The 113,467-nt window shown below is 69.7% G+C and carries 102 protein-coding genes and 8 pseudogenes (1 of these 110 cut by a window edge); 48 read left to right on the top strand and 62 right to left on the bottom strand.

Translation table 11 applies throughout. The annotated features are described in order from the left end of the window. A protein-coding gene (locus AB0L95_RS26775; protein WP_365165413.1) for a SpoIIE family protein phosphatase crosses the window boundary here: on the top strand, positions 1–477 show its end. It extends 765 nt beyond the left edge of the window; 477 of the gene's 1,242 nt are visible here — the last part of the coding sequence; its start codon lies off the left edge, out of view; its stop codon occupies positions 475–477. Positions 478–783: 306 nt separating this feature from the next. Here AB0L95_RS26775 and AB0L95_RS26770 read toward each other — a convergent pair whose 3' ends face one another. From AB0L95_RS26770 to AB0L95_RS26760, 3 genes are all read right to left on the bottom strand, one after another. Next, positions 784–1,884, bottom strand: coding sequence for an alpha/beta hydrolase (locus tag AB0L95_RS26770; protein ID WP_365165410.1), 1,101 nt, complete (start codon positions 1,882–1,884; stop codon positions 784–786). 201 nt (positions 1,885–2,085) lie between these two features. Continuing rightward, positions 2,086–2,604, bottom strand: a complete 519-nt coding sequence (locus AB0L95_RS26765; RefSeq protein WP_365165408.1) for a GNAT family N-acetyltransferase — start codon at positions 2,602–2,604, stop codon at positions 2,086–2,088. Continuing rightward, positions 2,601–3,959 carry a hypothetical protein gene (locus tag AB0L95_RS26760; protein WP_365165406.1) on the bottom strand — a complete coding sequence of 453 codons (1,359 nt, stop codon included), beginning with the start codon at positions 3,957–3,959 and terminating at the stop codon, positions 2,601–2,603. Before AB0L95_RS26760 ends, AB0L95_RS26765 begins: the two co-directional genes overlap by 4 nt. A gap of 184 nt (positions 3,960–4,143) precedes the next feature. Here AB0L95_RS26760 and AB0L95_RS26755 point away from each other — a divergent pair, with 184 nt between their 5' ends. Beyond that, the gene (locus AB0L95_RS26755; protein WP_365165404.1) at positions 4,144–4,923 is read left to right on the top strand and encodes an SDR family oxidoreductase; all 780 of its coding nucleotides are present in this window, start codon (positions 4,144–4,146) and stop codon (positions 4,921–4,923) included. A gap of 114 nt (positions 4,924–5,037) precedes the next feature. Here the strand turns inward: AB0L95_RS26755 and map are convergent, their stop codons facing one another. Next, positions 5,038–5,805: a type I methionyl aminopeptidase gene (gene map / locus AB0L95_RS26750; protein ID WP_365165402.1), complete on the bottom strand. Its 768-nt coding sequence runs from the start codon at positions 5,803–5,805 to the stop codon at positions 5,038–5,040. A gap of 64 nt (positions 5,806–5,869) precedes the next feature. Between map and AB0L95_RS26745 the strand changes: the two genes are divergently transcribed. Further along, a complete protein-coding gene (locus AB0L95_RS26745) occupies positions 5,870–6,145 on the top strand; it encodes a helix-turn-helix transcriptional regulator (RefSeq protein ID WP_355914048.1) in 276 nt (91 codons plus the stop codon). 396 nt (positions 6,146–6,541) lie between these two features. On the opposite strand, the gene AB0L95_RS26740 is transcribed toward AB0L95_RS26745, so the two are convergent. The 5 genes from AB0L95_RS26740 to AB0L95_RS26720 all read right to left on the bottom strand — a co-directional run bounded on the left by AB0L95_RS26740 (position 6,542) and on the right by AB0L95_RS26720 (position 10,987). After that, complete coding sequence (locus tag AB0L95_RS26740; RefSeq protein ID WP_365165400.1) at positions 6,542–7,264, bottom strand: hypothetical protein; 723 nt, start codon at positions 7,262–7,264, stop codon at positions 6,542–6,544. Positions 7,265–7,364: 100 nt separating this feature from the next. After that, a complete protein-coding gene (locus AB0L95_RS26735) occupies positions 7,365–8,153 on the bottom strand; it encodes an enoyl-CoA hydratase/isomerase family protein (protein WP_365165398.1) in 789 nt (262 codons plus the stop codon). 45 nt (positions 8,154–8,198) lie between these two features. Next, positions 8,199–9,092 carry an alpha/beta fold hydrolase gene (locus tag AB0L95_RS26730; RefSeq protein ID WP_365165396.1) on the bottom strand — a complete coding sequence of 298 codons (894 nt, stop codon included), beginning with the start codon at positions 9,090–9,092 and terminating at the stop codon, positions 8,199–8,201. Between the two features lie 27 nt (positions 9,093–9,119). After that, positions 9,120–10,328, bottom strand: a complete 1,209-nt coding sequence (locus AB0L95_RS26725) for an alpha/beta fold hydrolase (RefSeq protein WP_365165394.1) — start codon at positions 10,326–10,328, stop codon at positions 9,120–9,122. Then, positions 10,325–10,987 carry a flavin reductase family protein gene (locus AB0L95_RS26720; RefSeq protein ID WP_365165391.1) on the bottom strand — a complete coding sequence of 221 codons (663 nt, stop codon included), beginning with the start codon at positions 10,985–10,987 and terminating at the stop codon, positions 10,325–10,327. The genes AB0L95_RS26725 and AB0L95_RS26720 overlap by 4 nt, the downstream gene beginning before the upstream one ends. Positions 10,988–11,977: 990 nt before the next feature. Here AB0L95_RS26720 and AB0L95_RS26715 point away from each other — a divergent pair. Both AB0L95_RS26715 and AB0L95_RS26710 read left to right on the top strand, forming a co-directional pair. Beyond that, entirely contained in the window at positions 11,978–12,931 is a 954-nt protein-coding gene (locus AB0L95_RS26715; RefSeq protein ID WP_365165389.1) for a hypothetical protein, read from the top strand. Between the two features lie 50 nt (positions 12,932–12,981). Then, a complete protein-coding gene (locus AB0L95_RS26710) occupies positions 12,982–13,434 on the top strand; it encodes a helix-turn-helix domain-containing protein (RefSeq protein WP_365165387.1) in 453 nt (150 codons plus the stop codon). 55 nt (positions 13,435–13,489) lie between these two features. Here AB0L95_RS26710 and AB0L95_RS26705 read toward each other — a convergent pair whose 3' ends face one another. Together AB0L95_RS26705 and AB0L95_RS26700 are read right to left on the bottom strand one after the other, a co-directional pair. Further along, complete coding sequence (locus AB0L95_RS26705; protein ID WP_365165385.1) at positions 13,490–13,714, bottom strand: hypothetical protein; 225 nt, start codon at positions 13,712–13,714, stop codon at positions 13,490–13,492. A 247-nt stretch (positions 13,715–13,961) separates the two neighbouring features. Beyond that, positions 13,962–14,069, bottom strand: a pseudogene (locus tag AB0L95_RS26700) (hypothetical protein); the annotation flags it as partial. Between the two features lie 229 nt (positions 14,070–14,298). Between AB0L95_RS26700 and AB0L95_RS26695 the strand changes: the two are divergent. Further along, positions 14,299–14,655 carry an Lrp/AsnC family transcriptional regulator gene (locus AB0L95_RS26695; protein WP_365165383.1) on the top strand — a complete coding sequence of 119 codons (357 nt, stop codon included), beginning with the start codon at positions 14,299–14,301 and terminating at the stop codon, positions 14,653–14,655. 370 nt (positions 14,656–15,025) lie between these two features. On the opposite strand, the gene AB0L95_RS26690 is transcribed toward AB0L95_RS26695, so the two are convergent. The 4 genes from AB0L95_RS26690 to AB0L95_RS26675 all read right to left on the bottom strand — a co-directional run bounded on the left by AB0L95_RS26690 (position 15,026) and on the right by AB0L95_RS26675 (position 19,584). Then, complete coding sequence (locus AB0L95_RS26690; RefSeq protein ID WP_365165380.1) at positions 15,026–15,529, bottom strand: HD domain-containing protein; 504 nt, start codon at positions 15,527–15,529, stop codon at positions 15,026–15,028. A gap of 727 nt (positions 15,530–16,256) precedes the next feature. Beyond that, positions 16,257–17,843, bottom strand: a complete 1,587-nt coding sequence (locus AB0L95_RS26685; RefSeq protein WP_365165378.1) for a Na+/H+ antiporter — start codon at positions 17,841–17,843, stop codon at positions 16,257–16,259. Positions 17,844–18,047: 204 nt separating this feature from the next. Beyond that, entirely contained in the window at positions 18,048–18,827 is a 780-nt protein-coding gene (locus tag AB0L95_RS26680) for a DUF899 domain-containing protein (RefSeq protein ID WP_365165376.1), read from the bottom strand. A gap of 136 nt (positions 18,828–18,963) precedes the next feature. Further along, positions 18,964–19,584, bottom strand: a complete 621-nt coding sequence (locus tag AB0L95_RS26675) for an XRE family transcriptional regulator (protein ID WP_365165374.1) — start codon at positions 19,582–19,584, stop codon at positions 18,964–18,966. 175 nt (positions 19,585–19,759) lie between these two features. On the opposite strand from AB0L95_RS26675, the gene AB0L95_RS26670 reads away from it, so the two are divergent. Next, positions 19,760–21,142, top strand: a complete 1,383-nt coding sequence (locus AB0L95_RS26670) for an MFS transporter (protein WP_365165372.1) — start codon at positions 19,760–19,762, stop codon at positions 21,140–21,142. A 49-nt stretch (positions 21,143–21,191) separates the two neighbouring features. On the opposite strand, the gene AB0L95_RS26665 is transcribed toward AB0L95_RS26670, so the two are convergent. The 3 genes from AB0L95_RS26665 to AB0L95_RS26655 all read right to left on the bottom strand — a co-directional run bounded on the left by AB0L95_RS26665 (position 21,192) and on the right by AB0L95_RS26655 (position 23,242). Further along, on the bottom strand, positions 21,192–21,605 hold the full coding sequence (locus AB0L95_RS26665) for a cytidine deaminase (protein ID WP_365165369.1): 414 nt from the start codon (positions 21,603–21,605) through the stop codon (positions 21,192–21,194). A 171-nt stretch (positions 21,606–21,776) separates the two neighbouring features. Continuing rightward, positions 21,777–22,211 carry a nuclear transport factor 2 family protein gene (locus AB0L95_RS26660; RefSeq protein WP_365165367.1) on the bottom strand — a complete coding sequence of 145 codons (435 nt, stop codon included), beginning with the start codon at positions 22,209–22,211 and terminating at the stop codon, positions 21,777–21,779. Between the two features lie 182 nt (positions 22,212–22,393). Beyond that, positions 22,394–23,242: an MBL fold metallo-hydrolase gene (locus tag AB0L95_RS26655; RefSeq protein WP_365165365.1), complete on the bottom strand. Its 849-nt coding sequence runs from the start codon at positions 23,240–23,242 to the stop codon at positions 22,394–22,396. Between the two features lie 333 nt (positions 23,243–23,575). Between AB0L95_RS26655 and AB0L95_RS26650 the strand changes: the two genes are divergently transcribed. Then, the gene (locus AB0L95_RS26650) at positions 23,576–24,433 is read left to right on the top strand and encodes an MBL fold metallo-hydrolase (protein ID WP_365165363.1); all 858 of its coding nucleotides are present in this window, start codon (positions 23,576–23,578) and stop codon (positions 24,431–24,433) included. Between the two features lie 218 nt (positions 24,434–24,651). On the opposite strand, the gene AB0L95_RS26645 is transcribed toward AB0L95_RS26650, so the two are convergent. From AB0L95_RS26645 to AB0L95_RS26630, 4 genes are all read right to left on the bottom strand, one after another. Continuing rightward, positions 24,652–25,575, bottom strand: coding sequence for an RNA polymerase sigma-70 factor (locus AB0L95_RS26645; RefSeq protein ID WP_365165359.1), 924 nt, complete (start codon positions 25,573–25,575; stop codon positions 24,652–24,654). Between the two features lie 10 nt (positions 25,576–25,585). Beyond that, positions 25,586–25,969, bottom strand: a complete 384-nt coding sequence (locus AB0L95_RS26640; RefSeq protein WP_365165357.1) for a DoxX family protein — start codon at positions 25,967–25,969, stop codon at positions 25,586–25,588. Positions 25,970–26,009: 40 nt separating this feature from the next. Beyond that, the gene (locus AB0L95_RS26635; RefSeq protein WP_365165354.1) at positions 26,010–26,483 is read right to left on the bottom strand and encodes a carboxymuconolactone decarboxylase family protein; all 474 of its coding nucleotides are present in this window, start codon (positions 26,481–26,483) and stop codon (positions 26,010–26,012) included. Positions 26,484–26,696: 213 nt separating this feature from the next. After that, complete coding sequence (locus AB0L95_RS26630) at positions 26,697–27,926, bottom strand: glycoside hydrolase family 88 protein (protein WP_365165352.1); 1,230 nt, start codon at positions 27,924–27,926, stop codon at positions 26,697–26,699. 253 nt (positions 27,927–28,179) lie between these two features. Between AB0L95_RS26630 and AB0L95_RS26625 the strand changes: the two genes are divergently transcribed. After that, entirely contained in the window at positions 28,180–29,889 is a 1,710-nt protein-coding gene (locus AB0L95_RS26625) for a GAF domain-containing sensor histidine kinase (RefSeq protein WP_365165349.1), read from the top strand. Between the two features lie 150 nt (positions 29,890–30,039). Further along, positions 30,040–30,462, top strand: a complete 423-nt coding sequence (locus AB0L95_RS26620; protein ID WP_365165347.1) for a pyridoxamine 5'-phosphate oxidase family protein — start codon at positions 30,040–30,042, stop codon at positions 30,460–30,462. A 106-nt stretch (positions 30,463–30,568) separates the two neighbouring features. On the opposite strand, the pseudogene AB0L95_RS26615 reads toward AB0L95_RS26620, so the two are convergent. Together AB0L95_RS26615 and AB0L95_RS26610 are read right to left on the bottom strand one after the other, a co-directional pair. Further along, positions 30,569–30,890: pseudogene (locus AB0L95_RS26615) on the bottom strand (hypothetical protein); the annotation flags it as partial. Positions 30,891–31,420: 530 nt separating this feature from the next. Beyond that, positions 31,421–31,924: a hypothetical protein gene (locus AB0L95_RS26610; RefSeq protein ID WP_365165345.1), complete on the bottom strand. Its 504-nt coding sequence runs from the start codon at positions 31,922–31,924 to the stop codon at positions 31,421–31,423. 1,256 nt (positions 31,925–33,180) lie between these two features. On the opposite strand from AB0L95_RS26610, the gene AB0L95_RS26605 reads away from it, so the two are divergent. Continuing rightward, a complete protein-coding gene (locus AB0L95_RS26605) occupies positions 33,181–34,602 on the top strand; it encodes an FAD-dependent oxidoreductase (RefSeq protein WP_365165342.1) in 1,422 nt (473 codons plus the stop codon). 154 nt (positions 34,603–34,756) lie between these two features. Further along, positions 34,757–35,212 carry a hypothetical protein gene (locus AB0L95_RS26600; protein WP_365165340.1) on the top strand — a complete coding sequence of 152 codons (456 nt, stop codon included), beginning with the start codon at positions 34,757–34,759 and terminating at the stop codon, positions 35,210–35,212. Positions 35,213–35,375: 163 nt separating this feature from the next. Here the strand turns inward: AB0L95_RS26600 and AB0L95_RS26595 are convergent, their stop codons facing one another. Next, entirely contained in the window at positions 35,376–36,200 is an 825-nt protein-coding gene (locus AB0L95_RS26595) for an MBL fold metallo-hydrolase (RefSeq protein WP_365165338.1), read from the bottom strand. Between the two features lie 47 nt (positions 36,201–36,247). Between AB0L95_RS26595 and AB0L95_RS26590 the strand changes: the two genes are divergently transcribed. After that, positions 36,248–36,691, top strand: coding sequence for a MerR family transcriptional regulator (locus tag AB0L95_RS26590; protein ID WP_365165336.1), 444 nt, complete (start codon positions 36,248–36,250; stop codon positions 36,689–36,691). A gap of 101 nt (positions 36,692–36,792) precedes the next feature. Here AB0L95_RS26590 and AB0L95_RS26585 read toward each other — a convergent pair whose 3' ends face one another. Beyond that, positions 36,793–37,776 carry an aminoglycoside phosphotransferase family protein gene (locus tag AB0L95_RS26585; RefSeq protein WP_365165334.1) on the bottom strand — a complete coding sequence of 328 codons (984 nt, stop codon included), beginning with the start codon at positions 37,774–37,776 and terminating at the stop codon, positions 36,793–36,795. Positions 37,777–37,943: 167 nt separating this feature from the next. Here AB0L95_RS26585 and AB0L95_RS26580 point away from each other — a divergent pair, with 167 nt between their 5' ends. Next, entirely contained in the window at positions 37,944–38,495 is a 552-nt protein-coding gene (locus AB0L95_RS26580; protein ID WP_365165477.1) for a YciI family protein, read from the top strand. A gap of 400 nt (positions 38,496–38,895) precedes the next feature. Here AB0L95_RS26580 and msrA read toward each other — a convergent pair whose 3' ends face one another. Continuing rightward, complete coding sequence (gene msrA / locus AB0L95_RS26575) at positions 38,896–39,408, bottom strand: peptide-methionine (S)-S-oxide reductase MsrA (RefSeq protein ID WP_365165332.1); 513 nt, start codon at positions 39,406–39,408, stop codon at positions 38,896–38,898. A 443-nt stretch (positions 39,409–39,851) separates the two neighbouring features. On the opposite strand from msrA, the gene AB0L95_RS26570 reads away from it, so the two are divergent. After that, entirely contained in the window at positions 39,852–40,364 is a 513-nt protein-coding gene (locus AB0L95_RS26570; protein ID WP_365165330.1) for a GNAT family N-acetyltransferase, read from the top strand. Positions 40,365–40,587: 223 nt separating this feature from the next. Here AB0L95_RS26570 and AB0L95_RS26565 read toward each other — a convergent pair. From AB0L95_RS26565 to AB0L95_RS26550, 4 genes and pseudogenes are all read right to left on the bottom strand, one after another. After that, a pseudogene (locus AB0L95_RS26565) lies at positions 40,588–40,908 on the bottom strand (metalloregulator ArsR/SmtB family transcription factor); the annotation flags it as partial. Between the two features lie 197 nt (positions 40,909–41,105). Then, entirely contained in the window at positions 41,106–41,480 is a 375-nt protein-coding gene (locus AB0L95_RS26560) for a hypothetical protein (RefSeq protein ID WP_365165328.1), read from the bottom strand. A 163-nt stretch (positions 41,481–41,643) separates the two neighbouring features. Continuing rightward, on the bottom strand, positions 41,644–42,507 hold the full coding sequence (locus AB0L95_RS26555; RefSeq protein WP_365165326.1) for an LLM class flavin-dependent oxidoreductase: 864 nt from the start codon (positions 42,505–42,507) through the stop codon (positions 41,644–41,646). Between the two features lie 142 nt (positions 42,508–42,649). Then, positions 42,650–43,601, bottom strand: a pseudogene (locus tag AB0L95_RS26550) (chlorophyllase). Between the two features lie 405 nt (positions 43,602–44,006). Here AB0L95_RS26550 and AB0L95_RS26545 point away from each other — a divergent pair. Beyond that, positions 44,007–44,597 (top strand): TetR/AcrR family transcriptional regulator, encoded by a 591-nt coding sequence (locus AB0L95_RS26545; RefSeq protein ID WP_365165323.1) that lies wholly within the window; start codon positions 44,007–44,009, stop codon positions 44,595–44,597. A 104-nt stretch (positions 44,598–44,701) separates the two neighbouring features. On the opposite strand, the gene AB0L95_RS26540 is transcribed toward AB0L95_RS26545, so the two are convergent. Then, positions 44,702–44,878 carry a hypothetical protein gene (locus tag AB0L95_RS26540; RefSeq protein ID WP_365165321.1) on the bottom strand — a complete coding sequence of 59 codons (177 nt, stop codon included), beginning with the start codon at positions 44,876–44,878 and terminating at the stop codon, positions 44,702–44,704. A gap of 38 nt (positions 44,879–44,916) precedes the next feature. Then, a complete protein-coding gene (locus tag AB0L95_RS26535; RefSeq protein ID WP_365165319.1) occupies positions 44,917–45,720 on the bottom strand; it encodes an MBL fold metallo-hydrolase in 804 nt (267 codons plus the stop codon). Positions 45,721–45,881: 161 nt separating this feature from the next. On the opposite strand from AB0L95_RS26535, the gene AB0L95_RS26530 reads away from it, so the two are divergent. Together AB0L95_RS26530 and AB0L95_RS26525 are read left to right on the top strand one after the other, a co-directional pair. Continuing rightward, positions 45,882–46,286: an ABATE domain-containing protein gene (locus tag AB0L95_RS26530; RefSeq protein WP_365165316.1), complete on the top strand. Its 405-nt coding sequence runs from the start codon at positions 45,882–45,884 to the stop codon at positions 46,284–46,286. A 48-nt stretch (positions 46,287–46,334) separates the two neighbouring features. Then, positions 46,335–46,880, top strand: coding sequence for a DUF302 domain-containing protein (locus AB0L95_RS26525; RefSeq protein ID WP_365165313.1), 546 nt, complete (start codon positions 46,335–46,337; stop codon positions 46,878–46,880). Between the two features lie 54 nt (positions 46,881–46,934). On the opposite strand, the gene AB0L95_RS26520 is transcribed toward AB0L95_RS26525, so the two are convergent. The 5 genes from AB0L95_RS26520 to AB0L95_RS26500 all read right to left on the bottom strand — a co-directional run bounded on the left by AB0L95_RS26520 (position 46,935) and on the right by AB0L95_RS26500 (position 51,892). Further along, entirely contained in the window at positions 46,935–48,143 is a 1,209-nt protein-coding gene (locus tag AB0L95_RS26520; protein WP_365165311.1) for a cytochrome P450, read from the bottom strand. A gap of 31 nt (positions 48,144–48,174) precedes the next feature. Further along, positions 48,175–49,548, bottom strand: coding sequence for an FAD-dependent oxidoreductase (locus AB0L95_RS26515; protein WP_365165308.1), 1,374 nt, complete (start codon positions 49,546–49,548; stop codon positions 48,175–48,177). Continuing rightward, positions 49,538–49,747, bottom strand: coding sequence for a ferredoxin (locus AB0L95_RS26510; protein ID WP_365165306.1), 210 nt, complete (start codon positions 49,745–49,747; stop codon positions 49,538–49,540). The genes AB0L95_RS26515 and AB0L95_RS26510 overlap by 11 nt, the downstream gene beginning before the upstream one ends. Positions 49,748–49,994: 247 nt before the next feature. Beyond that, positions 49,995–50,891 (bottom strand): N-acetylmuramic acid 6-phosphate etherase, encoded by an 897-nt coding sequence (gene murQ / locus AB0L95_RS26505; RefSeq protein ID WP_365165303.1) that lies wholly within the window; start codon positions 50,889–50,891, stop codon positions 49,995–49,997. A 53-nt stretch (positions 50,892–50,944) separates the two neighbouring features. Continuing rightward, complete coding sequence (locus tag AB0L95_RS26500; protein WP_365165300.1) at positions 50,945–51,892, bottom strand: MurR/RpiR family transcriptional regulator; 948 nt, start codon at positions 51,890–51,892, stop codon at positions 50,945–50,947. A 215-nt stretch (positions 51,893–52,107) separates the two neighbouring features. Here AB0L95_RS26500 and AB0L95_RS26495 point away from each other — a divergent pair, with 215 nt between their 5' ends. From AB0L95_RS26495 to AB0L95_RS26480, 4 genes are all read left to right on the top strand, one after another. Beyond that, positions 52,108–53,109, top strand: coding sequence for a BadF/BadG/BcrA/BcrD ATPase family protein (locus AB0L95_RS26495; protein WP_365165297.1), 1,002 nt, complete (start codon positions 52,108–52,110; stop codon positions 53,107–53,109). Positions 53,110–53,117: 8 nt separating this feature from the next. Continuing rightward, positions 53,118–54,704 (top strand): sodium:solute symporter, encoded by a 1,587-nt coding sequence (locus AB0L95_RS26490; RefSeq protein WP_365165295.1) that lies wholly within the window; start codon positions 53,118–53,120, stop codon positions 54,702–54,704. 84 nt (positions 54,705–54,788) lie between these two features. Further along, the gene (locus AB0L95_RS26485) at positions 54,789–55,964 is read left to right on the top strand and encodes an anhydro-N-acetylmuramic acid kinase (RefSeq protein WP_365165293.1); all 1,176 of its coding nucleotides are present in this window, start codon (positions 54,789–54,791) and stop codon (positions 55,962–55,964) included. Between the two features lie 25 nt (positions 55,965–55,989). Beyond that, on the top strand, positions 55,990–58,857 hold the full coding sequence (locus AB0L95_RS26480; RefSeq protein ID WP_365165291.1) for an FAD-binding and (Fe-S)-binding domain-containing protein: 2,868 nt from the start codon (positions 55,990–55,992) through the stop codon (positions 58,855–58,857). 75 nt (positions 58,858–58,932) lie between these two features. Here the strand turns inward: AB0L95_RS26480 and AB0L95_RS26475 are convergent, their stop codons facing one another. Beyond that, a complete protein-coding gene (locus tag AB0L95_RS26475) occupies positions 58,933–59,823 on the bottom strand; it encodes an RNA polymerase sigma-70 factor (RefSeq protein WP_365165475.1) in 891 nt (296 codons plus the stop codon). A gap of 212 nt (positions 59,824–60,035) precedes the next feature. On the opposite strand from AB0L95_RS26475, the gene AB0L95_RS26470 reads away from it, so the two are divergent. The 6 genes and pseudogenes from AB0L95_RS26470 to AB0L95_RS26445 all read left to right on the top strand — a co-directional run bounded on the left by AB0L95_RS26470 (position 60,036) and on the right by AB0L95_RS26445 (position 67,217). Next, entirely contained in the window at positions 60,036–60,521 is a 486-nt protein-coding gene (locus AB0L95_RS26470) for a carboxymuconolactone decarboxylase family protein (RefSeq protein WP_365165289.1), read from the top strand. A gap of 215 nt (positions 60,522–60,736) precedes the next feature. Then, on the top strand, positions 60,737–63,067 hold the full coding sequence (locus AB0L95_RS26465) for a GH92 family glycosyl hydrolase (RefSeq protein ID WP_365165286.1): 2,331 nt from the start codon (positions 60,737–60,739) through the stop codon (positions 63,065–63,067). Between the two features lie 147 nt (positions 63,068–63,214). Continuing rightward, positions 63,215–64,072 carry a MoxR family ATPase gene (locus AB0L95_RS26460; protein WP_365165473.1) on the top strand — a complete coding sequence of 286 codons (858 nt, stop codon included), beginning with the start codon at positions 63,215–63,217 and terminating at the stop codon, positions 64,070–64,072. Beyond that, positions 64,069–65,439, top strand: a complete 1,371-nt coding sequence (locus tag AB0L95_RS26455) for a VWA domain-containing protein (protein WP_365165283.1) — start codon at positions 64,069–64,071, stop codon at positions 65,437–65,439. The genes AB0L95_RS26460 and AB0L95_RS26455 overlap by 4 nt, the downstream gene beginning before the upstream one ends. A gap of 273 nt (positions 65,440–65,712) precedes the next feature. Next, a pseudogene (locus AB0L95_RS26450) lies at positions 65,713–66,243 on the top strand (MerR family transcriptional regulator); the annotation flags it as partial. Beyond that, positions 66,243–67,217, top strand: coding sequence for a hypothetical protein (locus tag AB0L95_RS26445; protein ID WP_365165281.1), 975 nt, complete (start codon positions 66,243–66,245; stop codon positions 67,215–67,217). The pseudogene AB0L95_RS26450 and the gene AB0L95_RS26445, both read left to right, overlap by 1 nt. Positions 67,218–67,400: 183 nt before the next feature. On the opposite strand, the gene AB0L95_RS26440 is transcribed toward AB0L95_RS26445, so the two are convergent. Beyond that, positions 67,401–67,736 (bottom strand): DUF6584 family protein, encoded by a 336-nt coding sequence (locus tag AB0L95_RS26440; protein WP_365165278.1) that lies wholly within the window; start codon positions 67,734–67,736, stop codon positions 67,401–67,403. A 300-nt stretch (positions 67,737–68,036) separates the two neighbouring features. On the opposite strand from AB0L95_RS26440, the gene AB0L95_RS26435 reads away from it, so the two are divergent. The 5 genes from AB0L95_RS26435 to AB0L95_RS26415 all read left to right on the top strand — a co-directional run bounded on the left by AB0L95_RS26435 (position 68,037) and on the right by AB0L95_RS26415 (position 72,209). After that, positions 68,037–68,342, top strand: a complete 306-nt coding sequence (locus tag AB0L95_RS26435) for a DUF6400 family protein (RefSeq protein WP_365165276.1) — start codon at positions 68,037–68,039, stop codon at positions 68,340–68,342. Continuing rightward, a complete protein-coding gene (locus tag AB0L95_RS26430; protein WP_365165273.1) occupies positions 68,329–68,577 on the top strand; it encodes a hypothetical protein in 249 nt (82 codons plus the stop codon). The genes AB0L95_RS26435 and AB0L95_RS26430 overlap by 14 nt, the downstream gene beginning before the upstream one ends. Before the next feature lie 250 nt (positions 68,578–68,827). Continuing rightward, positions 68,828–69,778 (top strand): NUDIX domain-containing protein, encoded by a 951-nt coding sequence (locus tag AB0L95_RS26425; RefSeq protein WP_365165271.1) that lies wholly within the window; start codon positions 68,828–68,830, stop codon positions 69,776–69,778. 56 nt (positions 69,779–69,834) lie between these two features. Next, positions 69,835–70,623, top strand: a complete 789-nt coding sequence (locus AB0L95_RS26420) for a PIG-L family deacetylase (protein WP_365165268.1) — start codon at positions 69,835–69,837, stop codon at positions 70,621–70,623. Between the two features lie 119 nt (positions 70,624–70,742). Then, positions 70,743–72,209, top strand: a complete 1,467-nt coding sequence (locus AB0L95_RS26415; RefSeq protein WP_365165471.1) for a protein kinase — start codon at positions 70,743–70,745, stop codon at positions 72,207–72,209. Between the two features lie 72 nt (positions 72,210–72,281). Here AB0L95_RS26415 and AB0L95_RS26410 read toward each other — a convergent pair whose 3' ends face one another. After that, entirely contained in the window at positions 72,282–72,671 is a 390-nt protein-coding gene (locus AB0L95_RS26410; protein WP_365165265.1) for a VOC family protein, read from the bottom strand. A 126-nt stretch (positions 72,672–72,797) separates the two neighbouring features. On the opposite strand from AB0L95_RS26410, the gene AB0L95_RS26405 reads away from it, so the two are divergent. Beyond that, positions 72,798–73,610 (top strand): TetR/AcrR family transcriptional regulator, encoded by an 813-nt coding sequence (locus tag AB0L95_RS26405; RefSeq protein ID WP_365165262.1) that lies wholly within the window; start codon positions 72,798–72,800, stop codon positions 73,608–73,610. A gap of 256 nt (positions 73,611–73,866) precedes the next feature. Next, entirely contained in the window at positions 73,867–74,250 is a 384-nt protein-coding gene (locus AB0L95_RS26400; protein ID WP_365165260.1) for a hypothetical protein, read from the top strand. Between the two features lie 61 nt (positions 74,251–74,311). Here AB0L95_RS26400 and AB0L95_RS26395 read toward each other — a convergent pair whose 3' ends face one another. The 3 genes from AB0L95_RS26395 to AB0L95_RS26385 form a co-directional block, all read right to left on the bottom strand. Beyond that, complete coding sequence (locus AB0L95_RS26395; RefSeq protein WP_365165258.1) at positions 74,312–74,701, bottom strand: hypothetical protein; 390 nt, start codon at positions 74,699–74,701, stop codon at positions 74,312–74,314. An 87-nt stretch (positions 74,702–74,788) separates the two neighbouring features. After that, entirely contained in the window at positions 74,789–75,502 is a 714-nt protein-coding gene (locus AB0L95_RS26390) for an SDR family oxidoreductase (RefSeq protein ID WP_365165256.1), read from the bottom strand. Positions 75,503–75,770: 268 nt separating this feature from the next. Further along, a complete protein-coding gene (locus AB0L95_RS26385) occupies positions 75,771–76,694 on the bottom strand; it encodes a LysR family transcriptional regulator (protein WP_365165254.1) in 924 nt (307 codons plus the stop codon). Between the two features lie 185 nt (positions 76,695–76,879). Between AB0L95_RS26385 and AB0L95_RS26380 the strand changes: the two genes are divergently transcribed. Then, a complete protein-coding gene (locus tag AB0L95_RS26380) occupies positions 76,880–77,182 on the top strand; it encodes a muconolactone Delta-isomerase family protein (RefSeq protein WP_365165252.1) in 303 nt (100 codons plus the stop codon). A gap of 196 nt (positions 77,183–77,378) precedes the next feature. Then, positions 77,379–78,560 carry a YbfB/YjiJ family MFS transporter gene (locus tag AB0L95_RS26375; protein ID WP_365165469.1) on the top strand — a complete coding sequence of 394 codons (1,182 nt, stop codon included), beginning with the start codon at positions 77,379–77,381 and terminating at the stop codon, positions 78,558–78,560. Between the two features lie 119 nt (positions 78,561–78,679). Here AB0L95_RS26375 and AB0L95_RS26370 read toward each other — a convergent pair whose 3' ends face one another. Together AB0L95_RS26370 and AB0L95_RS26365 are read right to left on the bottom strand one after the other, a co-directional pair. Then, positions 78,680–79,300 (bottom strand): TetR/AcrR family transcriptional regulator, encoded by a 621-nt coding sequence (locus AB0L95_RS26370; RefSeq protein WP_365165250.1) that lies wholly within the window; start codon positions 79,298–79,300, stop codon positions 78,680–78,682. Between the two features lie 85 nt (positions 79,301–79,385). Beyond that, positions 79,386–80,477 carry a hypothetical protein gene (locus AB0L95_RS26365; protein ID WP_365165247.1) on the bottom strand — a complete coding sequence of 364 codons (1,092 nt, stop codon included), beginning with the start codon at positions 80,475–80,477 and terminating at the stop codon, positions 79,386–79,388. 244 nt (positions 80,478–80,721) lie between these two features. On the opposite strand from AB0L95_RS26365, the gene wrbA reads away from it, so the two are divergent. Next, positions 80,722–81,339, top strand: a complete 618-nt coding sequence (gene wrbA / locus AB0L95_RS26360) for an NAD(P)H:quinone oxidoreductase (RefSeq protein ID WP_365165245.1) — start codon at positions 80,722–80,724, stop codon at positions 81,337–81,339. Positions 81,340–81,489: 150 nt separating this feature from the next. Here wrbA and AB0L95_RS26355 read toward each other — a convergent pair whose 3' ends face one another. From AB0L95_RS26355 to AB0L95_RS26340, 4 genes and pseudogenes are all read right to left on the bottom strand, one after another. After that, entirely contained in the window at positions 81,490–81,621 is a 132-nt protein-coding gene (locus AB0L95_RS26355) for a hypothetical protein (RefSeq protein ID WP_365165467.1), read from the bottom strand. A gap of 130 nt (positions 81,622–81,751) precedes the next feature. Further along, positions 81,752–83,119, bottom strand: a pseudogene (locus tag AB0L95_RS26350) (MFS transporter); the annotation flags it as partial. A 100-nt stretch (positions 83,120–83,219) separates the two neighbouring features. Beyond that, positions 83,220–83,871 (bottom strand): annotated as a pseudogene (locus tag AB0L95_RS26345) (hydrolase). Positions 83,872–83,955: 84 nt separating this feature from the next. Then, positions 83,956–85,575, bottom strand: a pseudogene (locus tag AB0L95_RS26340) (amidohydrolase); the annotation flags it as partial. 181 nt (positions 85,576–85,756) lie between these two features. Between AB0L95_RS26340 and AB0L95_RS26335 the strand changes: the two are divergent. Then, positions 85,757–86,674 (top strand): glyoxalase, encoded by a 918-nt coding sequence (locus AB0L95_RS26335; protein WP_365165242.1) that lies wholly within the window; start codon positions 85,757–85,759, stop codon positions 86,672–86,674. A 102-nt stretch (positions 86,675–86,776) separates the two neighbouring features. Here the strand turns inward: AB0L95_RS26335 and AB0L95_RS26330 are convergent, their stop codons facing one another. Continuing rightward, a complete protein-coding gene (locus AB0L95_RS26330) occupies positions 86,777–87,415 on the bottom strand; it encodes an alpha/beta fold hydrolase (RefSeq protein WP_365165466.1) in 639 nt (212 codons plus the stop codon). Positions 87,416–87,651: 236 nt separating this feature from the next. Here AB0L95_RS26330 and AB0L95_RS26325 point away from each other — a divergent pair, with 236 nt between their 5' ends. Next, on the top strand, positions 87,652–88,410 hold the full coding sequence (locus tag AB0L95_RS26325; protein WP_365165240.1) for a DUF4142 domain-containing protein: 759 nt from the start codon (positions 87,652–87,654) through the stop codon (positions 88,408–88,410). 110 nt (positions 88,411–88,520) lie between these two features. Here AB0L95_RS26325 and AB0L95_RS26320 read toward each other — a convergent pair whose 3' ends face one another. Further along, positions 88,521–88,613: a helix-turn-helix transcriptional regulator gene (locus tag AB0L95_RS26320; RefSeq protein WP_365165464.1), complete on the bottom strand. Its 93-nt coding sequence runs from the start codon at positions 88,611–88,613 to the stop codon at positions 88,521–88,523. A gap of 392 nt (positions 88,614–89,005) precedes the next feature. Here AB0L95_RS26320 and AB0L95_RS26315 point away from each other — a divergent pair, with 392 nt between their 5' ends. Beyond that, positions 89,006–89,920 (top strand): GNAT family N-acetyltransferase, encoded by a 915-nt coding sequence (locus tag AB0L95_RS26315; protein ID WP_365165237.1) that lies wholly within the window; start codon positions 89,006–89,008, stop codon positions 89,918–89,920. A gap of 489 nt (positions 89,921–90,409) precedes the next feature. Here AB0L95_RS26315 and AB0L95_RS26310 read toward each other — a convergent pair whose 3' ends face one another. Next, the gene (locus AB0L95_RS26310; RefSeq protein WP_365165462.1) at positions 90,410–91,459 is read right to left on the bottom strand and encodes an ABC transporter permease; all 1,050 of its coding nucleotides are present in this window, start codon (positions 91,457–91,459) and stop codon (positions 90,410–90,412) included. A gap of 330 nt (positions 91,460–91,789) precedes the next feature. Between AB0L95_RS26310 and AB0L95_RS26305 the strand changes: the two genes are divergently transcribed. The 4 genes from AB0L95_RS26305 to AB0L95_RS26290 all read left to right on the top strand — a co-directional run bounded on the left by AB0L95_RS26305 (position 91,790) and on the right by AB0L95_RS26290 (position 96,532). Further along, positions 91,790–92,215, top strand: a complete 426-nt coding sequence (locus tag AB0L95_RS26305) for a heme-binding protein (protein ID WP_365165235.1) — start codon at positions 91,790–91,792, stop codon at positions 92,213–92,215. Then, positions 92,205–93,392, top strand: a complete 1,188-nt coding sequence (locus AB0L95_RS26300) for an MFS transporter (protein WP_365165232.1) — start codon at positions 92,205–92,207, stop codon at positions 93,390–93,392. The genes AB0L95_RS26305 and AB0L95_RS26300 overlap by 11 nt, the downstream gene beginning before the upstream one ends. Positions 93,393–93,452: 60 nt before the next feature. Further along, positions 93,453–94,091, top strand: coding sequence for a TetR/AcrR family transcriptional regulator (locus AB0L95_RS26295; protein WP_365165229.1), 639 nt, complete (start codon positions 93,453–93,455; stop codon positions 94,089–94,091). Positions 94,092–94,753: 662 nt separating this feature from the next. Further along, complete coding sequence (locus tag AB0L95_RS26290) at positions 94,754–96,532, top strand: protein kinase (RefSeq protein ID WP_365165227.1); 1,779 nt, start codon at positions 94,754–94,756, stop codon at positions 96,530–96,532. A 114-nt stretch (positions 96,533–96,646) separates the two neighbouring features. Here AB0L95_RS26290 and AB0L95_RS26285 read toward each other — a convergent pair whose 3' ends face one another. Together AB0L95_RS26285 and AB0L95_RS26280 are read right to left on the bottom strand one after the other, a co-directional pair. Next, on the bottom strand, positions 96,647–98,506 hold the full coding sequence (locus AB0L95_RS26285) for a M1 family aminopeptidase (RefSeq protein ID WP_365165225.1): 1,860 nt from the start codon (positions 98,504–98,506) through the stop codon (positions 96,647–96,649). A 293-nt stretch (positions 98,507–98,799) separates the two neighbouring features. Beyond that, positions 98,800–99,429 (bottom strand): isochorismatase family cysteine hydrolase, encoded by a 630-nt coding sequence (locus AB0L95_RS26280; protein WP_365165222.1) that lies wholly within the window; start codon positions 99,427–99,429, stop codon positions 98,800–98,802. Between the two features lie 165 nt (positions 99,430–99,594). Between AB0L95_RS26280 and AB0L95_RS26275 the strand changes: the two genes are divergently transcribed. After that, positions 99,595–100,185 carry a TetR/AcrR family transcriptional regulator gene (locus tag AB0L95_RS26275; RefSeq protein ID WP_365165219.1) on the top strand — a complete coding sequence of 197 codons (591 nt, stop codon included), beginning with the start codon at positions 99,595–99,597 and terminating at the stop codon, positions 100,183–100,185. Between the two features lie 49 nt (positions 100,186–100,234). On the opposite strand, the gene AB0L95_RS26270 is transcribed toward AB0L95_RS26275, so the two are convergent. The 4 genes from AB0L95_RS26270 to AB0L95_RS26255 all read right to left on the bottom strand — a co-directional run bounded on the left by AB0L95_RS26270 (position 100,235) and on the right by AB0L95_RS26255 (position 104,717). Next, positions 100,235–101,257 carry an alcohol dehydrogenase gene (locus AB0L95_RS26270; protein WP_365165217.1) on the bottom strand — a complete coding sequence of 341 codons (1,023 nt, stop codon included), beginning with the start codon at positions 101,255–101,257 and terminating at the stop codon, positions 100,235–100,237. A gap of 192 nt (positions 101,258–101,449) precedes the next feature. Then, a complete protein-coding gene (locus tag AB0L95_RS26265; RefSeq protein ID WP_365165214.1) occupies positions 101,450–102,226 on the bottom strand; it encodes a polysaccharide lyase family 7 protein in 777 nt (258 codons plus the stop codon). A gap of 36 nt (positions 102,227–102,262) precedes the next feature. Beyond that, positions 102,263–103,570, bottom strand: a complete 1,308-nt coding sequence (locus tag AB0L95_RS26260) for a ThuA domain-containing protein (protein ID WP_365165211.1) — start codon at positions 103,568–103,570, stop codon at positions 102,263–102,265. Positions 103,571–103,817: 247 nt separating this feature from the next. Next, complete coding sequence (locus AB0L95_RS26255; RefSeq protein WP_365165209.1) at positions 103,818–104,717, bottom strand: LysR substrate-binding domain-containing protein; 900 nt, start codon at positions 104,715–104,717, stop codon at positions 103,818–103,820. Between the two features lie 146 nt (positions 104,718–104,863). On the opposite strand from AB0L95_RS26255, the gene AB0L95_RS26250 reads away from it, so the two are divergent. Then, positions 104,864–105,874, top strand: a complete 1,011-nt coding sequence (locus AB0L95_RS26250) for an aldo/keto reductase (RefSeq protein ID WP_365165206.1) — start codon at positions 104,864–104,866, stop codon at positions 105,872–105,874. A gap of 83 nt (positions 105,875–105,957) precedes the next feature. Next, on the top strand, positions 105,958–106,374 hold the full coding sequence (locus AB0L95_RS26245; protein WP_365165204.1) for an SRPBCC family protein: 417 nt from the start codon (positions 105,958–105,960) through the stop codon (positions 106,372–106,374). Between the two features lie 49 nt (positions 106,375–106,423). Here AB0L95_RS26245 and AB0L95_RS26240 read toward each other — a convergent pair whose 3' ends face one another. Genes AB0L95_RS26240 through AB0L95_RS26230 form a run of 3 tightly spaced genes read right to left on the bottom strand, consistent with a single transcriptional unit; the run spans position 106,424 to position 113,303 of the window. Beyond that, positions 106,424–108,250: an AMP-binding protein gene (locus AB0L95_RS26240; protein ID WP_365165201.1), complete on the bottom strand. Its 1,827-nt coding sequence runs from the start codon at positions 108,248–108,250 to the stop codon at positions 106,424–106,426. Further along, entirely contained in the window at positions 108,247–109,881 is a 1,635-nt protein-coding gene (locus AB0L95_RS26235; protein WP_365165199.1) for an aromatic amino acid ammonia-lyase, read from the bottom strand. Before AB0L95_RS26235 ends, AB0L95_RS26240 begins: the two co-directional genes overlap by 4 nt. An 11-nt stretch (positions 109,882–109,892) precedes the next feature. Further along, positions 109,893–113,303, bottom strand: coding sequence for a thioester reductase domain-containing protein (locus AB0L95_RS26230; protein ID WP_365165197.1), 3,411 nt, complete (start codon positions 113,301–113,303; stop codon positions 109,893–109,895). Positions 113,304–113,467 lie beyond the last annotated feature (164 nt).

The raw sequence follows: 113,467 nt of genomic DNA, 5'->3' as shown, positions 1-113,467 counted from the left end.
TCGGCCGCCATCCGCGCCCTGCGAGACCCCGCGAAGGCGATGGAGGTCCTGGGTCTGTACGCACGCTCGGTGGAAGGAGCACTGGCCACCACCGCGGTGAAAGCCCTCATCGACACCCAGCGCCACCACATCACCTACAGCAGCGCCGGCCACCCCCCACCGGTCCTCACCCACCCCGACGGTACCTTCGTCCTGCTCGACCAGGCCACCGACCCGCCGTTGGGCGCCCGCCCTCAGCATGTCCCGCGCCCCAAGGCCGCCGTGCCCTACTCACCCGGTGACACCCTCGTCCTCTACACGGACGGGCTCATCGAGCGCCGCGGAGAGGACATCGACGCCGGCCTGCACCGGCTCACCGACATCCTCACCGCCCACCCCCGATCCGGCCCGGAACACCTGGCCGACACCCTCCTGTCCCGCCTCGGCGTCAGCGGGGGCGGGGCCGACGACCTCGCCTTGATCGTCGTCCGCCTGTAGTTCCGCGCAGGTGACCGGGGCTGACGGGGCGTGGACCGGTCGGGTGTCGAGTGTCGAGGCGGTCCGTCGTCGAGTGTCGAGGCGGTCCGTCGGCCGGCCGGTGCCGATTCGGTGGCGATGCTCGGCGACCAGGCCGCACGACTCCTCGGGATCAGTTCGCTACGGGGCTCCCCCGCGGTCTTCCTGAAGGGCCTGGCCTACGCGGTGATCGGCATTCTCGGCGGTCCATGACAGCCGAGGACCGACTGGGGCCAGGCGCGGTGACCGGGAGTGCGGGGCGACGCGGCAGCGCGTGCGGTCCGGAGGTCATGCCCCTCTTTGAGTCGTGGTCTCGACGTGGGCCAGGAAGTCCAGGAGGGCAGTGTTGACGTCGTGCGGCCTTTCCTGCTGCGTCCAATGGCCACAGCCCGGGAGCGTCACGACCCGGTGCAGTCTCGGCAGAGTGCGGGACAGGGACGAGTGCAGCCTCTCATCGGCTCTTCGCAAGGAAGTGACCATGTCGCGGTCGCCGACCACATACAAAGCCGGGACCTCGATAGCGGCACCACGGAAGGCTGCCAGCAACTCGTTGTTCCGGTCGATGTTGCGATACCAGTTCAGGCCTCCGGTGAACGCGCGCTGTCCGTGGAGCGCGTAATCCTCGGCATAGGCGTCGATCTCCTCCGCTGTCAGCCATGCCGGGAGCACTTCCGGCTCCGGGACACTGTCCAGCAGGCTCACGCCGTCAGGGACGATCCATGGGTGAGGCCTCTCGTTGGACGGATTGTCGCCCGAGAAGCCGAACAGGATCCGCCGGAACGAATCCTGAATGTCCACGACCAGTTCGGCATCGGCGATGCCTGGTTCCTGAAAGTAGTTCTGGTAGTAACCGTCGCCGAACAAGCCGCGTGAGCGGCGCACACTGGGCATACCGGCAGGCAGCACGGGGGGAACGCTCAAGCCCGCCACGCCACGGATGATGTCGGAACGCAGCAACGCCGTGATCCAGGCGACAGGTGCGCCCCAGTCGTGACCCACGACGACGGCTGTGTCCTCACCGAGTTCGTGGATCAGTGCGACCACGTCCCCGACCAGGTGGAGCAGGGTGTAGGCCGAGACATCTGAGGGCTGCTCGCTGCGCGCGTATCCGCGCTGGTCGACTGCGACCACGCGATACCCGGCTGCGGCGAGGGGCGCGAACTGGTGGCGCCACGAGTACCAGCTTTCCGGCCAGCCATGGAGCAGGATGACCAGCGGCCCCCGGCCCTGCTCCGCGATGTGCAGGCGCAGTCCGTTGACGTGGACGTCGCGGTGGGTAAGTCGGCCGGCCGGTCCGGCTCCCTCCACTGCGGGAGCCCCCCGGTCGCTTACGATCCTGTCGCCCGGCCCCGCCTGAGGAGCGGCAAAGTCGGAGTCTGCGTCCACCATTCACCTCATTGATGTCCGGACGGCCGGATACCTCGCGATCCGACCGGGGCGTGCCGTTGTGGAACCAATAGTCCGGTGCGACCTCGAAATCCGTGCGATCAAAGGTCCGCGAGTCGTCGCCGGCAGCCAGGGCGCCGGGCAGCCCGCGTGTTGGTCAGCAGGGCACCGGCGTCCCGTGGCACATCACCGTCGGCAGTGGCGCTATTGCCTGATGCTCCGGCTCCATCGGATCTCGCCTTCGTGCCGTTCATTGGTGGGCGTGAGCCCGGCGGCGGTGGCGACGGCGGCCGATGCCTGATGCTCGGGCCGGATGTGGGCGATCACGGTCTGCACCCGCTGCCGGCCGAGCCACTCGACCAGCCCTCGGGCAGCCTCGGCGGCGATACCTCTTCCCTGCCACGCAGTGCCCACCACCCAGGCGATCTCGGCGACGGGGCCTTGGCTTGAGGGACTGATCGTCGCCTGCACGGTGCCCGTCAGGCAGGCCTTGTCACGGAGCCGGATCACCCAGTTCAGCCAGGAGACCGCCGGATCGGGAGAGCCTGCTGTCATGCGCTGGTAGCGCGAACGCAGGGCTTCCGGGGTGTCCGGAGTGCCACCGATGAAGGTGTGCAGAGCCGGATCGGACAGTACCGAGGCCATCTCCTCGGCATGCTCGACGAGAAGCGGCAGCAGGTCCAGCCGCGCAGTGCTGACGGCCCGGGCCGCGAAAGCGTTCATGCCGTCACCGCCTCGGGGCGTTGGACGAGTTGCCGGTACGCCCGCGCGGCGAGCCACCGGCGGACATCGCGCCTGCTCAGCAGGAGCACGCTGAGAACCAGTCCGGCTCCCAGCAGCAAAGGGACCACAGCGGAGGTGTATGCGTGATCGCCTCGATCGGGAAGGAGCGCCCACAGCAGTAGCACTATCAGGCCCAGGGCTCCGCCCATGAACCGCAGAAAATTGACGGCGACGGGACTTCCCCGCCAAGTTCCGTACAGCAGGAGGGCGTTCGGAAGGAGCACAAAGACCAGCACGGTGGCGCTGTCGCCGCGGTGGAGTAGAGCCGCGAACAGCGTCGCCCATACCGCGGCGTAGAGGATGATGCCGACGTGCACGGCTGGGGGGCGGGGAACGGGCCCGTCGGGCAACCCGGGCACCTCCACGCCGGCACGCAGATAGACGGGCCGGATCGCCAGTGGGAACGCGCTCTCCACGAGTCGGGCCCTGGCGATGAGCTTGTGGACGTCGATCTCGGGGTCCTCGTCGCCGAGTGCAACCGCATGTGGTGTCCAGTCGGCGTCGAACCACACAGCACCAAGGGTGTACAGCGAGGACAGTCGGCCGTGCCCGGCGGGCCACGCGGGCAGCCCCTTGGGGAAGAGATCCTCGTTGGCGGCCCTGAAGGACTCGTACTGTTGCGCGTCACGCGCGGTGATGAGAACCAGCCTTTCGGGCCGGACCCGCGCCAGGACCTGTTCGACCTCCCAGCGAAGGCTGAGTCCCGGACCGCAGGCCAGCAGCACGAGGACCGACCGTTCCAGTCCGGCCAGCACCTGCTCCTGCCACTGCAGGTCCGAGGAGTAGTGGCGGGCCGCACCGGCCTGCGGGAGGCTGTCTTCCGGACGGCCCAGGGCGACCAGCGGTCCGAATGGGGCCACGGCCCGGGCCAGCTGCTGTTCCTCCGTGCGCGACGTGGCCGCCCAGGGACCCCGCGTCGGCCCTCGCGGGACTCGGGCGAACCCCTCGTCGTCGGTGAAGGACCGCAGAAACAGCACGATCGGCCCCGTATCGCGTGCGGGTTCGCCCAGAGAGGGCAGGACGGGGGCACGGTGCCGGTGGCCCTGCCGGATCGCCCACCAACCGCTGCCCAGGAAGACCGTCATGACAACGAACTCCACGACGACCACGAACCAGCCGTGCCGGGCACGGCCGTTGCGCAGAGCCACATATGCGTCGGCGCCGCTCACCGCCCCCACGACCCTCGCGATCCAGCCGTACAGGCTCAGCAACGCACCCAGGGCCCGGTTCTGCCGGACGCGTGCGGCCTGTCGCGGACGGTCGCCGACGGCCGCCCGTTCCTGTCCCGTGGTCACGCGATTCCCCTTCATCCGCGCTGGTGACTTCCCGTCAGCAAATGCAGCCTAGCCGGGCGGTATCGCCCGCATGGATGACTTCGGCGAATGGTCGACCGAAGACAGTCCCCCGCTCGGTTGACAGCCCCACGAAGACGTTCCGCCCGCATGCTGCCGCCATGGACGCGCCGTCTAGGGTGCGGAGATGACCTCGCAGAGCTACCTCTCCGAACTGTTCTCGCTGGACGGCCGGGTCGCCGTGGTGACGGGCGGCAGTTCCGGTATCGGCCGAGCCGTCGCCGGGGCTCTCGCACGAGCGGGGGCGAGCGTGGTGATCGTGGCACGCAAGGCGGCGGAACTGGCCGCCACGGTCGACGAACTCACCACAGACGGCTGCCGGGCGGCCTGGGTGAGCGCCGACCTGGGCACCCGCGCCGGGGTGCACGCGGCGGCGGAGCAGGCCGCCGACGTCTTCGGTGAGCCCGACATTCTCGTCAACAGCGCGGGGATCAACCTACGACCCCCGATGGGCGAGTTGAGCGAGGACGTGTGGGACGCCACGATGGCGGTGAACCTGGAGGCGCCCTACTTGTTGGGCCGCCGGTTCGGGCCTGGCATGGCCGAGCGGGGCTTCGGCCGGATCATCCACATCACCTCCCAGCAGGCGCACCGGGCGTTCGTCCAGAGCGGCGCCTACGGGGTCTCCAAGGGAGCGCTGGAGTCGCTGGCCCGCTCGCAGGCTGAAGCATGGTCGCCGCACGGCGTCACGTGCAACACGCTGGTGCCCGGCTTCGTCATGACCCCGCTCAATGCGCGGTTGTCGTCCGACCCGGAGAAGGTGGCCGCGCTGGCCGCTCGCACGATGGTGGGGCGCAACGGCCTGGCCGAGGACTTCGCCGGAGCGGCGGTGTTCCTGGCCGGCCGTGCCTCCGGCTACGTCACGGGGCAGGCGATCTTCGTCGACGGGGGGTTCTCGGTCCACTGAGACCCCTCCAGTGAGATCAGCCAACCGAAATCAGTCCGCTGAGAGCAGTCCACCGGGATCAGTCCGCTGAGAGCCGATCGCCTCGTAGGTTCCCAAAGGCTGGTAGGCAGGGGATCAGGGCAGCGTGAGGATCCGGGGGCCCTGATCGGTGATGGCGACCGTGTGCTCGATGTGAGCGGCCCGGCTGCCGTCGGTGGTGCGCAGGGTCCAGCCGTCGGCATCGGTGCGATAGGTGTCTTGTCCGCCGGCCATGAACATGGGTTCGATGGCGAGGACCAGGCCGTGGCGAAGGGGAAATCCGCGGCCGGGGCGGCCCCGGTTGGGGACGGGGGGCTCCTCGTGCATACGGCGGCCGATACCGTGGCCGCCGAAGTCGGCGGGCATTCCGCAACGGGCCTTGCGGGCGACGCTGTCGATGGCGTGGGCGATGTCGCCGATGCGGTTGCCCACCTGGGCGGCGGCGATGCCGGCGTCGAGAGCCTGCTGGGTGGCGTCGATCAGGTCGAGATCGGCGGGGAGCGGCGTTCCGACGGTGAAGGTGATGGCCGCGTCGCCGGTCCAGCCGTCGAGCTCGGCACCGCAGTCGATGCTCACGAGATCGGCGTCGCGCAGGCGATAGCCGGTGGGGATGCCGTGCACCACAGCGTCGTTGACCGAGGCGCAGATCACGGCGGGAAAGGGGACCGGGGCGAAGGACGGGCGGTATCCGAGGAACGGTGAGCGGGCCCCGGCCTTGGCCAGGACGGTGCGGGCTGCCTCGTCGAGTTCCTCCAGGGACACCCCTACGCCTGCTGCTTCCCGGGCGGCGGCCAGAGCCTGGGCCACCACACGTCCGGCTTCCCGCATCGCGTCCAGGGCGGCATCGGTCTTGATCTCCACCATGTGCTGTGACTCCTCTACCCCAAGGGACAGACCCAATACTTATACCGGTATTAGTATCACGGTCATGGTTAGGACTCCACTGACTCCCTGGGAACGAGAACGCGGCGAGCGGTTCGGCGCGCTGCTACGGCAGGCACGCGGCGACCGGAGCATGACGGAGGTAGCCGCTGCGGCAGGAGTCTCGGCGGAGACGCTCCGCAAGATCGAGACAGGCAGGGCGCCGACTCCGGCCTTCTTCACCGTCGCGGCCCTGGCCGCCGCGCTGCATGTGTCGTTGGACGAACTGGCGGCCGCGTGCGCACACGATCCGGACTGGCAGGAGCCACCACTCACGGCATGAGAACCAAGGCCGGCACCCGGCGTCGCCCGGTGCGAGCAGGCTGGCGAGCTCGAAAGCCGCGCACGCAGCCCGCTGGACGATAAAGGCCACGCCTGGCGGGTGGTAGGCCTTGCCGCCTGGCTACAGAGGAATCGACACCGCGACCGACTCGCACCGCGGCTGCTCCGGGTGCCTTCGACCCGGCAGCCGCGCAGACGATGAGCACGAACGTCCAGTAGCCGCGGAGGGGTTGGCCACGATCACGGAATCCCATTTCAGCCATGAAAAGCGGACGATCAGCGAGGCGCTCGACGGTGGCTGGTCTCCTCAGGTATTCCGGTTCGGTACGACGTGAATCGACACATCGGCGGCCCTCTTCAGGAAGAGCCGATCGTGTCCGTAGGGATGTCGGCCGGTTCAGTCACTGAAGCGGACATTGCTGAGGTCGATCGAGACCATGACCTCGTGCAGACGGGGGCGGCCGTCGATGCTGCGGCGGTAGGCCCGGCGTCGGGTGGGCACCCTGATGCCGTCGGCGTCCACGTAGTCGCCGACGTACTGTGCGGCGGCGAATCCGCCGGCCACGTCCACGTGGTAGTCGTGCCGGCGCAGCAGCCCGTCGGAGCCGAAGTAGAAGTCCTGCTCGTCACTGTGGCTGGCGATCTCGGGTGGGAAGGTGGCGCGCAGTCCTCGCCAGACCTCGTCACCTTCCCGCCACGGTTCGATGTCGGTGACCGTGAAGCCGGGCATGGTGAGCAGGAACGGTGTGGTGAGGTAGGTCCACAGCGCATAGCCGTTGAAGTAGGCGCGGTCCAGAGCGTCCCAGGGAGTCTCCAGAGCGTGGCCGTTGAACGACGTCCGCGGGTCCATGCGTTCGGCCACCACTCGCCCGTCGAGCTTCTCGATGCTCACGCGTCCGGGCGTGAAATCGGTCTTCTGGTCGGGGGCGCCGAAGGGCCTCACCGAGGCCCGCTCCTCGTGCAGTCGGACGGTCATCTCGCGTGGTGCGGGATCCTGCGGCAGGCCCTTGACGGCGAACAGATCGCCGCCGCTGACGATAGTGGCGTGCCCGTCACTCAGTGACTGCCAACGTGCCATCCCGCCGTGGGCCTGGATGGCCTGCGTGAGCAGCTTGTTCATTCCTGTCTCCTTGAAGCGCCTGCGCGGCGAGTGCCACGCCGTGGTGAGATATGAGGCGTGGACGCGGGCCCAGACAAAGACGCCGGGGGCCTCAGATGTGTCAGTGGCCCTGGAAGTCGAGGGCCGGTCGTGGCACTCCTGCCTTGTAGGCCTTGACCGCCGAGGCCAGGCCGGCCTTGACGTCGTCGGTCTCGAAGAGCGGCATGGCGATGTCGAACATCGCCTCGTCCGCCGCGGAGACTCCGCCGACGGCCCAGGCGCGCAGCAGGGCCTTGTGGGCGGCGTAGGCACGGGTGGGACCCTTGGCCACCTTGCGGGCGAAGGCCGTGGCCTCGGCCAGCAGGGCATCGTCGGCCATGACACGATTCACGACGCCGGCGTCGACCATGACCGAGGCGGGTACCTGCTCGGAGGTGAGTGCCCACTCCGCGGCACGCGCCCGCCCGGCGCGTTCGGCCACTCGGTAGATGCCGCCGAGCAACGTGACGATGCCGAGGCTCTGTTCGGGGTGGCCGAAACGGGCCGTCTCCGCGGCGAAGATGACGTCGGCGCGCAGGGCGAGTTCCAGACCCCCGCCGAAGCACAGGCCGTGAACCGCCGCGATGACCGGCACGGGCAGCCGCTCGAGCTGGTTGAAGACCTGCATGTAGCGCTCGAAGAGCGTCCGCAGCTCCCGCACGTCGGCGTCCGGCCAGTCGACGATGTCACCGCCGAAGCTGAAGTCGGGGCCTTCGGCGCGCACCAGGACGGCCCGGGCACCGCTGTGACCGATGGCCTCCAGGGCCTCGGCGAGATCAGTGGCCATCTGCGGATCGATGCGGTTCTGCGGCGGGTTGTCCAGGACCAGCGTGGCGAGTCCGTCGTCGATGGAGCAGGTCAGGTGAGGCATGCTTCTTCTCCGGTCCTTCCTTCGGTTCTTGCTTCGGCACTTCCGTCAGGCGAGGTGCTCACGGAACCAGGCGAGGGCGGCCGTACTCGCCTGGTCGAACTGGGTGGTGTAGGGGTCGAAGTGGCCACCCGGGATGAGCTGCAGCCGCTTGGGTTCCAGGGCGCGCTCGTAGGCGGCCAGGGCCAGGTCGGTCACGGTGACCGTGTCGTCCCGGGCGACGATCACGAGCAGCGGGGTGGGGGAGACTCGGGTGATCCAGGTCCCGGGCTCGTACATGCGGGCCGCGCGGGTGGAGCGGACGGTGACGCGGTTGTCCCAGACGCCGTCGGGCTTGGGCTGCAGGTAGAAGTCGACGGCGTCCTGGGACCGGTAGGAGGCGGGTACGGCCGGGTCACTGCTGACGATGGCCTGGGTGCGCGGGGCCTCGCCCCGGAATCGTGCGCGCTCGTCCTCGTTGAAGGCCTCTTCGAGTGCGGCCACGGCGTCGGGGGCGATGCGGCGCAGCCCCTGTTCGTAGCCGCTGATGGTGGGGACCTGGGAGACCACGGCCCGCAGTCGGCGGTCGGTGGCGCCCAGCACGAGGGCGTGGCCGCCGGCGTAGCTGGTGCCCCACAGGCCGATCCGACCGGGGTCGACCTCGGGGCGGCTCTCCAGGTAGGAGATGGCACGCCGCCAGTCGGTGATCTGCTGCCAGGGGTCGACGTCCTGGCGAGGCTCGCCGTCGCTGGCGCCGAAGGTGCGGTGGTCGTGCAACAGAACGACGAACCCGTCCTCGGCGAAAGCGCGTGCGAAGCGCTCGAGGCCGAGCTCCCGGACGCCCGCGTAGCCATGGGCCATCGTGACCGCCGGGTGCGGGCCCGGGCCGTCCGGCAGGAACAGCCAGCCACGCAGCGTGACTCCGCCGTCGGCCTCGAACTCGACATCCTTGCGCTCAACCATGAATATCCTCCTTGCTCAAATTCGGGCTCAGCCCTGGTGGAAGAGATCGGCCGGGACCACACCGCGCAGCCGTCGCCCCAGCTCCGCGGAGAACCGGTGAACAGCACCCAGCGGGCGGTGATGGATGGCGATCCGGGCGATCTGCCCGTTGTCGTCCTTGGTCAGAATGGTCACGCCCTCAATGGGCACACCACCGAACGCCGTGGCCCGCCACTCGAGGTAGACCCGATGTCCGGCGACGGCCTCCTGGGTGAAGGCGAGTGACTCGTAGATACCGCTCGCCGTGCCCATCACGCTCGTGACCTGGTCCCGGCCTTCGACCGGGCGAGTGAGCACGCTTGCCTCCAGCACCACATCCGCGGCGAAGGTCTCCCTGAACGCCTCGGCGGACTTCTCCGCGAAGGCGTTGGTCCAGCCCTGCGGGTGTACGGCCGAGGCCGCGGCTCCGTCGCCCGAGGGGAGCACCCCGGTCAGAAGGCGGTCGAGATGACCGGCGACCTCGACCGGCCGCTCGAGATGCACCCAGTGCCCTCCCCTGCCGACCGACACCGACTCGACCGAGCCGAACCGCGGCGCGACCAGCTCGCTGACCAGCTCCTCGGTGGCAAACCCGTCGCCCTCGCCACGGATGATCAGTACCGGGCCGGTGAAGCGACTGGGCCGTTCGCCTGCCGGGTGACCGGTGTTCCAGCAGTCAGCCATGTCGCGGACAACCTCGGAACGCATGCGCACTCCGCTCACGATCAACCGGTCGAGTTCCGCCTCCGGCAGCGCGACCGACAGCTGCTGCCGGACCGCGCGCTGCGCCTCGGGGTCTCCGCCCAACGAGCGGAACGGGTCGATCGCCTCAGCGGGCAGCCGGGTGCCCGCCAGCGGGATCGGAGTCACCAGCACCAGGCCTACGGCCCGCTCCGGCCGCTCCGCGGCGACCAGCTCGGCCACCGCCGACCCCATGCTCTGGCCCACGATCACAAAGGGCTTGCCCAGGGCGTCGACCACGGCGCCCACCTCGTCGGCGAATCGCTCGTAGCCGAACGGTCCGCCCGCCGCCGTACGGTCTCCGCAACCGGCCAGGTCGAGCGTGACGCACTCGACGCCGGACGTCGTGAGTTCGGGGATCAGCCCGTCCCAGACGTACTGGTCATCAAGGAACCCGTGCACGAACACCACGGCGACATCACCGTCGCCCTGCCGGCGGAACCGCACATCGGTGTTCCCAACCCGCTCTGTCCTCATCGCTGTGCTCGCTTTCCGGGAGATGACACCGCGCCGGAGGGGGACCACTCATCGGTGTCGATCGGGGACCAGTCCGCCGGGTGTGCGTCCAGGCGCTGCATCCGTCGGCCGTCCCGAGCCGTGAGCAACTCCTTGTCCAAAGGCGTGGTGAAGACGTTCTCGACCAGCGTGTACTCGGCCGCCAGGCGGCCGACGGCCGGCAGGGCGGCGGTGTCGATGCGCCCGCGCTCCAGATACAGGTCGTCCCGGACGTGGAAGCGCACCACCCTGCCCCACACCACATGATCGACCCCGTCGTCCCCGACCGGCATGATGCGGTCCACGACACACTCGAACGAGATCGGCGCTCCCTTGACCCGGGGCACACGCACCACCTCCGACGGCGCCTTCTCCAGCCCGAGCGCCTCGAACTCGTCCACCTCGGGGGCGAACGCGAACGCCGAACTGTGCATGGCATCCGCCTGCGGCAGTGTCGCCAGGTTGGTGACGAACTCGCCGGTGTCACGGATGTTGAAGAAGGTGTCCTTGAGCGTGACCCCGTCCTCCTGCGGCTGCAGAGTGAGGGAGACCATGGGCGGCTTGCGCCCGACCACGGTGAAGAAGGAGATGGGCGCGAGGTTGGCCACACCGTCCTGGGACACCGTACTGACCCACGCCACAGCGCGCGGAATGATGCTTCCGATCAGCAGTTTGTACGCGTGAGTCGCGTCGAGTTCTGCAGCGTCAATAATCACCGGAGACCCTCTATCCGTTGAGCTTCGGCACATGGACCAGCGCTGTCGCGGTACGTCCACGGCCGGAGGAGTGACTCGCGGGGCGGTGCCGAACCGGAGGCCTATGGCCAGCGCCTCACATCGCACCCTTGTTCAACATAAACATAATCCTGTTGGTTATGTCGAACAAGGGTGAGGCGGAAGGGACTCCCGTCACAGTCGACACCCAAAGCCACATGGGCGTACCGCGAACACCTCTAGCGGAAAGTGCGGCAGTACGGCCCTCGACACCCCTCAAGGTCCAGCGCGAAGGCAAGCCCGATCGGAGCCGCGGCACTGCCTTACGGCGGGACCAGGACAGGCGGGCCGACCCATTCGGATCACCTACGACCGTCAGCGCGTATTCCACATCACGACGCAAGCGTATGACTTTCGCCTCTTAGTGGAGTGCGAGTCCCCACAGTCCACCACCCGGCACAGTCGGCGATCAAGGTCCAGCTCGGCCAACAGGACGCGACAGCGGCTAGTCGGCATATGCTGGGCGTTGACGGTTATGTCGGGGTGCGGCCAACATCAGCCAAGCTGGTTTAATATTGCAACCAAAAATTGAGGGTGTGGACCACCTCGCCTCACTCCTTCGGCCGGAACGCCACCAGCGTCGGAGCGACGGGGCGACATGCATCGCGCCCCGTACGGCGGCCGTCCGCCGGTGAGGCTTCTCCGATCCGCCCCCAGGCCGCCGCCCCGAAACCCGTATCCCCGAACCCGAACCTCAACCGAAAGGTCCCGATGGAGTCGCTCGACACGCAACGGTTCATGGTGGACACACCCACTGACACGGGACAGGCCCCCCTCCCCGGCGCGCCTGGGCGGTCCACGGGGGCTCACGCGCGCAGGCGGCGCTCGCCGGCTTTTCGCGCGGAGACCATCGGCCTGATGTCCATCTCACTGGGGACAGCCGGTGTGGGCGGGATGTGGCAGTCCGCCTCGGCGACCGTCTCCGCATCCTTCTCGGTGAGTGATGCGCTGTTCGCTCTCAGCGCCTTGATCTGGGTCATCCTGCTGGTGCGCTACCTCTGCCACGGCGGAGTACGGTGGCGCAACATCCGTGACGACCTGCACCATCCCGGCCAAGGGTTCGCCCTCGCCTACGTCCCCATAGTCGGCATGCTCTCGGCCGGGCATGTCTCCCACTACAACCTGGACCTTGGACGCGGGGTCTACATCTTCTTCGGCGCGACAGCGGCGATCATCGCCGCAGGCCTCCTGGCCCACTGGGTCACGGGGGGCCTCAACTCGGCACCGTTGCACCCCGGCTATCTGCTGCCCGTGGTGTCGGCGCCGTTCATCTCCAGCGTCACGGCCTCGACCTTGCGCTACCCGGAACTCGCGGCGGCCACCTTCGCCGTCGGGATCCTGTACTGGCTCGCATTCGGCACCGTTGTCCTCGGGCACCTTGTCGCGAACGGCGGCAGCATGCCCACCCCCGCCCGCCCCACGCTCACCGTTCTGATCATTCCGCCGGCCACCGGAGGTCTTGCCTGGACGGCCGCCCACCACGGCGTGCTGGACCCGGTTGCCTATGGCTTCGTAGGTCTGCTGCTCTTCACGCTCCTCATCATCGCCTTCCTGGTCCCGGAGGTGCGCCAGCAGTCGTTCCACTACGGGTACTGGACCTTTTCCTTCCCCGTCGCCACCAGCACCAACTTCCTCATCCGCTGGCTGGCAGGCACCGGCACCTCCGGCTGGCGGGCCGCCACGTGGGTCCTGCTGACGGCCGTGAGCGCAGTCTTTCTGCTCCTCTACGCGAGCACGCTCCGACATGTGCTGCGCCGCCCGGACAGGACTGTCGCCCAGAAGCCCGCGCATGCGGAGGCCGCAGTAGTTTAGAGGTGCAACCACCCGTAGACGATCACCACTGTCCGACCGAGGGGGCCACCGTGGTGCAGAGGACCAGATTCACCGACGCCACATGTCCGGTGGCACGCTCACTGGACCAGATCGGCGACTGGTGGTCGTTGCTCATCATCCGGGACGCGCTGGACGGCGCACGCCGCTTCTCCGAGTTCCAAAAGCGTCTCGGCCTGGCCAGGAACATCCTCAGCGCGCGGCTGAGCAAACTCGTCTCCCATGGCATCCTCCGCCTGGAGCCCGCGTCCGACGGCAGCGCCTACCAGGAGTACGTGCTCACCGAGAAGGGCGAGTCGCTGCGCATTGTGCTCCAGGCCCTGCGGCAATGGGGCCAGGACTTCCTCTTCGCTCCGGACGAGGAGCCCCCGCCGCTCGTCGAGAAGCGGACCGGCACGCCGGTGGCCCGCCTTGAGCTCACCCTCCCGGACGGGCGCGTGCTGCTCCCCCACGAGGTGGAAGTCCTCAGGGACTTGGACAACTGACATACCCCACACGGGAATTCAGTGAGCTTTGCGCGGAAACTCCCCGTCGGCCCGGTCATGCTGTGCCACGGGTGGGCCGGACAGCCCGTCGTGTGGCCTCGGCCAGGGCTGTGGTGGCGTTCGCAGCGGCCTGGGTGGTACGCCAGGCGATCACATGGTCGGGGCGGACCAGCAGGGCGCCGTGGTCGCCGATGCCACAGACATCGGCCGGCCGTGCCGTTCCGGAACCGGCCTGCCGGGGCAGCAGGGCCACGCCGAGGAAGGCGCCTCGCGGATCCACCTCGCGCGCGGCCCGTACCGACTGTGGTCCGTCGCTTCGGCTCGTCCCCGAGGCGCAGCAGCGCCTGCTCGACGGTGAGTCTGCCCACCGCATCACTGAAGTCCCCCGCGGCCGGCAGCGGCCAGCGCCGCACCTGCGGTCCGGCAAGGGAGGTGACCACCGCGGCGTGATCGGCCGGCGGGAGACTGTGCTGGACGGCGTATATGCCCTGGTCGGCCCCTACGCAGCGGTACACCTCCATGGTGCGGGGATAGAACAGCTTGGCCCGCAGCCGGGTCGACACCGCCGGATGCTTCTCGACAAGGACGGGAGTGATACCGCGGGCGGCGAGGAAAAGCGCGGCCGAGGCCCCCACGATGCTGCCGCCCACGATCAGGACGGTGGCCCGCTCAGCTGGTATCCGGGAATCCGTGTTCACGCCTCATCGTGTCCGTCGCCCGGGCTCAGGTCCGTTCACCAGCCCTAGGCTCGGCGGATCCGACACGATCCGAGGTCTCCTGGATCAGCCGCACCGCAGGCGGCACCGAACTGGTCTGCCGGACCTCCGCCCCCGCCCCCGTCGACGAACTCCTGCTCACTCCACGGTGCAACGCCGGATCACCGAACTACGCGACAGCGGCGTGCTCTACTGCGACATCGACACCGACCGCGCACGTCTCGGGCTGGCGATCCGCACCCAACTGTGGCTGACGGTGCCGCCCACGGAACCCGCCGCCACCGGCCTGGCGCCGGCCCGACATGACGAGGTTGCCTTCGCCGCCGCCATCACGGGCACCCGCAATCTCTATGCCTCCGTATCCACCCCCAGCGTCCGAGGGTTCTACGAGTACCTGACCACCACCGTTTCCGGGCTTCCGGCCGTCCAGAGCGTCGAGAGCTCCCTCGTGCTGCCCACCGTCAAAGGCCCCGCAGGCATGCGCAGCCCAGGGACCGACCACTGAGCCACGGCGGTTGGAGGGAGCGGGGGCGCGCAACCGACCCTGCGGCGTGTTCAGGCTGCAGCCACCTGTGGGGGAACCCGGGTGCGCACCAGTCCGGTCCGCAGCAGAGCTCCAGGACACCTGAGCGGGCCGGGTTCCAACCACCCGATCAGGTGTGACTTCCGCGCTGGGCGACGATGGATTCCGCCGCTTCGCAACACTGATTGGCCCCCGCGTGGCCCGCCGTCCCAGGCCTGGCGGGCCAGCGCCCCGAAAGGCGCCTTCGCGAGGTAAACCGGAACGTACGCTTCCGCCGGGCAAACCGGAAGCCCCACGACTGTGTGCTCCAGCTCACACCGCCCGGACCGGGTCACAGACCCGGCTGATGGGCCTACCGCTCGCGCAGCTCGGCAAGCAGCGAGGGATTGACGATCGAGAGGACGACCTCGATGTGCTTGCTGTCGGCGGCGTCCCAGAGCGTGTCGCGCGCTTCGCGGTACTTCGCAGACAGCCGATCGCGCTGCTCGGCCGGAAGCCGGGCGGCCCGGTCGGGGTGGCTGTTGTGCGCGTTGTCGGCGATCTTCACAAGGGTTGCGTCTCGGTTGCCCGTGATGCGCTTGATCTTCTCGCCGTAGGGCACGCCGGGCTGGTTGGTCACGGTCTCCACGATCGAGACGACATGAGCCGGGACACCAACTGCCCTCAACTGCTCTGCCGTCCAGTCGGTGTCCTCGATGACGTCGTGCAGCAGCCCGGCCATCACCAACTCCGGTCCGAACGGCGCGAGTCCGGCAGCGACCGCGCGGACATGCCCGATATAGGGGACGCCGATCCTGTCGACCTGGCCGGCGTGCGCCTGCGCCGCGAAGTTGTCGACTTCCTCGACAGTGCGCATGCCTACTCCTCTCATTCGAGGGCCACTTCGGGCATCGGACAGGCCTGTTGACGCTCCTGGAGGGCCAGATGACGGAGCATCGGAGAACACTACGGCGCTCGGGGTCGCCCGTCAGCGGAGGCTGACGCTGCATCAACTGCGGTCTGCGGTTGGCGGAACGCCACTGCCCCGCTCCTGGCGGACTCGGCCCGCGCCGCCCGCAACGCTCGCCCGCGCGATCACGCTGCAGGATCTGACCCTGCACGGCTGGGACCTGGCCCGTGGCGCGGGTCGCGAGGCGGTCCTGACCGAGGACACCACCCAGGCCGTGCCGGCGGTCGTCGAGCGAATCGCCGACCAGGCCCGTGCCACCGGCGGCTACGGCCCGGCCCTCGGCACCCATGTGCACGAGGGTCCCTTCGAGCGCGCGCTCGCCGCCGGCGGCCGCGACCCCCTGGTGGACGGCCTGACCTCGACACCGCTCCCGGCGCCCGGTGCGCGTGGATCCCCTCGATCACGCACACCGGGCGACTACGACGTCGTACGCCTTCACCAGGCCCTCGCCCTGCCCGGCGCCACGGTCTTCGAGCCCGCGCCCGGCCGCGCCATGAAGGACTGTCGCCGTACCCGAGGCACCCGCCGAGCACTACCCGCGCCTCGCCGAAGCCGCCCTGGACGCATTCGACTGAACCGCGCAGCAAGCCCTCGGACCCGGTCCGTAACCCCGTCCGACCACCTGGACCGGAGGTCAGCCGCGGGCGCGGAGGCTGGCTTCTTCGAGGTCGAGTTCGCGCTGGATGCGGCGCCGGGTGGCGTTGCTGATCTTGTTCGCCTCGTAGAGGCGCTGGAGTTCGGCCGCCTCAATGGCGATGAGGGTGCGGCGTACCTCGCGGTAGGCGTCGGCAGGACGGGCGTCCGGATCGCTGTAGTGGGCATCGTCGGCCTGCTCCACGCGCGCTTCAAGATGGCGACGGGCCTGCTTCAAGGCGGCCTCGGCCGCGGCGCCAAGGTCGGCGAGCTGGTCCGGATCACCGAGCTGTTTGAGCTCGTCGAGGGCGGCGCGGGCGATGCGCCGACGGGTCCGGGCCTCCTCGCGTGCGGTGTGCTCCGGTTCCAGAGCGATGCCCGAGCGGCGCACGACAGGCGCGAGGGTGAACCCCTGGAAGATCAGGGTGAGCACGATGGTCCCGGTGGTGAGGGTGAGGATCAGCGCCCGGTGCGGCAGCGGCGCCCCGGTGTCGGTGGTCAGCGGGATGGAGAGCGCTGCAGCCAGCGGCATCACTCCTCGGGTGCCCGCCCAGGACAAGACAGCCGGAACGCGCCAGGAAAGCCGGCTGTCGCTCTCCCCGCGCCGGTAGTGGATCAAGGCGGACAGCGGGAAGACCCACAGCAGCCGGATCGCCACCACGGTGAAGGCGATCACCGGCACCCACAGCGGCCAGCCGTGCTCATCGCGCGCGAGCTGACGAACGGCGGAGGGAAGCTCAAGGCCGATGAGGGCGAAGACGACGCTCTCCAGCAGGAAGGCGACGGTGTCGTAGACGGCGTGGACCTGGATGCGGATAGGGGCGTTGCTGAGCTTGTGCCCGGTGCTGCCGAGGACGACCCCGGACACGATGACGGCGGTCACACCGGAGGTGTGCGATTGCTCCGCGATGACGTACGAGGCGTACGGGGTGATCAATGCGATGACGGTCTCCAGTATCGGGTCCTCGGTCCGTCTACGAATGAGGGCCACGACGGCGGCGACCGCCGCCCCGATGAGGGCTCCTCCCCCAGCGAGGATCAGGAACTGCTCGACGGTCCCGGCCACGGTGATGGCACTACCGGAAACCGCGGTGACCACGGCGACCTTGTACAGGACCAGGGACGTGGCGTCGTTGAACAGGCTCTCCGCCTGCACCATGGCCTGCACGCGCGATGGGAGACACAGGCGTCGGCCGAGCGCGGTGACGGCCACCGGGTCGGTGCTGGCCAGAACGGAGCCGAGGATGAATGCGGTCGCGGCGGTCAGCGGGGTGATGGCTCGGGCGACGTAGCCGACCGCGACGGCCGAGGCGAGAACCAGGCCGAAGACCAGGGCGGTCACAGGCCGCCACACCGTGCGTACGTCGCGCACGGAGATCTCGCCGGCCGCGGCGTAGAGCAGTGGAGGCAGCACCAGCACGTTGATCACGTGAGGCGGCAGGCGAACCTCGGGAACCCAGGGCATCAGCCCGACGGCCAGACCTGCGATCACGAGGAGCGAGGGGGCGGGCAGGCTCCAGCGCCGGGCACCGGTCGCCACAGCGGTGGCCAGGACCACGAGCAGCAGAATGACGATCAGGCCGGTCATGGAGCGTCCCCGGTTGGTTACGGCTTGTTACCCCCATCTGACCAGGTACTTTCCCAAAGTAGCCGACCTCCGGCGGTGATGCAGCGTGCAGGGCGCCGGTGTTCCGACTCCTGCGCAGAGGAAGTGTCGGGGTGAGTTGCCGACGAGCCGGGCCGAGAGGGGCCGACGAGCGGGTTGGGAGAACGTTGTCATGACACAGACGCGTCAGTGGTGGCCGTGTCGCCCCAGGGTCTCCACCGGGGTCGCGCCGCGGCGGATCCACTGTGGCACGGGGCGGCTGGTGGGGCCCCAGGTGGCGTTCCCGTCCGCGTCCGAGCGCCAGGACCAGCACGGGCTGCGCCCCTCGGGCCAGCCCTCGGGGTTGTCCTCCCACGCCTCGCCGCGGCCGTAGGGCGTCATGTCGAGCAGGCCCAGGGATCCATTGACCCGCTCGTTGCCACGGCCCGTCGTGGAGTAAGTGAGGAACACATGGTCGCCGTCGCGCAGGAAGCAGGTGAGGTAACCCATGGGGCCGACGACCGGCGCGTCCACGTCGCGCACCGAGTACCAGGGCTGGGTGTAGCCCATGAACTCGACGTAGGCGGCCACCTCGTCCCAGGGACCTGTGGTCAGGATGGCGAACGAGACGCCGCGGGCGTTGAGGTAGACGGCGTCCTTCAGGTGCCAGGCCGTTGTGGTGCAGCCCTCGCACTGCCCCTGGTGCGGCGCGCCGTCGTGCCACATGTGTTTATAGACCACGAGCTCGTCGCGGCCCTGGAACAGGTCCAGGAACGGGACCGGTCCCTCGGGTCCGACGACCTCGACCGCCCCGTCGAGCTCCGCCATCGGCAGCCGGCGGCGGGCCGCGGCGATGGCGTCGCCCTCGCGGGTGTGGGCCTTCTCGCGGACCAGCAGCTCGTCACGGGCAGCCTGCCAGGTGGCCAGGTCGACGACGGGCGGTCGGCCGGGCAGCGCGGTGGTCGGGTCGTCCGGCGTGGTCGTCATGGTGTCCTCCGTGGTGTCTCGTGCCGGGCAGCGTCCTACGACGGTCATCAGAAGAGACTCCCGACCCGGCCGGAACTCATCGCAGCGAGGACACCCTCGGCCGAGCCTGCACGGACCACGGCGGAGGCGTTGCGGGTCAAGATGTAGCCGGCGGTGGGGGTGTGGTGGTCGCCGGTGTGGGATCGGTGTCCGAGGGTCTCGCGCGGACGACGGCTTTGTCGCCTCGTGGTCCGAACAGGTGCAGGATCTCTACGGCGCTCGTGTGCGCGGGGCCGAACCAGTGCGGTTCTCGGGTGTCGAACTCGGCCACTTCGCCGGGGTGGAGCGTGCGTTCGTGTTCTCCGAGGATGAGGCGGAGCTCGCCGGCGAGGACGTAGAGCCATTCGTAGCCGTCGTGGGTCACCAGCTTCGGCTCGCGGGGAGCCAGTACGTGCTTGAACACCTGCACCCGGCCCGGGTACTGGGTCAGGGGCACGAGGATGCTGCCGTCGCCTTTGCGCAGGGGTCTCAGATGCACCCGGGGGTCACCGGTGGCCGGTGCGGCGACGAGTTGGTCGAGTGCGACACGGTGCGCCCTCGCGAGTGGGATGAGGAGGTCCAGAGTCGGGCGTCGTGTGCCCGATTCAAGCCGGGACAGGGTGCTGACCGAGATCCCGGTCGTGGTTGACAGTGTCTCCAGGGTGAGTCCTCGGTCCCGGCGCAGCATACGCAGCCGTGGCCCGATGCCATCGAGGATCTGCTCCAGTTCGGTGTCCACGTGGTTCAGTGTGCGGTTCTTTGCGGTTCTCGCAAAAAGCGTGGTCCGTGGTTGTCGGCCTGGCTGAGCCTTGCCACCAGGTATTTCTGGATATGAGAGGCGATCCGTGACTGCGACTACGACGAGTACGACTCATTCTGTTGCGCCCGCTCTGACTGCGCGCAGGCGCTGGACGGTGCTGGCCGTCTGCTGTCTGAGCATGTTCCTGGTGGGCCTCGACACCACCATCGTCAACGTGGGCCTGCCGGCCATCGGGCGCGGCCTGGGCGTGGGGACTCGCAGTCTTGAGTGGACGGTGGACGCCTACACCATCGTCCTGGCCGGTTTGCTGATGTCCTCCGGTGCGCTGGCGGACCGCTTCGGACGCCGCAGGGTGTTCCAGTCCGGATTGATGGTGTTCGGTGCGGCTTCGCTGGCCTGTGCGATGGCTCCTTCGGTCGGCGCGCTTGTCGCGGCCCGCGCCGTTCAGGGCATCGGTGCCTCGATGCTCAGTCCCGTGGCTCTCGCGATCGTGGTGAACGCGATGCCCGACCCGCGGGAGCGAGCGCAGGCGAGCGGCGTCTGGGCGTCGGTCTTCGGGCTCAGCATGGCCGTCGGACCGGTCACGGGCGGCGCCCTCGTCGCGGAGCTGGGCTGGCGGGCCCTGTTCTGGATCAACGCTCCCGTCATCGTGGCCGCCCTGGTCCTCAGCGCCGTGTTCGTGCCCGAGTCCCGAGGGCCGCGGGCACGGCCGCTCGACCTTCCGGGTCAGGTCCTGCTGACCGTGGCCATCGGGGCCTGGGTCGGCGTCCTCATCGAAGGGCCCCACATCGGCTGGACGTCGTCTGAGGCGCTGGCCGCCTATGGCTTCGCCGCCCTGGCGACGGTCGGATTCGCAGGGGTCGAGGGCCGCCGACACCAGCCTCTGATGGATCTGGGGCTCTTCCGCAGCCCCGTGTTCAGCAGTGCGGTCCTGGGCGCCGTGGCTGCCTTCGTCGCGCTGAACGTGACGCTGCTGCTCAACACCCTCTACCTGCAGCACACCCGGGGATTCACGCCACTGGCCGCCGGAGCGGCGACGCTGCCCATGGCCGTCGGCGCCACCGTCTGCGCCCCCTGGTCCGGCCGTCTCGTCGGTCGCGTCGGACCCCGGCTGCCACTGACCCTCGCCGGCGGTTTCACCATGGCAGGCGGCCTTTGCCTGGTCGGCCTCGACCGGCACACGAGCGTGCCCCTGCTCCTGCTCGCCTATCTGCTCACAGGCATCGGGTTCGGCTTCGCCAACGCGCCGATCACCAACACCGCGGTCAGCGGTCTGCCTCCGGCCCGGGCCGGCGTGGCCGCAGCGATCACCTCCACCGCACGACAGGTCGGCTCCGCGCTCGGCATCGCCGTTGCCGGCGGCCTGGTGGCGAACGCCACCCCAGCAGGGCTGGCCCACGCGTCCCGCCCGGGCTGGCTCTTGGTCGCCGCCTGCGGACTCCTCCTGGCCCTCATGGCCCACGCATCGCGGACGACCCAGCGTCGGGGAATCACCTTGAATCCTTTGACGCCGGGGGCGCGTTGGCGGAGGTCTTGATGCTCTGCGGGGTCCAGCACACGGTTCCAGTAGTACCGAGGGGCGCGGTTCACTCGGCGTCGAGTTGGTGGTCGGCCCATACGTAGCTCTCGGGCAGCAAGTCGGTGATCTGCACGGTGCGGATGCGGTCGCCTTTGCCGACGATGACCTTGAGGGAGGGGAAGTAGTCGAGAAGGACCTGCCGGCACCGGCCGCACGGAGGAACAACCCCTCGGTCGCGGTCGCCCACGGCGACGATCGTGTCCAGCTCGTAGGCGCCCTGGGCGGCTGCCGCGCCGATGACGACCAGCTCAGCGCAGGGGCCTCCCGTGAAGTGGTACGCGTTCACCGCGGTGACGATCCGGCCGTCCCGGGCACGGGCCGCGGCTGCCATGGTGTGGTTGTCGCCCCAGCAGCGAGTGCGAGCCATGTGTGCTGCGGCCTCGATGAGTTCGTGGTCGACGGGATGGGTCTGCGTGGTCATCTTCTCTGCCTTCGTCAGGTCTCAGGCAACGTTGGCCCGCCGAACATGGGCGTGCAAGCGAATATCGGCGGTGTGTTGTCCCGTCTGATGATGTAGCCGCGGCCAGGTGACACCACGCCGCCTGGACCAGCATCCGAACGGTCCGTCAGTTACCAGGACGGCCGGCACGGGCTACGTGCGCAGGTGGCGGCTCACATCGCCCACCAAGTGGATGCGCACCAGACGTTCCGCGAACCGCCATACCCCCTCGCGGCGTTCGAATCGGTCGCTGTAGCGGCCCGCGGCGACGGCCTGCAACGGGAAGTCAGGCAGGGCTTGAAAGACGGTGACGTAGGAACGCGCGGTGGCCGTGCCCGCGTTCTCGTCGACCGTGACGGCGATGTTCGTCGTGGCGTGGTGGGTGCGCGGTATGCCGTCCTCGTAGAGGATCACGGTGTCCCGGAGCATCCGCTCGACGGCCTCGCGGCCCTCGGCCGGTGCCCCGCTTCCCACGAGCACCGCGTCGGCGAACAATGCGCCGACGCCGGCGAAGTCTCCGGTGTCCACCAGCTCCGCGTATCTGGCGATCAGGCTGGTCACGGCGAGCGTATCCGTGGCTGCGTTCATGGCACGTGAGGATATGAGACTGAGTCAGGCACCGCATTGACGCCCATCGCCTTGCCCTCGGCCTGGTGGTCGGCCTGCCCGACTTCCTGCGGTCGGCAGGGGACCGTGGTCCAGCATCAGGGCATGGACGTCCCCAAGCCGCTCTGCCATTGGCGCTGCTACGAGACGCGCAATTGCGAGAGTCAGCCCTTCGCGGATCTGGCCGAGCCCCACAGTGCGCCCTGGTTGACCCGGTCAGGATGCAGTTCCAACATGCCGCGGTAGAGGTCGAGAGTCGTCGTGGTGCGTTCTGCGACGGCCTCGAAGTCATGGATGTAGCGCCGGGTCTCGTCGATCGCCTTCGGGTCGTCGGGACGGTCGGGGTTCTTGTGTCCCGCCACCACCGCTTCAGGGTCCAGTGCGGCGATGGTGTCCAGCGCGTTCAGCCAGGCTCGCCGACCCTCGGCGGGCGATTCGGCGAGGTAGAGGTGCACATCGTTGTAGACGGCGTCGCCGGCGACGACCAAGCCGATCGACGGCACGTGCAGGCAGGTGGTGTCATCGGTGTCCGTGTGTCCCAGTCCCACGACGACGAGGTCGTGCCCCTCCAGCTGAAGCCGATCACCGGCCAACGGCTCCGCGGCCACGAGTGTGTCCGGGATCTGGCCGGGGAAGCGCTTGTTCCAGAACGACGCGACGAACTCCGGCGCCATCTGGTTCTTCATCTGCTCCACCACAGCCGGGGTCGCGACTGCGCGCGCTCCCGGGAAGCGATCGAGGAGGGTGCCCAGACCGAACCAGTGGTCGCCGTGCCCATGGGTCACGTAGATGGTGGTGAGGTTCTTGCCGCTGGCCGCAACCCAGTCGGCCAGGCGGCCGGCCTGCTCGACGGTCATGAGCGCGTCGACCAGAACCGCATCGCGCTCGCCCGTGACCAGCGTGGCCGTGATCGGCGACCACATGCGCCTGGGGAGATCGGGCGCCAGGTCCGCGATCTCGGTGGGGATCGACGGCGCCACATGGACACTCCAGCTCAGCTGCGCTCCAGGCATGAGTGCTCCTTGGACTGTGAGGCAGCCTCGCGATCTGTGACCGATCAGCCACGCTCATACGCATGACCGCTGCCTGGCTTGTCTTGCTTCTTCAGCCGAAAGTACGCCCAACATGCGACACAGTCAAATCCTTAAGACCTATGTCGTATATTAGGGCCGCAATCTCCACTCTTAGCAGCATGAAGACGCTGACTGGCATGTTGACTGTAGGCTTGCGACATAGGCAAATCGGTAATGGCTACTTCATCAGGTTCATGCGGAGGCGAAACTCCACCGCGACTACGTGGACAGACGACCTGCGTGGGCCACGCTCCCCTTCAAGGAGGCGCCACCATGACCGCAGCCGCGCCCAACTCCCTGTCGTACGAGACCTTTGTCTCGGACGGAACACCCCGGGCAGGCGACGAGCGCCTGCCGAACGGCGAACGGCTCGTCTCCTCGCCGCTGACGTCGACACTGATCTTCGGAGCGGAAGAGGCCGTACTGGTCGATCCGCCTTTCACCCGTGAACAGACCGATAAGGTCGGCGACTGGGTGGCTGGGTCCGGCAAGCGCCTGACCCACATCTACTCCACCCACGGACACGGCGATCACTGGTTCGGTACCGCAGAGCTCGTCAAGCGATTCCCCGGCGTCACGGTCTACGCCACCCGTGCCACCATCGAGGTCATGCACCGGCAGGCCACCGAGGGACGCCAGAAGATGTGGGACCCGAGCTTCCCCGGCCTGATCCCTGACAGCCCGGTTCTGTCCCGGCCCATTCCCGCCGACGGCTTCCTGCTGGAAGGCAACGTCGTCCAGGCCGTCGAGGTCGGACACTCGGACACCGACGAGACGTCCGTCCTGCACGTACCATCCCTCGGCCTCGTCGTGGCGGGCGATGTCGCCTACAACGGGGTGCACCAGTACATCCTCGAAGGCGGTGACGGCGGCCTTCAAGAGTGGCTCGCGGCCATCGATCGCGTCGTCGCGCTCGAGCCGCGCATCGTCGTGGCAGGCCACAAGAACAAAGACCTCCCCGACGATCCCGCCATCCTCGACCGGACCCGGCAGTACCTGCTGGACGTCATCCGGCTGCTCGGCGGAAACCCGACTGCACGCGAGTTCTTCGACCGGATGACAGGGCTCTACCCGGATCTGCTCAACCCGGGTCCCGTGTGGTACGGAGCAATCGGGCTGCTGGGAAGGTGACCTGGCGCATCGTCATCGCGGTAGCGGCAGGCGCGGGCACGAGCGTTGCCGACACCTCACAGGGATGCGCGCCGCGGCCCTGATGGCGCCGTGGCCTGGGTCAGCACGGAGTCCCGCGAGGGCGTCGCCAACCTCGCGCCCGTCTCCCTGGCATCTTCGCCGGAGCACCTCGGGTTCACGCCTCCCGCATCACCGTCAACGCACGCGGCGCCGGCCAGTCAGTTCATCGGTCGACGGGCCTGCTTCACCTCGCGGTCCACGGCCCACGCGTCGGCGACGGGCCCGAGGTGGCCGAGTTTGTCGGGATTGATCACCGCGCGGATGGTCTGGATCTGCCCGTCGAGCACCTCGAGGGCCAGGATGTGGAGCACTTTGCCGTCCCGGTCGCGGAAGATCGCGCCAGGCTGACCGTTGACGTCGTGCGGCTCGAACCTCACGTCGATCCGGGCCATCAAGGGGAAGACGGAGGCCAGCAGGCGGGCCACGTTCTCGGCACCGACGACGGCCTTGGCCAGCTGCGGGGCCTTGCCACCGCCGTCCCCGGCCATCGACACATCGGCGGCGAGCAGATCCCGCAGGCCGACGACGTCGCCTTCGCGGAGGGCGTCGAGGAACCGCGTCGCCAGCTCGCGCCGCTCCTGCCGGTCCGCCTCGAACCGTGGCCGCCCGGCCTGCATATGCCGCCGTGCCCGCACCAGCAGCTGCCGGCACGCCGCCTCGGACCGCCCCACCGCGGAGGCGACTTCGTCGAACCCGAAGCCGAACACCTCCCGCAGCACGAAGACCGATCGCTCCAGCGGGCTGAGCCGCTCCAGGAGCAACAGCGCCGCCATGGACACCGAGTCGGCCAGTTCCGCCGAGCGCGCCGGGTCCTCGTAGGGGTCGGCGAGCAGCGGCTCGGGAAACCACGGCCCGACGTACTCCTCCCGCCTCACCCGCGCGGAGCGCAGGACGTCGATCGCGATCCGCGTCACCGTGGCGGACAGAAACGCCTTGGCCGACATGGCCCGGGTAGCCGAGCCGTCGAAGCGCAGCCACGTCTCCTGCACCGCGTCCTCGGCCTCGCCCACGCTGCCCAGAATCCGGTAGGCGATCGAGAACAGCAGCGGCCGCAGCTCCTCGAACTCGTCGACCTTGCTCACGCCGAACCCCTTAGCCGGTGAAGGACTGCGGGCCGAAGCGGCCCCATGCCACGAATGCTGCAAGCAGGAGATAGATCAGGTTCAGCATCACATACATGGATTCGCCGCGTCGGCCGTGCGTGATCATCGCGCCGACCATCAGCAGGACCCAGCACACGGCGGTCACCGGTACGAGAGCCGGTGCGATGTCGACCACGGCGGGCAGGATCAAGCCCGCCGCAGCCAGAAGCTCAAGGACGCCGAGGGACTTGACGAAGCCGACGCCGACGTCGTCGGTCCATCCCCCACCCTGGACCGCAGCCAGTTTCTCCTTGGGCACGAATGTCTTGCTGATGCCGCCGGTGAGGGCTACCACGGCCAGCAGTCCGGCACCGATCCACAGTGCAAGGTTCATGAGGTCACACTCCTGTCGCCCGGTATCTCCCCTCTACCGCTCAGTGGAACGGCCCGACCTCGTAGTTGCCGGCCGGCTGCTGGGTGATGATGTTCAGCCGGTTCACCGAGTTCATGAAGGAGACCAGGATCACCAGGGCGGTGAGCTGCTCCTCGTCGTAGTGCTTGGCGGCGTTCGCCCACGCCTCGTCGCTGACCCCGCCGGCGGCGTCCGCAACCCGGGTCCCCTGCTCCGCCAGCTCCAGCGCGGCACGCTCGGCGTCGGTGAAGACCGTGGCCTCCCGCCACGCCGCGACCAGGTTGAGCCGCACCGAGGACTCACCGGCCGCGGCGGCCTCCTTGGTATGCATGTCGACGCAGACGGCGCAGCCGTTGATCTGGCTCACGCGCAGCGCCACCAGTTCCTGCGTCTTGGCCGGCAGTGGCGAGTCCTTGAGCGCCTTGCCCGCCGACATGAAGTGCTTGAGGGGGTTGCCGGCGGTCGGCATGGCGAAGTAGTTCAGTCGCGCGTCCATGGTGTGCTCCTCTGCGGTCGTGTGTCGCTACACCCACGAGACGAGGTGGCCCGCCCTCCTGTGACATGGACGAAAGTGCCCCCCTCCCCGCCGTCGACGCCCGTCAACCGACGGGCACTCGCCGCCAACTGGTCGATCAGAGACACCAACTGGTCCATCAGGCAATTGAGCGACTGAAGCGCCTCGCTCAACGCCGGAGGCGCACGGTGGTGGTCAGGGCTGCATCGACAGGTCGATGGCCCGGTCGACGTCCTGCGGTTGCAACACGCGCAGGATGCCTTCCAGCAGGTAGTAGTCGGCGTAGGGCAGGGAGACCTCGATCCCGTCCTCGGCCGGCCGGTTGCGGGTGCAGCGGGCGACTATCGCCTCGGCGCGGGCCGACTTTCTCGTCAGGCAGGTCTCCGACAGGGCGGTGAGGATCCGCACCGCCACCTGCCGGTACTCAGGCCTGCCGGTGGCGGTGGCCAGGTCGAGCAGCCCGCACGCCATGACGGCGCCCGCCGATGCGTCCTTGACGTCGTGGGGTTGTTGCGGTGCACGGTAGTCCCAGACGGGCACGTGGTCCTCGCTCAGCGTGCCCAGCGCGTAGTCGGCGAGCTTGCGCGCTGTCGACAGGAACTGTTCGTCGCCGGTGCGGCGGTACATGGTGGTGAATCCGTAGATCCCCCAGGCCTGCCCCCGCGACCAGCAGGAGGTCGGGCTGTAGCCCTGGACCGTGTTCGGGCCGATCGGTGCGCCGGTGTCGGGGTCGAAGTCGTAGACGTGGGGGGTCGATCCGTCCTGGCGGGGAAAGGTCTTCTGCACTGTCCTGGCATGTTCCACGGCGATGCCGAGGTATTTCTCGTCGCCTGTCTGCCGACTCGCGAAGGCCAGCAGATCGAGGTTCATCATCGTGTCGATGATGACCCGGCCCGCGTTGTTCGGGTCGCCGAGCGCTCCCCATGCCCGGATGAAACGGCCTCGCGGGTTGTATCTCTGGATCAGCGACTCCGCCGCCTGCACGGCGCCCGCGCGCCAACTGTCCTCGTCGGTCAGCCGCCAGGCGGTGACCCACGACGGAGAGAAGAGGAAACCGAGGTCGTGGGTGGTGGTGTCGTGCTGGCGGGGAGCAAGTTTGCGGGCCGAGTCGAGTGCCAGCGTTCGAAACACATCATCCTCGCTGTAGAGATACGCCATCCACAGCGTCCCCGGCCAGAACCCTCCCACCCAGTCGCCGTCCTGGGAGTAGACCCACTTCTCGAATTTCGTCGCGACGGGAAAGGCGGTGACGCGTGGTGCGACAGCGCGCAACTTCTCCACCGCATAGTCGGCTGCCGCACGCAGCGTGTGTACCGTCGACGCCGGCTCCGGGCGACCGGACGCCTCCGCGGCCCAAGCCGGTGACGTGGCGGTCGCCGTGGCACCGGCTGCCACGGCGAGGACAGTACGCCGGGAAATGCTCATGGAGGTCCTCCAACTAGGCAATTCCGCAGGGAACGTTGAGCGAGTTTGGCATGGCGGACACCTTTGCGTACACCCACGTGTGCAAGGTTCGTGTATGTGAACCAGACCCCGGCGGTCGCCTGCCGGCCCGCACCAGGGTGCCGCCGGACGGCTTCGGCTCGTCGGGCATCCTTGGGAGTGGGGCGGCGACACGGTGACGGGAGCTGTGGTGGACGAGCGCGCGCAGGATTCGCGTGAGGTGGAGACATCCAGGATGTCCGCGTCCGGGACGTCTCCACACCTGCGACTGGACGCGTTGCTGGACGACCTGCAGCAGCAGGTGGCACACGTACGAGCGGCTCAGGGCCGGGTCCACACGTTGCTCGACGCAGTCCTGGCCGTGGGCTCCGACCTCGACCTCGAAGTCGTGCTGCACCGCATCGTGGAGTCGGCGGTCACCCTGGTCGACGCCCGGTACGGGGCGCTCGGTGTGCTGGGCGAGGAAGGCACGATCAAGCAGTTCCTCACGGTCGGCATCGACGAGGAGGCCATCGCCCGCATCGGACACTACCCGCGCGGCGAGGGCATCCTGGGCCTGCTCATCCGTCACCCGGAGCCGCTGCGTCTGGCGGACCTGGCCCAGCATCCGGCGTCCGTCGGCTTCCCGGCCGGGCACCCCCCGATGACCAGCTTTCTCGGTGCCCCGATCCGGGTGCGCGACCAGGTCTTCGGCAACCTGTACCTGACCAACAAGAACAGCGGCGCGGAGTTCGAGACCGACGACGAGGCCGTGCTGCGCACCCTGGCCGCCGCAGCCGGTGTGGCGATCGACAACGCCCGGCTGTACGAAGACGCGCATCGTCGGCAGCGGTGGCTGGCAGCCAGCAACGAGCTGACCCGCAGCCTTCTGTCCGGTGCGGAGCCCGCCGCCGTGCTGGAGTCCTTCACCGCCACCGTGCGGGAGATGGCCGGCGCGGACCTGGTCACCCTGGCCGTGCCCGTCGGCGACCGCGGAGAGCTGGTCATCGAGACCGCTTCGGGAGCGGTGGCCGACAGAGTCCGCGGGCTGGTGCTGCCCGCCGCTGCACTGGCCGCGAAGGTCTACACGTCCGGGGAGACGATCACCAGCGACGCCGTGAGCGCCGACCCGCGCGCCAAGGGCGGCAGCGCCTCAGTGGTGGAGCTCGGGCCGGCGTTCTTCGTACCGCTCGGTACCCGGGAGCACGTCCGCGGAGTGCTGCAGGTCGCGAACGTACCGGGCGGCCCTCACTTCGCCGACGCCGTGGTGGACATGGTCACCGGGTTCGGCAACCAGGCCACGCTGGCCCTGGACGTCGCCGAGCATCGGCGGGACATGGAGTACCTGATCGTGCTCAACGACCGTGACCGGATCGCCCGAGACCTGCACGACCTGGTCATCCAGCGGCTGTTCGCCGGCGCGCTGTCACTCCAGTCCACGCTGGGTCGACTCGCCGACCGGCCGGAGGTGAGCGAACGGATCGAGCGGGTGGTGGACGACCTGGACGACACCATCAAGATCGTCCGCTCCACCGTCTACGCCCTGCGCGAGCACGACCAGGCGCGTCGCGGCAGCGGGCTGCGCGCCCAACTGGTGGCGGCCACCGAACGAGCCACCGAGTCGTTGGGCTTCGCCCCGGCATTGCGCATGAGCGGGCTGCTGGACACGGCCGTGTCCGCCGGACAGGCCGAGCAACTGCTGGCCGTGCTCGGCGAGACCCTGTCCAACGCCGCCCGGCACGCGGACGCCACGACCGTCGACATCGGTGTCGAGGTCACCCACACGGCCCTGGAGCTGCGTGTCGCCGACAACGGCCGCGGAATCGACCCGGCGGTCACCCGCCGCAGCGGCCTGGCCAACCTTCGGCGGCGTGCGGAGGAGATGGGCGGCACGTTCACCCTGTCCTCGAACCGACCGAGCGGCACCGTCGTCGAGTGGGGCGTTCCGCTCGACTCATCCGCCTGACGGCTTCGCCCTGACAGAGCCCGGGCCCGGCAGTCGGAAGGTGTGTCGGCGGCCTGCGAGGCGGACGAAGGACCGGACTGGGCATGGGGGCACGCGACAAGGGCCATCCGGCCCTAACCGTGCTGCGGTGGCGCAAGGGAGCATGGACCGATGTTCCACAACGACGGCTTTCGCGCGCTCGATCGGCAGGAGTGCCTGCGGCTGTTGGCCAAGGTGCCCGTCGGCCGTGTCGTGTACACCCGCCGGGCGCTGCCCGCGGTGCTCCCGGTCAACTTCTCCCTCGACACCGACTCCTCCGTGCTCCTGCGCACCCCGGTGCACTCGGACCTCGTCCGCGCGATCGACGGGACCGTGGTGGCCTTCGAGGCCGACGACTTCGACGCCGTGACGCGCTCCGGCTGGAGCGTGGTCGTCACCGGCCGGGCGGCCACGGTCACCGACCCTGCCGAACAGGAACGGGTGTCCCGGACCGGACCGCGCTCCTGGGTGGTCACGGGCGACGGGATCTTCGTACGCATCGAGTCCGAGATGGTCACCGGGCGGGAAATCACGGTCCCCGACAGCACGGACTGACCCGGGTCGCGAGGGGTGAGCACAGCTCGGCGGTTGTGGAGCTGTCGCTCGGAGTACGGGTGGGGAGAGCGGGCCGGGCCGACTCAGGTCGCCGATCCGGTACGGATCACGGGACGTTCGGCGTCGGCCTCGGCCTCGTCCGCCGCCTGTGCCACCTACTCCCCGCGGGCGCGCGGAGTGGGCCGCCGTCTGGACCGTGGCCGAAGCGGATCAGCAACGGCGGGGCATCGCCGACCGGAGAGGCCAGTGACTGCTCGTAGGTGCGGCCATTCCGTCGCCTGGTGCAGGCGAGAGGTACGTACGCCGTGCACCGTTGCCGTCAGCAGCGCGCGCTGCAGCGCCTGACCCGCACGCAGCCAGTCCTCGCGCCGGTCGTGGGAGGTCCACAACAGAGCTGCCTGCGCGTGGCGTTCGAAGCGCAGAGCGGGCGGATGCAGTGCGCGGCCGCCGGCGTGCGCCCGTTGCCGGGTTCGGCGAGCGAGGCCCAGGTGACGCCCTTGCGCCAGGCCGGTCCGGCCGCCCGGGAGTCAGGGCAGACGTGGCGGGCGACCGGCCGGTGAGATCCGGCCCATGCGCGGCGCCCGCCACGGGGGACGGCGATGGAGACAACCGCACGGGCGCTCTGTGCGGTCGTGCACGGGACACCTCCGGATCAGTCGGCAGTCAGCCTCCGGCATCGGGCTGCCTCGGCGCGACGGCCGATGAGCCCGTCGTCAGGGGATGAAGGTCCCTCTTCCGGCGAGCGTCAGAGGGCCGGATGGCCCGCCGGGACGTTGATCCGTCCCGGATGCGCTGAGGTTGCAGTCACTGGAGGAGTTGAGCGACGGCCGCCGCCATGGTCGACGACGATGGCAGCGGCCGCCCGCGCGAAGACCTCGTGGACGCCCGGCACGAGATGCTTGCGCCGATCGTCTTTCGGTACCGGCCGCTCGACCTGACGTGCCCGTGGCCGGGCACGTCAGGCAGCGCGGCGCGGGGACGCACCCACGACGTTCGCCGTAGCCACCAGCGCCGCGCCGAGGCCGGTCAGCGCGCCTCCCAGGCCCGTGACCAGTGTGGTGAGATGCCAGGCCTGGTAGGCGGACAGCAGCGAGCCGCGCAGCGTCTCACCCATGAAGGCGGTCTGGCGTAGCTGGGCGAGCTTCTCGTCGTCGTTCCCGGCGACGCGCAGTTCTTCGGTGATCTCGGAGTAGGTGCGGCCGCCGGTTGCCTGGACGACATGATCCTTGATCAGCTCGGCGTAGGCGTGGGCCTGGGGGCCGGTCTCCACACTCTGCCCGGCGAAAGGGGTGAGGTGGTCCGGCAGCCCATGAGGGGGGAACGCGATCTTCTGTGCGGCCAGTTCCCTACGGATCTCCTTCCGGCCCTTGCGGCCCTGCAGAAGCATGACGGGGCCGGCGGCCATAAGGGCCGCGCCGACGGTACCGACCAGCGCGCCGGTCCAGCGGTGCGTTCTGTCCATGGTGTGCTCCTTGTTGCTTCGTTGTGATTGCGGATACGACGGGTGTCGCGGGCGCTGGGTGCGTAGGCGTCCGAGGGCCACGCGGGCACCCGCGGCAGACGCGGTCAGCGTCGGCTGAGGCGCAGTCGCCGGACCTCGGGGCCCCGCTGCGCGTACTCGACATCGAAGAGGCCGGGGTTTGCGCTGTTTGCCCGGTGCGAGCAGCGGCAGCAGGCCGTGCGGAGCGATGAGCCCCTTGGCGCAGCCGGCCGGCACAGCGTCGAGCGCGTCGAGGACCATGGCAAGGTGACGGCGTGGGGGACGGACGGAAGATCCAGTTCAAGCGCGGCCTGCTCCGTCGCACCGCCGTAGCCACGGCTCTCTCCTCCGCATCGCCGCCCGATATGTCCCTGAGTGTCTCAGGCCTACGGGTTCCGGGAGCGGCGTCAGTGGGCGTGTCCCGCGCGAGCCGCCGGTTGTGCGAACTGCCGGTGCTCACCGGAACCCGACTCCCGACCGCGGACACTGGGCGCCGCTGTACCGGCAGCCGAGGTGTCCGAGCGTGGCGGCCGGTCACCCGGGACCGGGCGCCGCAGGCACGGAGCGCCTGAATACCCCACCTTCCGGAGAAGAGACGCACCGGCAACGCCGCCTGTCACCCCGACGGCGCCCTGCAGCACTCCGAACAGCCCATCGCAGGCATGGCTGGAAATGATCGGGCGGGGGTGAATGTCTCGAATGATGTGCAGCCGGGAAGCGGCAACGACCGTCAATACAGCCGCAAACGATCGTTGATGCCGGCAAGGAGCGCCGATAAGCTGCCATGCGCACGCCAATGTGACTAGCGGCGCACCCTCGCCGCACGGGGCTGATACCGACGAGATCGGACCCCGCACGCCGCTGGACCGCGCAGTCCGCGACGCTGAAGGTCCTGCTGGAACTCGACGACGAAGGGCACTGATGAGCACGGGACCGAGGGCGATGCGAAGGCTCAGTGCCCGGCTCGCCGGAATCCTCCAGCCGCCGACCGAGGATGAGGATGTAACCCCCTCTTTGGGCCAAGCCCTCAGCCAAGGGCGGGACCGGCCGGTGCGCTTACGCAAAGCAGCGTTCGCGCCGGCGACGGCCGACGGGTTAGGGGCGGACCGCACCGGTCACGACCTCGCGCGGCGCACACAGCACCTGGTCCCGCTGTCCCTGCTCTCTCCTCACCCTCTCTTCGACCGAACTGCCGGACCCTGTACGTCACTTGGTACCCCTGAAGAAAGCAGCGCGTCATGAGTAGCGCCTCGCACCGCAGCCCCACCCGCGCAGTCGTCGTCGGGGGCAGCATCGCCGGCATGCTCGCCGCGGCTGCCGTGAAGGACCACGTCGACTCCGTCGAGATCGTGGAAGCCCATGAGCTGCCGGGAGGACCCGAACCACGCACCGGTGTCCCCCAGGCCGTCCACATCCACCTCCTGCAGACCGGCGGAGCCAGGGCGATCGAGGCCCTTCTCCCGGGCAGCGTCGACCTGCTGCTGGCCGCAGGTGCCCACCGCATCCCGGTCACCACGAACATGGTGATCTACTCTCCCGAGGGCTGGTACCGCCGCTGGCAGCGCGCCACCCACCATGTGATCACCGCAAGCCGGGACCTGACCGAATTCGTCGTCCGCCAACAGGTCCTCAAGGACCCCCGGGTGGGCGTGCGCACCCGCACCAGGGCCGTCGGACTGCTCGGCGACCGCCGCACCGTCACGGGCGTGCGGGTCCGCACCACCGACGGTACGGAAGCCGAACTCCGCGCCGACCTGGTCATCGACGCCGCCGGCCGGGCCACCCGCATGCCGCGATGGCTTGCCAGGCTGGGCATCACCGGCCTTGCGGAGGACCACATCGACTCCGGCCTGGTCTACGCCAGCCGGATCTACCGCGCCCCCGTCCCCACTCGCGGCTGGCCCGTGGTCAGTGTGCAGGCCGACCCGCGTCTGCCCGGGCCGGGCAACTCAGGCGGCATCCTGCCGATCGAGGGCGACCGCTGGCACGTCAGCCTGACCGGCGCCCCCGGACGGCACCCCACCCATGACGCGGACGCCTTCTTACCCTTCGCCCGCACCCTGCGCCACCCCCTCCTGGCCGACCTCTTGGCACACGCCGAACCACTCTCGGACGTCAGGGTCACCCACAGCACCGCCAACCGGCGCCACTACTACGAACGGCTTGCCCACTGGCCGGAGGGCCTTGTGGCGCTCGGAGACTCGGCTGCGGCCTTCAACCCTGTGTACGGGCAGGGCATGTCGGCGGCGGCACAAGGCGCCCTCGCCCTCCGCGACTTGCTCACCAAGGGCCTGACCCCGAAGCTCGCCCGCGAGGCCCAGCGCGCCATCGCCCGCTCCGTGGACAGCGCGTGGGCCCTGGCCACAGGGCAGGACATCCATTTCTCCACCACCAAGGGAAGGAGCCCGAACCTCGCCGACCGGCTCCTTCACCGTTACGTCAGCCGTCTGTCCCGCACCGCCACAGGGTCCTTCCACGCCGCCACGGCCCTGACCGACGTACTCGCACTTCAGGCCCCGCCCACCACACTCGTCAGCCCCGGCGTCCTGCTGACAGCCCTCCTCGGCCCCCTCCGCCGACCACTTGACCGCCCCCAGTTCACCCCAGCCGAGCTCGACCTGCTGAACAGCCTGGACAAGCCCGTGGGAACTCCCGGGTAGAGGTACTGCCGGGCAGTGCCGTCTCCCACTCCCCCGGACTCCACCACGGGACGCCCCGTCGCCCTGCCGCAATGACCCACCGCGGCCGAAGCCGACCTGGTCAAGACACTGGACCGCGGTGGGGCACCACCACCCATGGGGCATGATCGGGGCTATGAAACATCCGCATCTGGCGAGCACCGAGGCTGCTGTCATGGCGATTCGTGAGATCGCGCAGCAGTACGACCTGGAGATGACCGTCACCGATGACATCGGCGCAGACCAGACATCCCGCCGCACCTCGGCCGGGGCATTCGCGGTCCTGGACCCGGACGGCTCGCTACCGCACGAGGCGTTCGTCGAGTTGGGGGGCTCCCCCGCCGTGACCGTCCAGGTCTTCCCGGAGGACGACGCGAGAATCACTGTCGACGGCGTGAGCTTCGAGGACGTGCCACGTGACTCTGTCCCGGCGTTCCTGCGGTCTGTCTACGGCGGTCTGGCCTACGCAAAGGGCAGATTCTTCCCGCCTGGCCAGTGGCTGATTGTCCCCTTGCCCGGTGACGAGACCTACAAAGAGCTCATCTGGCGCACCGCACTCACCCCCTGGCTGGCCCGCCGCGTCCGCGGGTAAGGCTCGTCCCGTACAAGGGCGCGAGCTGGGGATGTTCCTGACGGTACCGTCGTCGGGTGGAGCCGGAGAGGCTGATCGCATACCGGTTGCACGGGGTGGGTGCGTGCAGGGGTGGACGCGGTGCGCAGGGGTCGGCAGTGGAGCCTGCCGTTTCAGGGGCCGGTCAGGACGCCCGCACCGGCTTGACGTCACGCTGGTAGCGCGCCAGTTCCCACGGATCGTGGGCAGAGAAGACCTCGACCTCGTCGCCGTGGTGGCGGGCCAGTTCACGCAGCCGTGCCTGCGTTCCGAGCCGCAGGTCCCGATGTACTTGGGAACGCGTCTGCACAACGTCCAGCAGCGGATGGGGTTCCATCAAGTCCCCGATCTCGCGGTGGTAGTAGTAGGCGTCCCCGCAGTGGAGAAGCCACTTGTCCCGGTCCTGGACGGCGACCCCGGTGTGGCCGGCCGTGTGGCCGCCGAGAGGGACGAGTTTGATCTGCGACGGCAGCCCCTTGGGCTGTAGCGCGGTGAAACCGAACCACTGCTCGCCGGGCTCGGGATCGTAGGTGACCCACCGGGGTTCGTGTGCCCAGTGAGCCGGGCGATAGCGGGAACTGCGCCCCTCGGCGAGCGCGGCGTCGAGTTCGGCGGCGAGCACGTGAACCTGGGCGCCGGGGAAGTCGGGCAGGCCACCGCTGTGGTCCACGTCCAGATGGGTCACGATGATGTGGCGCACGTCGGCGGGTTCGTACCCCAGCCGGGCGATCTGCCGGACGGCCGCCTCCTCCTCGGCGAGCGCGGGTTGCGTCATCTCGACCCACTCCGCGCCGAGGGTGCCGTTCGGGTCGCGGAGGTCACCGAGGCCGAGTCCGGTCTCGACCAGGACCAGGTCGTCGGCGTCCGTCTCCACCAGCAGACAGTGGTTCACCGCGGATGCGGGATGCGGGCCGTCGTAGGTCGCCTCGATCGTCCGGAGCGATCCACAGTTCAAGTGATGAGTCTTCATGGCGACTAGGCTGCGACTTGAACCGCGATGCAAGTCAAGGAGCGTCGATGGATGAAGCGTTGCTGGACATCTCCGAGGTCGCACGACGGACCCGACTGGCGCCCTCAGCGCTGCGGTTCTACGAGAAGAAGGGCCTGATCGCCGCCGCGGGCCGCAATGGCCTGCGCCGTACTTACCACCCGGACGTGCTGGAACGTCTGGCACTGATCACCTGCGCGCGCAGCGCTGGATTCTCGATCGCCGAGATCGACCGGTTCCTCGTGGCGCGGCCGTCCGACGCGGACCTGCGGATCCGTATGGCCGCCAAGGCCCGCGACCTCGACGAACAGATCGGCCAGCTCACGCGGCTCCGCGACAGCCTCCGCCACGCCGCCGACTGCACCCACGAGCCGATCGTCGACTGTCCCGACTTCAAGCGGGCCGTCGGCAATGTGCCGACGCCGACGAGTACCCCGGACAGGCCCTCCTCATTGCCGTCCGGGAGGCAGTAACGGACCGCGCTGGACGAGGAGTTGGGGGTGGTGGCCGGAGCAGGCCGGTTTCTGGTGGGGGTCTGCCCCGACTTCGTGGCGCCCTTCGGCCGGCTGGTCCCTCAGCCGTACTGACTCAAGACCGCCTGGAGGTACTCCTCCAAACGCTCGGCGAGAACCGCTGGTGTCAAATCCGTCCTCCCCAGTTCCCGCCAGGGCACGGCGACCTTCTCCGCGTCCGGTGCGAAGGCCAGCGCATCGAGCGCCCGCCAGTACAGGTGATCGGCCGGGGCGTCGCTGAGCGTTCCACCGGCTGCGATGTACTGATCCGCCAGCCGCATGCCGACACGCACTCCGTGCAGCAGAGCAAGCGCGGTGGAGCAGTGGGCCACGTCCAGGTCCGCGGGTCCCCAGGACGTCTCCACCCAGTCCACGACACCCGTGATCGCCAGACCGTCTCCTTCTCCCGCAAAGAGCACGTTCCCGGGATGGAAGTCACGGTGCAGGAAGCAAGGCGGATACGCCGGAGGCCGGCGGCGGATCACCTCCACGGCACGCTGCCACACATCCGGGTGTTCCGAGTGCTCGGGAAGCCGCACCCGCTCCGAACTGGTCCACGCCTCATACGTACGCGGTCGGGCTCCGTCCGGAACGCGCAACCCGTGAATCTCCACCAACTGCCGGGCAAGGAGCTCGGTCTTTCGCTCGACGTCCTCCTCGTCCAGCCTGACGCTTCCCGGCAGCAACGACATCAGCAGAGACGGATGGTCACAGTGCTGGGCTGCCGCATCGACACCATGAAGACGAGCGGCCGGCACGTTCGTGTTCGCGAGCAGTTGGAGGATGTCCGCTTCCCGCGTGAGCAGTCCGAGCGCATGCTTCACGTAGAAGGGCTTGACGAAGGATCGCAGTACGAGGGAGTACGACTCACCGTCTCCCTCAACATCGAGGCGGCGCATCTGTGACGACCAGCCCCCGCGGAGCGTTGCCACGGCACGAATCCGGTCTTCGGGACGGAGACTCCGTTCCACCCAGAGGCGGGTGTTGGACCAACCCAAGGAATCGATACCAGCCTCAACAACCGCCGCGCTCTCGCCCTCAGCCATGCCGGCAGCCTATCCCGCGCGCAAGTCTCGGCCTGCGAAGCCGCTGGTACCGTCCGGCGATGCAGGCGTCGGCATCCGGCGAGCCAGGAGACCGTCCTCTCCACGACCCCTGTCTGGACCGTGGAAACCCGCTCGACCTGACACCTCCTGAAAGAGACCCTATGGCCATGGAGTTCCTCTGCTATCACCGTGACCGGGCCGACTCCGTAGCGCTGCGCGACGAGTTGTTGGAAGAGCATTGGTCATATATGGACCGGTACGCGAAGGAGATGATCGCCCGCGGCCCGACCCTCGCCGATGACGGAGACACCCCCACCGGCAGCGTGCACATCGTCGATCTGCCCGATCCGGTCGCCGCCCGCGCGTTCGCCTTCGACGAGCCCAACTACCAGGCCGGCGTGTACCGAGACGTGCTGGTGCGTCGGTGGCACAACACGCTCGGGCGCACCATGTGGGACTTCCCCGGCGGCCGGACCGGCGGCAACCGGTATCTGGTGCTCGGGCTCGGCTCGGGGAACGCCGCCGACCTCGCGGCGCCTCCCGACAGGGACGAACTCATCGCGTACGGACCGCTGTTGTCCGACGACGGCGCCGCCTGGCTCGGTACGGCGGTATTGGTCCGCGCGCCGGACGCGGAGACGGCACGCGCCGCCCTGACCCTGGGCCGGTACGCCGACATCGAGGTGCACAACTGGCAGTTCGGCGGACGGCCGTCATGAGGCTTCCGTGCCGGGCGGCTTGAGGCAATGCGCCGTACGGAAGAGAGGCCCCGCGCTGGCCGGCGCTTGTGCTTCTGCCGCTGTTGGGGGCCGTTGCGTTCTGGGCGGTTCAAGGTCGGTGGGGATGGATCTGGAACGAGGTCTCCGGGCTGCCCGGGCTGACGGCGTACACACCGGACCCCACCCCCTGCACACCCGCGACGCTCCCCCTCGTACCGCAGGCGAAGACCGGCCATCGTGGTCACCGACCCTCCGCCGGGTCCGCGGGCGGGACGGCCCGGGTGCATGTGGCACGCACCCAGGCGGTCCCACGGTCAGGCCACCGCGTCGCAGGCCGCTCCGCGCGGCCAGCCCTCAGCGCGCGTGGTCAGCCGCCAGCGCTCCGGGCGCCGGCGCTCGGTCAGCCCTCGGCGCGGGCGGGCAGCCGCCATCCCGGGCGCGGGAAGTGGCAGGTGTAACCGTCGGGGTAACGCTCCAGGTAGTCCTGGTGCTCGGGCTCCGCCTCCCAGAAGGGGCCGACCGGCTCCACCTCGGTGACGACCTTGCCCGGCCACAGTCCGGAGGCGTCCACATCCGCGATGGTGTCCTCGGCGACCCGCTTCTGCTCGTCGTCCACGTAGTAGATCGCCGACCGGTAGCTGAGACCGATGTCGTTGCCCTGACGGTTCTTCGTGCTCGGGTCGTGGATCTGGAAGAAGAACTCCAAGATCGCGCGGTAGTCGGTCTTCGCGGGGTCGAAGAGGATCTCGATGGCCTCCGCGTGGGTACCGTGGTTACGGTACGTAGCGTTCGGCACGTCACCCCCGGTGTATCCGACCCGGGTCGCCTCTACGCCCGGGAGCCGGCGGATCAGGTCCTGCATCCCCCAGAAGCATCCGCCCGCCAGCACGGCCCTCTGCGTCTGCGCTGCCATTTCGGCCCCTCCAAATATCTGTCGCCTAGCTCACTCGGGCTGCTCGGCACACATACAGCCTGCACCCCATAATCTCTGGCTTCATCAGCAAGGGAGGGTGCCCAGGAATTCCGTGCCCGCCCACCCCACCCCACGTGGGGGGCTCGACCGTGCCGGCACCCGTGATGTGCGAGGTCAGGGGCAGATCGAGGATGCTTTCCAGCAGGTACTGGCAGGCATCGCACCGTAGTCGAAGAGTCACTCTCCGAGGGGGATCCTGCGGCTCCCAGGTGTGCATGCGCTCCACCAGCTTGCCCGGGCCGCGAGGGTGGAAGACAACCAGCTCGCCGGAGACGACCCCGCTGCCGTAGGCGTCCAGGAACGCTCCGAGGCTGGTCAGCGGTGGTGTGCGCCGCCAACTTTGCCCTACGGAGGGCTGTGGGTCGAGCGGATAGGGTGGTCGCATGATCAAGGTTAGGAGTGCTGGGCCTGGCGACGGGGACGCTCTCGGTGAGATCCACGCTGCGGCGTGGGAGGCGGCCTACGCGCCCTTCTTCCACCCGGAGTTTGCAGCTCAAGGGGTACGGAGCAGGCGTACGCGATGGCAAGCGAGGGTCACGCAAGGGGAACTGACCATTGTGTTGGCCGAGCACGACGATCGTCCGCTGGCGCTGTGCGCCTTCGAGCCGTCCTCCACCCGCCCAGGGCTGGCCGAGATCCACAGCTTCTACAACCATCCCGACGGTTGGGGCAGCGGCGTCGCCGCCGTATTGATGACCGAGACACTGAGTCGCCTACGGGCCGCCGGATTCACACGCGTCCACCTGTGGACGCTGCGCGACACTCCGCAGTCGCGGCGCTTCTACACCAAGTGCGGCTTCATCGAGAACGGCGCCGCACGGACATACGACTTCGGCGATGGGAACCCTCTGGAGCAGGTCGAGTACGAGATCAGCACGTCGGCAAGGAGCCTGTGACACGAAGGCGGGAACCCTCGCCGGAGTCGGCACGCGCGTAGGCCTCGCTCCGGGTACGGCGGTTGTGGCGGTCGGCCTGGCCGCCGACGTCACTGTGTTCCACGGCGGCGACATCTCTGCCGTGGTCGGCGCTGTCGTCGTCATCAACCGTCCTCGGCACTGCGGTGACGCCCGAAGACTCTGCCTTCGGATGCTGACCGGGGGCGGCAATGACGTCGTCGGTCTGCCGGAGTTCGGCGAGCAGTTCGTTCTGGCCCGCCAGGAGTTCGGTGAGGATACGGCGGGCCGCGCGCAGCAGTTCGGCGACATCGCCGCCGGCGAGCGCGTAGCGGACCGTGGATCCTTCCCGGATGGACACGACGATGCCGGACCGCCGAAGCACGGCGAGTTGCTGGGAGAGGCTCGACGGCTCGATCTCGATGTCTGCGAGCAGATCACGCACAGGCACCGGACCATGCTGGAGCAGCTCCAGGACTCGGATGCGCACGGGGTGCCCGAGCATGCGGAAGAACTCCGCCTTGGCCTGATAGAGGGGGACCTGCATGGGTGCTCGCTCCCTGCCGCTTCGGGGACGGTCCAGACGTGGTGGCGCCCCGGAGGGCACCACCACGGAATGTGCTGCGCACACCTGATCCTTCTCGCACTCGGCCGTGTGCATGCACGAATTGGAATCATGCTGATGTAGTGACTTGAAGAAGTCTTCACATCATGGGCGCACGTCGGCCCAGGTCACGGGAGGGCCTAGATCTCAAGCTGCTCCTCTACGCGCTTGAGCTGATGGCGGGCCATCGCGAGATTCGAACGGGCCTTGTCCAGAACCAGATAGAGGAACAGACCGTTGCCGTTGCGACCGGTGACCAAGCGGATCAGGTGGTATTGGTCGCCGAGAGTGATCAGCACATCCTGGATCTCACTCTTCAAGCCCAGCTGTTCCATGGTGCGCACCTTGGCGCGGATGACATCGGTGTTCCCGGCCGCGGCAATGGTCAGATCCAGATCCTTGCCTCCGCCCAGGGTCCCGAGGGCCATACCGCTGGTGTAGTCGACGACCGCCGCGCCCAGCGCCCCCTCGGACCCGGTCATCATCTCCTTCAGCGACACGTCCACACTCGCCATGGTTCCTCCCCTTGATCGTCCGTTGAGGGCGGGACAGCGGTGCCCCGCCCAGAGATCGCACCGTAGGCGCGTGGCTCGGATGCTCGGGGGGAGGTCTTCGGGAGTGACGTCCGTTGACCGAAGGGTGCCGTGTTTGGACAGTTCTACGACTACAACTGGCCCTTCACTTTTCTGAACTGGAGCGTATGTGCTGCGCGCCGATGAGCTCGTCGGTGACCCACCGTGCGACGTCGGCGGGGTAGGGCGCCGCGAGTCCGAGGACGATGTGCCGGAAGCCGGCGTCGATCGCGTCGCCGATCGCGTCCTGGGTGTCACGGGGGCGGTCGTAGGAGACGGGCAGATGGATCGAGCGGGTGATCGAGGCGGGGTCGCGGCCGATCTCGGTGCAGTAGCGGTCCAGCAGTGCGCTGCGGCGGACGACGTCGTCGATGTCGCCACCCGGGATGTTCCACAGGTCGGCGTGCTCGGCGGCCACGCGCAGGGTCGCGGACGAGCGTCCGCCGATGAGGATCGGTGGGTGCGGATGCTGGAGGGGTTTGGGGTTGCCGAACGCTCCGGTCAGATGGTGGTAGGTGCCATGGAAGTCGAACGGTTCGGGCTCGGTCCATATCCGTCGGATCACCGTGCAGGCCTCTGCGAGGCTCCCCACGGCGTGCGCGGTGTCATGGAAGGGCAGGCCGTGCGCCTCGTACTCACGCCGGGCCAGGGGATGGCCGGGGCGTGAGCCGACGCCGATACCGAAGTCGAGCCGACCACCGGAGACGATGTCGACGGTCGTGGCGATCTTGGCCAGCATCGCGGGCGGCCGGAACCGGTTACTGGTCACCAGCACGCCGAGCCGCAGTCGCCGGGTCTGGGCGGCCAGTGCCGAGAGCAGCGTCCAGCCTGCGTAGGCCGGTCCGCCGGGGTCCCCGCCGATCGGCATCAGGTGATCGAACAACCACGCATGCTCGATCTCCGGGATCGTGTCCGCCTCGCGCCAGACCCGGAGGAGGTCGTGGTAGTCGACCTGCGAGGGTGCGGTCATGATCCCGAAGCGAGGCCGAGACGTGTTCAGAGGTGTGTTCAGAGGTGTGTTCGGTGATGTGTGCAGCATGGAGCCGTTGGTTCCTTCCGGCATCGGTGGCACGCCGGATGGGGCGCGCTACCGACAGAAATCGACAGCACTTCTATGAGCTTCGCTTGGATTCAATTCGGCCCAATGGATGGGCGCTCTGCGTCAATTCCGTGCTCGCTGCCGACCAACCGGAGTCCTGAAGGTTAAGCGCGCTGCGAAGATAGGCCGAGGTGAGCCGCTGGATCAGGGCGACGCGTTCGGGACTCTCGTCCGTCGTTTCCGTGACGCAGTAGCCGGGGATTCCGCCGAGCGAATGTTCCGCTCCGAACAGAGTGAGCAGGCTCTTGTCGCCCGGGCTCAAGAAGTACGGGTCAGTGAACCAGTCCGGCCCTCGAACGGACAGATGGGACTGGTCTCGGTCCCCCGCGATCACGAGGGCCGGCGTGGTCATGTCGGCGAAGCTCGGGTTCATGAAGGGGAGGTGCTCGACCGCGAACGGAGTCAGGTCGTCACCGCCCCGGCCGGGCGCGGCAAGCAGTACACCTGCTTTGATCCGCGGATCGGACATGTCCTCTCCCGTTCCGCCGTCGGGATCGAGGACGCGCGCGCCCAGCAGCAGGCTCGTCGTCTGGGCGCCCCAGGAGTGTCGGCCGCGGCGATACGGCTGCGATCGAGGCGCCCGCTGAGACAGGGAACGGAAGCTTCGACGTGATCGAGCTGTCGAGGACGCGCTTCATGTCCTCGACTCGGGAACGCCAGACCAGCGGCGTACGGGGATCGTCCGGGGGAAGGTTCAGCGTCCTGGAGTCGAGATGGGTCGGTTGAGTCACCACGAAGCCGTGAGGGGCCCAGAAGTCGACCAGCGGGGCGTAGCCGTCCATTGACCAGCCGAAGCCGTGCGAGAAAGCGATGATCGGCAGTTCGTTCCCCATCGTGGGCGCCGACACCTGTACTTGCAGATCCTCACCACGGCCCGGGGCTGACAGCACCACCGGTTTCATCGAGACGACCGGAGTGGGCGCATTCGTGGCCAGGTCCGTGATCACCATGGCTGATTCGCTCATAGGAGGGTCTTCCTTTCGGCTGCTTCATGGTGGGTACGTTCGGCCTTGACGCGGCACAGGCTGCTGCCGGGCATCGGGCGGTGCGACGTAGGCCGATGCCATTAAACGGAGCGTCGTTCCGGAACGATACGGAACAACGCTCCGTCTAGCAAGCGGCATACCTGGCGGGATCCATGCAGGGGGTGGGCGGACCTTGGCGCTGGATGCTCTGGCACTGGGCGCTCGCGTGGTCGGCAGGAGCGGCGGTGTCGGGCGACCTGCACACCGCTGAGGGCCCGGAGCCCGCACTGGCGTGGTTTGGCTGCCTGCCCCTGTTCTGGCATCATGGGCAAACGGAACGTTACTCCGATAACGAGACGGACATTGCTCCGATCAGCAGGCTCGGTAGCGGAGGGAGTGAGCGCCGTGAATGACAGTGGCGAGGACGCAGGGCGCGCGACCCGGTCCAAGCGGGCGGACGCCCGCCGCAACAAGGAGACGTTGCTCGACGCGGCTGCCGCGGTCTTCGTCACGTCGGGCGTGGAAGCGCCGGTACGGGACATCGCGGCCAAGGCCGGCGTCGGGATGGGAACGATCTACCGCCACTTCCCGACGCGAGCGGATCTCATCATCGCTGTCTACCGGCATCAGATCGAAGCCTGCGCCGAGGCGGGTCCAGCTCTGCTGGCGACCTGTGCGACTCCGCACGCCGCTCTAGGGCGTTGGATCAATCTCTTCGTCGATTTCCTGGTGACCAAGCACGGACTTGCTGCCGTGCTGCAGTCCGACGACGCCGGCTTCGACGCACTGCACGCCTACTTCCTCGAGCGCCTGCTGCCTGTGTGCACCCAGCTGCTCGAAGCCGCAACCGTCGCCGACGAGATCCGCCCCGACGTGGATGCCTACGAGCTCATGCGCGGCGTCGGGAACCTCTGCATCGGCGCCGACCACGACCCCCGCTACGACGCGCGTCGACTGGTCGAGCTCCTCATCGCAGGACTACAACGACCGCACTGACCAGGGTCCGCCTTCCAACGGCTCGCGCCCGGAGCAGAGGTTCTCCGCGGCAACAAGCGTGGCGCCATCGCTGATGGGAGCGATGGCGCCTTGCCCGGGCAGGATCAGGCGACGGTGACCGGGGAAGCTGCGCGCAGCGGCGCCAGGGTGGGGCCGTCCGGCGAGCGCCGATCACGGGCGTGACACAGGCCGTAGTTCACCCGCGACATGCCGTCGTGCATGCGGCCGAGCTGCTGCATGTAGGCACGGCCGGACGCGGTGTCGCCTTCGAGCCGGATCACGCCCGTGTGCGAATGGGTCCCCGAGCCGCTGCCGGACCTTATTGCTGGAACTCGGCGGTGTCCCCGGGAGCGAGTACGGTCAGCCCGTCGGACACTCCCGATCGGGCGAAGGCGGCGCGCAACTCCTGGTCGCCTTCGGTGAAATGGCGCCAGCTGTTGAAGTGCAAGGGCACGGCGTGGCGGGCTTCGAGGATCTGGGCGGCCTGGGCGGCTCGATCGCTGTCGAGGGTCAGCAGAGCGCCGTCGAGGGCACCGGTGCGGGCGGCACCGGCGAAGATCAGCGCTATGTCCACCGGGCCGAAGCGCTCGGCTGTTCGCCGTACCGCGTCCAGAGACGCGTTGTCCCCGCTGACGTACACGGTCGGCAGGTCAGGCGCCGTGAGGACGAATCCGGTGACCTCTCCGCAGATCGGTTCGCAGCCGACCGGCCCATGGCGGGCGGGCACACCGGTGACGGTCAGCGGCGGGGCACCGCCGGGACGTTCGAGGTCGATGTGGTCCCACGGCCCGAGTGGATGGGCGTTTCCGGCCAGCCGTCCGGCGCCGCTCGGCGTGGTCAGGACCAAAGGGACGGTCGGCAGGAAGGCGCGCCCTGCTTCGTCGAGGTTGTCGGCGTGCTGGTCGTGGGACAGCAGAACGGTGTCGACACGACCTACCTGGTCCGGGCCGATCGCGGGGCCGATGGTCTTGGTGAGCACGGAACCGGAGGGGGCCGTGTAGGAGCCCGGTTCGTCGAAGGTGGGGTCGGTGAGTAGTCTCAGGCCACCGATCTCGATGACTGCTGTGGGCCCTCCGACTGCGCGGATACGCACGCCGAACGGGGGCTGTTCCGGGGTCTGCACGACTGGCTCCTTCGCCGGGAGTGATCAACGAGTGCGCAGAAGCTAGCCGCTCCTAATGGACATTGTCAACAGTTAACATTAGTCGCATGGAGAGGAAGCCGACACAGTCCCCTGCCGCCACCGCCCGGCCCCGGCCTCCCGCTCCCGGTGAGGCGGGCTCGGTGGCGCTCGCCCTGGCGAACACCCGCACCCTGCGGCGTGGTCTGCCGGACGACGCACTGCCGGACCCGAGCGCGGTCGCACAATGGCTGCACCAGCAGGATCTGATCCCGCGGGAGGCAGACTTCGACCCGTCACGCGACGACGAAGTCCGGCAGTTGCGTTCGGCCATACACACCCAGCTGGCCCCGGCCGTCGACCACGCCACACCGTCGCCGGAGGCCGTCGAAGTCCTCAACGCCGCGTTGCGCGCCGCACCCAACGTTCCCTCGCTGCGCTGGCCCCCCGGGCAACCGGAGCACGAAGGCCGCCATCAGTCGCCTGATCCCGGTGCCGACGTTTCCCGCAATCTTGGTGTATGCATAGGACGACCGAATGCGTTTTCCGCAGCGAGGGCTGTTCCGTAGGAATCGGGAGAGAAGCGAAGCCCGGCCCCAGGAGTAGGGAGCAATCGCATGGCACGTCAGCACAGCCACACCGTGACGCGGATCGAAATCCCCACCGGAATCGCCTACGACGACTTTGTGACCGCATTCGAGAAAGCGGCACCCGTATTCGATCCGAGCGCCTTGGAGCGCATTGCGGAATCCGGGGGAAGCTGGGACACCGTTCGCGCCGCGACCGCCGTGAACGCACCCAACGATCTGATGCGTTACGCCCGGATCAACGGCACCCAGCTCTTCAGCGTGGCAGGGCACTCCACCAGGTCGATGGAGTATCTGACGGGCAACCATGTCATCGCCGAGACCATGTTTCGCCATGACCCGAGAGCGCTGCTCTATGCGCCTCTGCGGATGCTGGTCTACAGCGACGCCGACGGTAATGCGGTGTTCACCATGCACCGGCCGAGCGACGAGTTCGCCAGCCTCGGCATTCCCGAGGTCACCAAAGTCGGCGAAGACCTTGATCGCATCGTGGTCAATCTGTTGCGGGTCTGCGGTGTCGATGCCGCCGATGCCTTCACCACGACAGGGCACCGCACGACGCCCGACCCTTCATGACGGTTCGTCCGGTGTTTCAGCGCAACTGAACCTACGCCGGTTGAGCCCGGGGGGTCATCGGATCTGGAGGAGGAGGTGGCGGGGGCCGCGGAGCATGGCGTTCTGCCGGTACGGGGGTGGGTCCTGGACCAGGGCCGCGGTGCCGAGTCGGGGGATCAGTGCGTGGAGTGCGGTCTGGGCTTCGATGCGGGCGAGCGGTGCGCCGAAGCAGAGGTGGATACCGCTGCCGAAGCCCAGATGCTGATTGTCCGGGCGGACGGGGTCGAACCGATCGGGTTCCTGAAACCGGCTGGGGTCCCGGTTGCCCGAGGCCAGCGCGAGCACGACGGTGCTGCCCGCGGGCAGGATGGTGCCTGCGACGTCGATGTCGGCGAGGGGGATGCGTTCCCGCATGTGGACGGGGGGCTCGTAGCGCAGCAGTTCCTCCACCGCGCTGGGCAGCAGGTCGGGGTCGCGGCGCAGCCGGTCCAGTTGGTCGGGGTGGCGCAGCAGGGTCAGGGCCCCGTTGGTGATCAGGTTGACCGTGGTCTCGTGTCCGGCGATGAACAACAGGATGGCGTTTTCCGCGAGTTCCTCGTGGGTGAGCCGCGCGTCCGGGTCGGGTTCGTTGATGAAGGCGGACAGCAGGTCGTCGCGCGGCTGGGACCGGCGCTGTTCGGCGAGGTCCAGCAGGTACCGGCCCATCTCGGCCCGCGCCTGTCGGCCCGCCTGGTCCAGCTCGGTGGTGTCCTCTCCAGCCCTGACGTCGGCGGCCGCGACGAGCGCCTCGGACCATGCCTGGAACAGCGGTTCGTCCTCGCGTGGCACACCGAGCAGTCGGCAGATGACCGTGACGGGCAGCGGGTAGGCGAAGTCGTCGACGATGTCGATCTGCTCGCGGTCCCGGAGCGCCTCGAACAGTTCCTTGGTGATGTCGGCGATCTGGCCTCGCAGGGCGTCGATCCGGCCGGGGCTGTGCGGCGGGCCGAACGGCCGCATGGCCAGGGTGCGCAGTCTGTGGTGCTCGGGGTCGTCGAGCCGCAGGAAGGACGGCTTGCCCCCTTCCACGTACGGAGTGCCGGCCGTGGCCGGACGGCTTCGGGGATCGACACTGATCCGCGGATCGTGGAGCAGAGCGGCGAGGTGGTGGTACGTGCCGATCAGATAGCTGCCGTCCGCCTGAGGCACCACGGGCCCGGCTTCGCGGAGTTCCGCGTACAGCGGGTAGGGGTTGGGGCGGTTGGCGTAGTCGGTAATCCGTTCCAGCAGGGTGTCCGCGGTCATGGTGTGGCTCCTCGGTGGCGGGTGGAGGGGGTCAGCCTCGCGGCTGCACCACGGTCAGCCGGCGGTCCGGCAGGTAGCCGGTGAGCGCGACGGTGGGGCCGTGGGAGAGCCCCTTCGGATCCGGCACGTCGGAGGGGATCGGGATTTCGGCCGCCATCGGACGGTCCGCCGCGCCGGGGGCGGGCGGGAACGGGGCGGCGGTCTCGATCAGGTGCTGGTAGTACTCGAGCGTCTTCGCCATGTTGACGGTGACCGCGGCGGTGACCCGCCCCCGGTAGCCGTACACCATGGCCAGTCGGCGCGCCTCCAGCGAGCCCTGCGCGATGACCACCTGGTCGGAGAAGGACGGGACGCCCACAGACTTGATGTTGAGCCCGAACTGGCTCGACCAGAAGACGGGCACCGCGAGGTGGGGACGTCTCAACGGCCCCGGATTCACCAAGTTGTGGGCCGCGACCTCCGCCTGCGCGACGGCATTGCCCCAGTGCTCCAAGGAGAGCATCTGGTATTCGAACAAGGGGTGCGGGAAGCGGGAGACGTCACCGGCCGCGAAGACATCGTCGGTGACGATCCCATACATGTTGAAGGCCCGGCACCCCGCGTCGCAGGCGAGCCCTCGCGGGCCCGCCGCAAGGCCGGAGTCCGCGAGCCACTCGATATTGCGCACCGCTCCCAGCGCGACGACGCACACGTCCGCCTCGACGCTGCTGCCGTCGGACAGGTCCGCGCCGACGAACCGGCCGCTGCCGTCGCCGCGCAGGGCGGTGACCGTGACCCCGCACCGTAGATCCACCCCGTGGCCTCGATGCATCGCGGCGGCAAGCTTCGACAGCGTCCCGCCGAGCGCCCCCACCAGGGGGCCGGGGCCCCGTTCGGCGACCGTCACCTCCAGTCCCCGTTCCCGGCAGGCCGAGGCGACCTCCGAACCAGTGAAGCCGCCGCCGATCACCAGCACCCGACGCGGCCCGGCAGCCAGCCGCTCGGCAAGCCCCTCGCTGTCGTCACAGGTGCGCAGGGTGAACACCCCGTCCAGGGCGCCCTCCTCCGAGTTGGGCCAGGGCCGTGCCCGGGTCCCGGTGGCGATGAGCAGCCGGTCGTACGGCAGCTCATCGCCATCGGCCAGCAGCACCCGTTTGCGCAGGGGGTCCAGGCCGGTGGCCGCCACCCCCAGTCGCCACTCGGCGTCCGGATCCCGGCGCATCGGCAGCGCGGTGGTGTCCGCCGCCACCTGGCCGAGCAGCACCTGCTTGGAGAGCGGCGGCCGGTCGTAGGGCAGGTAGGCCTCGTCTCCCACCACGGTCAGTGAGCCGGTGAAGCCCTGCTCGCGCAGTGCCTCGGCGGCCCTCAGCCCGGCCAGGGACGCGCCTACGATGACGATCCGGCCCTTGCGCAGGTCATCTGTCACCCGCGCTCACCTCCTCGCCGACGAGGATGGCCTGCACGGGGCACGCCGCCGCGGCCTGGCGTACGCGCTCCAGCTGATCGCCGGGAACCGTCGGCGCGTACAACAACGCCTCTTCCCCGTGGAGCCGAAACACCTCCGGTGCCAGGAACACGCACTGGGCATAGCCCTGGCAGACCGTGAGGTCCACAACGATCTGCATCCCGCCACTCCCTCCGTCGTCTCACCCCCTCCTGCTTTTACAGAGTGGGGGAAGAATCGGACGCTCGCCTGGCTACTCCGCCGGAGGCGGGGCGGGAGCAGGACTTGGCAGGCGGGAGAAACGCGGACGGCGGCGGGCCGACGGACCGCCGTGGCGCAGCGAACGCCCAGCGGGCGAAAAGTGGCGGCGGGGCGTCGTCCCGCTCCCCCAAGGGAGTGGTCACGCCCCGTCAGCGGCAGGCGGCCGGTCAGATGTCCGCGATGGCGGCGCGGGTGTTGCCGGCGGCCCCTTCCAGGGCGCGGGCGGCCTGCTCGGCGGTGGAGTGGGTGAGGAGCATGACGATGGCGGTCTTGGCATGGCCGTCGGCCGCGTGCAGGGCCTCGGCGGCCGTGTCGGGGTCGGCGCCGGTGGCCTGGACGACCATGCGGCGGGCGCGGTCGACGAGCTTGTCGTTGCTGGCGCGGACGTCGACCATGAGGTTCCCGTAGACCTTGCCCAAGCGCACCATCGACGCGGTCGACAGCATGTTGCAGACCATCTTCTCGGCGGTGCCGCCCTTGAGGCGGGTGGACCCGGTGAGGATCTCGGGGCCGGTGGGGACCTCGATCGGGATGTCGGCGTAGCGGCTGATGACCGCGTCGCGGTTGCAGGCGACCGACACCGTGACGGCCCCCTTGGCGGCGGCGTGCTTCAGGCCGCCGACGACATAGGGGGTACGGCCGCTGGCAGCGAGGCCGACGACCGTGTCCTTGTCGTCCAGGCCGATGTCGTCGAGGTCGGCTACCGCCCTCGCGGGTTCGTCCTCGGCCCCTTCGACCGCGACGATGAAGGCACCCGGACCTCCGGAGAGCAGGCCCACCACCTGGTCGGGCGAGGTGCCGAAGGTGGGCGGGCACTCGACGGCGTCGAGCAGGCCGATGCGGCCGCTGGTGCCGGCGCCCATGTAGATCAGCCGTCCGCCCCGCCGCAGCGACTCGGTGATCGCCTCGACGGCGGTCCCGATCTCCGGGAGGGCGTCGCGTACCGCGAGGGCGACGGTCTGGTCCTCGGCGTTCATGACCGAGAGCAGTTCGGAGACCGGCATGCGGTCCAGCTCGGCGGTCCGCTCGTTGCGGGTCTCGGTGCCCAGTGTGCTGAGGTCCACGGCGCGGTCGTCCTTTCAAGGGTGGTGCTGAAGGGGGGAGGCAGGGGTGGCGGTCAGTCGCCGGCCGGTGTGCGGCGCTGCGACTGCGGGCGCCTGCGGCGCTGGATGGCCCCGTAGGTCTTCTCGAGCGCCGCGGTCGTGGCGTCGTAGGAACGCTGTGCCACGCCGACGAACAGGCAGTCGATGAGCGCGAGTTGAGCGATGCGGCTGACGGTCGCGCCCGAGCGGAAGGGAGTCTCCCGGGCACATGTCGTCAGCACGAGGTCCGCGCTCTGCGCGAGTGTGGAGCGCGGGACGTTGGTGAGGGCGATGGTGGCGGCGCCGCGTTCGGCGGCGGCCTGGAGGGGCTCGAGGGTGTCCTCGGTCTCCCCGGAGTGGGAGATGGCCAGGGCGACGTCGCCGGGCCCGAGCAGGGCGGCGGCGGTGAGGGCGGCGTGCCGGTCGGTCCAGATGAAGGCCATGTGGCCGATCCGGTGCAGCTTCTGGTGCAGGTCCTGGCCGACGAACGCACTGGCGCCGACGCCGAAGATGTCGATCCGCCGGGCCCCCGCCACCGCGTCCACCGCGCGGCCCAGTACCTGGAGGTCCAGCCCGGCCCCGGTGTCCTCCAGAGCGCGTACCTCGTTGTAGATGATCTTCTTGACGATCGCGTCGAGCGTGTCGGTGGCGCTGATGTCGGTGCCCGGCGTCGGACGTTCGCCGCCGAGGGCGTGCTCGCGGGCGGCGGCCGCGGCGAGCGCGAGGCGCAGTTGGGGGTAGTTGGCGATGCCTATGGCGCGGCAGAAGCGCATCACCGTGGCCACCGAGGTGTCGGCCCGCTTGCCGAGGGCGCTGATGGACAGCTCCGAGGCCTGCGCGGGATCGGCCAGGACGGCGTCGGCGACCCGCCGTTCGGAGGGGGCCAGGGTCGGCAGCGCCGCGCGAATGCGTGCCAGGGTCGCGGCAGGGGTGGTGTCCTCCGCCGGCTGGACCGGTGTGCGGGGTGGTTCCTGGCGGGCCATGGGCCGTTCCCTCCTGAGTGGGTGGGCGACACATTAATCACACCCCGATGGCACGTCAAAAATTTACGTGCCGATCTACGGGAAGTTACTTATTGACATTCGGAGGTCGGCCTTCGGATACTCGCTGGACCGCGATCCGCGCCGGTCACCGGCCCTGCGGCCGTCCCCGTGACCGCCCGACGCGCCGGATCCCTGGAGACGCGAAGGCGTGCCCCATGACAGCAACCGTGGCGGTGGACCTCGGCAAAACCGGCTGCCGTGCCGTGCTGTGGTCCGGCGACAGCCCCGCCCATGACGTCCGCGAGGTGCCCGGAGCTCCCGGGCTCGCCGCGGACAACGGAGTGGCAGCGGCCCGCGCCGCCGTGCGCGCCGCGGTCCTCCCGCTGCTCGCAGGCGAGCCCTCGTCCCGGCTGGCGGCTGTCTGTGTGGGCGCGGCGGGGGCGGCCGCCGCACCGGAGGCGGCCCGCGAACTGGCCACCCAGCTCCTCGACGACCTGCCCGCGGACGAGGTGGCCGTCACCAGCGACGCCGTCACCGCCCACGCGGGCGCCCTCGGAGGCCGCACCGGTGTGGTGCTCGCGATCGGCACCGGCTCCGTCGCCATCGGTATCGGGGACGACGGATCGTACGCCCGCGTCGACGGCTGGGGTCCCTGGCTCGGCGACGAGGGCAGCGGCGCCTGGATCGGCGCGGCGGGCCTGCGGGCCGCGCTGCGCGCCCATGACGGACGCGGGCCGGACACCGCGCTGCTGGCCGCCGCCGTCGAGCGCTTCGGCGATCCTGACCGGCTGCCCTCGGCCGTCGGACGGGACGGCAACCCCGCCCGCACCGCCGCGTCCTTCGCCCCGGACGTGGCCCGTGCCGCCGCCGCGGGTGACGCCGCCGCCGCCGCGATCGTCCGGGACGCCGCCGACGCGCTCGGCGAGGCGGTGCTCACCGCCGCCCGCCGGATCGGCGGCGGCGACGCTCTCCCCGTCACCATCACCGGCGGGCTCACCGGCCTCGGCGAACCGCTGCTCGACCCGCTGCGGGCGGCACTCACCGCCTCCCCGCACCCCCTGCACCTGCGGCCCCCGCTCGGGGACCCGCTGGACGGCGCGCGCCTGCTGGCGCTGGACGCCTCGGCACCGCACGAACCCCACGTCGCCCGCGTACGGCGGACGACGCCCCTCCCCCCTGTCCCCACCCCGCCGGTGACTCCGCCGGCCGTCGCTTAGGAGTGAGCGTGCGCCAACTCGACCTCGTGGTGATCGTCGTCTATCTGGTCGCCATCGCCATGATCGGACTGCGCCTGGCCGGACGGCAGAAGACGGCGAAGGACTACTTCGTCGGCGAAAGCCACATGCCGTGGTGGACCGTCTCGTTCTCGGTGGTCGCCACCGAGACCAGCGTGCTCACCGTCATCAGCGTGCCCGGCGGTGCCTACAGCGGCCAGGGCTTCGGCAACGTCGAACTGGCCCTCGGCTATGTGATCGGCCGCATCGTCGTGGCCACCGTGCTGATTCCCCTGTACAAGCGCGGCGGATTCGTCAGCGCGTACCAGTACCTGGGAAGCAGATTCGGGCTCAAACTGCAGGGGCTCGCCTCGGTGACCTTCGTCTTCACCCGGCTGCTCGCCGAAGGCGTCCGCCTGTTCGCCTCCGCGATCCCGATCAAGCTGCTGCTCGACGAGTTCGGCGTGCACGCGAGCTTCCGCGTCATCATCATCGTGCTCACGGTGATCACCGTCGTCTACACCTACCTCGGCGGTATCAAGGCGGTCATCTGGACCGACGCCATCCAGATGGCCCTGTACCTGGGCGGCGCGATCCTCGCCATCGCCGTGCTGTCCGGCCACGTCGGCGCCGACGGCTTCTCGCGCGCCCTGGACACGGGCCACTTCAAGCTCTTCGACACCAACTTCGACCTGGCGCACATCCTCACCAGCCCGTTCGCCCTGCCCACCGCGATCATCGGCGGCGCCATCTTCGCGATGGCCAGCCATGGCTCCGACCAGCTGATCGTCCAGCGCATCCTGGCCACCCGCTCGCTGCGCGACGGTCAGAAGGCCATGATCGCCTCCGGTGTCTTCGTGACCCTCCAGTTCGCTGCCTTCTCCCTCGTCGGCGCCCTGCTGTGGTCCTACAACCAGGGCAAGGACTTCAAGCAGCTGGGCCTGGCCAGCGCCGACAACCTCTACCCGAACTTCATCCTGCACGGGCTGCCCGTGGTGATCTCCGGTCTGCTGGTGGCCGGCATCCTCGGCGCCGCGATGGGCTCGCTGTCCTCCGCGCTGAACTCCATGTCCAACTCGACGGTCGCCGACATCATCCACAGCTTCTTCCGCAGCACACCGTCCGAGGAGTCCCTGCTCAAGCTGGCCCGGGTGATGACGCTGGTGTGGGCGGTGCTCATGGCCGTCTTCGCGTGTGCGTTCAGCGCCAGCACGGGCAATGTGTATCTGACCGGTCTGACGATCGCGGGCTACACCTACGGTGCGCTGCTCGGCGCGTTCCTGCTGGGGCGGCTGGTCAAGCGGGCCAACCAGGTCGACTCCGTCGTGGCCTTCTTGGTGACGATCGCGGTGATGACCTACATCGTGCGCGACGTCAAGATCGACGTCACGGTGGCCGGGGCGACGGTGCCCACCGCGATCGCGGCCCAGTGGCTCGTGCCGATCGGTGTGCTGATCACGCTGCTGGTGGGCGGTGTGATGAGCCTGTTCCACCGCGCGCCGCAGGTGCAGACGGTCAACGAGGTCACGCTGCCCGGCGGTGAGCCGGAGTCCGGTTCCGGCTCGGACCGCTTGGCGGCGGGCGCCGGCCTGGAGTGACAACGCCCGGGTGCGGGGCCGCCCCACGGGCGGCCCCGCACCCGGGCCCATCCGTTCGTCCCGCGATCCCCACCGGGAGAAGCCATGCGTGTGATCGGCCTGATGTCCGGCACCTCGTACGACGCCATCGAGGCGGCCGCCGCCGACCTCACCCTGGTCGGCGACACCCTGCACATGCGGCCGCTCGGCCACCTCTCCGTCCCCTACCCGGACGAACTGCGCGACCTGATCGCCGCCACGCTGCCGCCCGCCGCGACGACCACCCAGGCCATGTGCGCGCTGGACACCGGTATCGGCCAGGCCTTCGCCGACGCCGCCGGACACGCCCTGAGCGAACTGTGCGACGGCACAGCGGACCTCGTGGTGTCCCACGGCCAGACCCTGCACCACTGGGTGGAGGACGGCACCGTCCGCGGCACCCTGCAGGTGGGCCAGCCCGCCTGGATCGCCGAGGCCACCGGGCTCCCGGTCGTCTCCGATCTGCGCAGCCGGGATGTGGCCGCGGGCGGGCAGGGAGCACCGCTGGTCGCCATGACCGACACCCTGCTCCTGCGGGGACTGCCGGGCATCCCGGCGGCGCTGAACCTGGGCGGTATCGCGAATGTCACGGTCGTCGCGCCGGGCGCGGAACCGCTGGCCTTCGACACCGGTCCCGCCAACGCGCTGCTGGACGCCGCCGTACGCCATTTCACCGACGGCGCCGCCGCCTACGACGAGGACGGTCGCCGGGCGGGTGCCGGCCGCGTCAGCGCCGAGTTGCTCACCGCGCTCCTCGACGACCCGTACTACCGCAGACCCGCGCCGAAGAGCACCGGGAAAGAGCACTTCCATCTGCCGTATCTGCTGCGGGCGCTGGCAGCGGTGCCCACGCCCGCCGCGGACGACGTCCTGGCCACCCTGACCAGGCTGACCGCCGTCACGGTGGCGGACGCCTGCCGCGCCAACTGGGTCACGAACCTGGTGGTGTCCGGTGGTGGCCTGCGCAACCCGGTGCTGATGCGCATGCTCGCCGACGAACTGCCCGGTGTGACGCTGCGCCCCAGCGACGAGCTGGGTCTGCCGTCGGACGCGAAGGAGGCACTGGCGTTCGCCGTGCTGGGCTTCCTCACCGTGAACGGTCTGCCCGGCGCCCTTCCCTCGGGTACGGGGGCCCGCCGCGCCGCGCTGCTGGGCAGCATCACCCCTGGTCTGTCGCCGCTGCGTCTGCCCGAGCCCGCCGCGCGCCCGCCGCGCCTGCTGCGGATCACCGACGTCCACTGACCGCCCTCCCCCGTACCGAGGAACCATGACCATCCCCGCTGCCACCCCCTCCGCCGCGCCCACCGCCCAAGAGTCGGCTCCGGCCGGCCTGGCCGAGATCCTGGCCGGGTGTGTCGACGACCCGGCGCGGGTGTCCACCGAGATGCCCCGCAGGATCGCGGTGGCCCACGACGCCTCCCCGTATCTCTTCACTCCGCAGGCGGTCGTACGTGCGGCGTCGGCAGCCGAGGTGGGCGCGCTGATGGCGGGGGCGCGCAGCGCGGGGGTGCCGCTGACGTTGCGTTCGGGCGGTACCAGCCTGGCGGGGCAGGCGGGCGGTGAGGGCCTTCTCGTCGACGTCCGCAGCCACTGGCGCGCCGCACAGGTCCTCGACGAGGGCGCGCGGATCCGGCTCCAGCCGGGATTGACGGTGCGTCAGGCCAACGCGCGGCTCGCCCGGTACGGGCGCCGGCTGGGCCCCGACCCGGCCAGCGAGTCCGCGTGCACCATCGGCGGACTGGTCGCCAACAACTCCAGCGGCATGAACTGCGGCACCCGCGACAACGCCTACCGCACCATGGAGTCGCTGCAGTTCGTGCTGCCGTCGGGCACCGTGGTGGACACCGCGGACCGGGACGCCGACCAGGGGTTGCGGGCGCGGGAGCCCGAACTCCACGCCGGGCTGCTGAGGTTGCGGGACCGGGTCCGCGGCTCGGCGGCCTCCCGGGTCACGGTGGAACGGCTGTTCGCGATGAAGAACACCATGGGCTACGGCCTGAACTCGTTCCTGGACCACACCGACCCCGTCGACATCCTCGCCCATCTGATGATCGGCAGCGAGGGGACCCTCGGCTTCGTCGGCGAGGCCGTCTTCCGTACCGTGCCGCTGCTCCCTCACACCGCCACGGGACTGCTCGTACTGCCCGGTCTTGCCGAGGCGACCGACGCACTGCCGGCGCTGCTGGCCGCCGGGGCCCGCACCGCCGAGCTGCTGGACGCCGCGTCGCTGCGCGTGGCACAGCGCTCCCCCGACCCCGTGGACGACCTGCGCGGTCTGAGCGTGGAGCGACATGCCGCGCTGCTGGTGGAGTTCGCCGAGGACAACGCCGAGGCGCTGGACGCGACCGTGGCCGCCGCCCAGCCGGTCCTGGACGGCCTGCCCGCCGTCACGGGCACCGCACTGACCCGCGACGCACGGGTGCGGGCACGGCTGTGGCATCTGCGCAAGGGCCTGTACACCGCGGTGGCGGGGGCGCGCCGCCCGGGTACCACCGCGCTGCTGGAGGACATCGCGGTCCCCATGGAGCGGCTGACCGGCACCTGCGAGGGACTGATCGGCCTGTTCGACCGGTACGGCTACCAGGACGCGGTGATCTTCGGCCATGCCCGGGACGGCAATCTGCACTTCATGCTCACCCAGGACTTCGACACCCGAGTCGAGACCGAGCGCTACGCCCGCTTCACCGACGCCATGGTCGACCTCGTCCTGGAAGCCGGCGGCACCCTGAAGGCCGAACACGGCACCGGCCGCGCCATGGCCCCGTTCGTGCGGCGCCAGTACGGCGACGAGCTGTACGAGGTCATGACCGAGCTGAAGCGGCTGTGCGACCCGCACGGCGTCCTGAACCCCGGGGTGCTGCTGACCGACGACCCGGCCGCGCACCTGCACAGCCTCAAGAGCGTCCCCGAGGTCGATGCGGCGCTCGACGCCTGCGTGGAGTGCGGCTACTGCGAACCGGTCTGCCCGACCGCGGACGTCACGACGACGCCCCGTCAGCGCATCGCCCTGCAACGGGAGATCGCGCTGGCCACCGCCGTCGGCGACGAGGAACGCCGCAACGCCTTGGAAGCCGACTACGCCTACGCGGCCGTCGACAGCTGCGCCGCCGACAGCCTCTGTGTGACCGCCTGCCCGGTCACCATCGACACCGGCGCCGTCATGAAACGCCTGCGCGCCGAGCGCCACAGCGCCACGGCCCAGCGGGCGGGCACCACGGCCGCCCGGCACTGGAGGAGCGCGGTCACCGGCGTGCGCACCGCACTGAACACCGCGCACCTCATGCCCGCGCCCGTCCTCCGCGCCGCGACAAGTGCGATCCGCACGGCGGGGGCGGCGGAGCTGGTGCCGGCCTGGGCCGACGACATCCCCCGCGGCGGTCCCGCCCGCCCCGCGCCCCGGCGGCCCGCCGAGGCGCAAGCGGTGTTCTTCGCCGCGTGCATCGGCAGCGTCTTCGCACCCGAGGGCACCTCCGGCGGCGCGGCGGCCGCGTTCCTGCGGCTCTGCGACCGCGCCGGCGTCCCTGTGACGGTGCCCGACGACCTGTCGAACCTGTGCTGCGGCACACCCTGGCAGTCCAAGGGCTACACCGCCGGACACCGCACCATGGCCGCCCGTACGCTGCAGGCGCTGTGGGAGGCCAGTGACGGCGGCCGGCTGCCGGTGGTCTGTGACGCGTCGTCCTGCACGCACGGTCTGGAGCAACTGGCCGACGCGCTCCCGGAGTCCGACCGTGCCCGCTTCACCGCGCTGCGCTTCGTCGACAGCGTCGTCTTCACGGCGGAACGCCTCCTGCCCGCCCTGCCCACGCCTCGTCGTCTGGGCAGTCTCGCCCTGCATCCCACCTGCTCCACCGTCCACCTCGGCATCGACGCCTCCTTGCGCACCGTTGCCGCCGCCGTCAGCGCCGAGGTGACCGTGCCCGACAGCTGGGGCTGCTGCGCCTTCGCCGGGGACCGTGGTCTGCTCCACCCGGAGGTCACCGCCTCGGCCACGGCCGCCCAGGCCGCCGAGGTCACCGCGGGCGATTTCGACGCGTACGCCTCGTGCAACCGCACATGCGAGATGGGCATGACCCGCGCCACCGGCCGGCCCTACCGGCATGTGCTCGAACTCCTCGACGAGGCCACCGTGTGACCCGGTCGGCAGCGAGGCCGTGCCGCGGCAGGGAGGCGGGGGTGCGCTCGTCTCCGAGGGCTCCGGGCCTCGGGCTCAGCGGCGCAGGGCGGTCTCCTGCCCCATGTGCGACAGCTTCTCGGGATTGCGCACGGCGTAGAGCCCGGTGATGAGTCCGTCGTCGACGCGCACCGCCACGACGGTGTCGATCTCTCCGTCGAGCCGGAGCACCAGCGCCGGACAGCCATTGACCTGGGCCAGTCGCAGCGCCGCCGTGGTGGCCCTGTTCAGCCCGGCGGCCAGCAGACGGGCCACCTTGTCGGCCCCGACGACGGGCTGCTGGAGGGCCTGTTTGATCCCGCCACCGTCGCCCAGGAAGACGACATCCGGCGCAAGGATGTCGAGCAGGCCCTGCAAGTCGCCCGTCGCGGCGGCCCGTTGGAACGCATCGAGCGCATGTCGGGTCTCGGCCGGGGAGACGACTCCGCGCGGGCGGCGCGCCGCGACATGGGCCCGCGCCCGGTGCGCGATCTGGCGGACGGCGGCCGGGCTCTTGTCGACGGCTTCGGCGATCTCGTCGTACCCGAGGTCGAACACCTCGCGCAGCACGAACACCGCCCGTTCGACGGGCGAGAGTGTCTCCAGCACCAGCAGCATCGCCATCGAGACGCTGTCGGCCAGCTCGACGTCCTCGGCCACGTCCGGGGCGGTCAGCAACGGCGCCGGCAGCCAGGGACCGACGTAGGACTCCTTGCGGCGGCCGAGGGTGCGCAGCCGGCTCAGCGCCTGGCGCGTGGCGATCCGGACCAGGTACGCACGCTGATCCCGCACCGAGCCGAGATCGACACCCACCCATCGCAACCAGGTCTCCTGCAGGACGTCCTCCGCGTCGGCGGCCGAGCCGAGCATCTCGTAGGCGACGGTGAACAGCAGGTTGCGGTGGGCGACGAACGTCTCGGTGGCGGGGTCCGCGCGTCCACCGCCCACGGGCTGACCGGCCGTGTCCTGTGTGCGCTCGTTCTCCACCGGCTGCTCCTGCCTGTTCGCTCCCGACGCTGCCACGCGCACAAGACGTCGGTCCCCGTGGCTTTGTGACACTCCAACAGGGTGGCGCACGTCACACTGCCGTCCCGTCACAGGGGGCGGGTCGCCGGCATCTCGTGTTCGTTCAGTGCCACGCCACGAGTGAGGACGACATCATGGACGCCCGATTCAACCTGTTCGAGAACGAGACCGCCGCCAAGTTCGCCAAGCGGTTCGCCAACGCCAGCCTGGTGATCGCCCAGTCGCCGCTGCCCAAGTCCACGCAGGAGTTGGTGTCGCTGCGCGCCAGCCAGATCAACGGCTGCGGCTGGTGCGTCGACCTGCACACCAAGGAGGCCGCAGCCGCCGGTGAGACCGCGGTCCGGCTCCACCTGGTGGCCGCCTGGCGCGAGTCCACCGTGTTCACCGAGGCCGAGCGCGCCGCGCTGGCGCTCGCCGAAGAGGGCACCCGGCTCGCCGACGCGCACGACGGCGTGTCCGACGAGACCTGGGCCCGGGTACGCAAGCACTACGACGACGACCAGATCGCCGCGCTGGTCTCCCTGGTCGCCATGATCAACGCAGCCAACCGGCTCGCCGTGATCGTGCACCAGCGAGGAGGTTCCTACGAACCCGGCATGTTCGCCGCCATGGTCGACTGACCGGCGGACGAGTCCGGCCCGGCCCCGGATCGTTCGGTCCGGGGCCGGGCCCGCGCACGTCCGGGCGCGGCAACGGCGCCCACGAACGCACGGCATGGCAGCCGCACCCAACCACCTCGGACACAGGCACTGTTGACGAGTACACACCCACCGCGAACAATGGGCGCCCTCATCCTTGACAACGTTATCCAAGAGGTGGGGAGGCGCTGACGCCCATGAGATGGACCAGACGCATACGGGGTACGAGCACGGTCATCGTGACAGCGGTCGCACTCCTCGGCGGCGCCCTCGGGGCGCCCACGGCCCAGGCGGCCTCGTCCGCGGAAGGCCGGCTCACCGACCTCGTCAACCCGTTCATCGGAACCGAGAACGAGGGCAACACCTACCCCGGCGCCGCCGTGCCCTTCGGGATGGTGCAGTTCTCGCCGGACACCGGGCACAACACCGGTTACGACTACGCGCAGAACCATATCCGCGGCTTCTCCCTCGTCCACCTCTCCGGCGTGGGCTGCGGCCTGGGCGGCGATCTGCCCGTGCTGCCGACGGTCGGCGACGTCACCGAGACCGATGACGCCAAGTACCAGGCCGAGTTCAGCCACGACACCGAGAAGGCCGGCCCCGGCTACTACAAGGTCGGGCTGACGTCCGGCATCGAGGCCGAACTGACCGCCACCGCACGCACGGGCGTGCAGCGCTACACCTTCCCCGCCACCGACAAGGCCAACGTCCTGCTCAACGCGGGCCAATCACTGCACCGAACGGTCTCGACCAAGGTCGAGATCCTCGACAACCGGACCGTCCGCACCACGATCACGGGCAGCGGCTTCTGCCAGGACACCAAGCCGTACACCCTCTACACACTCACCCGCTTCGCCCGCCCGTTCACCGCGTACGGCACCTGGAACGGCTCCACTACCACCGACGGGTCACGGACGGGGCGGGACGGCGCCTACGTCCGCTTCGACACGACCAAGGACCGCACCGTCGAGGCGACGACCGCGCTGTCGTACGTCGACGCCCACGGCGCGGCCTTGAACCTCCGCGCGGAGGGCGGCCGTTCCTTCCAGCAGGTCCGGGAGGCCGCGCAGCGCACCTGGGAGGACCGGCTCGACAACGTACGTGCACAGGGCGGCAGCGACACGCTGCGCCGCACCTTCTACTCGTCCCTGTACCGGTCCTTCCTGGCGCCGAACATCGGCAGCGACACCGACGGCCGCTACACCGGCTGGGACCAGAAGATCCACCGGACGAGGGGGTTCACGTACTACCAGAACTGGTCTCTGTGGGACACCTACCGCACCCAGACCCAGCTGCTGTCACTGCTCGCGCCGCGTGAGGCCCGCGACATGGCGATCTCCGTCATCAAGATCGACGAGGAGAGCGGCTGGCTGCCGAAATGGGGCTACGGCACCGTCGAGACGAACATCATGACGGGCGACCCGGTCACTCCGTTCCTCACCAACGCCTATCAGCAGGGGCTGCTCAAGGGCTACGAGGAGCGGGCCTACCGCGCCCTGAAGAAGAACGCCGACGGGGTGCCGCCCGCCGACTCGCCGGCCGTGGGCCGCGAGGCCGACAAGGAGTACATCGCGAACGGCTTCGCGCCCTACATCAAGGGCCGCCCGCACACGAAGCCGGGCGACTCGGACTACGACCACGGCGCCTCCGCGACGCTGGAGTACGCCCTTTCGGACGCGATGCTCGCCGAGATGGCCCGCGGTCTCGGACACACCGCCGACGCGGCGCGCTACGCCGCCCGAGCCCAGAACTACCGAAGGATCTTCGACCCCTCGACGGGCTTCTTCCGTGCCCGCGACGCCTCCGGCTCCTTCACCGGACCGGCCGACCCCGCCCAGAGCGAGGGCTTCCACGAAGGCACCTCCTGGCAGTACCAGTGGATGGTGCCGCAGGACCTGCCGGGCATGGTCGACCTCATCGGCGGAAGGCAGGCGGCCGACGATCGGCTGGACGCCTTCTTCGCCTACGACCAGCTGCTCAAGGACCCCGCGAAGACCGCCCGCGAGGTGTGGGTGAACGGGCCGTACGCGTACTACAACGCGGACAAGTACAACCCGCAGAACGAGCCCGACCTCATCGCCCCGTACACGTACCTCTCGACCGGCCGGCCATGGAAGACGACCGACGTGGTGCACGCGGCGCTGACCCTCTTCACGGACACCCCGACGGGCATGACCGGCAACGACGACCTGGGCACCATGTCCGCCTGGAACGTGCTGTCGTCGATCGGCATCTTCCCGGTCCAGCCCGGCTATGACACCTGGGGCCTGTCCACACCGGTCTTCGCGCGGGTCGACCTGACACTCGACCGGCGCTACTACCCGCGTGGCTTGCTCACGGTGACGGCTCCCGGCACCTCGGACGGTCGCCGCTACATCCAGTCGGCCCGTGTCGACGGCTCCCCCTACGGCCGCACCTACCTGACGACGGACGCACTGCGAGGGATGCGGTCGCTCGCCTTCACGGTCGGTACCGAGCCGTCGGACTGGGGCACGGCCGCCCAGGCAGCGCCGCCGGCGCTCCACTGACACAGACGCACACGGATTCCCGTCGCCTTCCGGGCGGCGGGCGATCCGCCGCCGGGTGCGCATGGCACTCCTCACACGTGACAGAAGCAGTGAGCAAGCGCTTAGATAGTACTGGACCTGTCTCGTGCCCGGCTGGAGGCCCCGTTGCTGTTCGCATCCGTCGACGATGTTTCCGCGCGCCTCGCGGAAACCGGCTATCTGGCGTCCCCCGCGGTCGCGACGACGGTGTTCCTGGCCGACCGGCTCGGCAAGCCGCTTCTGGTGGAGGGCCCCGCCGGGGTCGGCAAGACCGAACTGGCCAAGGCCGTCGCCCAGGTCGCCGGGGCACAGCTGGTCCGGCTGCAGTGCTACGAAGGCATCGACGAGTCCAGGGCGTTGTACGAGTGGAACCACGCCAAGCAACTGCTGCGCATCAGCGCGAGCCGTGACGAGACCTGGGACGCGACACGCACGGACATCTTCAGCGAGGAGTTCCTGCTGCCGCGTCCGCTGCTGACCGCCATCCGCGGGGACGATCCCAAGGTGCTGCTGATCGACGAGACCGACAAGGCGGACGTCGAGGTGGAGGGGCTGCTCCTGGAGGTGCTCAGCGACTTCCAGGTCACCGTCCCCGAGCTGGGGACGGTGACTGCGACCCGGCGCCCCTTCGTGGTCCTCACCTCGAACGCGAGCCGCGAACTGTCGGAGGCGCTGCGCCGCCGCTGCCTCTTCCTCCACATCGGCTTTCCCGAGGAGGAGCTGGAGCGTCGCATCGTCCGGCTCAAGGTTCCGGGCATCGACGGGCTCCTGGCCGAGTCCCTGGTACGAGTGGTCAGGGCGCTGCGCGAGATGGATCTGCGCAAGGTCCCTTCGGTCGCCGAGACCATCGACTGGGCGCGCACCCTGTTGGCGCTCGACGTCGGCGCCCTGGAGGAGAGCGTCGTGCGCGAGACCCTAGGTGTGCTCCTCAAGCATCAGGAGGACGTCCTCAAGGCCGCGGCGAAGCTCGACCTGGACGCCGTGTGAGCGCCCCCGCGCCGTCGACGGGTGTCGCCGGACGGCTGACGGGTCTGGTCGGCGCGCTGCGTTCGCACGGCATGCGGATCGGCACCGGCGAGACCGTGGATGCCGCGCAGGCGGCGGAGCTCCTCGGCCTGGCGGACCGCGAGCTGCTGCGCGAAGGGCTGGCGGCCGCGCTGCTGCACAGCGAGGGACAGCGGCGGGTGTTCGATGGCGTCTTCGATGTGTACTTTCCGGCCCGCGTCGGGGTCCGAACCGGGGAGGCCCCCGCGGACCGCGAGGAGCTGCGGGACCGGCTCGCAGCCGCTCTTGCCGCCGACGACCGAGCGGCCATGGCCCGGTTGGCGGTGGAGGCGGTGGACGGCTTCGGCGGGTACGGGTCGTCGCCGGAGTCGGACGGCTGGTCGTCGTACCAGACGCTCGATCGGCTCCGCCCGCAGACGCTGATGGCACGCGTCCGTGACAGCGTCCGGGCGCAGCAGGACGTGGCGGGCTTCACCGACCGGCTGCTGGAGGACGAGGTCCGCCGGCGTATCGAGGCGTTCCGTCAGCAGGTCGCCGTGGAGGCGCGGCGCCGTGTCGCCGAGCGGCGCGGCCCGGACGAGATCGCGCGGCGAGCGGTGGCGCCCACTGCCGACCGGGTCGACTTTCTCTTCGCGGGACGAGATCAACTCGCCGAACTGCGCAGGGTCGTTCAGCCGCTCGCGCGCAAGCTGGCCACCCGGCTTGCCGCCCGCCGCCGACGTGCCGCCCGCGGCACCATCGACCTGCGGCGCACACTGCGTGGGTCGCTGTCGACAGGCGGCGTGCCGATACGGCCCGTGTTGCGCCGGCGCCGCCCCGTCCGGCCCGAGCTGGTGCTGCTGTGCGATGTCTCGGGCTCGGTGTCGGGATTCTCGGACTTCACGATGCTGCTGGTGCAAGCGCTGCACGACCAGTTCAGCAAGGTGCGGGTGTTCGCCTTCGTCAACCAGGTCGACGAGGTGACCAGGATTCTGGCGCACGGCGCCGCCGATCCCGCCGCGCTGAGCGCTCGGATCCGCTCGGAAGCGACGCTGACGGGCTGGCACGACAGCAGCGACTACGGGACCACGTTCGGCGAGTTCAACGAGCGCTATCCCGACGCGGTGGGCTCGCGCACCACCGTTCTCGTGCTGGGCGACGCCCGCACCAACATGGGCGACCCCAATCTGCCGGCCGTACGGCACATCGCCCGCCGAGCCCGCCGTGTCTACTGGCTGAACCCCGAGCCGCGCTCCCAATGGGGCACGGGTGACTCGGCCGCACCGGACTACGCCGGTGCCGTCGAGATGTACGAGTGCCGCAACGCGCGGCAGCTCAGCGCGATCATCTCCCGGCTGCTGCCGGTCTGACCAGGGCCTGCCAGAAGCTGTCCGGCCCAGGCCTGCGGTCCCTCTGTCCGACACGGCACTCCGCTGTCGGCTGCGTCACGCAGGGCGCAGCGGCCGCAGCCGATCGTCTTCCTCTCCTGTGTGTGGTGCCTCCGTGGCACCCGCCCCCCGAGATGTGACGAAGCCATCCCCTCCCCCGTTTGCCTCGGGCAATGGCCAGGCGTAGCGCAGCGTCGAGAGTGCATAGAGCAGGCTCGCTGGAAGCGCAGGTCAGCAGGGGCACGGCAGACTGTGGACGCCGGGCGCGAACTGGTCGAGGTGCTCGGCGAGTTGGACGCCGACCTCGCCCGGCAGGAGCGCGAGATCCAGGAGCGCCGCAGGGTGCTGGCGGCGCTCCTGAAGGGCCCGCTGACACCGGACGCACCGCTCTCCCCCGCCCTCGTCGAACTTGTGAAGAGTGCGCCCACCACCACATCGCCCGCGGCTTCCAAGGACCGCGAGCATCTGTCCCTGCTGGACACGGCGGTCGGCGGGGATGCGGTGTACGCCGCCCTGCGGCCGTTGGCCGAGGACCCGGCCGTGCTCCGGCTGTACGAGCGGCTGGACGAACTGGACGGGGCCGCGGCGGACGATCCACGGGTCGCTGCGCTGGCCGACGAGATGGCTGCCGCCGTACCGGACGAGGTGCTTGCCGCGATCCCGTACAGCGGTCCGGTGGCGAAGGGCTTCGGACAAGCGTTGCTTGCCGACTACCCGCCCGCCCACGCCGAGGTGGTGCGCCGGGTGATGCAGAAGCTCACCGTCCGGCTGCGCCGGAAGCCGTGATGAGTCCGCGGACCGCCCGGGCAGCGGTGTGGACGGTACTGCCCGCCGAGGCGACCCTCCTGGTGTGTGAGGTGGCAGGGGTACGGATACCCGGGGCGGTCCTCATCGGGGCCGAAGCGCTGGTGTCGACCGTCCTCGCACTCCAGGCAGTGGCTCTGTGGCGGCTGTATGCCGAACGGCGACGGGCCGGGGCCGACCGACGAGACGCTGTGCGGGGCGCGCTGCACTCCTTGGTTCCCGTGGTCGCGCGCCGACTTGTCGTACACGAACTCCGGGCGCTGAACAGTCTCGTGTTGTGGGTGCTGCGCCGCTGCCACCAGGTGCCCGAGGGTGCGCTGGCCGTCGCGTACACCGGGCCCCAGACGGCCATGATGTACGGGCTGCTCTTCGTCTCCGTCGTCGAAACGGTCATGCTGGCACTGGTGATCCCATGGCCGCTCGTTGACGCGGTCCTGCTCGTCATGGACGTCTACGGTGTGGTGCTGGTCCTCGCCCTGCACGCGTCCTGTGTGATCCGTCCGCACGTCGTGGGATCCGACGGGTCGCTGCGCATACGCTACGGCGCGCTGTTCGACCTGTCGGTTCCCGCCGCCGTCATCGCCGCCGCCCGGGTCGAACGGCGTGACCCCGACGGACGGTTGCTGCAGCTGCACACCGACGGTGTGCTGGACCTCGCGGTGGGCAGCCAGACCACGGTGACGGTGGAGCTGACGGAACCGGTGGAGTTCGTGCGACCGCTCGGCGCGAAGGCCTTCGCCCGTACGCTCCGGTTCCACGCGGACGACCCGCGTGAAACGGTCACTGCGCTCACGCGGGTTGGGGGAGTCAGCCGGCTCAGGGGTCCTCCGGGTGGCGCGGACGGCCGTTGGGCAGTTCGCCGGAGGTGGACTCCTCCAGCAGCGCCGTGTACTTCCGCGAGAGTTCCTCGTACCGCTCTTCGGCGCCGTCCGTGTCACGCTTGCGTCGGGTCATGACGTACAGAGCGATCGGGCCGGTGATCATCGAGACCACCGGGATCAACACCCACCATGCCATGGACCCTCCCCCGGGTGCGATGTGCCGGGCACTGCCCGGCACGCCTGACCACCCTATGTTCCTGACATCCCGCCCGCCAACGCAGCACACACCAAAGGATTTCGACGACCTCGTGCACGACGTCACCACGTCACGCAAAGAGGGCTACGAGTCCGTTCACCCGGATCGCGAGGAACACGAGGAACACCACCAGGCATCCGGCCCCTGCGAGGAAGCCGCCGAAGACGCTCCCCCCTCTCCACCCGCTGCCCTGGTGGCCGCATGTCCCAGTCGACGGGACGTCCCATGGCATCGGAGCAGGCTGCTCGTACTGCCGACAGTTGCTCTCTTGCGAAGGGTGACGAGGCGAGCGACTCAGGGCCGCACCAGGCGAGTGCCCGCATGCGCTGAGGAGCTGTGCGGTATCTCGCCTCAAAGGCGGAACTCTCAGCTGCGTCCCGGTCCTGTTCGAGGTACATCCAGCGGCCCGCTTCCGCCGGCTCTCCGTGCCGCAGTCGGCAGACAGTGATGCCGACTTGAAGGCCATCGACGTTCCGCCTGTGAGGTCCGACGGCGCGGGCTGCGGCGCGACGCCGAGCATTGCGTCACCATCTTGGCCACGCCGCCTCCGGGGGCCGGCATCTAATGACAGAGCGTCCCGACGTGGACGCGCACGGTGGTCGCGGCGTTCGCGCGGCTTCTGCGGCGGCTCGCCGGCCTGCTGTGACTTCGCCCACCCGCCCTTGCCTCACCCAGAAGGTCTACCTAAGTTCGGCCATATGTCCCCCCATGACCCCACTCTTCCCAATGAACCGGACGAACCCGCCGCAGCAGGTCGGCCCGCGGCGGACAGCACGTCGCTCGGCGACTTCAATGTCGACCTGACGTCGCACGAGGGCCTGCGTCGCACCCACGTCCTCGCCGCTCTCGGCCCCGACTGGGATCCCGTCGCCGTGCTGCGCGACGAGGACAAGGCGCGTGACCTGCTGTACTCCAACCTCAGCGAGGAGCAGCAGCGCCTGTACGACGACCTGGTCGCGGCCGGTGTGCTGCCCAGGAGAGGGGACGGCAGTGCTGCCTCTTGACCCTCAGGCCGACATCGGCCGCCGCGCCTGGGTGGCCTGCCCGAACTGCGACGACAGGGCCGGGTGCGCCGCGTGCGAGGAGCGGCGGACATGCACCAAGCACTGGCGCTACCTGCTCTCCAACACGGGCAGCCTGCTCCACCTGCAGTGCCCGTCGTGCACCCACATCTGGACGCACGAGTCCGGTTTCGGCGCCACCCGCGTGAACGACCAGGGACATCGCCGGACCCGGTGATCGCGTAGGGCACCAGTCGACGTAGCCCGTCCTGGCCCCGTCGGTCCGCTGAGCGGAGAAGGCACGGCGTTTCGGCCAAGATCGCCGTCGTCCCAGGCCCGTACGCGGCAAGGGTGGTTGCATCCCGCACGCTCCCCTCCTCCCGTCGGGACGCGGACTCCAGCACGTCTGAAAAACGTGCGTTCGAAAGGCGCGTCGGGTCGTTGAGCTGAACGACATCACTTGCTCACGCGGCTTCCAGGCGGACTCGATGGCCTCGGCTCAAGAGGGCGGACCGGTACGTGCTGACACCAGCCCCCCGCCCGGCTCCGCCTCGGGCCTGCGGGAGCCCGACAACGCGTCGGTGCTGATCGTCAACGACGCCGGCGAATACCTGCTGCACCTGCGAGATCACCGCCCGGACATCTGGGAGCCAGGATCGTGGTCACTGCTCGGCGGCGGGCGTGAGCCCGGTGACCGGTCTTTGCAGGAGACAGCACGCCGGGAGTTGCGCGAGGAAGCCGGACTGGATCTGCCGGTGCTGGAGCCGCTCCAGGTGGAGCACGCGACGCGCGGGGACGGCTCGACCGTCACCGTCCAGGTCTACGTGGCCCGCTGGAACGGCGACCCTGAGTCCCTCCACCTCACCGAGGGGGTCATGCTGCGCTGGTTCAGCCCGGAGGTCATGCCACGTCTACGGATGAGTCCCTCGACTCTCGACCTGGTGCGCGGCCATGCTGCCCGGCGGCAGGCCCCCGCGCCCCGCGCAGGACAACAGGCTGTCCCCAACGTCATCGGTGTCCATCTCCACCTGGAGAACGGACAGGGCGAGATCCTGCTCGGTCTGCGCCACCCCGACTCCGCGTACGCCGGGAACACCTGGCATTTCCTGGCCGGGCACTGCGAGCAGGAATCGGCCGTCTCCTGTCTCGTCCGGGAGGCCCTTGAGGAAGCCGGCCTCGTCATCGCCCCTGCCGACGTGGAGTTCGTGCACGCCGTACACCTCGTCCACACGCCAGGCGGCCGGCCTCGGATGCAGTTGGTCTTCCGGGCCCGACGCTGGGAGGGCACGCCGGAGCTGCGCGAGCCTGACAAGTGCCTCAGCTGGCAGTGGTGGCGGCCGGACGCACTGCCCGAGCCGATCGTCCCCTACGCCCGGGCGGCGATCGACGGAATCCGTGCGGGGCGGCTGTACACGGAGATGGGCTGGGAAACACGGTGACCCCGACCCGGCCGTCACCAGCCCACCTCTGGCGCCACGAGAGAGGCTTCACCCCTGTGACCACGCCCCCGTCATCCCCCGCACAACTTCCCAGCCTGCTCGCGATCTTCGCGCACCCGGACGACGAGTCCCTGGTCGCCGGGGGCGTGCTCGCCCAGCACGCGGCCGCGGGAGCACGCACCGCCGTTGTCACCGCGACCTGGGCCCCGGGCAGCCATCGCGCCTCGGAACTCGCCGACGCCCTGCGCATTCTGGGAGCCGGTGAGCCGCGCATGCTGGGGTACGCGGACGCCCGGGTACCCGAGTCGGCGCCCGGTCGGGCACGGTTCTGCGACGCTCCCCTCGACGAGGCCGTAGAGCGGCTCGTACGGCACCTGCGTGAGGTCCGCCCGGACATCGTCGTGACCCACGATGCATACGGTGGGCTGTCCGGCCACCCGGACCACGTGCACACCCACCGCGCGACCCTGCTCGCCGTACAGGCCGCCGGACTTGAGCACCGGTACCTCGAGGCGGGGGAACCGTGGCAGCCCAGCGCGCTGTACGTGGCCACGCATCCACACTCGGGCGTTGCAGAGTTGGGCGAGCTCATGACCCGGGTCGGCAAGTCCGTGCTCAGCGTGCCGGACGAGTGGGTGTCCGCCACGGTCGACGTGAGTCCGTGGCTGGAGCAGAAATGGTCCGCGATCCTCGCACACCGAAGCGAAGTAGCCCGAGAGCGCCCGCTGCCCGGCGTCCTGTCTCGTCTGGCTGCCGAGGCCCGGCGACGGATCCTCGCCACGGAGTACTACACGCGCCTGGAGGTCACGCCGACAGGCCGTGGCATGGAGAGGCTGACAGCCTGAATCGTTCCGTGACACATGGAGCAGACACGCCGCCCACCGTCGGCGCAGGCCAATGCTTGCACACACCGTAAGCTGCGTCGGGTTGCGCGATGCACGGGGAGGCGCGAGTGGTGCGGGACATGGTCCTGGGCGGCCGGTACGAGCTGGTCGAGAGGCTCGGGCAGGGCGGTATGGGAACGGTCCATCGTGGGGTGGACCAGCGGCTCCGGCGTACCGTCGCGGTGAAGCTGCTCTCCCCCGCGCTGGCCCACGACCCTGAGTCGCGAGCCCGCTTCCGGCGTGAGGCACACGCGGCCGCCGCGTTGAACCACCCGTCCGTGGCCACCATCCACGATGTCGGCGAGGAACCGGACCCGGACGGCCCACGACCCTACCTGGTCATGGAGTACGTGCAGGGCACCACCCTCGCCGAGGCCCTCCACGACGGACCGCTGCCCGTCGCGGAGGCGATCAATGCGGCGTGCGCGGTACTGGACGCTCTGGGGCACAGCCACGAGCGCGGCATCGTGCACCGGGACATCAAGCCTTCCAACATCATGCTTGCCGGACCCGACAGCGTGAAGGTCCTCGACTTCGGCATCGCGAAGGCATTCACCGAAGCGGCCACCCGCATCACAGGCAGCGGTGCGGCCATCGGCACTCCCGCGTATCTGTCGCCCGAGCAGATCAACGGGGCGGAGATCGACCACCGGGCGGACCTCTACGCGATGGGATGCCTGCTGTACGAACTGCTCACCGGTCGGCCGCCGTTCCGCGGCGCATCACCGTTCGCCGTCATGCATCAGCATTTGTTCGCCGAACCCGAGCCGGTGTCGCAGCTCCGGCCGCAGGTACCGCCGGTCGTGGAGGCGGTGATCCAACGCGCCCTGCGCAAGGACCCGGCGGAGCGGTTCGCCGACGCCGGGCAGATGCGCGCGGCACTCGCCGACGCCCTCGTACAGGCGGTCATGCCGACCGTCCGAGCCGCCGCCCCCGTCGCTCCGGCTCCCCGCTCCGACGGTCGCACCCCGCTCCGGGAGCGGTTCCGGATGTCGCTGCGTCCCTCGGCCCAGGGCGCCTTGGCCCTGCTCGGATGTCTGCTGTCGTTGCTGTGCGCGCGTGGCGCATTGGTGGAGACCGACCACTTCGGCCGCGTCGCCGTCGCCGCCGCCGTGTTGGGCGTGGTGGCTCTGCCGTGGTCGGCACGCGTGTCGTGCGCGGTGGGCTGGGGGCCGGTGGCCGAGGCCGTGGCGGTCAACTCCGAACTGCGGCGGGCCAACGACGGGTGGGACCACTCGTACGTCGGCATCGCAGCTCTGCTGGCGCTGACCGCCGTCTGCTGCCTTGTCGGCGCGGCGCGCAGCCGGAAGCGCGGTGCCGGCTCACTGGTCGCCTTCTGGTTCAGCGCCACCGCATCGGTCTGGTACTTCCTCGACGACGTGCACAAGCTGTTCGTCTTCTATCTGCTTCTGTCCCTGGTGGCCGGTGCCGCCCTCGTGTGGGAGGGCGTGGGACTCGTGCGGCGCCGCACCGACGCCGGACGAGCCGTCGCCGAGGGCCGTCCGTCGACATGGCACCGCCTCGAAACAGGCGCACGACCGCACTGAGCCACCCCGTCCGCATGGAGGGCCCGACGCCCTCCGCGCACGGCCTGGCCTGGAGGGGGGAAGCAGGCCGGCTCAGTGTCCGGGGGTCGCGTTCCAGTCGACCAGTTGCACGATGACGCCGTTGGGGTCGCGGACCTGGAAGGCGCGCTCGCCCCACTCCTCCTCGGTCAACGGCATGGTGATCGTGACGCCTTCGGTGCGCAGGCGTGCCAGTTCGCCTTCGAGGTCGTCGACGACGAAGGCGAGGATCAGACCCGTCGCGTGCTCCTCGCGCTGGTCCGCCGGGAGCGTCGCCAGCCCCCGCCGCAGAAACACGACGTTCATGCCCACGTCGTCGCGCGTCAGGGACGCGAACCCGTCGGCGCTCATCTCCGCTCGGAAACCGAAGTGTTCGACGAGGAAGGCGGCGGAGCCGGGGACGTCGTCGACGTTGAGCGACACGGCGCTGGAAGTGACCTTCACGGGACTCCTTCGAGGGTGACGCATCTCAGATGCCCGACCTGCACATGCACTTCCCTGCACGCCGCGCTTCTCTGTACGGCGTACAGAATACAACGTACGAAGTTTTGATGCGAGAGGATTGTCCCCGTGCCGACGGAACGAACCAGCGCGGGCGAACCGGCCCGAACCCTGCAGCTGCTGTGGCGACACTCCGGCCCCGACCGCCGACGAGGTCCACGGCGCGGGCTCAGCGTGGACGCGGTGGTCGAGGCAGCCACCGCGATCGCCGACGCCGAGGGCCTGGACTCGGTGACCATGCGCCGAGTGGCCCAGGAACTCGGCGTGGTACCCATGACGCTGTACACCTACGTCCCCGGCAAGGCCGAACTGCTCGACCTCATGCTCGACGCCGCCTATGCCCGCATGCCCCGTACGGACACCACCGGACAGGCGTGGTACCGACGCGTCACCGCGGTCGCCGAGGAGAACAAGGCCCTCTTCGAACGGCACCCTTGGGCCGCGACCGTCTCCACCGCCCGGCCTCCGCTCGGACCGGGGCTGATGGCCAAGTACGAGCACGAGCTGTCCGCACTCGACGGCCTGGGCCTCAGTGACGTCGAGATGGACGACTGCCTGACCTATCTGGTCACCTTCGTCCAGGCGTGCGCCCGCGCAGCCGCCGGCGCCCGCGCCGCCCAGCACGACAGCGCCATGAACGACCAGCAGTGGTGGGAGGTGAACGCCCCGCTCCTGGCCCGGGTCCTCGACCAGAACGCCTACCCCACAGCCGTCCGTGTCGGAGCGGCGGCAGGCGCCGCGCACGGCAGTGCCTACGACCCCGATCACGCGTACGCCTTCGGACTGCAACGCGTCCTCGACGCCTTCACCGCACTCATCGACGAGGACCGGAACGCGGACGCGCATGCGCCGTCGCGCGAACGCGGCGCGGGCACCCCGTGAGCCGGTCCCATCGCGCCCCAGTCAGGCCACCGTCGCCCCGTGGTGCGCGGCGTGCACGCCGTTCGCGGCGATAGCGCGCACTCCTCTTCGCAGCGCCCTCACCTCGCCATACGTCCGCCTATGTACGCCCTTCTGCCCCCTGTTCGCTCCATAGGTGCGTTTGGTGCGAATTACGGTCCAAAGACCGGTCGGCCCCGCGACCATCGTCGGCGGAGGGGCTCCATTCTCCGGAACCCCACGGGACGAAAGGACACCTATGCGAGGCAAGCAGGCGATCGGCGCGGGCGTACTGGCTCTGGCCCTGGTATCCGGACTCGGATGGGCCGCCCAGGCCACCACCGGCGAGACCGCCACCGATCAGGTCGCGGCGAGCAAGGCACAGCCGGCACGGGCTGCCGCCGTGGACGGCTACCAGATCGTCCGACTCCCCGTCGCCAATGTGCCCAACTTCCAACGACGCACCGTCTCCTGCCCGCCGGGCAAGAGGGTCATCGGCGGCGGCGCGGAGGCTCAGGGCAACGACGCGATCCTGGTCGGCAGCTTCCCGACCGACAACGGAACGGGCTGGATCGGCCTGGGGCGGCAGAACCGCTACTCCAGCGTGGGCATCACGGTGTACGCGATCTGCGCCCACGTCTGACCGACCCGACACCCTGGGTGGTTCCCCGCTGACGGTCGGCGGGGAACCACCCCCGGCACGCTCAGCCGTTGTCCGGCAGGGGGCCGGACACCTGGTAGTGGCTGATGTACCAGCGTTCCTGGAGGTGAGTGACCAGCACGCCGAGGTTGAGTCGTTTCGCGGGACGGTCGACGAACATGAAGTCGACGCCCAGATAACCGAGAACGAGGTCTTCGCCGAGGTGTCTGGTTTCGAGAATCCGGTAGTCGAGCGTCATTCCGAGGGGCTGGGAGTCGTAGTACTCCGCGACGCCGGGCCGTCCGACGCTGTAGGGGTGCAGTCCCTGGAATATCGCGTTCTCGGTGAAGACGGACGCCACCCGTTGGGGTTCGTGCCTCTCGACGGCGCCCTTCCACTGGTCGAGGACGTGGCGCAGTACGGCCTCGCGGCCCGCTTCTGTCGTGTGCTCCATCGGATTCCTCCGGTCGGGTGAGTTCGGGCTGGGGGCGGGGCGGTAGGCCGGCCGGTTGTGGTGCCGCCCGGCCAGCCTGCGCCAGGATCAGTGACCGGCGCTCATGCCTCCGTCGACGTGGAGGATCTCGCCGGTCACGAACGGGGCCTGCTCCAGGTAGAGCACGGCGTCGACGATGTCGCTCAACTCGCCCATCCGGCCGACCGGGTGCAGGTCCGCAAGGAACTCATGGGTCTCCTCGGGATGCATAGGGGTCTTGATGGTGCCCGGCGACACCGCGTTGGTGCGGATGCCGCGGCGGGCGTACTCGATGGCGAGGGACTTGGTCGCGGACTGCAGGCCGCCCTTGGTCAGAGAGGCCAGCACCGAGGGCACCCTGGAGTCGGGGCTGTCCACCAGGCTGGTGGTGATGTTGACGATGTGACCGCTGTCCTGAGCGAGCATCTGCTCGACCGCCAGCTGAGTGATGCGGAAGAATCCGTTCAGGTTCACGCCGATCACGGCCGCGTAGTCGTCGAGGGTGTAGTCGGTGAAGGGCTTGGCGACGAAGATGCCCGCGTTGTTCACCAAAGTGTCGACCCGGCCGAACCGCTCCACCGCGGCGGAGATGACACGCGCGGCGGTGGAGTGATCCGCGATGTCCCCCTGGACGGTGACGACCTCCGCGTCGTCCGAGGGTGCGATGGTGCGGGAGGTGGCGACGACCGCGTACCCGAGTGCGCGGTAGCCGTCCACAAGTCCGGCGCCTATGCCCTGGGACGCGCCGGTGATGACGGCGACCTTCTGCTGCGCAATGCTCACGGTGATCTTCACTTTCGAGGTGGGAGGACTGTTCAGGACCGGACGAAGATGTACTAGCCGACCGGTCGACTATTTGACGATAGGCAGTCGTGCGGCCTGGAGGCAATGGTTGTCGGCCCCTGCGCTGGGACTTGATTCCTCCCGTCTGAGAGGCCATGACTCTCAGCTCAGGTGAGACGTTCCCGGTGGAGGATCACGGGGTGCGTCGGCGCAGACGGGTTGCGTCGGCGCAGGGGAACGGCGGCTTCCTGCCGCGGGGGCTCGGTGTCTACTGCCGGTACGGGTCGCCGGCGGGCAGCCAGGCGTCGGCAGCGTGTATGCCGAGGTCGGCGACACCGTCACACAGGGCGTCCATGGCGGCCACGACCCCCGCCCGCACCTCGTCCTGGCGTCGGACCAGGGACCAGGTCCAGTAGACCTCGGGGGCGACCACGGGGCGTCGCACCAGGTCGGCTGGGAGCGCGCAGGTCTGCCCCTTGGGCGAGTTGATGATCGGACGGTCGCTGCGGCGGACGTGGTCGAAGAAGGCCGGGCCGGTGATTCCGCCGTCCGAGATGCGCACGACTCGGGCTCCGGCGTCACGGGCGAGTTCTTCGGCGTAGACGTTCCAGGACGACCAGGACGTGATGTCGTCGTCGAGCAGGACCGTGGTGTCCCGGGCCTGCACGGGGCTGGTGTCATCACCCTTGGCAACGGCATAGAGCCGATCGGCGCCGAGGAGCCGGGCGTTCAGGCGGTACCGCTCCACGTCCTCGGCCCGTACCCAGCACACCGCGAGATCGAGGCTGCCGTCGGCCACCCGGGCTGCCTGCGTGTGCGAGGGGGCGACCCAGGCGTCGATGTGGATCTGAGCCACCGCGGAGGTACGAGCGGTCAGATCGCCGGGCAGCCAGTTGACGTAGCCGAGCCGGACCGGTTCGGAGCCGGACAGCCGGCCGGCGCGGCGCTGGAGGTCCTCCGCCCGTTCCAGCAGAGCGCGGGTGTGCGGGAGCAGCGCCGCGCCGGCCGGCGTGAGGGACACCGAGCGGCGATCGCGGTCGAAGAGGCGCACTCCGAGGTCGCGTTCGAGGGCCTTGATCTGCTGGGAGAGGGAAGGCCCCGCGATCAGGAGCCGCGCGGCGGCCCGGCCGAAGTTCAGCTCCTCGGCCACCGCGATGAAATACCTCAGTTGGCGCAGCTCCACGCCCGCCATGCTACGCGCGCTGGGAGGTGTCACCTATCAGCAGGGAGGGAGCCGGTCGTGGCAACGTCCCTGGTGGCAGGCCCAGGATGGAGCCACGAAGGCGAGGACGGGGCGCCGAACGGCGCTCCGGAGCGGATCGCATGACTCCCGCGCGGATCCAGTGACTCCGGCGCGGATCCGAAAGGAGCGAGGAGATGCCGGAGTTCCTGGTTCAGATCACCACCACCGTCCCCGAGGGCGTCGGTGAGGACGAGGTCGGGCGGCGCCGTGCCGCCGAGGCCGTCCGGGCGGCGGAACTGGCCGCTTCCGGCCATCTGTACCGGCTGTGGCGCCCGGTGGGCGAGCTGCGCAGCATCGGCATCTGGCGGGCCGCCGACGAAGCCGAGCTGCACGAGAAGGTGCTCGGCACGCTGCCGCTGCGGCCCTGGATGACCCTCACCGTCACCGCGCTGGTGCCCCACCCCAACGACCCGGGCACGGCCGGCACGACGCAGTGACCGGCGCCTGTGCCGGGGCCATCGCCGCCGCGCATGGCCGCAGCACCGAGGCCTTCCCCATTCAAGATCCGCACCGCATCAGAGGGACATCGTCATGAGTTCGCCGGCCCTGGGCCTGTCGTCCGTTCGTCCGCACCGTCCGCTGCGCTCGCCGCGCGGCCACGCGGCCCAGGCCGCCGCGGCGCTGGCGGCGGGCATGGGTGTCGGCCGGTTCGTCTACACCCCGATCCTGCCGCTGATGCACGCGCAGGCGATGCTGTCCGCCAGCGAGGGTGCGAACCTGGCCACCGCCAACTACGTCGGTTACCTCGTCGGCGCGCTGGCGGGCATCCTCGTCCCGGCGCTGGTCCGCTCCCGTATGCTCCTGCGCGTCTCCCTGGTGGTCTTGACCGCCACTCTGGCGGGGATGCCCGTCGTCCACAGCACCGGCGCGTGGCTCGCACTGCGGCTGCTCGCCGGGATCACCAGCGCCCTGATCTTCGTCATCGCGGTCAACTCCCTCCTCGGCCACCTCTGGCAGCACCCCGCCCATCTGACCGGTTGGGCCTTCGGTGGCGTCGGCGCCGGTATCGCCCTGTCCGGTCTGGTCGTCCTCTTCCTGCGCGCGTTCGGCGACTGGCGCACCGCCTGGTGGGCCTCGGCCGCGCTCTGCGCGCTCCTGGCCGTTGCCTGCTGGAGCTTGCGTCCCGAAGAAGCGCGCGCACCCTCCGACGGCGGGACGGGCTCGCGCCCCAGGACGCGGGTACACCGCTGGTTCAGCGCTCTGTTCGTCAGCTACACCCTGGAGGGCATCGGGTACATCGTCGCCGGCACCTTCCTCGTCGCCGCGATCGGACAGGGCTCCCCCGGCTGGGTCGGCAGCGGGGCCTGGGTGCTGGCCGGGCTCGCCGCCGTACCGTCCTCGGCGCTGTGGGCATGGCTCGGGCATCGCTGGTCCCGCCCCGGCCTGCTCCTGACCGCGCTGGTCATCCAGGCCGTCGGCATCGCCCTGCCCGTCGTCGTCGGCGGAGTGCCGGCCGCACTGGTCTCCGCGGTCCTGTTCGGCGCGACCTTCATCGGTGTCAGCACCCTCGCCCTTGCCGCGGGCGCTCATCTGCGGTTCCCCCGGTCGGTCGCCCTGCTGACCGCCGGCTACTCGGTCGGCCAGATCCTCGGCCCGTTGGCCGTCACCCCCTTGCTCCACCACGGCTACCACCAGGCCCTGATCCTGGCCTCAGTGGTGGTCCTGGCCGCCGCGGGCGCCGCCGGCGTGCTCCGCGTCGGCTTCCCCCACCCGATGCCGGTCGTGGGCCAGACCCCTGCGGCACGGTCCGCCGAGCAGATGGGACAGTCCGCACCGCCGTACACCGTCCCCCTGCCGGACGAGGGCGAGGCCTGAGGAAACCGGGCATTGGCCGGCCAATCGCTCACGGAAGCGGCCTCGCGGGAGGGGATGCTCCGCGTCGCCGCCGTCCAGCCGAAGCAGCCGGGAGCAATCGCTCAGGCGAAGACCGGGTCTCAGACGCCGGCCACGGCCTCCTGCGCCGGCCGTCCGCCGAGAAGGGCCAGGCAGTTGGGCCACAGGGGACCGAGCCGGTCCGTGTTGTTGTACAGCTTGGCGAGCATCACCTGGCCCTCCAGCTGCGCGACCACCGACCGTGCGGCTTCCCGGGTGTCGGTCACGGCGATCTCCCCCCGCTGCTGGGCCTCGACGACGACCGCGTCGACCATGTCCACCTGCGCGTCGAAGATCTGCTGAAGTCGCGAGCGGATGGCCTCTGTCTGGTTGCTCAACTCCAGGGAGAGGTTCCCGAACAGACAGCCCGAGACCGTACCGCAGCTCTGCTGGCCGACACGTTGCTCGGCCTCCGTCTCTTCGAGCAGTCGGCGCAGCCGTTGGAGCGGCGGCGCGTCGCCGTTCAGCATGCTCGCCCACGCGGCCCTCTGGTCGGCCCAGTGCTCGTCGATGACGGCCAGCGCCAGAGCCTCTTTGGACTCGAAGAAGTAGTAGAAGCTTCCCTTGGGCACGCCGGCCGACTTGCAGATCTCGGCCACGCCCAAGGCCGAGTAACCACGCAGCTCGATGAGTGACTGCGCGGCGTCGAGTATCTTCTCCCGCGCGTCGCTGGTCCGTCCCATGTGGGGAGTGTACGGCCCGCACCCGCGCATTACTAGACCGGTCGGCTACCCCTGTCGCGGCAGGCCTCGGTCGGTCACTTCGCGGTCAGCGGGAAGCGCTCGGTTTGCGGTCGACCGGGGTGACGGGGGCGACGGTCTCCATGAGGGTGCGGCGGGGGCCGGACCAGGGGGCGGGGACGACGTCGAGGACGTAGGCGAATCGGTAGGCGAGGTATTCGTAGTTGATGCGCCAGCCTCGGAAATGAGGCCACGCCTCCTCGGGGGTGCGTTCGATGGAGTAGCCGTTCGCCGTGGCGTGGGCCACGGCCGCGGCGAAGTCCTCGTACGTGAGCCGGATGGCCGTGTCGGGTGAGGGATCGGACTCGTACGGGATGCGCCAGACGTCGGCGATGTCGCGCAAGCAGACGAAGCCGGCCCGCAGCGCGAGCCGGGCCTCCGCCTGCGGTTGGCCGGGGTTGAGGGCGAGTTGCATGGAGCCGGCGTCCATGACGGCCAGCAAGGAGACGATCCAGTTGCGGTCGTGACGAGGGGAACGGAAACGGCTGAGGACCACATAGCTGGTGTGGCTCTCGCTGACCTCGGCCGACCAGCGCTCCCAGCTGCGGAACAGCTCCGTCATGCTGCCGGTGAGCCCGACCTGCCCGTAGCGGGCGAGGATTTCCGGCCCCCAGGGCGGACTGCCCGCCCGCGCCCCCAGCATGGTGACCTCGGCCTCCCGGCGGGAGTACGCGCCGTAGAGGGTCGGCAGGTAGCCGACCTGGAGACCGATGACGATCGGGCCGGTCGCGGCCGCGCAGAAGTCGAGAACGGTCAGACCCACCCGATGGCCGCTGGCGAAGCCGAGCGTGAAGAGGGCAACACCCGTCTCACGCAGTGCGTCCAGCGCGCCGTAGCCGCTCACCGCCGCCTGGAGCGTCGCATAGCCCGCCCAGAGGGCGACCAGCCAGCCCATCAGATGGAACAGGATGGACACCGCCGCCACGGGGGTCAGCGCACGGTGTTTGCCCTCGGACGTGCTGCAGCGGTCCGCCAGGAACTGAAACGGCACCTGCACCATCTTGTGCAGCACACGCGTGAAGCTGGAGCGGGTCGGCTGCGCGATCACCAGGGTCCGGAGCACCGAGGAGAACGTCCCCAGGACGATCAGCGCCCCGATGATGCCGATCAGGACGCGCAACAGTCCTCCCTCCGAAGGCCGGGGCACAGCAGGACGCAACCATACAGTGACCGTCCGCGCACGCTCCGCGCAGAATTCAGTTGAACGTTGCACCACCAGCCAGGATGGTTTAGCCTTCAACCACGCGCCGCAAGCGCACATCTCGCCGATTTCTGAGATGAACATTTCAAACGAAAGCTAGCCAGGCACCATGGGCTTTTTCCGTCGCAACACCGACAGCATTGCTGGATTGGAGACCACCCCCGTGACTTCCCCCGTCAAGCTCGCGGTCATCTACTACTCCTCGACCGGTTTCAGCGCCGAGATCGCGAAGGAGATCAGCGCAGCGGCAGAGAAGGCCGGGGCTGAGGTTCGGCTGCTGAAGGCCGCGGAGCTGGCCCCCGAGGCGGCCATCGCCTCCAACGAGGCGTGGGCCGCCCACGCCGCCGCCAGCGCCGGCATCCCGGTGGCCACCCCCGCCGACGTCGAGTGGGCCGACGCCGTGATCTTCGGCTCTCCGACCCGCTTCGGCAACATCGCCTCGCAGCTCAAGCAGTTCATCGACACCCTCGGCGGCCTGTGGGCGCAGGGCAAGCTCGCCAACAAGGTCTACAGCGGCTTCGCCACCACCGCCACCGCCCACGGCGGCCAGGAGTCCACGCTCCTCGCGCTGTACAACTCCATCCACCACTTCGGCGGCATCATCGTCTCCCCCGGCTACACCGACCCGGTGAAGTTCGTCGACGGCAACCCCTACGGCACCTCGCACGTCGACGCCCAGGGCAACAACCCGATCGGTGACGACACCCGCAACGCCGCCCGCCACCAGGCCGAGCGCGTCATCCAGATCGCCGGGGCCCTCAAGGCCGGTCTCTCCGCCTGAGCCGTACTCAGCACCGCATCCGCGCCGACAGGGACACTCTTCCTGTCGGCGCGGTCGTGCGTCGGTGAGGTGCTCGGCACGGTCGCACCATGAGTGGGCGTGCGCGCTGGTCGGTCATGGCCCGCCGTCCGTCCGTGCCGGTAGATAGTGTCAGACCCTGCGCGAGGTCGCGGACTCCAGCATGGTCCGCGTCTTCTCCTCGACCTCCCGGTCGAAGCCGGTGAGCCGGCCGCCGTGCTGCCGCAGGTGTTCCTCCCAGGAGGCGACCAGGAACGCCTCCAGGTACTGCTGGGGATCCGCCCCGTCCTGATAGAGATTCCACTGCAGGGCGCCCGTACGCAGGGGGGCGTCCGAGGGCGTTCATCGCCGCTACGAAGGCGTCGGCACGGCCGGCCGGCACCCGGTAGGCGACGGTGACCAGCACCGGTCCGGCGAACTCGGCCGGATCCAACATCATGACGGGCGCCGCCCGGTGCAGGGAGGGCGTCCGGTCCAGAGGCGTGTCGGGCACCGCGAAGCCGTACCCGACGAGTGAGGCGGCCGCGAGCACCACGGCGGCGACCGACGCGGCGGTCCCCGCGCCGACCGTGTCGGCGACCGCGCCCCATACGGCGGCCCCCACCGCCATACCGCCCTGGAAGATCGTCAGGTAGACGGCCAAGGCCCGCGCCCGCACCCATGCGGGCACGGTGACCTGCATCTGCGAGTTCAGCATGGACAGCAGCGAGTTCAGCATGGACAGCACCGCGACCCAGGCGACGCCGGACAGCCCCAGGACGACCGCGACGACCCACGGAATGCGTACGAGGGCGAGCACGGCCAGCGCGACCGCGAACAGCAACCCTCCGGCGGTCAACACCATGTTGCTCGACCGGCGCCGGCGGACCCGCGGCAGCAGTACGGCGCCCAGCACGGCCCCCACCCCGATCGCCCCGAGCAGCAGACCGTATCCGCCGGCGCTGAGCCCCAGTCGCCGCTCGGCGATCACGGGCAGCAACGACCACAGTGCGGCACTAGCGGGGACGAACAGCAGAGTGCGCAGCAGCGCCCGGCGCACGCGAGGGGCGTGCCGCACATACCGGTAGCCGGCGCGTACGGCGGGCAGCATCCGTTGGGCGCCCAAGGGGTCTCGTTCGCCGCTGCGGCGCCAGATGAGCAGTGCGGCCATGGTGGCCAGGAAGGAGACGGCGTTGAGGGCGAAGACCGCGGCCGTGCCCACTTGAGCGACGACCAGGCCGCCGAGGGCCGGGCCCACTGCCCTGGCGAGGTTCATGTTCACCCCGCCCAGGGTCGCCGCGGCGGGGATCTGGTCACGGGGCACAAGTTCGGGCCGGATCGCCTGCCAGGCGGGGTTCATCAACGCCGTGCCGCAACCGAGGACGAAGGTCAGGAGCAGCACCCCGTAGGGGTTGATGCTCCCCGTCGCGGTCAGGGCGGCCAGCAGTCCCGCGGCCGAGAACATCACCACCTGCGCGACGAGCAGCAGGCGCCGACGGTCGACGATACCGGCCAGAGCCCCGGCGAGGATGCCCAGAAGCAGGACAGGCAGGCTGCCCGCTGTCTGTACCAGGGCGACCAGGCCCGCCGAGCCCGACCGCTCGGTGATCAGCCACTGGGCGCCCACCGTCTGCATCCAGCCACCGATGTTGGACACGAACTGGGCCAGCCACAAGGTCCTGAACGTCCGCACAAGCAGGGGCTGCCAGGGCGAGCCGGTGGCCGTGCGCGGCGTCGGCGGTCCGGACTCGGCGCCGCCGCCGGACCCCTTCGGCTGGTTCATCCGCTGTCGCTCCCTCGGGGGTGAGGCTGCTGCGTACGCGGGCTCGGCGGCCCGGTGCGCGGGAGCACCCGCCGGGCCTTCGCGGCAAAAGGAACCGAACCTACTGCTTGATCATGGAATGAGCGTAGGCCACACCCAGTCCGTAGGCGCCGGCGTGTTCCAGGACGACCTTCGTGACGGCGTCGTAGGTCTCTGTGCGGGCCCAGTCACGCTGCCATTCGAGCATGGTGGTCAGCCAAGGTCGTCGTGACGATGCCGTGCTGCGTGATCCGCCGCAAGGCGTTCTCATGGGCTTCGAGCGACACACCGCCGCAGGCGTCGGTGGGGACGTAGACCTCGTAGCCCTGTGCTCTTGCGGACAGGCCGGCGAGCGCGATGCACACCTCGGTCCACAAGCCCGCCATCACGATCTTGGGGCGGCCGGTCGCTTTGACCGCCTCGACGACTCGTGCGTCCTCCCAACAGTTCATCGTGGTGCGGTCGATGGGCTCGACGCCGGGGAACTGGTCTGCCAGCGGGCCGAGGAGGGGGCCGGAGAAGGTCTTGGCCGCGACTGTCGTGAGGACGACGGGGACGTCGAAGACCTTGGCGGCCTTGGCCAGAGCAACTGTGGCGTTGCTGATGTCGCCGCGGTCGGTGCTGGTGGTACCGAAGAACATCTGCGGCTGATGGTCCACCATCAACACGACGCTGTCCTGCGGAGTCAGCAGAGACGGGGCGGGATCGGGCTTGACGTCCTGAGTGTTGACCATGGGGCTCTGCCTTCCGGCTGGGTGTGGGACAGGGCGGTCACCGCTCCGGCTCGCCGTCTCGTCGACGGCCTCGCGGTGCCGCTGTCACAGGACGAAACACGAGTCGAAGACCTCGCCGGCGGAAGAGGCGCCGTTGTCGTCGGCAAAGCCTCGGACGATGCGCCATTGGCGGTGTTCCTCGGACGCGGCGGCGGCCTCGACCACTGCCTGCGCCTGGTCGACCCCGGAAGGGGGGCTCGGGAACACCGTGTGGTGGTACCCGCCGAAGTAGGCCACCGGGCTCCAGGACGGTTCCACGCCGGGCAGGTGCGCGGCCAGCCCTTCGAACTCGCCGGCGGCGTACACCATGCGTCCGCCGACGACGGTCAGCAAGGACTCGATGTGTGAGATGTCCTCCTCCGGTACGGAGAAATAGTCCTCCGACAGCACGGCCAGGTCGGCGTAGTAACCCTCTTTCAGAACGCCCTTGACGTCGGCTTCGCCGGTGAGTTCGGCGCCGGCGACTGTGTACATGCGCAGGGCCGTCGTCCGGTCGACCCGGTTCTCGGCGGACGCCAGCAGTCTGCCGCCGATGGTGCGTCCGCGCAGCAGCCATTCCAGGGACAGCCACGGGTTGTAACTGGACACCCGGGTGGCGTCGGTGCCGGCGCCGACCCGCAGTCCGCGCTCGAGCATCTTGAGGATGGGCGGGGTGTTCGATGTCTGGGCCGCGCCGTAGCGGTCGGCGAAGGCAGTGCCCTGGAACATCATCCGGTTCTGGATGGACAGGGCGCCGCCCAGCGCGGCGATCCGGTCGAGGCTGACCTCGGAGACGGTCTCGGCGTGGTCGAAGAACCAGGGCACACCGCGAGGGAACCCGCCGTCCGCGGCCACCTTGTCGAACACGTCGAGGTCGGCGCGGATGGTCTCGTCGTAGGTGGCGTGCAGCCGGAAGCCCCATCCGTTGTCGAGCAACAGGCGTACTGCCGCTTCGAGTTCGCTGTCGGCGCAGTCCGGCCGCAGCGGTCGGGGCTCGGTGAAGTTCTCGTAGTCTGCGGGCGACCATGCGAGGTTCTCGCCCGTTCCGTTGAGGCGCAGCCACTCGTCGCCGTCGCCGGGCCGGACCATACCGATCCACCGCCGCAGATCATCCAGTTCCTGGCCGGGGTTCTGCGGGAACAAGTGGTAGGCGATGCGCAGGGTCAGCAGGCCCTGCTCGGCGAGCCTCATCACGGCCCCGTAGTTCTCGGGGAAGTTCTGGAAGCCGCCGTCGGCGTCGATGGCGCTGGTCAGGCCCAGCCGGTTCAGCTCGTACAGGAAGTACCGGGTGGAGCCGACCTGTTGTTCCTCGTCCAGCTTGGGCCCTTTGCCGAGGGTGGAGTACAGCAGACCTGCGGCAGGGGCCGCCAGCAGAAGACCCGTGGGCTCCCCCGAGTGGTCGCGGACGATCTGTCCCCCGGGAGGCGGGACGCTGTCCCTGGTGAGGCCGGCCGCTCTGACCGCGGCCCGGTTCAGAATGGCCGACTGATACAGGTGCAGCACGAAGACAGGGGTGTCCGGGGCCGCGGCGTTGAGCTCCGCCACGGTGGGCAGCCGCCGCTCGGCGAACTGATCAACGGTCCAGCCGCCCACCACGCGCACCCATTGGCCGCTGGGGGTGCGTCCGGCCTGATCGCGGAGCATCCACAAGGCCGTACGCAGTGAGGGGACGCCGTCCCAGCGCAGAGGCCGCCCCAGGCAAAGATGCGTCACCGGGCACCGGCGTTTACGGTGGGTGAATACATGACCCCGGTGCGTGCGCGGGCGAGCGCCGCGAGCACGGCCCGCCCTCCTTGAGCGCCGCGCCCGGAAGGAATCGCCCAGAAGGAATCCTGACGGCCTCCGTGGCCCAGAGGAGCAGGCAACCATGAGAGACCGCGCTCTCGCTCACGTCCTGCCTGTCGTACTCTCCGCCACCCTGCTTGTCGTCCCAACGGCCGCCACGTCGGCAGAAGGCCTTCCCCGCGCCTATCGAAGCGCTCAGAGCCAGATCGGCGTCGGCCCTCAGTACGACACGACGCATGTCTATGTCGAACCCGGCATGCTGGCGGCGTTCACCGCCAGCTGGAAGGCGACCTTCGGCGGGACGAACACCGCCGTCTCGGTCACCGACGTCACCCCGACACCCAGCCGGACCAAGTCCGAGCTCATCTTCTCGCCCGTCGGGACCCTGTCGGTCTTCGACTTCCAGACACCCGTCCCGTACCCGTTCGGGGCGGAGCGGACCGGCTGGCTGCTGAAGGACTTCGACGCCGGCATCCGGCGCGCGCAGGCCAGCGGCGCGTATCTCCTCGTCTCCCCTTTCTCCGACCCCATCGGGCGGGACGCGGTCATCCAGTTCCCCGGCGGGATCAACACGCAGGTCTACTGGCACACCACCGCGCCGTCGTACCCGCCGCTTGCGACCGTGCCGGAGAACCGGGTCTATGTCTCGGCCGACGCGGTCGACGCCTTCCTGCGCTCCTATGCGAAGTTCACCGGCGGATCGGTCGTCTCGGACAACCGGCGTGCGGACGCGGGTGAAATCGGTCTGCCCGGCACGACGTACCGGCGGATCCGTCTCTCCTCCCCCTTCGGGAAGACCCTCGTCATGGTGACCGACGGACACCTCCCGTATCCCTTCGGGAGAGAAGTCACCGGCTACGAGGTGACGCACCTTGCGGAGACGTTGGCCAAGGCCAAGTCGAGTGGGGCGAAGGTGCTTTGGGGGCCGCACTCCGCGGCCGGACACGGCAGCGCCGTCGTGCAGTTCCCCGGCGGATACATCGTCGAGATCCACGATTAGTGCTGTGCCCGAACAGGTTCGCCCGGTCTGTGGTGGGAGCGGCTGGATGAGCGGTGACCCACTCAAGACCGCGTAATGAACCGGCACCGGACCATGACGCTCTCAACGGGTCTGCCGGTGGTCGGAGGCGAGGAATGCACGGGCGATGGCATTGAACGCATGCGGCGCCGTCATGGGCAACAGGTGCCCGGCGTGCGGAACCACAGACAGATGGGCCCCTGGGATGGCCGCCGCGGTCTGTCGGGCGTCCGGCAGGCCGCTGCGATCCCGTTTCCCGCACAGCACAAGCGTGGGCGCGGCGATCCGCGGAAGTACGCGGGACAGGTCGCTCGTTTGCAGAGCGTCCAGCACGTCGATCCACCCGGCGCGATCGGGCAGGTCGGAGAGCGCGCGGACCAGCAGGCCGGGACGACGCCGTTCGATCCGAAGCCGCCGTGGCGACGTCTTGCCTGGTGCGATCTCGGGCCCACCGGACAGAATCAACCGGGCAACGAGGTCCGGGTTCTCAGCCGCCGCCCGTGCCACCACGATCGCCCCGAGGGAGTGGCCGCACAGATGGACAGGCCGTAGCCGCCGGGCGATCTCGGCGACCCGTTCCACGGCCGCCGTCAGGCTGAACGGTCCCGGTGTGCCGCCAAAGCCCGGCAGATCGGGTGCGACGACGTGGAAGTCATCGGACAACGCTCCCAGCTGACGTCTCCACATCCGACCGCCTTGCCCGGCACCGTGCACCAAGACCAGCGCCGGACGCTCCGTGCGGCCGGCTTCCGTCTCCCGCTCGGGCTCAGGCGCACCGACTCGCTCTCGCCGTCGGGCGCCGGGAGTCCCTGGGATGTGTTGCGGATCGGTCCCGGCGTCTCTGACGCGACACGCAGCAGCCTCCCGAGATTTTTCCAGATTTTTTCAGAACGATGATCCATCCGTGGAGTCCGTACGTACTTCCTGGCGAAGCAAGCCGCTCACGCCTGGAGGCAATCATGCCCATCTCCCGGAACATGGCAGGAACCGTCTTTGTGGCGGGTGCGCTGGGTCTGACCCTCACCGCCCTCGCCTACCCTGCCATGCTCGGCGTCCAGAACACGTCGAGTTCCCCGGACCGCGTCATCGCCAACACCCGTTACGGCCCACTGACGGAAGCGGACCGTGACTTCGTGGTCAAGGTGCGCTCGGCCGGGTTGTGGGAGTACCCGCTCGGCGAGATCGCGTTGAAGAAGGGGTCCACGCCGGAGATGAGGGAGGCCGGCAAGCACCTGATCGTGGGCCACGCCGGACTCGACGCGATGTGCCGCAAGATCGCCCCGGAACTGGGCATCACCCTGCCGAACCAGGCGACCCCACAGCAGCAGCAGTTCGTGGCGACCTCGGCGGCGGCGAACGGCAGGGAGTTCGACAACACCGCCGCGAACATCATGCGGGTCACCCACGGCCAGATCTTCCCGACCATCGCCAAGATCCGCGCCACCACCAAGAACACGATGGTGCGCCAACTGGCCGACCTGGCGAACGACACGGTCCTCGACCACATCACGGTGCTGGAGAAGACCGGCACGGTCAACTTCGACCAGGTCCTCTTCCAGCAGAGCACCCCGCCCAAGCTGCCCAAGGACCAGCTCACCCCGCCCGCGCCCCAGCCGGGCGCGCCGATGGTCGTCCTCACCCCCCGCCCGGATCTGAACGTGAGTACCGCCGCCCCCGCGGACACCACGTCCCCGGCACCCAGCCCTGCGGTCGGCTGATCAGCGGCGGGGGCTGATCCCGTCCAAGAAGTCGCGCGCGGACCACGTTGCGGACCGCCCGGCCCCTTCGAAGGCGGTGGGACGGGGGCGGTACGGCAGACGGCCGGTCGTCACAGGTGCCGGAGTTCACGCCATGCCTGCGGGGACAGCCCGTAGGCGGCCTTGAAGGCGCGGCTGAAGAGGGGCGGGGACTTGAGCCCCAGCGGTGGGCAAGGCTCCGCCGTCCGGACCGCGGGCGCGGAACAGCGGGTCTTCCCGGCGGCGCGGCTACGCCTGGCTCATGGGCGATGGCTTCGCCGCCACCACCAGGGGAGCGCCCGGGAGGCGTTGCTCAACGGGTTTCACACCTTCCGCTCACTGGGCAGTGCCCCTCGCAGGTCTCCGATCATCTGTACCGGATCTACCGAAAGCTCGGGATCACTTCCCGAGCGGCGTCGGCCCGAGCCCTGACGGCGGGCGAACACGCGTGACACGGGGGCGGATCCGCCGGGCACGCCGGCCGCCTGCGCCGTCTGCGGGCCGCGCCCCCGTCCCCGGCCTGTGTGCCTGCGGAATCCACTGGCTCGCATCCATGACCACATGATTGTGTGATCGAATGACGGAATTCAGCGTCCTTGGTGACAGCGCGGAATGGCAGAAGGACTTCGAGCGGCGACGCCTCGCCTCGTACGCCGCCGCCGGGCTCGGTCCGGCCGCGGCGAAGCGCATGCTTGAGGTCACGCGTGAGAGAGCGGGCGACCTCACCGTCGCCGAGATCACGGACGCCGGCACCCGGGTGGGACATGTCGCCGTGGCCGTGGCCGACCACCACGGCACGCTCGCGGGCCGCATCGACGACCTGAGGGTCGACGCGCCCCACGCCGGCCGGGGGCACGAGCAGGCCGCCCGCGACTGGGCCGAGGCCTGGTGTGCGGAGCGGGGCGCACGCCGGCTGGACGTACGACTCACCGAGCCTGCGGGCGAGTTGTTCGGCACGTACCCCGTCCGGGGCCAGAGCAGGGTGCGTCTCATCAGCTCCCCGCCACAACCGCTCGGCGGGGTCACCGCACGGCCGATGACCGAGGCCGAATACCCCGAGTGGCTCGCCTCCGAGAAGACCGGCTACATCGCGGACATCGTCCGGTCGGGAGCCCTCAGCCCCGAGGAGGCCGCGCGCAAGTCCGACCGCGACTTCGCGGACCTGATCCCCGAGGGCCTGGCGACGCCCGACCACACGTTCCTGGTGCTCGAGGCGGCGGGCGAGCAGATCGGCACCGGCTGGTTGAAGCACGGCTACCTGCCGGGCGTCACCTACGGCTACTCGCTGCACATCCGGGAGCAGCATCGCGGCAAGGGGTACGGGCGGGCCGCCATGGCGGTCGGTGAGCAGGCCACCCTCGCGGGCGGCGACTCGGCGCTGTTGTTCACCGTGTGGGGCGGCAACGAAGTGGCGATGAACCTGTACACCAGCACCGGGTACCGGGTCCTGGAGGAGAACCGTTCCATCGACCTTGCCCCCTCCGCGGCCTGACGCAGATCACGGCGCGGCGGAACCGCTGCCCTCCGGGGGGCGGTACCGCCGCAGCGCGACCTGGCAGACAGGTCCGACCGGTCAACCGCGGCGGGTGTCTTCTCCGCGCCGCCCCTGCGCGTCAGCGAGTGAAGCGGGAGACGAACGCGAGGGCCATGTCGGCCATCTCCCGCCAACCCCCGTCTAGCTGATCGAATCACTCTCGGCCGGCCCGCTGGCGGCAAGTGAACGTCGACGCGGAATGCGCCACCTGGCAAGCCTGATGGAATCTCTGCTCCTTGAGGGACGGCACGACCCGGAAATCAACACCACAGCAATGTCGATGGCCGTGGTCGGGGGTGTGAACCAAATCCTCCTCAACTGGGTCGACGGCGTCATCCGGACCTCACGCGAGGATGCCGTCCAACAATCGCTCTACCTTTTCGAAGCAATTTCCGAATTCAGAGCAGGAACGCCCCGACCCTGACCTCGGCAAGCCACTGGAGCGAATCAGGGCGCCGCATGCGACGGGGCCGGACGACCACCGGGGTGGCGGTGCCGCCAGACGCAGAAGACGGTGCCGGAGACAACCGCCCATCCGGCCAGCACCAGAAAGGGGAAGGCGTGCTGGTGGCCGGCGAAGTAGACAGCGGTGTGCTGGGCGCTCACCGAGGCCCCGGGCGGCAGCCAACGGCCGACGGTACCGAGGGGAGACGGCAGCAGTGGCCAGGAGACGGCACCACCCGAGGACGGGTTGCCGACCACGACCATCAGTCCCCACGTCGGCAGCATGGCCCAGCGCCCGAACAGCGTGTTGAACATCGTGAAGACCGTGCCGGACACGAACATCGTCAGCGTCAGGATCGACCAGGACTCGACGAACGGCATCTTCAGCGAGCCCAACAGCCAGTCCACCACCGCAGCGATGGTGAATCCGCCGAGCAGGGCGTAGAGGAAGATGAAGGCGATACGTTCCCATGGATCGAGCGCACGCGCGTGCACGCTCAATTGGATGGCGCCGACAAAACCGATGATCACGGCCGCGATGGAGATGTAGAAGATCGCCAGTCCCCGTGGATCGCCCCTCTGCAGCGGCTTGATGTCGTGAACCGTGACCGTTACCCCGGTGGACTCGCCGACCTGTACCGCCGTTGCCGTCAGCACCTGAGCGACGGACGCCCCGGAGGCGCCGGACACATCCAGGGTGATGGCGTTCCCATGGGAAGGGACGTCGAGCACGGCGAACACCGTCTGGTCCTCCATGGCCTCCTTCGCCGCTGCGTAACTGTCGTAGCCGCGCACCTTCAGGGAGGTGGACAGCCCTTTCTCCATCGCGGCGATGAAACGTCGACCCTGCTCCTGGTTCCAGGCGCCGACGGCCGCGATGGGAACGGTGTGCGGAGTCGGGTTGGCCATCGCATAGGTGTAGGAACCGGCGAACAGCCCTGCCACGGCTGCCACGATCAGCACCAGCACGGTCGCCGGGAGGTAGGGGGACTCCCGAAAGGCGGCCCAGCGGTCCGCCGGGGAGGGCGTCCGGCCATGCACGCCATGCGACATATCAGGCATGGCGGATAGATTAGATCATTCACCCCAACTCCCCCTCCCATTCTCGCGGGTAGCGGAACGGTGCGAACGAGGCCCGCACCAACACCTCTTTCTGTAGGCCGCGGGTCCCCCGGCGTCGCCACCACCTCCTCGCGGGCGCCGCAGGCCTCCGTCGGCCGCAGCGGTGCCACAGCTCGCCGGACTCCTGTCGATCGCGGCGTCGCGCCGATGCACCCAGGCACGGTCGATCCCACCGCTGACGTGCCGTTTGACGGGCGGCGGAGTGCGGCCTACGGTTTGAAACCGATCGGTACCAAATGATTCGAGAACCGAAGGAACATCGTGACGCTCAGCGCCGCACTCATCGAGAAGCTCATCGCCGCCGCAAAGGAGGAGGCGTTGCAACGGGGGTTCCCGCCGGTCAACATCAGCGTGTGCGACAGGGCGGCCCACCTGGCCGGGTTCCTCCGCATGGACGGCGCGATCCTCGGCACCATCGACGTCGCGCACCGCAAGGCGCGCACGGCGGCACTGTTCGAGTCCGACAGCGCGGCCCTCGGCGGGGTGGCCCACCCCGACGGCCCCAGCCACATGGTCGAGCACACCAATGGCGGGCTGATCAACTTCGGCGGCGGAGTCGTCATCAGGGAGGCCGGCGGTGTGGTCGTCGGGGCGATCGGTATCTCCAGTGCCTCCGTGGAGGAGGACGAGATCATCGCCCAGGCCGCGGCCCCGCGCATAAGGGAGTCGGTCGGCGATGCCGCGTAGCGTCTTCTCCCTGGCGATCTCGACATTCGCCATCGGAACGACCGAGTTCGTGATCGTCGGACTCATTCCGTCGATGGCCGAGGATCTGGGGGTCAGCGTCGCCACCGCCGGACTCCTGGTGAGCCTCTACGCCTTGTCGATCACGATCGGCGCACCTCTGTTCACCGCCCTCACCGGGCGGGTCGACCGCCGTAAGCTCGTCGTCTGGCTGATGGTCATCTTCCTTGCCGGGAACCTGGCGGCGGGCTTCGCACCCGGCTTCGCAACGCTCCTCGCTGCGCGCGTCATCACGGCGTTCGCCCATGCCGTCTTCTTCAGCGTCGGCGCTGCCGTCGCCTCCTCTCTTGTCCCACGGGAAAAGGCGAACGGAGCCGTGGCGGTCATGTTCGGCGGTCTGACCGTCGCCATGGTGCTGGGCGTGCCGCTGGGCTCGTGGATAGGCGAGACATTCGACTGGCGAGTTCCCTTCCTCGTCGTGACGGCGCTGGCCGCGGTGAGCGTCATCTCCCTGGTGCTGCTTCTGCCGGCGAGAATTTCCCACACACCGCCCGCCGGTCTGCTCTCCCAACTGCGACTGCTTCGCAACGGTCGGCTCGTCACGATGTATCTCATCACCGCGCTGGGATTCGGTGCCAATTTCGTGGTCTTCACCTTTGTCTCCCCGTTGCTCACATCCGTGACGGGCGTGAGCGAGAGCATGGTCAATGTCGGCCTGGTCTTCTTCGGAATCGCCACCGTCGTCGGCAATTTCTGGGGAGGAAGACTTGCGGACCGTCTCGGTACCAAGCGGGCCGTCATCGTGGTGCTGCTCGGCCTGGCCGCGTCGCTGGCGTTGCTGCCCGCCACGGCCCATTCGACGGTCCCCGTTATGATCAACCTCACCGTCTGGGGATTCTTCGGCTTCGCGATCAACCCGGTGGTGCAGGCCGGAGTGGTGACGGTTGCCGAGGACGAAGTGCCCGAGTCGGTGGGTGCCGCGTCCGGCTTCAACATCGCCGCCTTCAACCTGGGGATCTCGGGCGGATCGCTCATCGGTGGACGGGTGCTTGAGGGCGCCGGAGTGCTGACGACTCCATGGGCGGCCATTTTCCTGGCCTTGACGGCGGCGGCCGTCACCGGTTTTGCGCTCAAGACGCACACCGTTCGCCCGGCAGCTTTGGAGGCAGTTACCGAGTGATATCCTTTGGAAATCGTGCAATACGCCCGATTCCCCAGGCCGGGTTCATGAGTCGTTCAGGTGGAGGGGCGCCGGAGAAAGGCAGAGAAGTTGTCCAGGCCGCGGACCTTCGTTGAAGCACAGGCTCTCCAGAATGCACTGTTCGCATTCTGGAAGTATGGATACGAAGGGGCTTCCCTGAATATTCTCATGAAAGCCACTGGAATGGGCAGAACTAGCCTTTACCGGACTTTCGGCAGTAAAGAGGAACTATTCCGGCGCGCCCTGGAGCTCTACCGCTCGGATTACCTCGACTTCCGTGTCGCAGCGCTGGCCGAGACCACGCCCAGGCGCATCGCGGAGAAACTGCTGTACGGCCTCGCGACGCTGCACACCGGGGAGACGACCCCGCCCGGGTGCCTGGAAACGAATGCGGCGCTGGCCTGCGGCCCCGACACCGCCGAGATTCGCGAAGAACTCGCCCGCAACCGGGATCAGATCGGACCCAGCCTGCGTCAGCGGTTGCGTGAGACGAGCGCGAACGGGCCGCTGCCGCGCGGACTCGACGCCGATGCGACCGCGACGCTCCTGCTCACTCTGATCCAGGGGATGGCGGTGCAGGCGAAGGGCGGTCACAGCAGAGCGGACCTCGAGGACACCGTACGCGCCGCCCTCAGCTTGTGGGAGGGACCAGGGGAGACAGGGGAGTCGGCCCCCTAGGTGCCGCCTGCGGCCTAGCCGTTTCCGATGGCTCTTGCACGGTGCCGTACGGCCAGCGTGCCTTCGAAGACGTAGTCGCGCTTGTCGCAGCGGGTGGCCACAGCGCGGGATGGTGCCGCGCATCATCGAGCTCGGTGTGCACGGCGGCTCGGCGCGGCTGGGTTGCACCGTGCGTGGCTGTCTGAGAGCGAGCAGGGCGCGCGCTCCGGATCTCGACGCACGGCGGAAGTGGGCCGCCGACGGTGCCGCCGGGTATCGCCGTGGACCTGAGCGGAATCTCGACGCACGGCGGACGGGCCCGCGACGATGTCTCGCCGCACGCGGTGCCGGGGGCGGCGGTATCGCATGTGGGCACGGTGACGGGATCGATGCACGGCGCGAGCGTGCGGGTGGAGGCGTCGGACGCGAAACGGCGGACGGAGCCGTTGCCGCGCGGTGCCGTCCACGGATCGCCGGATCCGGGCCGTCGTGGACTCGGCCGGGCTGTGGTCGGCCCGCTTCGCAATCCGCTCCACTCGGGGTGAGTCGCCGCAACTACCTTCGAATGGGCCCGAGTTCCCGTGATTACTCCCGAGTCTGTTGAAACCGGAAGCCTCGCAAGCGCTTGCTGACGTCATGATGTGAACCCTGCGTGGGGAGACGCAGTAGACCTGGGGGGTCACGTGGAGGCTCTGCATGCGCTGGGGGTGGGGGATCCCGAACGGGTCGGGCCCTACCGCGTGGTGGGCCGGCTGGGGGCCGGCGGCATGGGGCGGGTCTATCTGGCCCGGTCCAAGGGCGGCCGGGCGGTCGCGGTGAAGGTCGTACGGCCCGAGCTCGCCGAGGACCGCGAGTTCCGGCAGCGGTTCGCGCGAGAGGTCGCCGCCGCCCGCCGGGTCAACGGCGTGTTCACAGCGGGCGTGGTGGATGCGGACCCGGCGGCGGACCCGCCGTGGCTGGCCACCGCGTATGTGCCGGGGGTCTCGCTGGACACCGCCGTCGCCCGGCACGGCGCCTGGCAGGCGGGCCCGGTGACAACGCTCGCGGCGGGGCTCGCCGAGGCGCTGGAGGCGATCCACGCGGCGGGGCTCGTGCACCGTGATCTCAAGCCGTCGAACGTGCTGCTCGCCGCCGATGGTCCCCGTGTCATCGACTTCGGTATCTCGACGGCCACCGGGGCGAGCGCGATCACCCGTACCGGGGTTGTGATCGGAACACCCGGGTTCATGTCACCGGAGCAGCTCACCGGTGAACCCGTCGGGCCGGCGAGCGACGTGTTCGCGCTGGGCGCGGTCCTCGCGTTCACCTCGTCGGGTTCCGGCCCCTTCGGCACCGGATCGGCCCAGGGCCTGATGTACCGCATCGTCCACGGCGAACCCGACCTGGACGCGGTGCCCGAGGCGATACGCGGTCTGGTCGCGCGCTGCCTGGCCAAGCGCCGGGAGGACCGGCCGACGGTCGACGCGCTCCTCGCGGAACTCACCGACGCGGCCGGCGCGGCCCGTACGACGCTGCTGTTCACGAGCGCGTCCTGGCTCCCACCGACCGTGGCCTCGACGGTACGGGGTGCCGGCGACGGTGCGTCGGGCGAGTCTACGACGGTGCCGGAGACGCCGCCGGCCGGGGACAAGGCCACTGTGCCCGAGACGCCGCCGGCCGGGGACCGCGGACATCCGTCGGCCGGTACGCCGTCACCTCCGGGATCCGGGGCCGCCTCCACTCCGGCCCATCAGGCGCCCACCATGACCGGGCCGGGTGCGGCCACCCCGCCGCCGGCCTATACGCCCACCGCGTGGGTGTCGGACGCGGTGGGGAGCGGCCCGGGGGCGGACGCTTCTGCGCCCGGGACTCCTCCCCCAGGCATACTGCCCACGCCGGTGCCGGGGAAGTTCGGCGGCCCGTCCGGGGGCTCCTCGCTCGGACGTCGCATGGCCGTGATCGGCTCCGTTCTCGCCGCGGTGCTGGCGATCGGGCTGGTGGCGTGGCGGGCGGACGCCCTGTTCGGTGGTGGCGGGTCCGGCTCGGACTCGGGGAGCTCGTCCTCGGGTTCGTCGCCGCACGTCTCCCCGGACGATGCCACACCGTCCACACCGGATGACACGCCGTCCACGCCCGGCGCGAGCGTCATCGGTCTGACGGGGCAATGGAACGGCAGCTATGTGTGCAACCAGGGCATCACAGGCCTGGTGCTCACCATCGAGGAGCACGACGACGGCACCGCGGACGCCGTGTTCGCGTTCTATCCGGAGCCGTCCAACCCCCAGGTGCCGCGTGGCTCGTTCGCGATGGCGGGTACCGTCCAGAACGGTGTGCTGACACTGCGGGCGACGCATTGGATCAACCAGCCGCCGGGCTATCTGACGGTCGACCTCCAGGGCTCCTACGGCACGTCCGCCCCGAACCACCTGGACGGCCGGATCTACGGCCCGAACTGCACGACGTTCTCGGCGGACCGCTCCTGAGCCACTGCTCCGACGGCACGGGCTGAGCCGGGTCGCCGCCGGGTGCGGGCGGCGACCCGGAGTCCGCCGCGGACAGCTCACGGAGGAGCCCGCCGCGGCGAACCGATGCCGTGCTCAGCCGTCGATGCGGTGCTGGGTCCAGAACGAGGTCAGGTCCGTGGTCGTGGCCGCCTGGGCGGCTGCCTTGAACTCGGCCGTGGTCGAGACGCCGTTCCAGTGCGACGCCGCGTAGCTCTTGAGCAGTTGCGTCATGGCGCTGTCGCCGAGAACGCGCCGCAGGTCGTGCAGGGCGCACTTGCCGTACCCGTAGACGACGGTGGAGTACCGGGAGGAGTGGGCGTCCCAGTAGGCCATCGAGTTGGTGATCTTCTCCGCCGACGAGGCCCAGGACACGCTGTTCCAGCAGTTGGTGCCGGTCTTGTTCTGTGCCAGGTCGGTGGCGTAGTCGGTGAACGCCTCATCGAGCCAGGGGCTGTTGTACTCGTCGTCGCCGACGATGCCGTACCACCACTGGTGACCGATCTCATGGGTGAGCGCCGTGGTGCTGACCAGGTCGAGGACGAACCCGGGGTACTCCATGCCGCCGAACCAGAAGTTGTTGTCGATCACGGCGTCCAACTCACCGTACGGGTAGGCACCGAACCGCGACGCATGGGTGTCGACAGCGCTCTTGGCGGTGCTGAGCATCGACTGGGCGTCGGAGGAGCTGATGCCCGAGACGGAGTAGACGTTGACGACTGTGCCGGCGGCCGAGGTGCCGGAGACCTTGCTGAAGGGACCGGCCGCCCAGGCGAAGTCGCGGACCTTGGAGGCGGTGGCGGTGGTGATCGTTCGTCCGCTGGAGCCGGGGGTGTCGACCGAGGAACCGGTGGCCGGTACGAGCAGGGTGGTCGGGTGGTCCAGGGTCACCTTGAAGTCGGCGGTCAGGGAGTAGAACGACTCGCCGTTGTTGGTGTACGGGTCCAGGTGCCAGCCCGCCCCGTCCTTGACGGCGAGGACCGGCAGGGCGTTGCCGATGAAGTTGAAGGCCCCGTCGTGGCCGAACCGGTCGGCGCCGCTGGGAACGGTGATGCCCAGGTCGAAGCCGATCGTGGCGGTCTGGCCCTGGGTGAGGGGCGTCGGCAGGTCGATCTTGAGGGCGGTGCAGGCGACGGACAGGGCGCCCGCCGTGCCGCCGGTGACATTGCTGACCGTGACGGGCGGGGCGGAGCAGGTGCCGTGGTAGTTGTCCCACAGCCTCAGATACACCTCGCTGAGCGCCGTGGCGGACGCGTTGGTGAAGGTGGCGCTCTCGTGGCCGGTCCAGACCGTGCCGGAGGTGTTGCTGCTGAGACTCACGGTGTACGAGGGTGCGGCCGGGGTGCGGGTGGAGTCCGCGGGCGGAGCCGTGCCTCCGGAGGTGTCGAGGCTGACGTCGTCGATGACAAAGCTCGTCTGGAGACTGGAGTCCTCGGTGCCGGTGAAGGCGACGGACACGGTCTGCCCCGCGAACGCCGACACGTCGAACGACTTCTGCACGTACCCGGTGTTCTTGTCGAGGTTCGAGTACGTCGCGAGGGTCGTGCTGCCGATCTTCGCCGTCAGCTTGTCGTACGCGGTGGACGAGGTCGTCTCGGCGGTGTCGACGTGCAACCAGAAGCTGAGGGTGGCGGTGCTGCATCCGGAGGGGATGGTCACGCTTTGCGTGAGGCTGTCGGTGTGGGTGCTGCCCACACCGTCAAGCCAGGCGAAAGCGGTGCCGCCGTGGGCGGTCTGACCTGCCCGGTCGGTGATGACTCCGGTCTTCGACTGGGTCCAGGACGAAGTCCCGCTCTCGAAGCCGCCGTTGGTGACCACCTGGGACGGGGTGCAGGCGGCGGCCGCGGGGGCCGTGGACGGGGCGGCCGCCGCCGGGGTCACGGGAAGCAGGACAGCGGCCGTCGCGGCGACGGCGAGTACGCTCGCCGCGAGGGCCTTGTGGGGGGTGGGTCTCACACGAAACTCCTTTGCGCCGGCCGGGGTTCCGGCTCGCTCGGTGGCCACCCTTCGGCTTGGGTGCGCCGGTGGGCAGCCGGGGCTGCGCGTATCGCTCGCGCGATCGCTGAGTGAGATTCCAGCCGTCCCCCGTGGGGCCGGGGTGACGGCTACCGGCAGCGTGGCAGATTTGACCGGAGCATGCCATTGGGCAAACCGCCGGGAAACGCAGCCATTTCCGCGACGGTCCCCGCGATCGGCCCTACGTACTCGTCGGCGAACTCCGTCTCGTCACCGGTCCCCGCCTCCCCTGGTCATGCCGCGCCTTCCCGGAAAGCGGCGACGAGCTCCGCCGTCGTCACGATGGCGTGGGCGAAGGTCGGGCCGTTGAGCTCGTGCGCGGCGTGCATCATCTCGGGCCGGAAGGCGGCCGTGGCGTCGCGGACCAGCGTCACGTGATAGCCGAGCTCCATGGCGAAGCGAGCGGTGGACTCGATGCAGGTGTTCGCCAGGAGGCCGATCATCACCACATGGGTGATGCCGTGCTGCCTGAGCTGCAGATCCAGGTCGGTGTTGGCGAACCCGCTCTGCGCCCAGTGCTCATGGGCGACGACCTCGCCCGGCCGGGGCCGGAAGTCGGGGTGGAACTCCCCGCCCCAGGTGCCTCGGGCGAAGCTGTGCCGCTCCATGAGGCCGCGCTGGGTCGGGTTGGGGTGGTCCCATGTCTCGTAGTCCCCCGGTTCCCAGCGGCGGTGCGGGACAAACACCACACGGGCGCCGGCCTCGCGCGCGGAGCCGACCACGGAGCGCAGGTTGTCGAGCAGACCGACCTCCCGGGCCACGGGCTCCACTCGCGGCCAGACCATGCCGCCCTCGGAGAGGAAGTCGTTGTAGGGGTCGACCAACAGTACTGCCGTGCGGCGGAGGTCGTAGGTCTCGGACATGGTTCTCCTCAGATCTGGATGACTGACAACATCCTGATTTGAGGATTGCGCTCGTCCTCCAGAAAGTCAAAGATGTCCAGCTCACATCGCTCTTTCTGCGCAATGTGTATGATGGGCAACATCCAGTAATCCGGCACAGGTGTCACTCCCGAAGGGAAGAGCGACATGGGGCACTCGCAGACGGAGAAGGCGGCGTCCCGCGAGCGGGTACTGCGCATGGCGGCCCGCAAGGTCCGTACCGAGGGCGTCACCCGCCCCGGCGTCGCGGACCTCATGAAGGAGGCGGGACTGACCCACGGCGGCTTCTACAAGCACTTCGCCTCTCGTGACGATCTGATCGGCCAGGCCGTCGCTCTGGCCCTGGCCGAAGGGTCGGCGAAGATGCAGCGGGCCGCGCGGAAGAACGCGCAGGAACCTCGCCGCGGACTCATCGACGCCTATCTGAGCCGGCAGCACCGCGACGCTCCGGCCACCGGATGCGCCCTGGTCACCCTCGGCGCCGCCGCCGGGCGCGGCGACCAGCAGTTCAAGGAGGCCTACGAGCAGCAGGTCCGCACCTATCTGGACCTGATCGCCGGCCCGGACGGCACCTCCGAGGAGGCCCGGGCCGAGGCCACGCTCATCCTGAGCGCGCTGGTCGGCGCCCTGCTCATGTCCCGTGCCGTGGCCGACCCCGGCTTCTCGGACGAGCTGCTCAGCCATGTCGCCAGTGCACTCGAACGGCACGGATCACCGCAGTCCGCTCCCCCCGCCTGACTCCGGCCGAGCCACGCACCGTCGGCTCGTACGCGGCCTGCACGGGGTATCAGCGGGTGAGGACCATACGGAACCGGGCGGCGCCGGACAGCATCTTGCGGTACGCCTCGTCGGCCTCCTCCAGCGGTACGGTCTCGATCATCGGCCTGATCCCGTACAGGGCGCTGAACGCCATGGTGTCCTCGACGTCCTGCGAGGTGCCGGAGGCGTGGCCACGCACCGTCTTGGCGCCCATGACCAGCTGAAGTGGGCTGATCCCGAGCGGCTCGGGCGCCAGCCCGATCACCACCAGCTCACCGCGGCGCGTGAGTCCGTCGGCGGTCGCCGCGATGGCGTCGGAACTGCCGGCGGTGGCCAGGACGACCTTCGCACCGCCGAGCGACTGGAGCGCCTCCGCGACGCCGCCGCCCGCTGTGCTGTCGATGTAGTGATGAGCGCCAAGCTGCTTGGCGAGGTCGGCCTTGCCCGCCCCGCGGGCGATCGCCACGGTCTCGAAGCCCATGGCGACCGCGTACTGCACGCCCAGGTGCCCCAGCCCGCCGATGCCCAGCACGGCGACCAGATCGCCCGGCCGGGCGGGACTGCGCCGCAGTCCGTTGTACGTCGTCACACCGGCACAGGCCATGGGTCCGGCCGCGGTCGCCGCGAGCCCTTCGGGGATCCGGGCCAAGGCGTCGACCGGCGCGATCACCTCCTCGGCGAACCCACCGTCGTACGTCCACCCCGGGACCTGGAGGTTCTGGCACATGATGAAGTCGCCCTGTCTGCAGGGCAGACAGTAACCACAGCTGCCGCCGAACCAGCCCACCGCCACCCGGTCGCCCACCCGCCAGCCTCTGCCGTGCGTTCCCTCGCCGAGTTCTTCGACACGCCCGGCGATCTCATGCCCGGGAACCACCGGAAACGTGATGCCCGCTACGGTGCCGTCCACGAAGAAGGCGTCACTGTGGCAGACCCCGCACGCCTGCACACCGACCCGCACATGGCCGGGGCCCGGCTGCGGCACCTCGCGTTCGGTGATCTCCAACGGGCCGCCCGCGGCGTTCACCTGCGCAACTCGGTAGCTACTCATCTGTTTCTCCGGAACGGGTGCGGAAATCCCCTCCACCAGCACATCAGCTCCGGACCGATCGCGCGCGCCGAACGAGGCGAGGCCCGCCCCGTGACTCGGCGGGCCTTCGAGGCGCCGTTGGGGCGCCGGGACCGGCAGCAGGGTCCGCCGCGCCAGGTGAGCGGGCCCTGCTGCCGGTGTATGCGCGGTGGATCAGCTGTGGGAGACGGTCAGCCCGTAGAACGCGACCCGGGCCCCCTTGGTGGTGCTGTCCGACGAGGACTGGTTGTAGGAGCCGGCCTTGAAGTACTGCTTGTACGGCTTGAAGGACGAGGGGATGGAGTAGTGGGTGGTACTGCCGTTGACGGTCAGGTCGATGGTGTTGCCTCCGGACACACCGATCGTGTAGCTCCAGGTCTTCCCGATCGACACATGTCCCACCGTGTGCAGGGTCTGGCCGCCGGACGGTGAGTTCTCGGTGCCGAGGACGATGTCACCGCCCGCGTGGTAGTACAGCTCCAGCAGCGGCTTGGTGGACGATCCCCCGGTGCCGAGGTGGATCTGCCCCACGCACACGTTGGACGTCACGGACACCACGCGCAGGGTCGCGTTCAGGCGGTGGGTGCCGCTGAGCGACCAGTTCGCGGCGCTGCCGTCGCGGTTCATCTCCCGGAGTTCGGAGCGGGCGTAGTTGGAGTTGGGCGTAGTGACGCCCTTCTCGGGCGCCCAGAAGGTCATGGCACCGTCGCGGGTGTCGGTGTAGAAGTACGAGTCCTGGTAGCCGTTGGGGCCCTGGAGCCGGGACGAGGGGATGGTGGTCGGGGATCCCGGGGAGCCGACCGGCTCCTGGAGCTGCCATATCGACAGGTCGAAGTTGCCGCCTGGTGCGACCTTCGGGTCCGCGGCGTTCGCGCTGCCGGTGCCGAGGGCAGCCAGTGTGCCGACGACAGCCGCGACGGTCGCGGTCGCGAGGATCCTGGAACGCGTCATGTGGGGGCCTCCCGTGAGGTGAGGGCGGAGTGACGGTTACTGCGCGGTGAGCTGGAAGGTCTGGGCGCCGGACCCGTCGCAGCCTCGCTGGGTCAGCTGGATGCTGTTGTCGGGGGTGGCCGCGGCGCTGAGGCACTTGCCGCTGTGGCGGGCGACGAAGTGGTAGCGACCGGCGCTCTCCTGGACGGGCTGCCACTGCTGGTTCTGGCCGCCGGAGTAGGACCACAGCTGCAGCGGGGCGTTGTCCGCCTGGGAGCGGTCGGTCACGTCGACGACCTGCTGGGGGTTACCGCGGGCGGCGATGCGGACGTATCCACTGTCGGTGGAGCGGAACTGGAACTGCTGTGCCCCGGTGTTGTTGCAGGTGTACTGCTGGATGACGGTGCCGTTGGCGGTGGCCGCGGCACGTGCGTCGGCGCAGGCACCGTTCCCGGCGTTCCGCATCGTGTACCAGGCCGTCTCGGAGATCGGACCGGAGGGCGGCTGGGTGTCCCCGGCTCCGCCGAGCCACTTGAGCCCGTCGAGCAGGAACTGGTTCTGCGTCGGGCTGGCGAAGGTGGACGACAGGGTGGTGTTGGTGTCGTAGTCCATCGCGTTGTGGCCGAAGTTGGCGTACAGCATCCGGTACTTGGTGTTCGTCCACAGGATCGGGTAGTAGCCGCCGTACCAGCTCTGGTCGGGGTCGGTCCCGAGGGGGAAGCTGCTCGGGTCGATCGAGGCCAGGATCTTGATGTCAGGGTTCTGGCGCAGGTCGTTGGACCAGCTGTACCACTCGCTCACCGACGAGGTGAAGGTGGACGGCAGGTTTCTGGTGGCCGGGTGGCTGTGGTCCTCGACCCGGAGGACGGCTGTCGTCGGCCCCCAGGTGTTGGACTTGAAGTTGCCGCTGCCGAGGAACTGGTTGTGGTACCAGGGCCAGCTTGCGGCGTCGGTGGTGAAGGCCGAGACATGGAAGCCCATCCAGGCCCCGCCACCCCGCATGTACTGCTCGAATCCGGCCCGTTGGGCGGCGGTCTGCGGCAGGTCGTCGAGGAAGAGCACCACCTGGTAGCCGTTGACCCCACCGTTGGCGAGGAGGTCCCAGTTGTTGCTCGCGGTGTAGGTGAAGCCGTTCGCCGCCGCCTGCCGGGGGAACCAGTCGTTCGCCTCGTGAACGAAGCTGATGTGCGCGGCGTCCCAGGTTCCGTTGTAGAGGGCCAGCACCTTGAACGGGGACGTGGCGTGAGCGGTCGCCTGCGCGGGGGGAGTCGCCAGGCCCAGCAGTGCGGCCAGGAGGATGAACAGCCTCAGCACTTTACGGGCGCCGACGGAGTGTCTCAGGACGTTGAAGGGAGGCTCAGCCATGGCGATTTCCAGCCTTTCGCGCGCGATGACGGTGGGGGGAGCCGCGGAGCTACGTTCAATAGGCTGAACTTTGGGTGCATTCTTGGATCGCTGGTGACCTGAGAACCTAAAGGTCTGAACCAAACACGTCAAGAGGTGAAGCAAAGGCGGCGTCGCGCGCGAGAGGGACGATCACTTCCTGGAACTGGCCACCGAACCGATCGCGGGCGGGACTTCAGCATCCCGGTCCCGCCCGGCGGGCGCAGGCTCAGCCCGTCGCACCGCCGCCCAGCACCAGCGAGCGGAAGGAGGCCACCACCGGTCGTAGATCGATGCGGTGCCAGGCGGCGAAGAGCCGTACGCAGGCGTTGTGCCAGTGCAGTTCGCGTACGGCGACGCCCTCGGTGGCGCCCCGCAGCAGGCTCTTCTGGATCAGGGCCAGGCCCAGGCCCGAGGCGACGAGGCCGAGCGCGGTGAGGGGCTCAGCGGCTTCGAAGCGGACATCAGGGGCGAAGCCCGACGCCGCACAGGAAGCGATGAAGGCGTCCCGCCAGGCGGAATCCTCGGAGTTCTCCACCGCGACCCAGGGCCGGCCGTCCAGATCGGCGGGGGCGAGCTCCGCCCGGCCGGCCAGAGGGTGGTCCACGGGGAGCACGAGCAGCAGGGGATCGTCCAGCAGCGGTGCAAAGGCCAGGTCCGGGTCGTCGGCGGCGGGAGGCTCGTGGACCAGGGCGATGTCGAGACTGCGCTGACGCAGCCCTTCGAACTGCTCGGCGGGGGTCAGGCTGTACAGCGCGACATGGATGCCGGGGCTGCGCTGGTTCAGCACCCGTAGAGCATCGGGCAGGATGCCGGTGTGCATGGCGTGGGCGGCGTACCCGATGCACAGTCCGCCCTCCTCGCCGCGGCCCAGCCGGCGGCCCAGGTTCTCCAGCCGGTCCGCGTGCCGCAGCAGCGCCTTCGCCTCGGTGAGGAACACGCGGCCGTCCGCCGTGAGCCGGATGCGCTGCTGGCTCCGCTCGAAGAGGGTCAGGCCGAGCTTCTGTTCCAGCTGAGCGATCTGCCGACTGAGCGGAGACTGGGAGATGTGCAAGGCCTCTGCCGCTCGGCCGACGTGTTCCGCCTCGGCGACGGCGACAAAGTAGCGGAGCTGGCGTAGATCGAGCATGTGAGACCTCGGGGGACTGAACTCAGTCCAAGTGTGTCTTGGACAGTCTGAAGTCTCGATCCTAGCGTGGAGTACGCACAGTCGGCGGCCCGCCGAAACGCGTTCAGCGCGGCACGCCGCCACCCCATCACTGCGAGGACATCTCCATGAGCATCACCACCCTCCTTCCCGGACGACTCGGCTTCGGCACCGCCCCCCTGGGCAACATGTTCCGGGCCATCCCGGACGACGAGGCCGCCGCCACCGTGGAGGCGGCCTGGCAGCACGGCATCCGCTACTTCGACACCGCGCCCTTCTACGGCGCGGGCCTGTCGGAGATCCGGCTCGGCGAGGCCCTGTCCGGCCATCCCCGTGACGCCTACGTCCTGAGCACCAAGGTCGGCCGCATCATCCTCGACGAGGTGGAGGACCCCGCCGCGCGCGACCTGGGCGAGAAGGGCGGCCTCTTCGAGCACGGGCGCCCCAACAAGATCGTCAACGACTACTCGGCCGACGCCACGCTGCGTTCCATCGAGGACAGCCTCAAGCGGCTCAAGACCGACCGGCTCGACATCGTGTGGGTGCACGACGTGGCGCAGGACTTCCACGGCGACCAGTGGCTGGCCGTGTACGAATCGGCCCGCACCGGAGCCTTCCGCGTCCTTGACCGGCTGCGGGACGAAGGCGTGATCAAGGCCTGGGGGCTGGGCGTCAACCGGGTCGAGCCGCTGGAGCTCACTTTGGATCTGGAGGAACCCCGCCCCGACGCGTTCCTGCTCGCCGGCCGCTACACCCTGCTGGACCACAGCCGGGCGCTGCAGCGCCTGCTGCCCGCCGCGGCCGCACAGAACGTCGACATCGTCGTCGGCGGCCCGTACAGCTCCGGCGTTCTCGCCGGCGGCACTCACTTCGAGTACCAGAAGGCGCCCGCCGACATCGTCGCGAAGGTGGAGCGGATCAAGGCGCTCGCGCAGCAGCACGGGGTCGGCATCAAGGCGGCCGCTCTGCAGTTCTCCCTGGCCCACCCCGCCACGGTGGCGGCCATCCCCGGCGCCACCCGGCCCAGCCGTATCGCCGAGGACGTCGCCGCACTCGACGAGACCGTCCCGGCTGCCTTCTGGACCGCGCTCCGCGAGGAGAAGTTGATCTCTCCCGACGCCCCGGTGCCCACCGCCTGAGCCCCGGCCGCGTACTCCCCCGCTCCGACCCTGCCGGCACTCCCCCCGCAACCCCGTCGGCCCCCTCCCCTGAAGGAACCCCCATGGCCACGACCACCGTATCCCTGGAGATCCCCGCCACCGCCGACCGCGTCTGGCAGCTGATCGGCGGATTCGGCTCCCTGCCCGATTGGCTGCCGTTCATCCCCGGCAGCGAGCTGAGCGAGGGCGGCCGCATACGCAGTCTGAAGAGCGAGGACGGCGGCGACATCGTCGAACGGCTGGAGGCCTTCGACAACAAGGCCCGCACCTACAGCTACTCGATCGTCGAGGCGCCCTTCCCGATCACCGGCTACCTGTCCACCCTGTCCGTGCACGAGGTGCCCGGCGGGCAGACCGCGCGCGTGGAGTGGACCGGGACGTTCACCCCCGTCGGAGTGACCGAGGACGAGGTCGTCAGCCTCTTCCACGGCATCTACACCGACGGACTGGCCGCGCTGCGGCAGACGCTCGCCGACTGAGCGCCTGTGCCAGTGCCCCGGCAGACAACGTTCGCCCCTCGCGCCGACGTCACCGGCCGGGGCACTGGCGTGCGCTGATCACCAGCGCGGGGTCCGGGTCGTCGGCGTAGAGCAGGTCGACGACCTCCTTGCGACGGTCGGTCACCACGCGGTGGTTGAGGTACCCCTTGTCGGTGATCTCGCCGTCGTCGATGCTCGGCGGCTCGGCCACCAGCGCAAGCCGTTCCACGCGCGACGCGGCCCCGGCACCGGCATTGACCCGGGTCAGGACCTCGGCGAGGTGCCGACGCAGTCCGTCATGGCCGAGCAGTTCGGCGGCGTCGGTGGCCCGTGTGCCGAGCAGTTCGTTGGCCGGGGCCAGCGCCGGCCAGCCGATCGCCGCGATGTGCGAGCGGTCGCCGCCGACCAGTACGACGTCGGCGAGCACTTTTGCGGCCGACAGCAACGCGCTCCGCAGCCGGCCCACGACCACCCAGGTGCCGCTGGCGAGCTTGAAGTCCTCGGCGATCCGGCCGTCGAAGGCGAGCCCGAGGCGGGGGTCGCCTCCCGGGTCGAGCAGCCGCACCGCGTCGCCGCTGCGGTAGAAGCCCTCCTCGTCATGAGCGGCGGGCACGTCCATGCCGAGGTACCCGGGGGTGACCGAGGCGCTGCGCACCCGGATCTCGGTCCGGTCACCGACCGGGGCGAGCTTCAGCTCGACGCCCGGCAGCGGGATGCCGATGCCCTCGCGCACGCCTCCGTAGGTGGACGTCGCCGCGGGCCCCGTCTCGGTCGCACCCCACGACGACACGACCTCTATGTCGCGCCCGGTCGCCGAGCGGGCGACGGCGCGCAGCCGCTCCCGTTGCGCGTCCGGCAGGTCGGCGCCCGCGTAGAGGATGATCCGCGCGCGCGACAGAACCCGCCGGGCGAGTTCGGGATCGCTCTCCAGCCGCTGGACGAGCAGGCCGTACCCGGCCGGTACGTTGACGCAGACGGTGGGCGGCATCCGGCGCAGCGCGTCCACGGTGCGCCCGAACGCGTCGGGCAGCGGTGCTCCGTCGTCGATGTAGAGACTGCCGCCGTTGCACAGCGCCAGGTGCAGGTTGTGGTTGCCGCCGAAGGTGTGGCTCCATGGCAACCAGTCGGTGAGCACGGGCGGTTCGTCTTCCAGGAAGGGCCAGATCTGCCGGAGCATCTGCTGATTGGCACAGAGCATCCGGTGGGTGTTGGGCACACCCTTGGGGGTGCCGGTCGAGCCTGACGTGAAGAGGATCTTCGCCACGGTGTCCGGTGTCAGGGACTCGTAGGCCCGCCGCACCGCGCCGGTGACGACGGTGCGGCGCAGCGTGTCCATCGTCACGTCCCCCGCACCGGACCGCCGTGAGACCGCCGTCTCCGGGGACGTACCGGCGACGGCCGCCGCGTCCAGGGCGGCACGGAAGCGGTCGCCGTCGTCGGCGTACACCAGTCCCGGCCGGACCAGGGCGGCGATGGCGCGCACGCGTGCGTGGTCGCTGCTGCGTAAGGAGTAGGCGGTGCTGACCGGTACGACGGGGACGCCGGTGAGATAGCCGGCGAGGGTGAGCAGCAGATGATCGAGGGAGTTCCCGGACAGCAGGAGCACCGGGCGCTGCGGACCGCACCCGCGGTCCAGGTACGCCTGGCCCAGCGCGACCGCGGCCTCCGCCGCCGCGCCGTACGTCAGCGTCCGCCAGCCGTCCCCGTCCCGCTCGGCCGCGAGGGTGCGCTCCGGGCACTCGGCCGCCCAGCGGCACAGCATGTGCGCGAGCGTCGGCGGATGGTCCAGCAGCCCTTGGTCGACGCGCAGCACCCGGGTACCGTCCGCGCGCTCCTCACAGGTCACGTCGGCGAGGGCCGCCACGTCTGTGCTCACCGGATCGCCTCGCCGGACACGGTGTCCTGCGTCTCGAGTTCGACCACGCCCCGCAGATCACCGGAGCGGATCAGCGTGACCACACGTTCGATGTCGGCGTCCAGCGGCCGGTCGCGGTCCAGGAACGCGCAGACACCGCGCACCGCGTCGTAGGCCGCGCGAGTGGGAGGACTGAGATGTTCGAGCCCGCGCAGGTCCGCCGCCTGACACAGGGCGATCAGATGGATGGCCGCGATGCGCTGGACGAGTTCCACCACCGAACGGGCGTCGCGGGCCGCGATTGTGCCCATGCTCACCTTGTCCTGGTTGTGCGCCTCGGTGGAGCGGGAGAACGACGCTGCCGGCATGGTCCACTTCAGTGCCTCGGCGGCCAGCGACGAGGCCGTGATCTGCATGCCCTTGAAGCCGTGGAACAGCCCTGCTTCGAAGTCGTCGGGTGCCAGCGGCGGGATGAGGTTCGGTGTCAGGCCGTTGTTGAACTTCTCGTCGACGACCAGCTCCAGCTGACGGTCCAGCAGATCGCCCACGCTGGCCACCGCCGTCTTGATGGCGTCCATCGCCTGCGCCACATGACCGCCGTAGAAGTTTCCGCCGTTGCGCACCGCGCCGTCGGCCACGTCGAACAGGGGGTTGTCGTTGGCGGAGTTGACCTCGACGGCCAGCCATCGGTAGGCCCAGTCGGCGGTGTCGCGCAGGACGCCGGTGACGTGGGGGGCGCAGCGAATCGAGTAGTGGTCCTGGATGGGGCGTTCCAGTTCGGCGAAGTCGGCGTCGGGCCGACGGACGCCCGAGTCGGCCGCGATGTCGCCGGTGAGGATCGTCCGGATCGTCGCGGCGCTGTCCACCATGCCGTCGTGCGGCTTCGCCTCGAAGAGAAACGGGGCGAAGTGCGACGAGTTGCCGAGCAGCACCTGACTGGTCAGCGCGGTGCACAGGTCGGCGGTGAAAGTCAGCTCCCGGGCGTCGTGCAGAGCCAGGACGGCGAAGCCGGACATGAACGAGGTGCCGTTGACCAGGGCCAGTCCCTCCTTGGCCTCCAGGGTCAGCGGGGTCAGGCCGCAGTCTTCGAGGGCGCGCTCGGCGGGCTTGTCCGCCCCGCGATGGGTCACCGTGCCGCGCCCGGTGAGCGCGGCGGCGAGGTAGCTCAGGGGCACCAGGTCGCCGCTGGCGCCGACCGAGCCGCGCTCCGGGATCTGCGGCAGGATGTCCGCGTTGAGCAGGTCGATCAATGCGGAGACCAGCTCGGGTCGTACGCCGGAGATGCCACGGGCGAGGCAGTTGGCGCGGATCGTCATGGTGGCCCGGACGACGTCGTCGTCGGCCAGCGGGCCGACGCCCGTGGAGAGGAAGCGGATCAGGTTGTCCTGCAGATGGTCGACCTTGCGCTTGGATATCTGCCGGGCGCTGCTGTCGCCGAACCCGGACGTGACGCCGTAGATCGGGACGCCGGAGTCGATCAGGGAGTGCTTCATCGCGTTGGACTCGGCGATCCGCCGGGCCACGTCCGCGGCCAGGGTGACGACACGCGTCCCGGGGTGGCGGGCGACGGTGACGATGTCCTCGACGGAGAGCCGGTGCCCGTCAAGGGGCACCTCACGCAGGCCGGCCCGCCGGTGGGTGGGTGTGAGCATGTCGGTCCTTCCTACTGCGGGAAATAGCCCGCTCGGGTGAAGAATTGGTCGTACGTGCGGAACAGCTCCCGAGTTGGTTCCGGACACGTGATGCCGGTGTCCGCCAGCGCCGCGTCGGTGGAGGAGCTGTCCATCGCCAGGTACACATCGGTGGCACCGGCACCGGAGACCGCTTCGAACGACTCCAGCAGCGGCAGCAGCGCGTTGTCGCGGTCGGCGGTGACCCGGTCGCGCCAGGCGGCGGGGTCCATCTCGGTCAGCTCGCGGCCGAACGACCGTAGGTGCGCCGCGATGTCGGCGAAGCTCACCGATGTCCGTCCGGACATATGGAAGGTGCGGCCCGCCGCGTCGCGGCAACGGGTGAGCGCGAGCACGGCGGCGCTGACGTAGTCCACCGGCACGAGCTGAAAGCTGCCGCCCAGGCCCGCCGGGACGGCGCGGGCCTGCAGCATCCCCTTGACGCTGAGCCATACGAAGTCCCGGGTCTGGCAGGCACCGCGCTCCTGGTCGCCGGAGACCAGGTCGACCCGGTGGACCGTGACCGGCAGACCGCGCTCACGGGCCAGACCGACGAGTTGCTCGGCCACCCACTTGCTCTGTGTGTAGCCGGTCCGCAGCGCCTCGGGCGGCCCGGTCGGGTCGTCGGGGCGCAGCGGCACACCGGGGGCGACCGGCCGGGCGAAGACGCCGGTGGTCGAGACGTGGTGCATCGGGACGCTGCGGTGTCGGGCGGCCAGCCGCAGCAGTTCGGCAGTGCCGTCGACGTTGGCAGCCTTCAACGCCGCATACGGCTGAAGCCAGTTGACCTGCGCTCCCGCGTGGACGACCAGGTCGACCGAGCGGGCCAGTGCGTCGAACACGTCGGCGGTCAGGCCGAGTCGGGGCCGGGCGAGGTCGCCGACGACCACGTCCAGGCGGCCCATCGCGATGTCGTCCTCCAACCCGTACCACCGCATGTTCTCCATCAGGCGGCGCAGGGCGTCGTCACGGTCGGCGCCCCGGACCAGGCAGCGCACCACCGCGCGCGTGGTGCGCATCAGGTCGCGCAGCAGGAACGCGCCGATGAAGCCGGTCGCGCCGGTCAGGAGGACCTCGCCGGGGTCGGCTGCGACCTCGACGGTCGTCGCGGCGGGCCGGATGTCGTCGGCGAGGCTCACGTCCGCGGCGAGGTCGCCACCGTCGGAGTCGACGTCGGTCGGTGCGTCGGAGAAGAGATCCCGCAACAGCCGGTCCGCGACGGACTCCGGGGTCGGATGGTCGAAGACCAGGGTGGGCGGCAGCCGCAGCCCGGACACCGCGTCGAGCTGGTTGCGCAGTTCGACGGAGCTGAGCGAGTCGAAGCCCAACTCGGGGAAGGGCGTGTCCGCGCCCACGTCGGCCGCATCGCTCAAACCCAGGAGGTCGGCGACCCGGGCCCGGACGAGGTCGAGGATCCGCGCGCGGCGGTCGGCGGCGGGCAGGGCGGCCAGTTCGTCGGCGAGCCCCACCGGGTCGACGGACGCGGCCGGACGCCGGGCGCCGCGGCGGGCCAGCCCGCGCAGCAGGGGCGGGACCGGTGGCTGCCGCCGTACCGTGTCCAGGTCGATCGGACAGGCCACGAGAAGCGGAGCGCCGGCGGCGACGGCGGCGTCGAGCATCGCCATGCCGCGCTCGGCGGAGATGGCCCCGAAGCCCTCCCGGGCGACGCGGCGCAGATCCGCCGCGGCGGACATGCCTCCCTCGTCCAGTTCCCACGGCCCCCAGGCCACCGAGACGGCGGGCAGCCCCTCGGCGGCGCGCTGCTGGGCCAGAGCGTCGAGGGCGGTGTTGGCGGCGGCGTAATTGGCCTGCCCCGGGCCGCCGAGGACGCCCGCGACGGAGGAGAACAGGACGAACGCGGCGAGGTCGCGGTCGCGGGTCAGCTCGTGCAGATGCCGGGCGGCGTCGGCCTTGGGGCGCAGCACCACGTCGAGGCGGCGCGGGGTGAGCGCGGTGAACGCGCCGTCGTCGAGCACGCCGGCGGCGTGCACCACCGCGCGCAGCGGCCGGTCGGCGGGCATGCCGTCCAGGAGTGCGGCGAGGGCCGCGCGGTCGCCGACATCGCAGGCTTCTACGGTGGCGTGGGCGCCCATCCGGGCCAGGTCCTCGACGAGGCGTGCCGCGCCGTCGGCGCGCGGGCCGCTGCGGCTGGTCAGCACGAGGTGCCGCACCTGGTGGTGGGCGGCCAGATGCCGGGCTACGGCGGCGCCGAGTGCGCCGGTGCCGCCGGTGATCAGTACGGTGCCGTCGGTGGGCCATCCTGCGGTGTCCGTGGGCGCCGGAAGCGGGGCGAGCCTCGGTACCAGGACCCGGTCGCCGCGCAGCACCAGTTGGGGGGCTCCGGAGGCGGCGATGGCGGCCAGCAGCTCCGGCCGGACGTCAGCATCGGCATCCGCATCCACGAGGACGAACCGGCCCGGGTGCTCGGACTGGGCCGAGCGCAGCAGGCCCCAGACGGCCGCGGTGTCCGAAGGGCCCTCCCTGTCCACCGCGACCGCGCCCCGGGTCAGCACGACCAGCGGCGTGTCGGAGGGCCCCTCGGCGAGGGTGCGCTGGGCGACGTCGAGAACGTGGTGCAGTTGGTCAGCCGAGCCGACGCGCTCGACGAGCGGGACGGGTCCGTCGCAGGCGGGCAGGACCATGGGTGTCCAGTCGACCCGGTACAGGTCGTCGGTGCGCAGCGCCGGGGGCGGGGTGCCGTGGACGATCTCGTCCGCGGCGGCGATCACGCGCCCCGACGGGTCGGTGAGCAGCAGTTCGGGGCCGCCGGGCGGGGCGGACGCCAGGCGGCCCGCGCGCGCCCCTGCCGCGTACACGCGCACTCCCCGCCAGTTGAGCACAGGGCGGTCGCCGATCGCGGCGGACAGCAGCTCGGGGTCGAGGATGTAGCGGTCGGACTCGTCGCCGTCCACGGTGAGTTCGGTGGCTCCGGCTGCCATGTCCGGGAGTGGCACGGCGGGTGTCGGGCTGAGGCGGCCGTGCGCGTACCGGGTCCAGGCGCTCTCGTTTCCGGGGCGGGCGTGGATCCGTAGGTCACGACGGCCTTCGGCGCCGGGTGCGTCGACCGTCACCTGCAGTTGGACGCCGCCGCGCGGTGGCGGAGTGAGGGTGGCGTCGACCACGAGGGTGTCCACGGTGGTGCAGTCGACCTCGTCGGCGGCGCGCAGTGCCGCCTCCATCCAGACCGTCGTGGGTACGCGGGCACCGGTCAGCCGCCCGGTGAGCGTGACCCGGCCGCTGTCCGGATCCTCGACGACCGAGGTGAGCAGCGGGTGTCCGGTCGCCGGGCGGTCGACGGAGTGACGGGCGGTCTGCCAGTAGTGCTGGTGGTCGAAGGCGTAGGTGGGCAGGTCGGTCCGGCGTGCACCGCTGCCCGCGAAGAAGCCGGCCCAGTCCACCGGCACACCCGCAGCGAACAACCGGCCAAGACCACCCACCAGACACGCCACTTCATCACTCGAACGACGAGCCAACGCCACCGCCACCGGAACATCAGCAATCATGCTCGTCAACACCGCATCCGGACCCACCTCCACAAACGCATCCACACCATCAGCAGCCATCGCCG

Origin of the sequence: Streptomyces sp. NPDC052036 (assembly GCF_040680495.1) — a bacterium.
Classification (GTDB): Bacteria; Actinomycetota; Actinomycetes; order Streptomycetales; family Streptomycetaceae; genus Streptomyces.
Note: the sequence above shows the minus strand (reverse complement) of the source record. Positions and strands in the feature narration are given on the sequence as shown.

Excerpts from the sequence above, each read along its gene's own strand:
- AB0L95_RS26640 (WP_365165357.1), bottom strand. The coding sequence starts at position 25,969 with ATGAACCTTGCACTGTGGATCGGTGCCGGACTGCTGGCCGTGGTAGCC.
- AB0L95_RS26335 (WP_365165242.1), top strand. The coding sequence starts at position 85,757 with ATGAGAGACCGCGCTCTCGCTCACGTCCTGCCTGTCGTACTCTCCGCC.
- AB0L95_RS26400 (WP_365165260.1), top strand. The coding sequence starts at position 73,867 with ATGCGAGGCAAGCAGGCGATCGGCGCGGGCGTACTGGCTCTGGCCCTG.
- AB0L95_RS26590 (WP_365165336.1), top strand. The coding sequence starts at position 36,248 with ATGGATGAAGCGTTGCTGGACATCTCCGAGGTCGCACGACGGACCCGA.
- AB0L95_RS26480 (WP_365165291.1), top strand. The coding sequence starts at position 55,990 with ATGACCATCCCCGCTGCCACCCCCTCCGCCGCGCCCACCGCCCAAGAG.
- AB0L95_RS26620 (WP_365165347.1), top strand. The coding sequence starts at position 30,040 with ATGTTCCACAACGACGGCTTTCGCGCGCTCGATCGGCAGGAGTGCCTG.
- AB0L95_RS26465 (WP_365165286.1), top strand. The coding sequence starts at position 60,737 with ATGAGATGGACCAGACGCATACGGGGTACGAGCACGGTCATCGTGACA.
- AB0L95_RS26685 (WP_365165378.1), bottom strand. The coding sequence starts at position 17,843 with ATGACCGGCCTGATCGTCATTCTGCTGCTCGTGGTCCTGGCCACCGCT.
- AB0L95_RS26500 (WP_365165300.1), bottom strand. The coding sequence starts at position 51,892 with ATGGCCCGCCAGGAACCACCCCGCACACCGGTCCAGCCGGCGGAGGAC.
- AB0L95_RS26415 (WP_365165471.1), top strand. The coding sequence starts at position 70,743 with ATGGTCCTGGGCGGCCGGTACGAGCTGGTCGAGAGGCTCGGGCAGGGC.
- AB0L95_RS26665 (WP_365165369.1), bottom strand. The coding sequence starts at position 21,605 with ATGACCACGCAGACCCATCCCGTCGACCACGAACTCATCGAGGCCGCA.
- AB0L95_RS26585 (WP_365165334.1), bottom strand. The coding sequence starts at position 37,776 with ATGGCTGAGGGCGAGAGCGCGGCGGTTGTTGAGGCTGGTATCGATTCC.
- AB0L95_RS26735 (WP_365165398.1), bottom strand. The coding sequence starts at position 8,153 with ATGCCTCACCTGACCTGCTCCATCGACGACGGACTCGCCACGCTGGTC.
- AB0L95_RS26425 (WP_365165271.1), top strand. The coding sequence starts at position 68,828 with ATGGCCTCGGCTCAAGAGGGCGGACCGGTACGTGCTGACACCAGCCCC.
- AB0L95_RS26625 (WP_365165349.1), top strand. The coding sequence starts at position 28,180 with ATGTCCGCGTCCGGGACGTCTCCACACCTGCGACTGGACGCGTTGCTG.
- AB0L95_RS26570 (WP_365165330.1), top strand. The coding sequence starts at position 39,852 with ATGATCAAGGTTAGGAGTGCTGGGCCTGGCGACGGGGACGCTCTCGGT.
- AB0L95_RS26560 (WP_365165328.1), bottom strand. The coding sequence starts at position 41,480 with ATGGCGAGTGTGGACGTGTCGCTGAAGGAGATGATGACCGGGTCCGAG.
- AB0L95_RS26770 (WP_365165410.1), bottom strand. The coding sequence starts at position 1,884 with ATGGTGGACGCAGACTCCGACTTTGCCGCTCCTCAGGCGGGGCCGGGC.
- AB0L95_RS26755 (WP_365165404.1), top strand. The coding sequence starts at position 4,144 with ATGACCTCGCAGAGCTACCTCTCCGAACTGTTCTCGCTGGACGGCCGG.
- AB0L95_RS26375 (WP_365165469.1), top strand. The coding sequence starts at position 77,379 with ATGGGTGTCGGCCGGTTCGTCTACACCCCGATCCTGCCGCTGATGCAC.
- AB0L95_RS26765 (WP_365165408.1), bottom strand. The coding sequence starts at position 2,604 with ATGAACGCTTTCGCGGCCCGGGCCGTCAGCACTGCGCGGCTGGACCTG.
- AB0L95_RS26495 (WP_365165297.1), top strand. The coding sequence starts at position 52,108 with ATGACAGCAACCGTGGCGGTGGACCTCGGCAAAACCGGCTGCCGTGCC.
- AB0L95_RS26310 (WP_365165462.1), bottom strand. The coding sequence starts at position 91,459 with ATGTCGCATGGCGTGCATGGCCGGACGCCCTCCCCGGCGGACCGCTGG.
- AB0L95_RS26270 (WP_365165217.1), bottom strand. The coding sequence starts at position 101,257 with ATGAGTAGCTACCGAGTTGCGCAGGTGAACGCCGCGGGCGGCCCGTTG.
- AB0L95_RS26265 (WP_365165214.1), bottom strand. The coding sequence starts at position 102,226 with ATGACGCGTTCCAGGATCCTCGCGACCGCGACCGTCGCGGCTGTCGTC.
- AB0L95_RS26395 (WP_365165258.1), bottom strand. The coding sequence starts at position 74,701 with ATGGAGCACACGACAGAAGCGGGCCGCGAGGCCGTACTGCGCCACGTC.
- AB0L95_RS26520 (WP_365165311.1), bottom strand. The coding sequence starts at position 48,143 with ATGACCGCGGACACCCTGCTGGAACGGATTACCGACTACGCCAACCGC.
- AB0L95_RS26595 (WP_365165338.1), bottom strand. The coding sequence starts at position 36,200 with ATGAAGACTCATCACTTGAACTGTGGATCGCTCCGGACGATCGAGGCG.
- AB0L95_RS26510 (WP_365165306.1), bottom strand. The coding sequence starts at position 49,747 with ATGCAGATCGTTGTGGACCTCACGGTCTGCCAGGGCTATGCCCAGTGC.
- AB0L95_RS26300 (WP_365165232.1), top strand. The coding sequence starts at position 92,205 with ATGCCGCGTAGCGTCTTCTCCCTGGCGATCTCGACATTCGCCATCGGA.
- AB0L95_RS26690 (WP_365165380.1), bottom strand. The coding sequence starts at position 15,529 with ATGCGCACTGTCGAGGAAGTCGACAACTTCGCGGCGCAGGCGCACGCC.
- map (WP_365165402.1), bottom strand. The coding sequence starts at position 5,805 with ATGGTGGAGATCAAGACCGATGCCGCCCTGGACGCGATGCGGGAAGCC.
- AB0L95_RS26325 (WP_365165240.1), top strand. The coding sequence starts at position 87,652 with ATGCCCATCTCCCGGAACATGGCAGGAACCGTCTTTGTGGCGGGTGCG.
- AB0L95_RS26650 (WP_365165363.1), top strand. The coding sequence starts at position 23,576 with ATGACCGCAGCCGCGCCCAACTCCCTGTCGTACGAGACCTTTGTCTCG.
- AB0L95_RS26600 (WP_365165340.1), top strand. The coding sequence starts at position 34,757 with ATGAAACATCCGCATCTGGCGAGCACCGAGGCTGCTGTCATGGCGATT.
- AB0L95_RS26435 (WP_365165276.1), top strand. The coding sequence starts at position 68,037 with ATGTCCCCCCATGACCCCACTCTTCCCAATGAACCGGACGAACCCGCC.
- AB0L95_RS26250 (WP_365165206.1), top strand. The coding sequence starts at position 104,864 with ATGAGCATCACCACCCTCCTTCCCGGACGACTCGGCTTCGGCACCGCC.
- AB0L95_RS26635 (WP_365165354.1), bottom strand. The coding sequence starts at position 26,483 with ATGGACGCGCGACTGAACTACTTCGCCATGCCGACCGCCGGCAACCCC.
- AB0L95_RS26525 (WP_365165313.1), top strand. The coding sequence starts at position 46,335 with ATGGCACGTCAGCACAGCCACACCGTGACGCGGATCGAAATCCCCACC.
- AB0L95_RS26580 (WP_365165477.1), top strand. The coding sequence starts at position 37,944 with ATGGAGTTCCTCTGCTATCACCGTGACCGGGCCGACTCCGTAGCGCTG.
- AB0L95_RS26655 (WP_365165365.1), bottom strand. The coding sequence starts at position 23,242 with ATGCCTGGAGCGCAGCTGAGCTGGAGTGTCCATGTGGCGCCGTCGATC.
- AB0L95_RS26555 (WP_365165326.1), bottom strand. The coding sequence starts at position 42,507 with ATGACCGCACCCTCGCAGGTCGACTACCACGACCTCCTCCGGGTCTGG.
- AB0L95_RS26445 (WP_365165281.1), top strand. The coding sequence starts at position 66,243 with ATGAGTCCGCGGACCGCCCGGGCAGCGGTGTGGACGGTACTGCCCGCC.
- AB0L95_RS26725 (WP_365165394.1), bottom strand. The coding sequence starts at position 10,328 with ATGAGGACAGAGCGGGTTGGGAACACCGATGTGCGGTTCCGCCGGCAG.
- msrA (WP_365165332.1), bottom strand. The coding sequence starts at position 39,408 with ATGGCAGCGCAGACGCAGAGGGCCGTGCTGGCGGGCGGATGCTTCTGG.
- AB0L95_RS26255 (WP_365165209.1), bottom strand. The coding sequence starts at position 104,717 with ATGCTCGATCTACGCCAGCTCCGCTACTTTGTCGCCGTCGCCGAGGCG.
- AB0L95_RS26730 (WP_365165396.1), bottom strand. The coding sequence starts at position 9,092 with ATGGTTGAGCGCAAGGATGTCGAGTTCGAGGCCGACGGCGGAGTCACG.
- AB0L95_RS26245 (WP_365165204.1), top strand. The coding sequence starts at position 105,958 with ATGGCCACGACCACCGTATCCCTGGAGATCCCCGCCACCGCCGACCGC.
- AB0L95_RS26275 (WP_365165219.1), top strand. The coding sequence starts at position 99,595 with ATGGGGCACTCGCAGACGGAGAAGGCGGCGTCCCGCGAGCGGGTACTG.
- AB0L95_RS26660 (WP_365165367.1), bottom strand. The coding sequence starts at position 22,211 with ATGAACGCAGCCACGGATACGCTCGCCGTGACCAGCCTGATCGCCAGA.
- AB0L95_RS26630 (WP_365165352.1), bottom strand. The coding sequence starts at position 27,926 with ATGAGCATTTCCCGGCGTACTGTCCTCGCCGTGGCAGCCGGTGCCACG.
- AB0L95_RS26385 (WP_365165254.1), bottom strand. The coding sequence starts at position 76,694 with ATGGCGGGCGTGGAGCTGCGCCAACTGAGGTATTTCATCGCGGTGGCC.
- AB0L95_RS26745 (WP_355914048.1), top strand. The coding sequence starts at position 5,870 with ATGGTTAGGACTCCACTGACTCCCTGGGAACGAGAACGCGGCGAGCGG.
- AB0L95_RS26380 (WP_365165252.1), top strand. The coding sequence starts at position 76,880 with ATGCCGGAGTTCCTGGTTCAGATCACCACCACCGTCCCCGAGGGCGTC.
- AB0L95_RS26440 (WP_365165278.1), bottom strand. The coding sequence starts at position 67,736 with ATGTACCTCGAACAGGACCGGGACGCAGCTGAGAGTTCCGCCTTTGAG.
- AB0L95_RS26370 (WP_365165250.1), bottom strand. The coding sequence starts at position 79,300 with ATGGGACGGACCAGCGACGCGCGGGAGAAGATACTCGACGCCGCGCAG.
- AB0L95_RS26470 (WP_365165289.1), top strand. The coding sequence starts at position 60,036 with ATGGACGCCCGATTCAACCTGTTCGAGAACGAGACCGCCGCCAAGTTC.
- AB0L95_RS26315 (WP_365165237.1), top strand. The coding sequence starts at position 89,006 with ATGACGGAATTCAGCGTCCTTGGTGACAGCGCGGAATGGCAGAAGGAC.
- AB0L95_RS26715 (WP_365165389.1), top strand. The coding sequence starts at position 11,978 with ATGTCCATCTCACTGGGGACAGCCGGTGTGGGCGGGATGTGGCAGTCC.
- AB0L95_RS26280 (WP_365165222.1), bottom strand. The coding sequence starts at position 99,429 with ATGTCCGAGACCTACGACCTCCGCCGCACGGCAGTACTGTTGGTCGAC.
- AB0L95_RS26235 (WP_365165199.1), bottom strand. The coding sequence starts at position 109,881 with ATGCTCACACCCACCCACCGGCGGGCCGGCCTGCGTGAGGTGCCCCTT.
- AB0L95_RS26680 (WP_365165376.1), bottom strand. The coding sequence starts at position 18,827 with ATGACGACCACGCCGGACGACCCGACCACCGCGCTGCCCGGCCGACCG.
- AB0L95_RS26605 (WP_365165342.1), top strand. The coding sequence starts at position 33,181 with ATGAGTAGCGCCTCGCACCGCAGCCCCACCCGCGCAGTCGTCGTCGGG.
- AB0L95_RS26610 (WP_365165345.1), bottom strand. The coding sequence starts at position 31,924 with ATGGACAGAACGCACCGCTGGACCGGCGCGCTGGTCGGTACCGTCGGC.
- AB0L95_RS26740 (WP_365165400.1), bottom strand. The coding sequence starts at position 7,264 with ATGAACAAGCTGCTCACGCAGGCCATCCAGGCCCACGGCGGGATGGCA.
- AB0L95_RS26260 (WP_365165211.1), bottom strand. The coding sequence starts at position 103,570 with ATGGCTGAGCCTCCCTTCAACGTCCTGAGACACTCCGTCGGCGCCCGT.
- AB0L95_RS26485 (WP_365165293.1), top strand. The coding sequence starts at position 54,789 with ATGCGTGTGATCGGCCTGATGTCCGGCACCTCGTACGACGCCATCGAG.